The following is a 113,560-nucleotide window of genomic DNA, read 5'->3' as shown; positions in this document are numbered from 1 at the left end:
GTCGAAGAGCGCGGCCTCGCGCGAGGCCCCGGGGGTGGTGCGGATCGTCAGCGGGCCGGGATCGGTGGCGTAGGAGTCGACCTCGCCCGCGGCCGTTCCCGGCGCGGTGGTCGGGGCGAGGCTGTCGATGGTCGGGCGGAGCATGGCCACGATGTCGCCGGCGCGCAGCAGCAGGGGCGGGCGACCCAGGGGCGCGTCGACGCTGGCGAGCAGGGCCCCCGGCCCGGGGTTTTCGAACACCTCGCCGGTGAACCAGTGCACCCAGCGGCCCGGCGGCAAGTAGAGGGCGCGCTCGCTCGCGCCGGCCTCGACGACCGGGGCGCAGAGCAGGGCGTCGCCGAGCATGTAGTCGTAGCGCGGGTGCACGCCGAGCTCGGGGTAGGCCAGGCCCAGGGGGCGAACGATCGCGCGCCCGTCGGTCGCGAGGTCCTCGATCTCCGTCCACAGATAGGGGAACAGGCGCATGTGCAGCCGGGTCAGCGCGCGGTAGCTGGCGAGGATCTCGTCGTCGAAGTCCCAGGCCACGTCGTTGCTGTTGGTCCCGATCTGCATCACGGGGGTCAGCGCCGTGTGCTCGAACCACCGCGCGAAGGTCTCGGGGCTCGGGGGCGCGTGGCGGTAGCCGCCGGTGTCCGAGGCGAAGAGCGGGAAGCCGCTCGGGCCCAGGGAGCTGCCGGCGACGACGGCCGCCGGCAGCCCGCCGACGCCGGCGTAGACCTGGCCGTCGATCTCGAAGCTCTCGCCGTGGGTGGTCATGGTCGCGTCGAGGTCCCCGGGCCAGATCACGTCGACGTTGACCTGGTCCCCCGCCGAGCCGGCTCGGGCGAGCAAGAAGCCGCCCTCGGCCGGGAGCAGCTCCTGGTAGGCGCGGTGGTAGAGCCGCGGGTAGCCCTTGTGCATGGTCCGCTCGCTCGAGCCGTCGGCGAAGGCCCAGGTCGTGCGCAGCCCGTTGAGGCCCACGGTCACGTCCTCGCCGTAGTCGAGCTTGAAGCCCTCGACGCCCATGTCGGTGTAGAGCTGGATCTGCGCCTGCCACCAGTCGAAGGCGTCGGCGTTGCTGAAGTCGATCGGCTCGCCCCAGCTCGAGGTCAGCAGCGCCGACTCGGGCGGGAACAGGCCCATGAGCTCGGCCTGCTCGCGCAAGCTCGCCACGGCGGGGTTGTTGGGGTCGAGGTAGGGCGTGTGCCACAGGGCGAAGCGCAGGCCGAGGGCGTGGGCCTCGTCGATCATCGCCTGGGGAGCGGGGAAGGGCGCCGCGTCGAAGTCGAAGCTGTTGACGCCGCTGGCGTAGGGCCGGTCGACCCAGATCCCCGAGGTCGCGAGGTCGAGCGCGCGCAGGGTCTGCATGTCGGCGAGGACCTCGGCCTGGTCCTCGTTCTCGTCGCGCCAGATCCACGGGCCCAGGGCCCAGGGCGCGGGCCGGTGCGGCGTCCCAGTCAGCGCGTAGTAGTGGGCCGCGATGTCGAGGGGGTGGTCGGCGGCGAAGAGGTGAAATTGCAGGCCCGCGCCGGAGTCCGGCCCGGTGCCCACGGTCGCGCGCAGGCGGTCGGCGTCGCTTTGCGCCACGTCGAAGACCATGGCGTGGTCGTCGGCGAGGTAGAGCCCCCAGCCATTGGTGCCGGTGATGAAGGGCACCGGCACGTGGGCCTCGTTGTTGGCGCTCTCGAGCGCGGCGTCGTACTCGAGCTGCAAGGCCCGGGTGCGGCCGCGGTGCTCCGGGCTGTCGAAGACCTCGCCGAGGCCATAAAAGCCCTCCTCGCTGTCGACGACGGGGGCGAGGCGGAGCATGGCCACGCTCGAGCCCTCGCCCTCGCCCTCGCCCTCATCCGCGGGGATCCACGTCGCGGCGAAGCGCCCCGCAGCCTGCTCCTCGACGACCAGCTGGGTGCGGGCGCCACCTTCGAAGATCAGCGTGGCCTCGACCCGCGTCGGCCCGGCCTCGATGGTCTCGGCGGACTCGACCGCGCGCCAGGCCGCGGGCTCGACGAAGGCCGGGTCGTAGCTCGAGCTCTCGACGATGGCCGCGACCTCCCCGAGCAAGAAGGCGTCGGCGGGGAAGCGCAGCAACACGGTCTCGCCGCGCAGCAAGGCCAGCTCGGGGCCGGCCTCGTCCCAGGCCAAGGTGATGGGCTCCGGGTCTGGATCGGGCTCGGGGCCGCCCTCGGACTCCTCGCTGGAGCCGCCGATGTCGCTGAGATCGTCCTCGGTCTCGCCCTGGCCGTCGGCGGCAGGATCCCCGGCGCAGGCGAGCAGCCCGGCGCAGAGGATGGGCCAGAGCTTGGGGCGAGCGTCGGGGGGAGATCCAGCGGGCACAGGCATCGCGCGATGGTAGCGGATCCCCGGCGCCCGCCGCCCCGGGCCAGGTTTGGCTCTGGGCCCGCGTCTCGGGGCTCAGCGCCGGCGACGAAGGGGCGCGAGCAGACCGAGGAGCAGCAGGCCCATGAGCCCGGCGCCGCCCGGCGCGTCTTCCACGGCGCAGCCGCGCTTGCTGGGCTCGCTCGGCTCGGGGCCGCCGTCGGCCTGGGCGGACCCGTCTTCGCCGCCGTCCGCGATGATGGGCTCGGGCTCGGGCTCGGCCGGCTCGACGGGGCCGTCGTTGCCCGCTTCGGCCGGCCCGTCGAGGCTGTCGATGTTGGCCTCGAGCTCGGCGAGGTCCGCGGTCCCCTGGTCGGAGCTCAGCAGGGTCGAGCGAGAGCAGAGGTTGTCGCGGATCGTGCCCGCTTCGTTTTGTCGGGCGTAGATCAACCACTCGCTGCCCGGCTCGCCGTAGTCGCGCCCGCAGGCCGCGCTGTTGTTCGCGGTCTCGACGTTGACGGCGCCATCGAGGTTGCCCTTGAGCGTGCGCGTGACCTCGAAGCTGAAGACCTTGGCGGGCATGTTGGGGTCGCCGCCCTTGGCATCAGATACCCCGGTGAGCTTCGCGGTGAACACGAGGTCGACCTCGCGGGCGCTGGTCAGCGCGCTCTCGGTCCGAATGCACGAGCACGCCTCTGCCACGCGCGGGCTCAGCACCAGGGCCGCGGGCGCCAGGGTCGAGGTCGTGAGGACGATGGCCAAAATCCTGCGTCGCATCAGCGACAAGCTAGCAGGCTGCTGTGGTCCGCGCCGGGTCGGTCTGCGCTGTGAGCTGGCGCAGGTGTGGCACCTGGAATCTCGCCCGACCTTGTCCTACAAGCCTCCCGGGCGCGAAAACGGATGTGATCCTAAATGCTTACGGTATCTGAAGTCAGCAAGGCATACGGCGGCAAGAACCTCTTCGAGGAGGTCAGCACGACCTTCGATCCCGGCAATCGCTATGGCCTCACGGGGGTCAATGGCGCGGGCAAGTCGACCTTCATGAAGATCCTCTCGGGTGACGTCGAGCCCGACAAGGGACACGTCTCCAAGCCCAACAACGCGCGCATGAGCGTGCTCCACCAGGATCACTACAAGTACGCCGAGTCGGTCGTCCGCGACGTGGTGATCATGGGCAACGATCGCCTGTGGAAGGCCCTCGACGAGAAGAACGAGATGCTCGTCGAGGTCGACTACGACAACATGAGCGAGGACCAGGGCATGCGCCTGGCCGAGCTCGAGATGGTGATCGCCGAGGAGGAGGGCTACGACGCCGAGAACCGGGCCGAGGAGCTGCTCGTCGGTCTGGGCATCCCCGCCGAGTTCCACGGCCAGAAGCTCGAGGTCCTCCAGGGCGGCCTGCGCCTGCGCGTGCTCGTGGCCCAGGCGCTGTTCGGCGACCCCGACATCCTGCTGCTCGACGAGCCCACCAACCACCTCGACATCGAGTCGATCCGCTGGCTCGAGAACTTCTTGATCAACTACTCGGGCGTGCTGATCGTGATCTCCCACGATCGCCACTTCCTCAACCGCGTGTGCACGCACACCGCGGACGTCGACTACGAGAACATCATTCTCTACCCCGGCGGCTACGACAAGATGATGCAGCAAAAGGTCGCCTACCGCATCGCGGAGGAGAAGCAGGCGTCCAGCAAGCTCAAGAAGATCTCCGACCTCCAGGACTTCATCCGCCGCTTCGGGGCCAACGCCAAGAAGGCCTCGCAGGCGAGCTCGCGCAAGCGCGAGGTCGAGAAGATCAAGCTCTCGATGTCGGACCTCAAGCGCTCGAACATCCAGCGCCCCTTCATCCGCTTCGAGCTCGCCCGGCCCTCGGGCAAGCTCGTGCTCGAGGTCGATCGTCTGAGCAAGTCCTTCGAGGCCGACAAGCCGGTGCTCGAGGACGTCAACTTCACGCTGACCCGCGGCGACAAGCTGGCCGTGGTCGGGCCCAACGGCGTGGGCAAGACGACCCTGCTCAAGTGCATCGCGGACATCTACCAGCCCGACAGGGGCAGCTTCCGCCTCGGCCACGAGGTCAGCGTGGGCTACATGCCCCAGGACCACGAGGAGGCCCTCGCGGACGCCCAGGGCAAGACCGCCTACGAGTGGCTGCACCAGTGGGACCCCAAGGCCACCGTCGAGGAGGTCCGCGGGGTGCTCGGGCGCATGCTCTTCCCCAGCGAGGACGCCGACAAGCCGATCTCGGCGCTGTCGGGCGGCGAGACCGTGCGCATGCTGATGTCCAAGCTGACCTTGACCAAGGACAACCTGCTGCTCCTCGACGAGCCCACCAACCACCTCGACCTCGAGTCGATCCGCGCCCTCGAGGAGGCGCTGGTCAAGTACGAGGGCACGCTGATCTTCGTGGCCCACGACCAGGCGCTGCTCGAGGAGGTCGCGACCTGCGTGCTCGAGCTCGAGCCCGACGGCAAGTGGGACTTCTTCCCCGGCGGCTACGAGGACTTCCTGCGCAAGACCGGCAAGCTCGACTGATGCGCGCCCGGCTGCTCGCTGTGGCCCTCGCGGGCCTGGTCCCCGCGCTCGCGGGCTGCAAGGCCAAGGGCGGCGAGGCGCCGGGCGAGGACGCCGGGGTCTCGCCGGGGATCGAGCTGCCGGCGCAGCTCGATCCCGCGCCCGCGCCCGCCGACCTGTGCCCGGTGCGGGCCGAGTGCCAGGAGGGCCTCGCCGCCCTCGTCGCGCGCTGTGACGAGGGCGGCAGCGAAGACCAGCCTGGGCGGACCTGCTTCGAGGCCGGCTTCGTCACGCACGTCGTCGCCGGCTCGGCCTACCAGGGCGACGTCGCGGCGCTGACCGAGGAGCTGCTGCGCCTCTACGATCTGTCCTGCGCGCGCGGCTACGGCCACGGTTGCGCGTGGGCGGCGTCCTTGCGCCTGTTTCGCGCGGGCGAGGGCGACCGCGAGCGCGCGCTCGCGGACGCCGAGCAGGGCTGCCGCGCGGGCAGCGGCTCGGGGTGTGTGCTTCAGGCGCAGGCGATGCTCCACGACGAGGCGACGCACCAGCGAGGTGAGGACACGCTGCGCTTTTTGTGTGCGCAGCGTGAGCTCGCCCAGGCGTGTGGCGATCTGGCCCACCTGCACCTCGCGGGCGAGCTGCTCCCGCAGTCGGTCAACGACGCGCTGAGCTTCGCCGAGCGCGGCTGCGCGCTCGAGGGGCCGGCCGCCTGCGCTGCCTTTGCGAGCATCGTCTACAGCTTCGAGTCGCTCGCGGACCTCTCGGCCCAGGCCCTCGACGCGGCCGCCTTTGCCTGCGAGCGCGGCGTGGCGGGCAGCTGCGCGAGCGCGGCCGTGCTCTTCGATCGCGCCCGCGACAAGCTGGGCGCGGACGCGTCCTGGGACGACGCGAGGGTCGTGGATCTGCTCGATCGTGGCTGCCAGGAGCTCGAGAGCCCCGCCGCCTGCGTGCTCCTGGGGATGCTCTACGAGGGCGGCCTCGGCGAGACCTTGCCCGTGGACTTTCAGCGCGCCACCGAGCTCCACCGCTGGGCCTGCGAGCACGGCGACGACGAGGGCTGCCTGCGCCTGGGCGTGGTGCTGAGCAACTCCAAGGACAGCAAGCAGGCCGAGTTTGGCCGCCGCCTGGTCGTGGAGCTGTGCGCCGACGGCTACCCGCCGGCGTGCGCGATGTTGCCTCCGGAGCTGCGCGGGCGCTGACGCGTTGCGCCCCACCGGCCGCGCGGGTGTGTCCCATCGTGCGGCGTGGGGGGGGTGTGAACCCGCTCGTGACGCACGGCCCATCGGCGGGCCGTGGTCGGGGGCCGAGCTGACGCGGGGAGCTTGTGGTCCTATGCTGGGTCTCGGTCGATGGCTGGACAGCTGAAACGAGCGGTGGCCCACGCGCGAGCAGCAAGTGACGACGACGAGCGTCCGCTGGTCGGGCTCGACGCGCTCCCGCGGACGCGCGCCTACCTCGAGAGCCTGCCCCTGGGCCTCGACGGCTACCCCCGGCTGTGGGCGAAGTCGGCGATCGTCCGCCACATCCAAAACAACTCGCAGGTCCGCATCGTCGGCCTGCCCGCCTCGCTGCAAGACTGGCTCGAGCTCCCCACCGACAAGCTGTGGATCCCCCAGGCGCACACCCTGGCGCTGATCCTCGCGCTGGTCGAGGCCCAGGGCTACCCCGCGCACAGCGAGGCCGAGCGTCGATGGATCCGCACGGCCGCCAGCGACCTGTTCAGCTCGCCGCTCTACGCCCTGTTGATGCGGGCGGTCAGCGTGCGCTTGCTGCTGCAGGGCGCCAATTTGCGCTGGTCGGCCTTCTTCCGCGGCTCCACGCTGGCGGCGGAGGTCTACGGCGAGGAGGCCGAGCTGTTCCTGGAGGCCGCCGTCGGCCTCTTCGATCACAACCTCGCCAACATCTTCGCCGAGGTGACCTCCGCGGCGATGGACTTCAGCACGCCGTGCTCGCCCGGGCGTCGCGTCGAGCTCATCGACTGCGCGCCCGGGCGAGTGCACTATCGTGTCAGCTGGTAGCTGGTCGCTGGTCGCTGGCGCGCGCTCAGGCGTTGACGACGATCTTGCGCACGCGGGCCTGGGCGCGCTTGGGCAGGCGCAGGCGCAGCTCACCTTGCTCGAAGTTGGCGTCGATGGCGTCGAGGTCGACGTCATCGCCGAGGGCGAAGCTGCGCCGATATTCGAGCTGCTCTCCGCGGGCGACCAGGCGCAGCTCGCCATCTTCGACGGTCATCTCGAGGGCGTCCTTGGCCACCCCGGGGAGGTCGGCGACGAGCAGGAATTCGCCGTCGCTCTCGAACACGTCGACGAGGGGGTAGACGACGGCCCCCGTGGGCTGGGCTTGGGCTTGGGCCTGGGTCTGGGTCTGGGTGGTCTGGGCTCGAGTGCTCATGATGAAGTCTCCTCTTCGGGTGGGTGGGTGCTCAGGCGGCCGCGATCGCGATGGTCCGCGGGGCTGCGCTGGCGTGCTTGGGCAGGCGGATGGTCAGCTGGCCGTCTTGCAGCTTGGCCGCGACGGCCTCGCCGTCGATGCGCTTGGGCAGGGCCACGCGTCGCTCGATGCGGTAGCCGGCGCGCTCGCGGCGGATCGCCTGGAAGCCCTCGGGGGCCTCGACCTGGCGCTCGGCGACGAGCTCGACCCAGTCCTCGCCCACGCGCACGTCGAGGTCCTCGGGGCTGATCCCCGGCAGCTCGGCGCGCAGCTCGAAGGCGTCCTCGCGCTCCTCGAGGGTCAACTTGGCCGGCTTGCGCACGAAGTGGGTCTTGCGGCCGCGGGCGGGGAGCATGGCGTCGAAGAGCATGTCCATGGTCCGAAGGTGATCGTTGGGGGTGAAGCGGTGCATCAACATTTCGAATCTCCTGGTGACGTAGCCCTGCCTCGCTTCGCTGAGCGTGCTCGTGAGCGACACTCGAGGAAGGGGGTGGTCGCCTGGGGCGACCCGTTGAAGGTGGTGGTGGTCGGGGGCGCCCGGCTTGGGCGGTGCTCCCCGGCACGGGCACGAACCTGTGCACGCGCTCGCGGGCGTCAACCCCCGGCGGCAAAGTCCCGGGGCATCGAGCCAGCTCACATGCCGTGGCGTGGCCTCCGCCGGCCGCGACGGCGTTCTCGGGCTGTTCTCCGCGGCCCCGCCGAGCGCCGCGAAGCGGCCGCACAAAAGCGAATTCTCCGGTGATATCGTGACGTGGTGTCAATGTTGCTCGCCCTCGCCCTCGCCTCGTCGAGCGTCGTCCCCCCACAATCGGGGGGGACACAGGACCCGGGGATCCTCGTCACGCCAGCCGCGGTCGAGGTGCCCGACGAGAGCGGAGGAGGGGAGGGCGAGCCCGAGGTGGTGAGCGAGGCGGCGTGGGTCGGCGGCTCCGTGGCGCAGGTCCCGGGGATCGAGCTGGCCAAGCCCGCGTCCGCGCCGGTCGTCCCCATGACCGTGGGCGTGGTCGCCCCGCCCAAGCCCATGTCCGGCGTCGGCCTGCTGTCCTTGTCGTCGATGATCTTCATGGTCGGCCTGAGCACCCACGTGACCGCGGGCGTCGTCCAATCGGGCTACTGCAAGGGCTGGCGGGCGCGCGGCTACAATACGGCTCACGGCTGCTTCCATGACAACGAGCCGTGGATCGCCCACGGGGCGTCGGGCTTCGCCTACGGGAGCTCGCTGATCCTGGCCGGGGTCGGCGGGGCGGCGCTCGGGCGCCGCGACGCCTGGGAGTCGGTGGTCGGGGATCACCGGCAAAGGAACGCGCGGGCGAGCGTCGGCGTGGGGGCGGTGCTCGTGGCCTTCGGCGTCGCGGCTGGCGTGGCCGAGGCGGCCCTGCTCCCGCGCGAGCTCTACACCTACTGCTCGAGCTACGCCTGCGAGGTCGACCGCCGCCAGACTTACTATGGCCTCGCGGGGGCCAGCGCCCTGGGGCTGACGGTCGGGACCGGGCTGATGACCTACGGCGTGGCCTACCGTCGGCACCGCGAGGGCTACCTGGGCTCGCTGCGTTGGAGCCTGAGCCCGCGGGCCTCGGCGCGCTTGCTCGGGGCGAGCGCGAGCCTGCGCTTTTGAGGCTCAGGCCGAGGACGCGACGGGACTGCTGGCCGCGTTGCCCGGGACCTGGACGTCGAGGAGCGAGAGGACCTCGTCGCGGAGCGCCTCGAGGGGCAGGGGCTTGTGCAAGATCCGGTCGAAGCCGGCCTGGCGCAGGTCCTCGAGGGCGTAGTCGTGGTAGCCCGAGAGCAGCACGAAGAGCGGGAGCTCGTCGAGGGCCGCGCGGGCTGCCTCGAGCATCTCGACGCCGGACTTGCCCGGCATGCGCATGTCGGTGAGCACGAGCTCGTAGCGCCCGCTCAACAGGCGCTCGAGGCCCACCTGCCCGTCGCGGGCCTCGTCGCACTCGATGCTGAAGCCAGCGAACATGCGGGCCAGGGCCATGCGCAAGATCGCGTCGTCCTCGACGATCAAGATCCGGGTGGTGGTGCGGAGCATGTCGTTCATCCTGGGCCCTGTCCCCGGGGGATGTGCAGTTCGAAGGTCGTCTGCGCCGCCGAGGCGACGTGGATCAACTTGGCGCCCATCTTTTCGGCCAGAGACTTGGACAGGCTCAAGCCCAGGCCGGTGCCCTTGCCTGGGGCCTTGCTGGTGACGAAGGGGGTCATGAGCTGGGCTTCGATCTCGGGGGGGAGGCCGGGGCCGGAGTCGGTGACGCAGCAGGTGACGCTGCTGTCGCTGGCGTCGACATGTAGCCGAACCCAAGGTGGGGCGCCGCCAGTTTTTTCTTTGCCACCTTCGACGGCGGCGTCGAGGGCGTTGTTGAGCAGGTTGAGGAGAATCTGACCAATGTCAGCGGGCCGGCCGAGGGCGCAAGCCTGGCCGGGGCCGACACCCTCGACTCGAAAGTCGACGCCCTCGGCACGGAAGCGAGCGCCGCACAGCTCGACCTGCTGATCCGCGAGCGCGCGGATGTCGACCGGGACCAGGGGATCGTCGGGGCTGTGGCGGCTGACAGTGCGCAGGGCGCCGACGATCCGCGCGATGCGGTGCGTGGTCGCGAGCAGGCCCGCGTTGCACTCACGGACGAACTCGAGATCGGGAGACTGGTCGGACGCTCGCGCAGCCAGCTCCTGGGCCATGAGCTGGCTGTTGACCATCAGGCTCTGCAGCGGCGTGTTGAGCTCGTGGGCGATGCCCCCGGCCATCAGCCCGAGGGCCGCGAGCCTGGCCTCGCGCTCGTCGGCGAGGCGGGCCTCCACGGCCTGGGTCACGTCCTCGTAGGTGATCAAGATGCCGCCGTCCCTGGTGTCGAGGCTGCGCCACCACGGGCGGATCGACCAGCGCAAGAAGCGACGCCGCCCGTCGCGGCCGACGATGGGATCTTGCTCGGCGGTGACCCGCTCACCTCGCTGTGCGCGGCGCCTGGCGACATCCCATTCTTTGGGTAGTGGTGCGCCGAGCTCCTCGGGGGTGTGCGCGATGAATGCGCGGTCGTGAAGACCGTGGAGGTGCAGCCACGCGTCGGAGGCGGCGAGGTAGCGCCCCTCCCCGTCGAACATCGCAACGGCCGCCGGGAGGTGGCGGACCAGCTCCACGAGCAGCTCGCGGTGGCTGGAGAGCACGCGCTTGGCCTGCTCCGTCGCCGTGCAGTCGAAGTGCGTGCCCGTGAATCGAATCGCCTCGCCCGTGGCGTCTCGCCCCGAGATCCGCCCACGGTCGAGGATGTAGATCCACTCGCCGTTGGCGTGGCGCATGCGATGTATATTTTCGTAACAGTTTGTTTTGCCCGCGAAGTAGGCCTGGATGTCGGCGTAGCAGCCGGCGATGTCGTCGGGGTGGACGCGCTCCTCCCAGGTCGAGAGGCTCATGGGCGTGTGCTTGTGGTCCAGACCGAGCATTTCACACCAGCGGCGATCGAACTGAACGGAGTTATCGCGGAGATCCCAGTCCCAGATGCCCAAAGACGCGCCGTCGAGGGCGAGGTTGAGACGGTCGATGAGCTGCTCGTTGCTCAACGAATCCAGGAATTGCTCGAGGTTCATCGTCCTCTAGGCGCGACCATCATCGCCCTCGCTGGCTAGCCAAAACCCCACGTTCGCATGGTGACACAATTTTGGACCAGGCGACAACCTGGCCGTCGCGACCAACCCCCGCGAGCGACCAGTTTGGCCCCCGGCAAAAAGCGCGGGGTGACTCCCCCAAACAGAGGCTTGGGCTATCCTCCGCGGCCATGAGCGAGGCGCTCTCGATCGTCCTGTCCGGCGGTGGTTGCAAGGCCTTTTGGGCCATGGGCGCCTACGACGTGCTGGGTGATGTGTTACCGCAGGTGACCCATTGGGCCGGAGTCAGCGCCGGCGCCGGGATGGCCTTGGCGAGGGCCGCCGATCGCTTCGACGAGTGCCTCGAGCTGTTCTTGGAGGCGGTCGAGCACAACGCTCGAAACGTCTATCCACAAAAGATCCTCAAGCGCGAGCGGGCCTTCCCCCACGACGACATCTACCGCGCCGCGGTCCGACGTGTGTTCCACGAGGGCGGCTTCGAGCGCCTGCGAGCGGGCGCGCCGGTCTACATCCTGCTCAGCTACATCAAGGCCGGCTATCCGCAGCTGCCGACGAGCTGGAGCGCCGTTCGCAAGTTCGCCGAGGCTCGCAAGCGCAAGGACCTGCACGGTCCCGAGGCGGTCCCCCGGGGGATCGGTCAGCAGGTGGTCTGCTCGCGCGACGCCATCGACACCGAGCAGCTCCTCGACTGGGTGATGATGTCCTCGACGATCCCCCCCTTCACGCGAGTCCAGCGGCGGGCCGGCCGAACCTATCTCGACGGGGGGCTCATCGACAACGCCCCGATCCGTGCGCTGCCCGCCGAGGCGCGCGGCGAGGGTCGCAAGGTGCTGTGTCTGATCAGCCACGCCAAGCCCACGCCCACGGGCTCCGTGCGCGCCCCGAGCGGCGCGCAGGTGCTCTACCTCGCCGCGCGCCGCGAGCTGCCCGTGCGGATCTGGGACTACACTTCTCCCGAGCGGATCCGAGAGATCATCGAGATCGGACGAGAAGACGGCGCGGCGCACCGAGGGCGCCTGGAGGCGTTCTTGAATGGCTGAACCAGACAGTCGATTTTTTCAGGCCAACGAGCGCACGCTCTTGGCGTGGCTGCGCACCGGCTTGGGGCTGTCGGCCTTCGGCTTCGCCGTGGCCAAGTCGGGCGCGCTGATCCGGGTGCTCGCCCCGGGCACCGCCGAGCACCCGCTCAACGCGTGGCTCGGGGTCGCGCTGGTGCTCGCGGGGGTGATGGCGATGAGCGTCGGCTTGCTGCGCTACCACCGGGTCCACAGCGCCCTGCGTGAAGGACGATCGGTGCCCGACTCGGCGACGGCGGTAACCGTGCTGTCAATTTTGACCATCGTGGTCGCGCTGCTGCTGGCGGTCTACCAGCTGATCTCCTGAGCTGGGCCACGCTCTATACGTAGAGCCCCGAGCCAGTTTTATCGCGCCCCGTGACGCTGCTGCGTCGCGTCTGGGGTGCTGCCCTGATACTGTCGAGCGGCGACGAGTGGAGCCGAGATGGCGGTCAGCGATGAGGTGAGCGACGAGGTGGACGAGGGCATCACGTTGTCGAGCGCCAGGAGCTCGAGCGCGAGACTGCTGGCGAGCGCCCTGCCCCCGCTGCGGGAGGGGGTGCCGCGCTCCGTGGGTCGCTATCTGCTGCTCGAGGAGATCGGCAAGGGCGGCATGGGCACGGTGTACTCGGCCTTCGACCCCGAGCTCGAGCGCACCGTCGCCATCAAGCTGATCGACGCGCCCACGAAGCGGGGGGACGAGGGGCAGGGCAGGCGCGGCGACGCCTACCGACGGCTGCGGCGAGAGGCCCAGGCCATCGCCCAGGTCTCGCACCCCAACGTGATCGCGGTCCACGACGTCGGCGAATTCGAGTTCGCTGGCCGCCGGGGGCTGTTCATGGTCATGGAGCTGATCGACGGCAGCGATCTGAGCCGCTGGCTGGGTGCGCGGGAGCGCAGCGTCGCCGAGATCCTCGACGTGTTCATCCAAGCGGGGCGCGGGCTCGAGGCCGCGCACGCCAAGGGCATCGTGCACCGCGACTTCAAGCCCACCAACGTGCTCGTCGACGGGCGCGGGCGGGTGCGCGTGCTCGACTTTGGCCTCGCGCGTGGCGAGGGCGAGGGGGAAGGCGAGCGCGGGGAAGCAGAGCGCGGGGAAGAAGAGCGCGACCTCGACGTGGGCGAGATCGACGAGAGCGTGGCGGTCGCCCGCCTGCTTCGCGAGCGCGGCGAGGGCAAGGACAGCGCCGGCGAGTCGGCCGCGGCGCTCAGCGTGGGCCGCTCGCGGGGGAGCGCGAGCATGCTCAGCGTCCCGCTGACTCGCCACGGCGCGATCATGGGCACGCCGCGCTACATGTCGCCGGAGCAGCACATGACCGCCGGCGTCGACGCGCGCAGCGATCAGTACAGCTTTTGCCTGGCGCTCTACGTGGCCTTGTTCCGCAAGCTGCCCTTCGACGAGAGCAACGCCAAGGCGTTGATCACCAGCAAGTTCGCGGGGGTCCAGGAGTGGAGCGCGCCCGAGGTCCCGGGCCACGTGATCGCGGCCCTCCAGCGCGGCCTCGACCTCGACCCCGAGCAGCGTTGGCCGGACATGGGCAGCCTGGTGGCGGCGCTGGCCGACGACCCCAAGGGGCGGCGACGTCGACGGATCGCTGTCTTCGCGGGCGTCGGCGCCCTGGCGGTGGCCGTGGCCGCGGGGGTGCTCTGGGATCGCCAGGCCGTGGCGAGCTGCGCGGATCAGCGCGCGTGGATCGAGCAGGCCTGGGGCCCGCGCCAGGTCGCGGCGGTCGAGCAGGCCTTCTCGGCGGTCGAGCGTCCCTACGCGGCCAAGGCCCTCGAGCAGGTCCGCGGCGAGCTCGATCGCTACGCCGAGGTCCTGGCCGGTGGTCACGAGGGTCTGTGCCTCGACGAGCACCGTGGTGGCCTCTCCGACGCCGTACTCGCTGCGCGCGCGGCCTGTTTCTCGGAGGACCTCGCGCGTCTTCAGGCCGTGGTCGCGCGCTTCTCTGCCGCCGGCGCGGAGGGGGGCACCAAGGGGCAGGGGGGGAGCGAGGGCGTGGTCGAGCGCGCGGCCGAGGTCTTGAGCGTGCTCCCGGATCCAGAGGCCTGCGCCGCCCTCGAGCGCCCCCAGGCGCACACGGTCTTCGACCCCGCGGCCCGCGAGGCGATCGAGACCGAGCTCTTCGACCTCGAGCTGCTGTCCGCCGCCGGAGAGCGGGCCGCGGCCATCGAGCACCTCGGCCCGCTGCTCGAGCGCGCGCGCAGCCTCGACGACGCCTACACGCTGACCTCGGTGTTGATCCGCGCTGGCAGCATTCAGGCCTCCGTCCACGAGGACGAGGTCGCCGAGCAGCTGCTGTCGGAGGCGGTGATCTCGGCCGAGACCTTGGGCGCCCACGACCTCGCGATCGACGCGCTCACCGGCCTCGCTCGCGCGCTCACGGATCGCCGCGGTCGCTGGGACGACGCCCAGCGCAGCCTCGACTTCGCCCGGGCCAAGTACGCCCGGGAGCCGGGCGGCAGCGACGGCGAGTGGATCCTCCACTACATCCAGGCCTCGATTCACGTCCAGCACGAGCGCAAGCCCGAGGCCATGGCCGAGTACGAGCGCGCCCTCGAGTTCGCGCTCGGCGAGCCGCCCATGGTCCGCGCGCGGATCCTCCACGCGCTGGCCTTCACCGAGGCGCGGGCCGGCAAGCCCGAGCAGGCCGAGGCTCACGCCGCCGAGTCCATCGCCCTGCGCGTCGAGGTCTACGGCCCCGAGCACCCCAACTTGATGTATCCGCTGCGCGCGATGGCCGAGATCGCCCGGGATCGCGGGCACTACGACGACGCCCTCGCCCGCCTGGATCGCGCCAGGGCCCTGGGCGAGGCGCGCTACGGCCCCGACAGCGTGCTGCTCGTCGAGCCCCACGCCGAGAAGGCGGTGACCCTGCGCAAGCTCGGGCGCTACGAGGAGGCCCTGGCCGAGTACGAAGAGGCCGCGCGCCTGCGCCGGGTCAACCAAGACGAGGATCTCGGCGAGACCTTGAGGATGCAGTCGCAGGTGCTCACGCGCCTGGGCCGAAACGAGGAGGCCCTGGCCCGCGCCGACGAGGCCCTGGCCGAGCACCGCGAACACCACGGGAGCGACGAGCAGGTGCCCTGGCTGCGCGCGCGCTTCGTGATGCACCGGGGCGAGGCCCTGCTCGGCCTCGGCCGCTACCGCGAGGCGCTGATCGACTTCGAGCGCGCCGCCGAGCTGCGCACCGCCGAGAAGTCCGACAGCTTGCTCGTGCGGATCTGGGTCGGCGCTGGCGAGGCGTGCCTCGGCCTCGGTGAGCTCGAGCGCGCCGCCGAGCTCTTCGCGCGCGCCCGGGCCCACAACGAAGCCGACGAGGGCGAGGGCGGCCGGACCCTCGCGCGCCTGGACCTCGGCCTCGCTCGGGTCAGCCACGACCCCGACGAGCGCCGGCGCCTCGCCCAAGCTGCGATCGCCGGCTTCACGGACGCGGGGGGCGACGAAGACCTCGCCGAGGCGGCGCGGGCCTGGCTGGCCGAGGTCGAGGGCGACCGGTGACGCCCGAAGTACGAGCAGAAGCTGGTTTGGGGCGCGAGGCCGATCGTCTCGGGCAGCTGCTCGCGCGCCATCCTTTCGTGATCCTCGACGGCGGCCTGGCCACCGAGCTCGAGCGCTGTGGCTGCGACCTGGACGACCCGCTGTGGTCGGCCAAGCTCCTCCTCGACGAAGATGAGCCGCACCTGCTCGAGGTCCACCGTCGCTGGCTGGCCGCCGGCGCCGAGGTGATCACCACCGCCAGCTACCAGGCCACGCTCTCGGGCCTGCGCGCCCGCGGGCTGAGCGAGGACCAGGCCCGGGCGGCCCTGCGTCGCAGCGTGCGTCTGGCCCAGCGCGCCGTCGCCGACCACACCCAGCACCCGCACCCGCACCCGCGCGCCGTCGCGGCCTCGATCGGCAGCTATGGAGCCCACCTCGCCGACGGCTCCGAATACCGCGGCGGCTACGGCCTCGACCCCGCGAGCCTCGCCGACTTTCACCGCCCCCGCCTGCTCGAGCTCAGCGCCGCCGCCCCGGACCTCCTCGCCTTCGAGACCATCCCCGACGCCGAGGAGGCCCGCGCCATCGCGGCGCTCTTGCGCGAGCGCCCGGGCCCGCGCGCCTGGGTCTCCTTCTCTTTGCGCCCCGGCGCCAGCGCGCCGCGCCTGGCAGACGGCACCCCCCTCGAAATCGCCGCCGCGCCTTTGCTCGGCATCCCCCGCGTGGCCGCCCTCGGGGTCAATTGCCTGGGACCCCACGAGGTCCTCCCCGCCCTCGAGACCCTGGCCGCCCTCGCCCCCGGCCTCCCCCTCGTCGCCTACCCCAACAGCGGCGAGCGTTGGGTCGCGGGTCAGTGGGGCGAGGGCGAGCTCGAGCTCGCGACCTACGTCGCCTTGGCCGAGGGTTGGTGGCGCGCCGGGGCCCGGCTGATCGGCGGCTGCTGCCGCACCCGGCCCGCGCACATCCAGGCCCTCGCCGAGCGCCGCGCGCGACTGTGAGGCCAGCGCGAATGCTTGGCCAACCGGCGGGCCACCGTCCCGTCACCCGGCCAGATGCTCCTCAGCGTCCGGCTTTGACTCGAATCCCGTAAACCAGGCCGATTTCTGAGCCGACTCTGCACTATTGGGCGCTTGATCTGAGCGAGGGAACGGCGTCGGTCCGGGGTCGCTATCCGCAGATGGCCGGCCCAGGTTCGGGACATGGCTACCCGGAAACCCCGCACCCCGTCCCGCACCCCAAACCCTGCGTTCGGCCGCTACGTCCGTTCGCTCCGACGCGCCCGCGGGCTCACCCAAGAAGAACTCGCCGAAGCTGCCGGCCTCGCCCCCAGACACGATCCGTCGGCTCGAGCGCTGCGAATTCTCGCCGTCGCTCGACACGCTCACAAAGCTGGCCGCCGGCCTGCGGTTGTCGATCTCGACGCTCTTCCTGGCCTACGAACCCGGCGAGATCGGGACGACCCGCCAGCTGGTCGAGTACGTCGGGGCGATGGACTCGCACGAGGTCAACATCGCGGTCCGCGTCCTGGCGCTGCTGGTCAACCTTCTGAACGCGTCCGAGGGAGGCCCCGACGATGGCCGGTGTGGGTCAAGCGGCACAAGGAGGCCGGGACATGGCCGCAGTGATCATCCCCCTGGACCCCGAGCGCGTCGACGTCGACGACTTGGCGCCGCACGTGCGCGAGTTGCTGACCTGGTTCGACGGGGACGTCTCGCCCGAACTTGCGGGGCTCGTGCGCTTCGCTCCGGCCGGCTTGCTCGAGCACGAGCGCACGGCGCTGCGTGACGCCCCCTGCGCGCCGACGCTGTGGTCGATCGGGGCGATCGTCGAGCACGTGCTCGTGCCGCTCGCCTGGGGTTGGCTCACGAACGGGGCGCCCGTGCCCGACGATCTCGGCGCGGTCCTGGTCGATCTGCTCGCCGATCCCCGACTCGACGCGGACGTCCGGTGGGAGATCGAGACGATCCTGGTCGAGTGCGAAGAGGCTGCGACGTTGAACTGACGCAGACGGCGCACACGCCGTGATCTAGCAACGTGCTCCGTGCTTGGCCGCACGCCGACAGCCTTGTAGTTGGGCCAAGCGCACGCAACCCCACCCCAGGGAACCTGGCCGCGAGGATGGGCCGGCTGCCTTCTGAACAGGTTCTTGTCACGATGGGCTGGTTGAGTGCTACACATTATGGAGATGAGGAGGGACCTCACCAGGCGGAAGATGCTCACCGAAGGCACCCTGTCGGTTTCGGCAGAGCAGTTGCGCGACCAAGATCTTGCGGCCCTGCTTGTCCTCGCCGGGACCGCTGCCCTGATCGCCACCGTCGCAAAGTTGGTCAGTGAGCGCGTGGAGTCCAGCGGCGAGGATGATGTCAGGCGCGAGGTTGAGCACATCGTGACTCGTGCAGCACGACGCGCGCGCTCCGCAGAGAACTACCGTTTGTCGCCAGCAGGCGCGTTCGTGCATGGCCTCGGAGATCTGATCGACTTCTACCCAGACGCAGAAGACGGCTCCGCCTACGGCCCATCGCCAGCAAAATCAAGCCGTCGAGTTGGCCGTGTCGCTCAATCCCGACAAACTGGTTGAGCAACTGCTCGACCAGGGTATGACAGAGCAGCAGATCACCGATCTCGTGGCTCAAGAGATCCTGAGGTCTCGGCGTCATGAACCAGAGTCTGGGGCCAAGGCTAACGACGACGCCGCGGACCAACCAGACCGCACCCCTGACGACGACGCACCGTACAAAGCCGGCGAGACCAGCGCGGTTGGAATCGAGCGTAGCGAGCCAAGCGGCCCGACCGAGACGAAAGCCGCGGATGTCATCCGTCGCGTAGTCCAGCAGGTCAACGCCTCCGATCCGGACGGACCCCGTGAGGCCATGGTCCTCATGAGTGAGTACCTAAGTGAGTCACACAGCGGGCCGCTGCCGTCGCCGCGTCAGGCGTTGGCGTATGAGAGCATCCTTCCCGGGTTCACGGAGCGATGCCTTGTCGACTACGAGGCAAACAACCAGGCCATGCGAAATAGCCTCGCAAAGCGAGATCGCAGGCTCGATAGGGGACAGGTTTTTGCACTCGTCTTCGCGCTCACATGTCTGTTGTGCGGGCTGACCTTCGCCGTGTTGGGTTACGCAAAGGTTGGAGGGGCGGTAATCGTCGGTGTTATTGGTGCGGTCGTGAGCGCTTTCCTGGCGACCAAGAAGAGGCCGGCCAAGGCACTGCGTGAGTCCACCGAGGAGGCGGACACTGATCGGTGATGTGGTCCGGTGGTGCATTCAGGCGCCAGCGACCTGCATCCATGAGTTCGGCCACGTGTTCGACCCCGGGCACTCGGCCCCGTCGGCAAGGTGGCCCCACGCCGCACCCGACCGCCGCGTCAGCACCCGGGCCCCGCAGTGCCCGCACGTGATCCGTCGGTGATCGTCGCGACGTCGCGCTACTTGGCCCGCTTGCGCGCCTTCTTCTTGCCGGCCTTCTTGCGGACCGGGAACGTGCGCTCGGTGTTCCAGTACGGGCTCTTGCACTTCGGGCAGACCCGCGGGAGATCCTCGGCTCTCCTCAAGGTTTAGTGGGTCCAGAATGGGTAGATGTGGGCAGGATACGCATGAATGCCGCCACAGCATAGAAACAGCATGGAGATGAGCGAGGCGGCCGAGTGGAAGCCGTAGGACCGGCGGGTGATCGTCCGGGCCTTGCCGTTGAGACCCTCGACGCGGCCGTTGTTGAGGCGGTCGCGGACGTACTCGAGGATGCCCTCGCGGTGCTGGCGTATGGTCCGCGCGAGCTTGACGAAGGGACGCAGGCGCGAGCGGCTGGCCCAGCTGAGCCACTCGTCGAGCTTGGACCGAGCGAGCCAGATGTAGCGGCAGTCGAGCACCGCAGCGAGAGCCTCCTCGAGCAAATAGGCCCGGTAGATGCGCTGGTTGGTCCGCTGGAGTTGGTCGAGCTTTCGGCTCTCGAAGTCGGTGAGGTTCCAGGGGTTCTTCAGCAGGGCCCAGCGAGTCTTCTTCAGCGCCTTCTTGTCGTCGACCTCGGCCTCGCGGACCTCATCGCGGCGGACCTCATCGACGGCCTTCGAGGCGAGGCGCTGGACGTGGAAGCGGTCAAAGATGATCGTCGCTTCGGGCGAGGCCTCGGTCACGGCCTTGATGTACGCGGCGCTCATGTCGATGGTCACCGCCTCGAGCTCGGCGCAGCGCTCGGGGCCCAGGAGCGTGAAGAACTGCGTCAGCGTCTCCGCGCTCTTGCCCTCGGCGGCCCAGATGATCTCGCCGGTCTCGTGATCGACGACGACGGTGACGTACTTGTGATGGCGGCGGTAGCTGAGCTCGTCGACGCCGATGATGCGCAAGCCATCGAGGCGATCGACCTCGCCTCGATGGCGACGGACGACGCGCTGGATGATCTTACCGACCGTCTCCCAGGCGATTCGCATCAGCCTCGTGACGGTGGTCTTGTCGTTGCACTGGGCGAGGTAGGTGGTGTGCGCCTCGAAGGGCTCGGTGAAGCGCGAGCCGGACTCGGCCCAGGGCACGTGTTCGGTCTTGACGCCGCAGTGGCGGCAGTTGACGCGCCGGATCCGATAGCGCAGCACGCACTTGATGCCGGCGAGGTCGAGGTGTCGCCAGCTTCGTGTGCGACCACCTTCGCTCGGGCCTTTGCGACGGCACTCCCCGCAGCGAGCACGATGCCAGGTCGGCTTGACGTCGACGATGAGGCTCTCGGCGGTGAACTCGAGGCCGGAGACGAGCGTGTCTTGGAGAGCGAGGAGGGTTCGGAGTATACTGGTGGCGCGCATCGGGTGTGGGGGCGGGGTTCGGCTGTAGGAACCCGTAGTCTCGCGCCTGCTCCCGTGCGCGCTTCCTTGTTGCCCTCAAACTGCTCTTTTCGGCCACCTACGCCGCCTTCACGACGCGTTCAGGTGCTCTGCCCACCCACAAACTCTTGAGGAGAGCCAGATCCTCCGGCGCTGGCTCCGTCCAGGGGTCGCGCATGACCCACTTGTGAGAGCAGCGATTGCACTCCAGCGTGGTCAGCGTCTCCTTGTGCACGGGCATGGCCCGGGCTTTGCGAGGGTACTCGACCGTGCCCAGTACATTGCACCAAGGCGTCGCCCGCATCCTCATCGACGAGCCCGACCTCGGCTTTCGGATCTTGCGAGAGGTCTTCGGCGTCGAGCTCCCCGATCTCCGGGCGCTGCGAGATCGCCACGCCGTCATCGACCGCTTCACGCCCTGCTTTGGGGACGCGCATGAACTTCGTCCGGACGGCATATTATCTGGAGATCACCCGAGTGATCCGCATGGTGGCGTGGGCATCGTGATCGAAGCCCAGCGCCGCCCCGACCGTCAAAAAGGTGCCCGTTTATGGGTCTACTGGGCGCTGGTCGCCGAACAGCTCGGCTACGTGACGGCCTTGCTGGTCGTCGCCCTGTCCGCGGAGGTCTCGCGCTGGGCCAAGGGCCTGGGCGAGCACCGCCTCTCCCCCCATGAAGCGCTGCTGGTCCTGGACCAGGAGAACATGCCGGTCGTCACCGAGATCGAGGAGCCCGAGCGCCCGGGTTGGGCCGTGCTCTCGGCGCTGGTCCACGCCGCGCATGGCAACCTCGAGCCCTTTGCCGTAGCGTTCGAAGCGGCGCTTCGTCTCGAGGACGAGCGGCGCGGAAGATATGCCTCGTACCTGCTCGCGGCCGTCGATGAAGACGCCCGCGAGGTGATTTTGGGAGCGATGAAGATGCAGACAAACGAGATCAGCGACATCGAACGGCGCAGCGTCGCCTTCCACGACGGCCTGCGCGAGGGCCTGAGCAAGGGCAAAGCCGAGGTTTTACAGCAGCTGGTGCTGACGATCTTCGAGCTGCGCGGCCTCGACGTCGCGGACGAGGTCCACGCGCGCATCTCGAGCTGCAGCTCCCTGGTCCAGCTCGAGCGCTGGCGGGACCGCGCCAAGTCTGTCGACGAGGCCGCGTCGATCTTCCTCGACGCCCCGGTCCCCTGAGCGCGGGCGGGCCGAGTTGCCCGGGTGGGGTTCTCGAGCTTGGGCTTGGACGGTCTCGTCAGCCGACCGAGGGCATCTCGGCGGCGCTGCGGACCAGCGCGTCCTTCAAGAACTGCGCGGCCCGGGTCCGCGGCTGGTCGGCGCGATAGAGCAGTATGATCTCGTCGGGAAAGTGGGGCAGGCCGCCGTGGAGCCGCCGCAGCTGCCCCGGCTGGTTGTAGGCGGCGATGCGCCGCGGCAGCAGGGCCACGCCGAGGCCGGCGAGGGCCAGGCTCTTGACCAGCTCGAAGTCGCCGCAGGACAGCATCTGCTCCGGGACCACGCCCTGCTCGGCCAGCAGCCCCAGCAGCTCGGCGCACTGCTCGACGCGGCCGGCGAAGATCAGCCTCGTCGAGGGTGGCGCAGCGCTCGTCGGCGTAGAAGTCCGGGCCGCTGACCAGGGCCGCGTCGATCGGGTTCGAGACCACCGGATCCCGGGCGCAGACGAAGAAGTCGACGGCGTCGTGGAACAGCGGCGTCATCACGAAGTCGGGGTGGGGCTCCGGGTTGACCGCGAGGCCGAAGTGGACCTCCCGATCGATCACCGCCTGCCGGACCCGGGCCGAGCTGCCGTTGAGCAAGCTGAGCGTGATGTTGGGGGCGTCGCGCAGCAGCCCCGGCATGAAGAGGGGCAAGAAGTAGGCGCCAAGGGACTCGTGGCAGCCGAGGGTGAAGCGACCGACGAGATCGCCCTCGAGGCCGGCGATGCGCGCGGTCGCCCGATCCAGGACCTCGAAGACCTCCTCGATGTGGCGCAGCAGCTCGAGGCCCGTCTCCGTCGGCGAGACGCCGCCGCGGTGGCGCAGCAGCAGCTTGCTCGCGTAGTGCGCCTCGAGGTCGCGCACCGCCACCGATAGCCGCGGCTGGCTCACCCCCAGGGCCCGGGCGGCCGCTGTCATGCTGCTGAGCCTGACGATCTCGCGGAAGTACCGCAAGTGGGAGAGGTCCATGGGCGCCGCGATGGTACCACTCCCGCGAAAAACGATGTTCTGACCCGCTGTTCAGGGTTCTGCGGGCGCCAGGGAGCAGCTCCCATGGCTGCCATGCGTCCTCGTTATGAGCGGCCCTCGGGGCCGCTGCTATCTCCTTTTCTCAGCAAACGAAGGGGACGAGGCGTGTGAAACCCGAGAGGTGCACGCGCCGCGTCCTTGGACGCCTACGCCCTGAATGAGCAAAACCATGTATCGCCGCGCTTCACTAATTGTCGCCCTCCTTCCCCTACTTCCCCTCGCCGCCTGTCTGGACAGCGCCGGCGACAGCTGCGAGGCCGGGACCGTCGAGAAGGATGGCAGCTGCGTCGAGGCTGACGCCAGCGTTCGCCTGACCCACCTCGACGTCCGCTACGACCTCTCGCAGCCGGTCTTCGTCAACAACCGCGTCCCCGTCACCTTCGGCGTCACCGCCGAGAAGCTCGATCCCGCCAGCACCGAGCCGCTCTACATCCCGGTGGCCTTCTCCTTCGTCGAGTCCAACCCGGCCGACCCAGAAAACCCGCTGATCTGTGGCTCGAGCGCCATCAACGTCGAGCACCCCGGAGACGGCAGCGAGGTCGTCGTCGACGGCTTCATCTGGCCGACCACGCTGTGCGCTCAGCTCGCGGGCCGCACGGTCAACCTCCAGGTCGAGTTCAACGGCGGCCCGGAGCTCGCCGCCGAGCTCGACACGGTCTTCGACGCCCCGACCGTGACCTTCTCGGCCGCGGCCAAGGACGAGGTCATCAACCAGGAGTGCCGCTCCTCCCTCGACGGTGATGCTGGCCGTGGCTGCGTCTACGAGCTCGACCTCGAGCTCACGCCCTCCGGCGCGGACGGCCCGCAGGTCGACGTCCGCTACGCCCTGAGCGCGACCTCGTCCGTGGCGATCGTGCCCTTCATTCAAAGCGAGAACATCGGCGCCGAGGGTCCCGCAGACGTCTCGCCGACGCTGGTGGTGCAGTCGCGCTTCGTCGTCAACGGCCGCGACCCCTACTTCTCGGCGGTCGACCCGGCCGACGTGCCCGAAGAGCTGATCGCCGCCGAGCCGACGATCCTCGAAGATCTGCAGTTCGGCCTCGACGCCGCCGGCGTCGCGGCCCTCAGCGAGCTCCCCGGCGCCGCCGAGGTCTCCTATAGCCTGCTCGCCGCCAGCGACCCCGACACCGCCCTGCCCCTGAGCATCCGCGACCCCGAGGACTCGCAGGCGCGCCTGGCCGCGGCCGCCGTCGACCACGTCACCCCCGGCATCGCCAACGAGGTCGTCCACGAGCTCTTCCTCGAGGACGCCGCCCGCGAGGCTCTGTCCGCCGGCGGCATCTGGGCCGGCGAGAGCGACTTCATCGTCCGCGGCTGCTTCAACGCCGACTTCACCCAGTCCGGCAACGCCGGCGACCTCGGCGAGAGCCTCGATGACTGCCAAGACATCGAGATCGTGATGGTCCACGAGACCGCGGCCTCGGCCGGCGCCTCCGCGATCGACTTCAACAAGTCCTTCGAGCGCAACCTCGGCAACAGCCGCATCGGCATCTCCAGCTCGATGTCGACGCAAAACCGCCTCGACCTCACCGGCGCCTCGAGCCAGAGCGAGGGCAAGGTCGAGCTCCACGGCAAGATCGGCAAGAGCTTCAACCTGACCCTGGCCCGGGGCTACGCCGAGGCCAGCCTCAACGTCGACCCGAGCAAGACCTACTACGACCTCGGCCTCGAGGCCTTCGGTCAGTCGATCTACTCGGTCTCGGATCAGGCGGCGACCATCGTCCAGAGCGACGACTTCAGCGTCGCCAAGTCCTTCACCATCGGCCAGCTCGGCTTTGGCTTCGGCCCGGTCAACATCGGCATCAAGGTCGACGTCGGCGGCACCATCGGCTTCGCCACCGAGGACACCCTCGAGGCCCTCGCCGACACCGAGGCCTGCCAGGAGCTGCTCCAGTCCGGCGAGTCGATCGCCCTGTGCGGGCGCATGAGCCGGGTCGCCGGCCCCTACTTCGGCATGACTGGCCGCATCGAGGGCGGCATCAACCTCAAGCTGGTCAAGGCCGGGATCGGCGCCAACTTGCAGATCGTCACCACCAGCTTCCCGCTCGAGGCCATCCTCGGCTGGGGCCTCACCGATGACGCCCGGCTGCTGGTCCGCGGCGACGTGAACTGGGACATGGAGCTCGTGCCGATCGCCGGCAACGTCTACATCGTCGGCAAGGTCGGCTTCCGCCGCTTCGCCAAGTCGCTCAAGGTCAACCTGTTCAGCTTCTCCTCGCCGACGATCAAGTCCCGCCTGCTCAGCCAGTCGATGGCCGTCTCGGAGGAGCTGCTGTGAAGTCGACGATCGTCAAGGCCGGCGTCGCGACGACGCTCGCCCTCACCTCGATCGTGGCAGTGGCGGTCGCCTACGGTCGGCCGCGCCAGGCCGAGTCCAAGCCGCGCGCGGCGGTGACCACCGCCGCCGCGCCGGCGGCCCCCGGCTGCCACTTCGAGCCCGGAGACCGGGCCGCCTTCGTCCTCCAGTCTGCGGTCCGCGACGTCCGCAGCGAGGAGACCGACCACCTTCGCGCCACCTTGAGCTGGGAGCTCGCCGAGCAGCTCAGCTCCGACCGTTGGCGCCTGCGGGCCGCCCTCAGCGACCTGTCCCACAGCCAGACGATGACCTTGCCCGAGGAGCGGGTCAGCGGCTCGCTCGCCGAGCCCTTCTTCGTCGACGTCGACGCCTCCTGTCGCCTCGTCGACTTCGGCTTCGTCTCCGAGTGGGACGTCCGCCGCCGCCGCCTGGTGCAGACGGCCCTGCGCGCCCACGAGTTCGTCACGCCGACGGCCGCCCGCGGCGAGACCTGGAGCGCCAATCAGGTCGACGGCCTCGGCTCCTTCGAGGCGCGCTACGCCCTGGCCGCCAAACGCGAGCGTCGGGGCCTGCGGATCGACCGACACAAGACCGCCTACGACCAGTCCGGCGAGGCCTTCGGGATCTCGATCGCCGTGGTCCACTCCGAGGCCACGGCCCACTTCGACAGCCCACGCTCGCAGTGGCTGCGCGACGCCAGCGGCCTCGAGCGCGTGCAGCTCCGGATCCACGGCGAGATCGCGGCCGACCTCGCCCAGCACTTCAGCCTGGTCCGCGACGACGATCGCTTCGTCCCCGTGCCGGCGCTGGCCGTCGCCGACGCCGACTTCCGCGACCTCGCCGATCTCGAGATCGAGCGCGAGCGCATGGTCGACGCCGAGATGGCCGACGTCGCCTACGCCGAGGCCCTCGACGCCTTCCTCGGCCGCTTCGCCGCCGACGCCGACGCCGAGCTCGGCGACCCCAGCTACGCCGCCGCCCGCGAGCTCGCGGCGTGGATCCGCAACCACGAGGACGGCCCGCAGCTGCTGGCCGACGCCCTCCGCGACGGCTCGATCGACGCCGCCGCTCGCCCGGCCCTGTTCCTCGCCCTCGAGCTCTCGGGGACGGACGCGGCCCGGGGCACGCTCTCGGAGCTCCTCGTCGATCCTCGGCTCGACAGCTTCGACCGGGCCCGCGCCGCCTCGGCCCTCGCCGACATCGGCGAGCCCAGCCTCGACACCGCCTCGCTGCTCTTCGCCCAGACCCAGGGCCAAGCCGATCCGATCGTCGCCAACGTCAGCGTCCTCGGCCTCGGCTCCATGGCCAAGCGCAGCGGCGACGGCGAGGTCCGCAGCTTCGTCCAGGAGAGCCTCGACGGAGCCCTGAACGCCGCCTTGGACGAGGGCGAGGCCCGGGTCCTGCTCGACGCCATGGGCAACAGCGGCGACGTGGCCTTCGCCGACACCCTCGAGTCCCACCTCGAGGCCGAGAGCCCGGCGACGCGCCAGCACGCCGCCAAGGCCCTGGGGCGCCTCGATCCGGCGGAGGCCGGACCGCGCCTGCTCCAGCGCCTCGGCGACGAGAGCGACCCCGCCGTCGGCGCAGCGATCGTCAGCGCCTACCGCGGCCCGGCCAGCGCCAACGCCATCGCCACCATGTCCGCTCGCCTCGAACACAGCAGCTCCGTCAGCGAGCGCGCGGCCATCATCCACTGGCTCGGTAACGCCTCGCTCAGCGAGCCCGCCGCCCAGCGCAAGCTCGTCGCCCACGTCGGCCGCGAACGAAACGCCCAGCTGCTGCAACAGATCGGCAGCTACATCCCGGCCGCGGAGATGTAGTCGTCTCGCGCTCCTGCGTCTGCCTCGACCATGCGACCCCCGATCTTCTCCCTCGCCCTCTCCCTCGTTGGCGTCGCCCTCGCGGGCCTCGTTCTCGCCGGCTGTGACGCCGGCGTCGGACCCGGCGCGGACGCGGGCGAAGCGGACGGTCGGGATCCGCCCTGGCGCTGGCGAAGGGTCGCCAGCGCCAGCTTCTTGGCCGACGGCGAGAGCGAGGCCCTCACGCTCCCGGCCCCCGGCCCCGCGGCGGCCCTGGCCTTGCGCGTCAGCACCGAGCCCGGCGTCTGCTTTCAGCTCAGCGCCCTCAGCGACGGCGCCGGCGAGGTCCTGATCGCCGAGCGCAGCGCCGGCGCCTACTGTAGCGACTGCTCGCCGCGCAGCGCCGTCGCCCGCGAGGCCGGCGTGTTCATGCTCGACGCCGAGCAGGTCGCCCTCGCCGGCGCCGATCTGTCCTTGCGCTTCGCCCAGGTCCACTGCGAGACCCTGACCCCGCTGCGCAGCCCCGAGGAGCGCCCGGCCCTGCACCTCGACGCCCTGACGATCCCCGCCGAGCGCGAACAGGCCGAGCTCGATCTACGCCTGCTCCTCGCCCCCGACTCCCTGCTCTTCGCCGACGAGGCCCGCCAGCGAGCCCTGCTCGCCGCTCTCGCCGACGAGCTTCTCCTACCCGCCGGCCTCTCGCCGCGCCTCGTCGAGGTCGTCGCCCTCGAGGCCCCCAGCGAGCCCCTCGACGTCCACGCTGGGGATCACCAGGCCCTCGCCGCCCTGCTCGAGGGCGCGCCGCCGCGGGCCGAGACCACCGTCGACGTCGTCGTCGCCGGCTGCCTGCGCTACGCCGATCCGATCTTCGGTCCGCCGCAGATCCTCGAGGGCTACACCCCGCGGATCCCCGGCGGGGCCGGCCCGGCCGACGCCGTGTTCCTCCCCGCCGTCGACTGCCTCGGCCCCGGCGAGGCCCTCACCCTCGACGTAGAGGCCCAGGCCCACGTCCTCGCCCACGAGCTCGGCCACTACCTCGGCCTCTACCACGCCGTCGAAGCCGACGGCGGCGAGGACCCGCTCGACGACACCGACGCCGACAACATCATGCACTACCGCCCGGGCCTCGCCGGCGCCCGCGGCTTCAGCCCGGCGCAGGGCCGAATCATGCGCTCCCACCCGGCCGTCAACTAAATTTTGAAAGGAGCGACGAGCTCGCTGCGCCTGGATCCGCGGGACGTCGGGGAAGTGCCGGGCGGCGGCCCAACCAGGTGATTCTTCCGGAGAGCGCCGTTGTGTGTTCGTCGCGGGGGGGCAGCGGGTGGGCTGCCGGGACCTGGGCTCGTCAGTCCGGATCCGAAAAGACGATCTCGCGCGGGACATGGTCGTCGCTCATGCACCAGACCTTGCCCGCGCTGTCGACCGTGCAAATCCGGCTGTAGAGGACAACTCCGTCGACGATCCACCCGTTGTCGGACCGCTGACCCGTCGACTCGACGCTGTCGAGGCTCGGGCCAGGGCTGCATCGGAGCCTGCCGCGCCCGGCGCAGGCCGGGCAAGGATTGTCGCTCGTGCAGCCCATGCACGGAAAATCGCAGGTGCAGGGGTGGGTCGCGCAGTTTGGGAGCGGGCCGATCTCACCTTCGAGATTCGTACATAGCCAGCCCTCGGCACCCTGCCAGCAGAACGTGTGCTTGTGCAACGTGAGCCTCTTGACTTGCTCGGCCGGTCCGACATTGGTGATCAGGCGGGGGGGGTATTCGTGGGCTTCGGAGTGTTTGTTGTAGAAGGTGGGCAGGCCGAGATCGACGGGCAAGGAGTATTCGCCGTAGTCCCAGCACCACAGCTCGCCGTCGGTGTTCACCGAGCAGCCGCTCGCTCCATCGCGCACCAACATGACCCGCACGAGCTCACCGAACTCGCCTTCGGTGGTCTCGGGCAAGAGCTTGGGCTTGGCGATGTAGTCGTCCTCCCAGCACATGAGCTGACCGGCCTCGTCGATGGCGCAGTTGTCTTCGATCGATCGAATTGGGCCTTCCATGCCCTCGACGAGCCGCTCGGACCCGTGTTCGTCGACGCAGCGTAGGAGGTCGTGGTTGTTCCGGAAGCACAAGCCACCATGGCTGCAGGTGAATTCGATCGCGCCCTCGACACCTGGCAGCGGGTCCTCGAATTGTCCGGACTCGAACGACGCGCACGACGCTCGACCATCTTCGTGCAAGACACACACGCGGTCATGGTCGGGTTGGCAGAGCCCGACGATGAGGGAGTCGCCAGCGGGGAGCCTCTGCCTCGGCTCGGCCTCGACGATCGTGGCGGGCTTGGAGATGGATCTCGGGGCTGGAGGCGTCGTCAGGGGGGTGTTGTCGCAGGTCACCGCGGCGAGCGCGAGCGCCACAGCTGCGAGCGCGAGGGGGCCAGTCGGATTGGCTTCGAGCACGCCACACACTAGCACTGAGCTTCGGCGGGATGGTGAAGCTGGCATCGACGTCGAGGCCGGCGAGGGGCGGGATCGAAGTGCGGCTCTGGTCTCGATCGTGCCCCCGAGTCTGCCTCGACCGTGCGACCCCGATCTTCAGTCTGGATCCGAAAAGACGATCTCGCGCGGGACGTGGTTGTCGCTCATGCACCAGACCTTGCCCGCGCTGTCGACCGCGCACATCCGGCTGTAGAGGACAACTCCGTCGACGATCCACCCGTTGTCGGACCGCTGACCCGTCGACTCGACGCTGTCGAGGCTCGGGCCAGGGCTGCACTTGAGCCTGCTGCGCCCGGGGCAGGCCGGGCAAGGATTGTCGCTCGTGCAGCCCATGCACGGAAAATCGCAGGTGCAGGGGTGCGTCGCGCAGTTTGGGAGCGGGCCGATCTCACCTTCGAGATTCGTACATAGCCAGCCCTCGGCACCCTGCCAGCAGAACGTGTGCTTGTGCAACGTGAGCCTCTTGACTTGCTCGGCCGGTCCGACATTGGTGATCAGGCGGGGGGGGTATTCGTGGGCTTCGGAGTGTTTGTTGTAGAAGGTGGGCAGGCCGAGATCGACGGGCAAGGAGTATTCGCCGTAGTCCCAGCACCACAGCTCGCCGTCGGTGTTCACCGAGCAGCCGCTCGCTCCATCGCGCACCAACATGACCCGCACGAGCTCACCGAACTCGCCTTCGGTGGTCTCGGGCAAGAGCTTGGGCTTGGCGATGTAGTCGTCCTCCCAGCACATGAGCTGACCGGCCTCGTCGATGGCGCAGTTGTCTTCGATCGATCGAATTGGGCCTTCCATGCCCTCGACGACCCGCTCGGACCCGTGTTCGTCGACGCAACGTAGGAGGTCGTGGTTGTTCCGGAAGCACAAGCCGCCATGGCTGCAGGTGAATTCGATCGCGCCCTCGACACCTGGCAGCGGGTCCTCGAATTGTCCGGACTCGAACGACGCGCACGACGCTCGACCATCTTCGTGCAAGACACACACGCGGTCATGGTCGGGTTGGCAGATCCCGACGATGAGGGAGTCGCCAGCGGGGAGCCTCTGCCTCGGCTCGGCCTCGACGATCGTGGCGGGCTCGGAGATGGATCTCGGGGCTGGAGGCGTCGTCAGGGGGGTGTTGTCGCAGGTCACCGCGGCGAGCGCGAGCGCGACAGCTGCGAGCGCGAGGGGGCCAGTCGGATTGGCTTCGAGCACGCCACACACTAGCACTGAACTTCGGCGGGATGGTGAAGCTGGCATCGACGTCGAGGCCGGCGAGGGGCGGGATCGAAGTGCGGCTCTGGTCCGCCGCCGTCAGGCGAAGTCTCGCAGGACCGTGGGCGCGAGCGCGCGGGCTTGGCTGGCCGAGACCACGTGGTAGGACAGCAGGGTCTCGACGTTGGTGCACAGCTGCCGGATGTCGAGGGCAGTGAGCGGCGCCCAGGACAGGTGGGTGACCTGCAGCTGGCCCCGTGTCACCGCTCCGCCCGCGCTCCGGCGCTGGTCGAGCAGGCCGTCGCAGTGGGCTCGGTTGAACCCTTTGATGATCTCCTCCTCGCTATTGCGCTGGATGAAGCCGTCGGTCAGGAACAGCCGCTTGTAGAGGCGGTAGCGCGCGATCCGTGGGCCGGGGCGGGCGAGCTCGGCCAGGAGATCGAGGTGCTGGAGCAGGTCGATGGGGTTGTTGTAGTGGTCGAGGTAGTCCTTCAGGCTGATGCCGCGATCGGTGTAGCCGTAGACCGCGATGTTGGACTGATAGACGTTGCCCAGCGGGTTGCCGAGGGGCGTGGCGACCTGCTCGATGACGTAGGCGTGGCTCCCGACCTGGATGCGGAGCAGTCGCGGCCGCCCGTCGCTGACGCGCTGGCGCAGCACGCTCAGCAGCTCGCAGCTGTACTGCAGGCGAGTGCGCTGGCCGTTGCCCTTGAACATGGCACACAGCGCGTTGGCGCTCTGACCACACGAGGGCGCGTCGTTGACCGTGGGCCGATCCATGACCCCCCACTGGATCATCTGCTGGCACTGCTGCTTGTAGTTGTCGAAGTTGTTGCGCAGGGTCTGCACGTCGCAGATCCCGTTGTCACCGAAGTACCCGAACCCGTAGATGCCGAAGAGATCCAGCCACGGATCGCTGCGGAAGTGTGTCGCCTGGATGCTGTCGAACAGGTGACGGATCAGCGGTAGGCAGCCGGGCATGGCGCGTCCTCCGGGTCAGCCTCGGCACCGAGCTGAGCTTGGTCTCGATGGCCGTGGGCAGTGAGGTCGACGAGCACGCCCTGGCCGAAGGCGTAGGCGCAGGTACCAAGACCGTCGCAGCCGGCGGCGGTCTCGGCGAGAGGCAGGAGCGGGGCGGTCCTCGACATGCGAGTCGGAGGATACGCCGCGGGGCCGCGAAACGTCAGCCTCGTCGACCCCGGCAGCGCGTGTCGGGACGAGGGCCGCGGCGCGGTGGCCTCGAAGACCCGAGGCTCAGCGCCTGCGGGCCGCCTCCATCAGTTCCGCGAAGCCCTCCATCGGCAGCCCCGGCGCAAAGTGTCCGCTGTGCCCCATCATCCCCGAGGACATGCAAAGACTGTCCATGATGGCCTCCTCCGTGGCCTCCACCGCGGCCCGATAGAGCGGGTTCATCCGCTGATCCAAGAGGATCTTCATTTTATAGGTCATCTCCCGGCTCTCGCGCGGGACCTTGTTCGCCGTGGAGAAGCCCACGACGATCTCCCCCGAGCCGTGCGCCGCCCAGGACCCGGCGCGCCCGATCCCCAGCGCGACTCGCTTGCAAAGCCGTTGAAGGTGATGGGCCAGCAAGGGCGCATTCGTGGCGATCACCGCGATGATGCTCCCGTAGTTATCCACCCGCCGGTCCTTCTCCTGGAACTCCGCCCGCGCCGCGAGCTCGCGCCCGACCGCCGCGCCGTCGATGCGCAGATCCTCGAGCACCCCGAAGTTCGACATCACGAGCACCCCGAGGGTGAACCCGCCCTCTTCTACCGGCAGGCGCCGCGAGCTCGACCCGATCCCGCCCTTGAGATCGCAGCAGACCATCCCGGTCCCGCCGCCGACCGAGCCCATCTCGACGTGTCCGCCGCGGGCGTTGGCGATCGCATGGTGGACGTGCTCGAGGCGGACGTGGCGGCCCGCGGCGTCGTTGAGCCACGAGTCGTCGCACTCGCCGACCACCGGGATGACCACGTCGTGATCCACACCGATGCCCGGGTGCGCGCGCAGCATCCAGTCGACCACGGCCTCGGAACAGGTGCCCACCGACAAGGTGTTGGTGAGCACGATCGGCGTCTCGATCAGCCCCCACTCCATCACCTGGGTCAGCCCCGAGACCTCGCCGGCGCCGTTGAGGATGAAGCCCGAGCCGACCACGCGCTGGTCGAAGACCTGCCCGCGGTTGGGCAGGATCGCGGTCACGCCGGTGCGCACGGGGCCGACCCCGGCGCGCAGGGGACCCTCGCCGGAGATCAGCGTGCAGTGCCCAACTTGGACGCCGGGGACGTCGGTGATCGCGTTGTAGCGACCGGGCGGGTAGCGGCCGATGTGCACGCCGAGCTCCCGCAAGCGTCGGCGGCGGCCGTTGGCAGATTTGGTCGCGGTCACGGGGAGGAAGCTTCGATGGTCGCGGTGCGCAGGCGCAAGCGGAGGGCCTCGGGCTCGCTGGTCGAGCGCGCGGGGGCGTCGAGGTCGGCGTCGAGATCGGCGTCGAGATCGTCGCCAGCGTCGAGATCCGCGTCGAGGTCGGGGTCGGGGTCGGCCTCATCCTCGTCGGCGGTCGCGGCCTGGGCCTCGACCTGGCGCGCGCGTCGGCCCGCCCGGAGCCGGCGCAGCGCGGGCTCGAGGATCGCACCCACGAGGTCCTGGTAGCGCAGGCCGGCGGCCTCGCCGATCACACATAGGTCGGACCACCCCGGGCTCAGCCCCGGCAGGGGGTTGCACTCGATGAAGTGCACGCGCCCGTGGGCGTCGAGGCGCAGGTCGATGCGCGCGACGTCGCGGCAGCCCAGGGCCGTGAACGCGCGCCGGGCTGCCCGGGCGAGCTCGCGGCCGAGGCGCTCGTCGACCTTGGCGGGGACCTCGAAGCGCACGCCCGACTCGGTCTCGGTCTTGTGGCCGTAGCCGTAGACCGGGTGGGCCACGCTGCGATCGGTGAACACGATCTCCATGGCCGGGAGCGCGCGGACGCGGCGCTCGCCGAGCAGGCCCACGGTGAACTCGCGGCCGGGGAGGTAGGCCTCGACGAGGGCCGGCTGGGCGAAGCGAGCGACGATCTCGCGGACCGAGGCGCGCAGCTCGGCCTCGGTCTGGACCACCGAGCTGCCGAGCACGCCCTTGGAGCTGCCCTCGGCCAGGGGTTTGACGACCAGGGGGAAGTCGAGGCCGGGGGGCAGGCGCTCACCGCCGCGCATGATCGCGTGGGGGGGCGTGAGCACGCCGGCCTGGGCGACCACGCGCTTGGCCAGGGCCTTGTCGAGGCACAGCGAGAGGCAGGCCGGGTCCGAGCCGGTGTAGGGGATCTCGAGCAGCTCGAGCAGCGCCGGGACCTGGGCCTCGCGGCTGCGCCCGGCGAAGCCCTCGGCGATGTTGAAGGCGAGGTCGACCTCGGCCTCGGCGAGGCGCCGGGGCAGCTCGCGGTCGGCCTCGAGCAGCACGGGCTCGTGGCCGAGGCCGCGCAGCGCCCCCGCGAGGGCGTCGACGGTGGCCTGGGAGTCGAATTCGGCCTGGCGCTCGTCGCCGGGGTCGCGCTTGAGGTTGTGGATCACGGCCACGTTGAGGGCCTTGGCGCGCGGCCGCGAGCTCTTGGCGCGGGGACGCAGGCCGTGGCGGGCGCAGGCGCTGGCGAGCAGGGCCTCGAGCACCTGGCCGGGCTCGCGCATGCCCGCGACCTCGGCCGCCAGCCACAAGGAGGCGCCGGGCTCGAGGCTGGGCAGGGCGTTGACCTCGAGGAAGTGCGGGCGGCCGCGCTCGTCGAGGCGAAAGTCGAGGCGCGCGAAGTCCCGCAGGCCGAGGGCGCCGACGACCCGCTGGGTGTAGTCGGTCAGCTCCTCGACAAGGGCGTCGTCGATGCGCGCGGGCACGTGCACGCGCACGGCCTCGCTGTCGATCTGCTTGAGCTCGTAGTCGTAGATCGCCCCGGGGCCCCGGCCCTCGAAGCTGTACTCGGCCACCGGGAGCACGCCGCGGGTCGCCCGGGCGACGCCGCGGGGCCGGCCCGCGCCCTCGAGCCAGGGCACCGTGAGGTCGCGGCCGACGAGGTAGCGCTCGATCAGCACGCCCTCGGGGTAGCGGGCGAGCATCGCGGCCAGCGTGGCCTCGAGGCAGGCGGGGCCGTCGACCAGCGAGTCGCCGGTGATGCCCTTGGAGCTGCCCTCGAAGTTGGGCTTGACGAACACCGGGTACTCGATCGCGTCGACGTCGACGGCCGAGAGGCGCTCGACGAAGAGCGACCAGGGCGTGGGCACGCCGGCCGCGGCGACCACCTGCTTGCTCAGGCGCTTGTCCAAGGTGAGCGTGCAGCAAAAGCCGTCGGAGCCCGTGAAGGGCAGGCCGAGCTCCTCGAAGATCGCCGGCCACAGGCCCTCGCGCATGCGCCCGCGGCGACCCTCCGCGGTGTTGAACACCAGATCGGGGGCCAGGCTGCGCAGGCGCGCCACGCTGGCTTCGAGCGGGCCGCCGAGCTCGACGGGCTCGACGCTGTGCCCGAGGGCGCGCAGTTGCTCGACCAAGAAGGCGATCGTCTCGGGGCGATCGAATTCGGCTTCCGCCTCGTCGTGGGCGTCGAGCTGGAGGTTGTGGGTGAGCGCGATCAGCATCGGCTTTTTCTCGCAGCGCTTTGGAGCCGGGGGGCCTCGAAAGGGTGCAAGGATCGTGCTTTCATGGCCGCGTGGCCGCGCAGATACCCAGGGCGCCGGCTGCGGGGCAAGAGGCGCGAGGCGCTGCCGGCCCCGCCGCCGAGCCCTCCGAGGCCCCCGAGCCCTCCGAGCCCCCCGCTGCCCAGGCGGACGCGCTCCCGCCCCTCGGCCCGCGGCTGCGTGCCCTCGCCGACTGGGTGCTCCCCGGCGAGGCCGTGGCGGATCTGTGCTGTGACCACGGCTACCTGGCGCTGAGCCTGGTCGCCGAGGGTCGGGTGCCGCGGGCGATCGCCGGTGATCTCAACCCCGGCCCGCTCGCTGGCGCCGCGGCCACGCGCGACCGCCTCGGCCTCGGGCAGCGCGTGGCCCTCCGGCTCGGCGACGGGGCCGAGATCCTCGCCCCGGGTGAGGTCGCCACGATCACGGTCGCGGGCGTCGGCGCGCCTTTGTGTGGCGAGCTCATCGCCCGCGCGCAGGCCGGCGGACACCTCGAGGGCGCGCGCCGCCTGGTGCTCCAGGCCAACGACGGCTTCCCGCGCCTGGGAGAGCTGCGCGTGCGCCTGGTCGGCCTGGGCTGGGGGCTGGTGCACGAGCAGCTCGCCCTCGAGGCCGGGCGGCTGTACACGATCTTGGTGCTCGAGCGCGGCGGCGTGCTCGAGCTCGACGCCCGCACCCGCGAGCTCGGCCCGCTGCTCTCGCGTGGGGAGGATCCGCTGTGGCGACGCTGGCTGACGCACGAGCGCAGCAGGACCGCGGCCGCCCTGGCCGGGATGGCGCGGGCGCGGGGCGAGGCGTCGCGGCTGGGGCGGGCGCGCTGGCGGGCGTGGCTCGAGCACCTCGACGCCGCGCTCCAAGGCTGGAACTCACGCTGACTATCCTGTGTCGAGGAAACACTTGTTTCGAAATTTCGACAAGAGTGTCAGGGGCGTTCAGTACATGACTCAGGTTGCTTTAGGGGCTCATCTGTCGAGTGGCACAGGGAACGATGACTGTGGAAATCACGCCTGGGAGTGTGAGCCAATCACGCGCCTCGATGCCTCTACCGTCGATCAGAAGGCGGCACGCTTGGCTGAAGGGCGCAAGGCCGGGGATGCGTTCGAAATGAGGTGTGTTATCCATAATCGCAGTGAAATCCAGGCAGGCAACGACGTGGGTGCACACTTTCGTTGTAAAAAGTGTTCGGCGACAAAAGAAGTCGATCACGTGACTCGGAGTGCTCCTGGGGGACCAATCACGAAGATTGTGCAGTGCAAGTCCGATCAAAGCGCCCTGGATGGAGGGAAGGGCGTGACGATCAAGCCGCGACAGCTCAAGGAGGATAGAAAGTTGAAGCAGGCGATTGACATGTGTCAAAAAGGGGCACCTCCTGTTGACATCGAGTACAAACTCGAGCGCGGAGAAGCAGCGGAAGACGCCGCTGAGTTCCTACGCAAGAAGCAGCCTCCGGTTGTTACCTTCGTAGACTGAGAGGGAAAATGTCGACGGACTACTATGCGACCTTTGCTCCGGTGGAGCTCGATAGGGAAGAACTCGTTCCAATTTTGGAGGCGGTAGTTTTCAACGGTGAGGGCCCCTCGTGTTTGAGCGCGGATAGGCTAAGCCTGACAGGGGGGCGGCTGCGCTACGAATGGGAGTCACTCGAGTTCGCTGAACTGAGTGATGCTCTGGCAGCGACGAGCGACTGGGACGGGCTAGAGATCCCCTTCGTCCGGGAACGACGACAGTGGAGCCTGTTATTGTGGTCCGACGTCGAAGGCTGCTCGACGTTGACCCTTTGTGAGCCGGGATCAGTATACGAGCGCCAAATCGAACGCGAGAGTGTTCGCATGAATTTTGTAGAGATGCTCGAGGAGCTGCGGGCGCGTTTGTGCGCGAGTTTTTGTGTTCTCGAGGCGGAGTCAGTCTTTCGCTCTCGTCGAGTGGAGGAAATCGAAGGGTGGCTGGACGGGCTTGGACGAGGGGAAAACCCCAAGGGCTGGGAACTCGTCATCTGCGAAGACAAGAAGATCTCCCAAGAACGGATCCCTCTCCGATATCGTGCACAGCATGACTTCGTTCCCGTAGGGGAGCTGTCCTCCAGTGCGTGGATCATTTCGTTCATGGGTCCGCTTCGGCCCTGATTTCATACCAGGCCTCGGCCAGCTCAGCGCGCGCCCAAGGTCAGCAGCGCCACGCCCGTGATCATCGTGACGATCGCCATGACCTTGGCGAGATCCACCGGCTCGCCAAAGATCAGCCGCCCCAGGGTGATCGCCGAGACCAGCCCGACGGCGCGCTTGATCGTCTCGACCATGGCGACGACCGCGGCGCGATAGGCCATCAGCTGGGTGCTCAGCGCGAGGGTGTTGGCCAGCGTCGCGAGCCCGACGATCCCCCAGGTGCGCCGGTCGAGGGCGACGAGCTCGCGCAGGCGCCCGCGCAGGGCGAGCAGCGCCAGCCCGGCGACGATCACCGCGACGGTCTGGATCAGCGCGTGGACCGGGAGCGCGGCGTGGCGCAGGGCGAGCTTGTCGAAGATCGCCGAGGTGCCCCAGCAGGCGGCGACGCCCGTCATCATCCAGGCGCCGCGCTCGCGCGAGAAGATCCGAAAGGGGAGCAGCAGCGTCGACCACCAGCGCGCGGGCTCGGGGGCGTCGTCGCGGCTCGGAGACTGCTCGGCGCGGCTGCGCGAGAGCCCCAAGGTCAGCGCCCCGAGGACCACGAGCGCGACCCCGACGAGCTGCACGGGGGCCAGCTGCTCGCCCAGGCTGAGGCGGCCGACCAGGGTCGAGAACACCGGCGTGAGCGCGAGGAAAGGGATCGACAGGCTCAGCGGCGAGGCGCGCAGGGCCGCCAGGTAGAGCAGGTTGGCGGCGACGTTGAGGACCATGGCGATCGCTCCCGGGGAGGCGTAGGCCGCCATGTCGGTGATCGTCCCGCCGCGGGCGGCCCACCAGATCGCAAAGGCCGGCAGCAGCCCGGCGTTGAGCAGGACCAGGAGCGCGGCCGGGCGCAGCTCGGCGCTCAGCCGCTTGCGAAAGGCGTCGAGGATCGCCCAGGACGAGGCGGTGAGCAGCACGAGGCCGAGGCCGGAGAGGGGAGAGTCGCTCATGCGCGCGGCCCGAGCCTCCGATGCCGCGAGGCGCTGCGCAAGCGCAGCTCGTCTGCGATGTAGAGGACGCGAGAGCGCCGCGGGCGCTCGGCGTCGGCGGGCCTCACTTCAGCGCGAGATACTCTTCTTCGTAGCGGCGGGTGACGGACTCGCGGTCCCAGCCGCGCTCGTAGATGAGGTGGTAGGCCATGTCCTGCAGCCACTTCGAGCGCGGGATGTCGCCGTGCAGGTAGGCCTCGACCCAGCGCGGGCGCGAGGGCAGGTCGCGCAGCTTCGCGCGTTGGAGCAGGCCGGTCCGCTCGAGGGTGAGGCCGACGCTCTTGCCCTTGTACTTGTGGGTCACGTCGGGGCGCAGCTTTTGGTTTTGAGACAGCAGCCGCCAGGTCTCGCCATCCCAGTAGAGCATGTTCAGCGCGCAGGGCGACTCGCTCTCACCAAAGAAGCGCCGCGGGTCGTGGCGCCTGCCCGCGTAGTCGTAAAAGCCCCACCAGTGCTTCCAGGAGATCAGCTGGTCGAGAAAGATCGAGCACACGGGGCTGTCGACCAGGGGCACCCGCGTGGTCCATTGGTAGCGGTCGCGGCGAGCCTTGGACAGGAAGCTCGCGTGCGATCCGGGGCTCGGGTAGTGATAGACGCGCAGGTGCGTGCGCGAGATCCTTCCGCCGCCCGCGGGCGCCTCGGTCACGACGAGGGCGCAGCCGTTCATCGAGCCGGTGACGCAAAAATTGGCCTCTGGATCGCGGACGGGGAAGTCGACGTGGCCCATGTCGTCGGGCGCATGGACGTTCGTCAGATAGGGAAAGTAGTAGCCGGCGAAGGCCGATGACGACGAGCCGATGGTCGCGGCGATCTGCTCGAGCGCCCTGACCCTCGCCTGGCGTGCGACGCCGGTCACCCGCTCCCTGAGCCCGAGGAAGGTGCTGCCGTCGAATTGCAGGCGGGCGTAGCTGCCAAAGAACGACGGAAACCACAGCTTGAAGTTGCGCTGCTCTCCGACCGGGTGCTCGATCAAGGCTTCGAGCCAGGCCCAGTCGCGCATCTGCGCCACGTGTCGCCAGTCACCGAGCCCCAGCGGATCGACAGTATACTTCGCCAGGTTTTCCGGGGTTGGGAGCGTCATGGCTCACTCGCACCCATTGCATACAGGCGAGCCAAGTCGGCGGCAAAAATCGAACGAAGGTGCTGACGACGTGCTGGCGGGCCTTGATATCGCTTTGATGGGCGAAGACGCCCGCGCTCAGAGCCTGCGGTCGAGGGCGCCGCAGTAGCCCGCGCGCGGGCGGATTAGCCGGCCCTCGCGGGCCTGCTCGGCGTAGTGGGCGGTCCAGCCGGCGACGCGACCGATCGCAAACACGCAGGTGAAGATATCCGCGTCGAAGCCCAGGCCGTGAAGCAGTAACGCTGTATAGAACTCGACGTTGGTGGCCAACGTCCGGCCAGGCTTGCGCGCCGCGAGCACCTCGAGCACGGCGCGCTCGTGCACGCGCGCGTCTTCGTAGAGCTGGCCGCCGGCGAGCAGCTCGCTCGCCGCGGCACCGAGCACGTCGGCTCGCGGATCCCGGGTCCGGTAGACGCGGTGGCCAAAGCCCATGATCCGCTCGCCGGCGTCGATCTTGGCCGCGGCCCAGCGCCGGGTCTCGGCGTCGAGGTCCCCGCCGCGCTCGCGCAGGGCCAGCAGGGCCTCGAGCGCCGGCCCCGGCGCGCCGCCGTGCAGCGGCCCCGTCAGCGCGGCGAGTGCTCCCTCGATCGCCGCGAGCAGCGGCGCCTGGGTGCTGGCGATGATCCGCGCCGTGAAGGTGGAGGCGTTGAAGCCGTGGTCCGAGACGGCGTTGAGGTAGGTGCTCAGGGCGCGGACCTGGGCGGGGGAGGGGGCCTCGCCCGTGCTCGCGCGCAGGAACTCGGCGGCGACGCCCTGGCCTGGGCTGCGGTCGGGGGCGATGGGCTCGAGCCCGGCGCGCAGCCGCGAGTAGCAGGCGACGAGGACCGGCACGCAGGCGAGGGCGCGCTCGCGCGAGACCTCGCCCAGGCCGAGGCTGGCCAGGCCCATGCGCAGGGCCTCGATCGGGGCCACGCCGCGCTCGGCGGCCCGGCGCAGGAGCGCGAGGGTGGCCGGGTCGAGCTCGCGGGCCGCGGCCATGTCCGCGCGCAAGCTCGCGAGCTCGTCGGGGTCGGGCAGGCGGTCGTGCCACAGCAGGTGGACCATGGCCTCGAATTCGACGGCGGGGGCGATCGCGTCGACGGCGTAGCCGGCCAGCGTCAGTCGGCCCTCCTCCCCCTCGACGCGGCTGAGCCTTGTGTTGGCGACGAACACCCCTTCGAGTCCCGGTACGATCTTCATGCTCTGTTCATGGCGGTCGTGCTTTTAGTTGTCAACGTTGATTCATAAATCAATCATTGATGGATATGTCAATGTTTGACATGATCAAAGCATGCCCACCTTGCTCTCGGCCGAGGCCGCCGCTGAACGCCTCGGCGTCAGCCGGTCCACGCTCTACGCCTACGTCAGCCGCGGCCTGGTCCGCTCTCAGGCTGTCCCGGGGACGCGGCGCCGCGAGTACCTGGCCGACGACATCGAGCGCCTGGTCCAGCGCCGCGCGGCTCGCCGCGATCCCAGCTCCGTCGCCCGCGAGGCCCTCGACATCCACGGCATGCCGGTGCTCGGCTCGGGCCTCACGCTGATCGCCGACGGTCAGCTGCGCTACCGCGGCCACGACGCCCTCGCGCTGGCCAAGACCCACACCCTCGAGCAGGTCGCCGAGCTGTTGTGGGGCGCGCCGCTGCCCGAGGTCGAGCTCCCGCGTCTGCGCGCGGCCACGCGCCGGCGCCTGGCCCAGCTGCCCTTCACCGAGCGCTGCCACGCCTACCTCGCCCAGGTCGGCGCCGATGATCCTGCGGCGCACCACCTGGAGCCGGCGATGATCCGCCGCGTCGGCCTGCAGATCCTCCGCGGGCTCGCGGCCGTGGCCGTCGACGCAGATCCCGAAGCGGGCGCGAGCGTGGCCGAGCAGCTCGCCGCGCGCTGGGGCCTGGGCAGCCGCGCGCGCCGGCGGGTCGAGGCCGCGCTGATCTTGTCGGCGGACCACGGGCTCAACGTCTCGGCGTTCACGGCCCGCTGCGTCGCCTCGGCCGGGGCCTCGCCCTACATGGTCGTCACGGCTGCGCTCGCGGCCCTGGCGGGGCACAAGCACGGCGGGCACACCATGCGCGTGGCCGAGCTGCTCGACGAGCGCGGCGAGGCCGAGGAGATCGTCGTCGAGCGTCTTCGCCTCGGTCGGGGGATCCCCGGCTTTGGCCACTCGCTCTATAGCGAGGGCGACCCGCGCGGGCGCGCGCTGATGCAGCTGTGCACGAACGCCGCGAGCGCCCGGGCCCGGGCGTTCGTGGGGGTCTGCGACCAGCTGCTGGGCATCGCGCCCAACGCCGACTATGGGTTGGTCGCGCTCGCGCGCTCCTTGGAGCTGCCCGCGGACGCGCCTTTGGTGATGTTCGCGCTCGGGCGCTGCGTTGGCTGGATCGCCCACGCGCTCGAGCAGTACGCGAGCGACCAGCTGATCCGCCCGCGGGCCCGCTACACCGGCCCGACCTGAGCTCCGAGTCGCGAGATCACCTTCGCCTCGGGAGGAAGCTCGATCGAGATCGACGGCGGCGGGGTGACGATCTCCGCGCCCAAGGTCGACATCTCCTCGTCCGGCGTCGCGACGGTCAGCGGCTCGGTCGTGAAGATGAACTAGCGCGCCCCGAGCTGGGCTCGGAGGCCGGCTCAGCTCGGGAAGGGGACGACCTCGGGGTGCGGATGAACTGCAAGTCCGAGCTCACCGAGCGGGGCGGTCGCGGTCGAGCGCTCGATGGCGGCGCCGTTGATGGTCCAGGCCTGCTCGCTCTGGGGGTGGACCTGCGCCCAGTCGACTTGGTCCTCGAACATGATCAGGGCGTCGAGGCGTAGCTCGGTCAACGCGATGGGCTCGCCCTCGCGCGAGGGGGCGTAGTACTCGGACCACTGGCTGAGGGGGAGCTTGGCCCGCAGCGTGCCCGCGTAGCCCTCGCCGGGGCCGATCTTGGTGCAGGCCGGGACCAGAGGGGCGAAGAAGGCCATCGCGGGATTGACGATCTTGCGCGGGACGGGGCCCATCAGCATGAACAGCGTGTGCGGTGGCAGCAGGCAGGTCTGCGCGAGCTCGGACCCGGGGACCGTGGACGCGGCGCCGAGCTGCTCGTGGCGATCGGGCAGCAGGTTGTAGACGAAGAGCGCGCGCTGCTCGAGGTTGTTCAGCACATAGGCGACCCGAAGCTCGCGTCGCTCGATGTGGATGTCGTCGATGGTGAGGTGGACGTCCATGGCCCTGCGACCGAGTGAGTTGTTGCTGTCTGGACGAGTCTCGCACGCATGGGCTCGGCGCCAGGCCGGTCATTTCTCGTGGTCAGCCAAGCCGATCCAGGCTCGGGCCTGCACGCGAGCCTGGTTTGGCCACACGCGGACCTCGCCCGAGACGAGCGGCCCAAACATGCGCACGGCCGCGAGGATCATCGGGTGCTCGCTGACCACGGCGATGCGCTCGAAGTCGTGCAGGTGCATGCCGCCGATCTTCGCGTCGTCCCACAGCGCGTGCTTGGTGTAGCCCTCGAAGTCCTCGCCGAGCTCGTAGTAAAAGCGCAGCTTGTGGCCCGCGGCCGAGGCCCTGGCGAGGGCGGCCTCGAGGGTCGGGACGAGCACGTGGGCGTAGTCTTGGTGGGTGACCCGCCCGCTCGCGCGCAGGCCCACCACCCGTGAATGACCCACGTCGATCGTCTCGATCATGATGCTCGTGATCCGCGCTTGGGGTGAGCTCGAGCTCAGCGCGAGGGCTGGCTACCGGTCCTCGCCAGGGCGCGCAGCAGGTCGAAGGCCAGGCCCACGTGCCAGCCCCAGGGGGACACGCGCACGCTGTACTCGCCCTCCTCCACGGTGGTGGCGCGGGCGTTGGAGACCAGCTCGCTGCCGCCCGTGACGCAGAGCATGTCCCACACCGTGCACACGGCCAGGTCGCCGCTGAGGGCGAAGAAGACCTGATCTTCGGGCAGGCTCGCGCGCAGCTCGGCGACGAGCAGGCCGCTGTCGGTGGTGTCGCGGTAGAAGGCGGCGCCGATGGTCGCGGCGAGGCGAAGGCTGACCTGCGGGTGCAGGTGCGCGACGAATTCGGGGCCGAGGCCGAGGCGCTGCTGCAAGGCGTGGCTGCGCGAGAAGGTGTAGCGCTGGGGGAGGCTGCGGTTGATGCCCTGGTAGGCGTAGGCCACGGCCACGCCGATGCCCACGCGCGGTCCGTCGGGCGCTTTGTTGAAGGGCGCGGACACCCAGGCGTAAGAGGCGTTGACCCGCAGCGAGAGGCCCTGGTGATCGAGGGTCTGGAGGTTGAGCAGGTCGACCTGGCCGTAGCCGACCTCGAGGCGCATGGACAGCTCTTGGCTGGGCGAGAGCTGGTCCGCGGTGGGCGTGGGCGCGGGCGCGGCAGTCGGCGGGCGCTGGAGCTCGGTGTCGACCTCGACCGTCTCGACGGTGCCAAAGCCACCTGGCTGGGCTTGGGGGTCGGGCTGCCCGGGCTGGACCTGGGATGGGCTGCCGCTGTGGCCGGCGCTGGCGAAGGGGTCGTCGATCTTCGTCTGGCTGGGGTCCGAGCTGCCGCCGCCCTCGCCGGGCTGGGGCTCGCTCGGCCCGGGCTCGTCTTCGGCGGGCGCCAGATATGCGAGCGCCCCGGTGTCTTCGGACACCGAGGCGTCTCGTCGAGCGAGGTCGAGTGGGCTCGCGAGCAGGCCGAGCGTCAGTGCGAGCGCGCCGTGGCCCACGGCGTTCTCAAGCTCCGGCGAGCATGCGCTCGAAGTGCTCGGAGGCCATCATGACCTTGGGCAGCCCGCGGTAGAGGCTGCCGACGTCGCGCTGGGGACCGCCGGCGTCGTGGGGCTCGTGGGGGATGTCGTCGTTGGAGGTGGGCGGCTTCACGAAGCCCGCGTCGAGGGCGATCATCAGGCGCCCGGTGCAGGTGCAGGGGTTCTCGCGGTCGACGTGGAAGCAGCGCGGGGCGAGGTAGTCCTCGATGCGCTTGCGGGCCCGGGTCAGGCGCACGCGGTAGGCGCTCTCCTTGATGCCGAGCATCTCGGCGGCCTCGGCCGGGGACAGGCCGACGAGGTCCGTGAGCACGAAGCTCAGGCGCACGCCCGGGGGCAGGCAGCCGAGCACGGAGGTCAGGCAGGTGCGCTTGAGCTCCCAGAGCATCAGGTGGACCGAGGTCGGGTTGTCGGCGAGGCCCACGTTGCTCAGGTCGATGGGGCGAGTGATGTCCGAGCGCAGGATGTTGTCGAGAGACTCGAAGCTGTGCTCGGAGCGGCGCCCGAGGCTCTCTTCCATGTTGCGGGCCATCATGCCCAGCAGCGTGCGCGCGGGATCCCCATCGTTGAGCAGCTTGACGTCGTCGAGCTTGTAGGTGGCGGTGGCCAGCTCGTCGGTGAAGCGCAGGGCGTCCTTCCTCGACCCGCACATCTGGTATGCGAAGGCGTAGAGATTGGGGAGCTCTTGGCTCAGCAGCTCACGTACGGTCTGAGGGCGGCTCATGGGGTGAGCACTTTAGCACGGCCGCTGGTCTAGGTGCGAGCCAGCTTGCGCTCGATCGCCGCCCAGAACTTCGCCTGTGTCGTCTCGTCACCTTCGAGGCCGCCGAGGTGGTTGACCTCTTGCATCCCCGTGGGGCTGGTGACGTTGATCTCCGTCAGGTACTCGCCGATCACGTCGATGCCGGCGAAGAACAGCCCTCGCTCGCGCAGCCACGGCCCGACGGCGGCACAGATCTCGAGGTCCCGGGGGCTGAGCTGGGTGCCGTGGGGGCTGCCGCCCGTGTGAAAGTTGTCGCGAAGCTCACCGTCCGCAGGCACGCGGAGGACCGCGCCAATGACCTCACCTTCGACGAGCAGGATCCGCTTGTCGCCGATCTTGGCCGCGGGCAGGAACTGCTGGGCCATGGTCCAGTGCGCCCCCTCGCCGGTCGCTAGCTCGAGCAAGGTGCTGGTGTTGGGGTCGCCCTCGCTCAGCAGCATCACGCCGCGGCCCCCGTAGCCGAGCACTGGCTTGAGGATCATCTTGCCGCCCATGTCGTCGAGGGCCCGGCGCAGGTCGGCCTCGCGCCTGAGCATGCGGGTCTGGGGGATCAGCTCGGGGAATTCGAGCATGCTCAGCTTCTCGTTGAAGCTGCGCAGGGACGCGGGATCGTTGAGCACCAGGGTCTGGGACTTGGCGCGGTCGAGGACCCAGGTGGCCGTCACGAAGGCCTCGTCCACGGGCGGGTCCTTGCGCATGAGCACCACGTCGAAGTCGGTGATGCGGCGCAGCCTGGGCGCGCCGCCGTCGATCAGCGGGGCGCCGATCTCGGCGCCCTCGACGGCCAGCGGCCGGGTGTGGGCCCAGGCCTCGCTGCCGAGCAGGGCGAGATCGGCCACCGTCGCGTACCAGGGGCTGTGCCCCCGGCGGAGGGCCTCCGTCACCATCACGTAGCTGCTGTCGGCGCGGGGGTCGATGCGATCGAGGGGATCGAGGACGAAGAGCACGTCGGCCATCGTTCGGAGGGTAGCCCTCGCCCTGGGCCAAGACGAGCACCTGGAGAATCATCCACAGGTCGTCCACAAGCTGCCCACAGATCCAAAGGACAGACCGCGGGGCGAGTTGGATCCCCGAGCCCGAAGGTGTAGATCGGAAGTCGGCCGCTTTCTTGGTGGCTGTCAATTGGGCCAGGCATACTTGTGGCACCTGTGACTACATCTGAGCCAAGCGCCCAACAGCTCGCTCGTGAGCTCCTCGGACCAGCGTGGCCGCGCGTTCGGCGGATCTCGCTGATCCGGCGGGAGATCCGCGAGTCCCTTTCGACCAGCGCCCTCGAGATTCTCCTGGAGGCGGCAGAGCTCATCGTCGAGGGAGACCGCGACCTCGAGGCTGGCGCCGAAGGCGAGAGCCTGCGCGGTTACGCCACGGTCATGCTCTCCATCGATCTCGCGCGCGCGGCCGCGTTGCTGCGCGAGCCCGCCGACGACGCCACGGCAGAGCGCGTCGCCGAGCTCATGCGCGGCAGCCGGACGGTACGCGGCCGCGTGATCGAGCTGGCCCGTCCGCAATTGGCGGCGCTCTTCGAGTGCCCGGAGCGGTCCTTGCGTGTCGAGCTTCAGCCGGTGATCCGCGCACAGGGCTCGCGGATCCTCCTCGACGCCGACGCGGTGGTCTCGCTAGGCTCGGCGCAAAGGCGCAGCTCTGCTGGAGGGCGGCGATGATGATGACGGAAATGCAGGCCAAGCTCGACGATCACGGCGTGCAGCCGGCCCCCGGCGGCGAGCAGCTCTACAGCGTCGCCGAGGTCGCGCGGCTGTTCGAACTGCCCGAGGGGCGGATCCGCTACTGGTCTCAGACCGGCTTCATCATGCCCTCGGTGCGCGAGGGCAAGCGGCGCTTTTATACCTTTCGGGATCTGATCTCGATCAAGGTCGCCAAGGAGCTGCTCGACGCCGGCCTGCCCTTGCAGCGAGTGCGCCGCAGCCTCGACGCGCTGCGCGTGCACCTGCCTCGGGTCGACGCACCGCTGGCGCGGCTGCGGATCCGCAGCGATCGCGAGCGCATCTTGGTCGAAGAGGGCGAGACGACCTTCGACGCGACCACCGGCCAGCTGCTGCTCGACTTCGACGTTGACACTCTGCGTCGATCGGCAGCCGAGGTGGTGACCTTGCCCTGGGTCGGCGGTGGCCAGAAGAACAAGGCGCCCGAGCCCGAGGCGGGCAGCGCCTACGATGCCTTCCAGCGCGGCCTGAGCGAGGAGCAAAAGTGGGACGGCCTCGACGTCCACGCGCCCGCTTTCGAGCGCGCGCTGGCAGCCTACGCCCAGGCCGCGGAGCTCGACCCGCACTTCGCGGCGGCGTGGACCAACTACGGCAGCCTGCTCGCGCTGACCGGTGAGCTCGAGCGCGCGCGCGACTGCTTCGACCAGGCGCTGTGCAGCGATCCCGAGCAGCCCGAGGCGCGCTGCAACCTCGCCGAGCTCGCGCTGCGGGGGGGCGAGATCGAGCTGGCCATTTCGGGCTTTCGCCACGTGCTGTTGATCGACCCCGATAACCTCGAAGCGCACTATGGCCTCGCGCGCGCGCTCCTCGAGGTTGGCGGAAATGGTCAGGCGCTCGGGCACCTCGAGCGCTTTTGCAAAGCCGTCGATCGCTTGCCTGACCACGAAGCCAACGACGATTTATTGTTGCGTAAGGGTCAGGTCGAGCGTGTGATTGTCGCGCTGCGTAGCGAATTGTGAGGGTCGCAATACCCGCGCCCGCCTGGGCGCGGGTATCGTGCTGTCTGCGTGGCGGGTGACTTCGAGCCCACGTGACCAATAGTCCGCAGAAATGCGGCATATGCGGATTGTTCGGCGTGGATGTGGATCTACCCGAAGTGTTGGTCACACTGATGGTGTGGGTCAGTTGGGGGCACATCCCTCGCAATCGGCCATTCTTTGTGCCGCATTTCGACGCAGCTTCGCGACAAATCGCTATCCTCGATCCGTGCCAGGAGAGATGCAGGTAGGCGTGTGCCTGCTGGATGCGAGCGGGCGCGTGCTCGAGCTCGACCCTGTCTTTGCTGCGCTCTCGGGTCTCGACGCGCGGGATGAGGGTGAAGAAGACGGGGGTCGGCAGGGCGTCCGCGTGAGCACGACGCAGGGCGTCCGCGTGAGCACGACGCAGGGCGTCCGCGTGAGCACGACGCAGGGCGTCCGCGTGAGCACGACGCTCGGCATCCGCCTCGACACGCTGCTGCCCTGGAGCCCGACGCCCGATCCCCATGGTCCCGTCCAGGCCTGTAAGAGCACGCCCCTGGGCCTCTTCGAGCTGTGTGTTCGGCCCATGGTGCTGCGCGAGGTCGCCTATGTGGCAACCTTGAAACCGGTCCACAGCCTCGCCGAGCTCGAGCTGCGCCGGGAGCTCCGCAGCCTGCGACAGACCTTCGACTCCTTCATCGAGGCCTCGCCGGTGGCGATCTTGACCCTCGATCTCGACAAGCGCGTGAGCCTGTGGAACCGCACCGCCGAGCGCGTGTTCGGCTGGACCGCCGAAGAGATCATCGGTCAGCCTTATCCGCTGGTGCCCCCGGAGGAGTGGTCGAGCTTCGAGGCGCTCTATGAGCGGGTCATCGGCGGCGAGGGCTTCTCGGGCGTCGACGGGCTGCGCCGCTGCAAGGACGGGAGCTTCGTCGACCTGCGCATGTACACCGCGCCGATGCGCGACATCGACGGTGAGGTGATCGGGGCGATGGCCCTGCTCGAGGACCTCCGCGAGCAGCGGCGCCTCGAGGAGCGGATCCGTCACAGCCAGAAGATGGAGGCCGTCGGTCGCCTCGCCGGGGGCATCGCCCACGACTTCAACAACCTGCTCACGGTGATCGTCGGGATGTGTGATCTCCTGGGCCTCGATCACGACCTGAGCTCGTCGGCGCTCGAGCGCGTCGAGGAGATCCAGCGCGTGTCCGAGTCCGCGCGCGGCCTGGTCGCGCAGCTGATGACCTTCAGCCGCCGCCAGGTCATGCGCATGCGCCTGCTCGATCTCAACGCCCACCTGCGCGAGTCGGCGCGCATGGTCAAGCGCCTGCTCGGTGAGGGCGTGGCGCTGGGCCTCGAGCTCCCCGACGCGCCCGTGTGGGTCCGCGTGGACCCGGCGCAGTTCGATCAGATCCTCGTCAACTTGGCGGTCAACGCCGGCGACGCCATGCCCCGTGGCGGCGAGCTCGGGTTTCGAACCACGATCGTCGAGCAGCCGGAGGGCCTGGGCGGCGGCGCGGCGAGCGAGCACAGCGAGCGTCGCTTCGCGCGGCTCGAGGTCCGGGACACCGGCGTGGGCATCCCCGCGGACGTCCTCCCCCACATCTTCGACCCCTTCTTCACCACCAAGGCCCTGGGCACGGGCACGGGCCTGGGCCTGGCCAACGTCTACGGCATCGTCCAGCAAAGCGGCGGCATCGTCGAGGTCGAGAGCGAGCCGCAGCGGGGGACCTGCTTTCACATCTACCTGCCGCTGGCCGAGGCCCCGCGGCGGGCGGCCAGGGTTGAGGGCAGGCGCGCGAGCTTGCCCCCGGGTCACGAGCGCATCCTCCTCGTCGAGGACAACGACGCGGTCCGCAAGTCGACGGCGCGGCTGCTGGGGACCTTGGGCTACGAGGTCGAGGTCGCCCGCGACGGGGCCGAGGCCCTCGAGCGGGTGAGCGCGGGGCTGCGCGTGAACATGGTGCTCACGGATCTGTCGATGCCGCGCATGGGCGGGGCCGAGCTCGCCAAGCAGCTGCGCGCCCAGGTCCCGGAGCTCCCGATCGTGTTCATGTCGGGCAACCTCGACGTCGCCGAGCTCAAGGCCGAGGTCGAGGCCGGGCGGGCGACCTTCCTGCAAAAGCCGGTGTCCTTGCGGGTGCTCGCCAAGACCACGCGCGAGGTCCTGGATCGCAACGCCGCGGCTTGAGGGCGCGATGGTGCGCGATGGCGTACCATCGCGCCATGATCGAGATCCTCGGCAAGGGCGCCCCCGACCTGCGCAGCGAGCTCTTTGGCGGCCAGGGCACCGTCAAGGTCTGGAACCTGATGCGCCAGGCGGCGCCGCCCTTCACCGCGGTGTTGGCCTGCGAGCTCGAGCCGGGCGGCCGCGTGGGTCGCCACCGCCAGGAGCACTACCCGGAGATCGTCATCGGGATCTCGGGGCTGGGCGAGGCCATCGTCGGCAAGCAGCAGCACGGCCTGCGCCCCGGGGACATGGTCTACCTGCCCCAGGGCGAGATCCTCGAGCTCATCAATCACCGCGATGACGAGCCGCTGCAGTATCTGATCATCAAGGCGCGCGAGGGCGGCTGAGGGCGGCTGAGCCCATCGCCGCTCTAGGCCGCGCCGCGATCCAGGGGCTCGAGCTCGAGCTCGGCAGGGACGTCGACGGGACCGCTCGAGGCGCCCCAGAGCGCGGCGCCGGTGCTGGCCGAGACGACCATGGCGATCCCGAGGGCGCTCGACCAGGGCAGGTCCTGATCGAGCAGGAGCCAGCCGGCCGCGGCCGCGACGGCGGGCTCGAGGCTCAGCAAGATGCCGAAGGTTCGCGCGGAGAGGCTGCGCATCGCCCCGAGCTCGAGGGAGTAGGGGATCATGCTGGCGAGCAAGGCGGTGGCGATCGCCAAGCTGATCTGGTCGGGGTGACCGATGACCGTGATCGCCCCGCCGAGGCCGAAGGGCGCCGCGAGCACGGCCGCGGTGGCGGTCGCCACGGCGAGGCCGCCGAGCCCGGAGATCTGCGCGCCGACCCGGCCCGCCGCGAGGATATAGAGCGCCCAGAACACGCCGCCGACCAGCGCGAAGCCCACGCCCGCGGGATCCAGAGCCGCGCCTCCGGTCGAGAACACGCCGCCCAGAAGCAGCACGCCGCCCAGCGCCCAGGCCGTCCACACGAGGTCCCGGCGGCGCTTGGACAAGAGCGCCGACAGGGCGAGGGGGCCGAGGAATTCGATGGTCACCGCGGTCCCCAGGGGGATGTGCGCCAAGGCGAGGTAGAAGCAGCCGTTCATCCCGACCATGCACGCGCCCAGGGCGAGGGCGGCGCGCCACTGCTCGCGGCTCCAGGCTCGGACCCGCGGGCGGGCGAGGACCAGCAGCCCGAGGGCCGCGAGGCCGAGGCGCAGCGCGGTCGCTCCGCCGCTCCCCGTGGACTCGATCAGCCGAGTTGCGAGGGCAGAACCAACTTGAACGGAGGCGCAAGACGCGAGCACGAGCCCTGTCGCAGCGCCGCTACGACCCTGTCCGAGGAACATGGTTTGAAAGATGAGCCCGGGCCTTTGTCCGATCCAGCGAATGTTTCTTGATTAAACAGTTTAGAAATCCTGATGATTAGCCATGCTCGAGATCCGACGTCTGCGCCTGCTCCTGGAGCTCGAGCGCCGGGGGACGATGGCGGCGGTCGCGAGGGCGGTGGGCGCGAGCCCCTCGGCGGTCTCGCAGCAGCTGGCCTTGCTCGAGGAGGAGGTCGGCGTGCTCTTGCTCGAGCCCGTGGGCCGCGGGGTCAAGCTGACGGCGCGGGCGCGGGCGCTGGCCGAGCACGCCAGGGTGATCCTCGAGCAGCTCGAGCAGGCCGAGGTCGAGCTCGCGGCGGAGGACGAGCCGGTCGGGACGCTGAAGGTCGCGTCCTTTCAGTCGGTGCTCTCGACCCTGCTCCCCGACGCGCTCGAGCACCTCGCCGGGATCCACCCGCAGCTGCGCGTCGAGGTCAGTCACCGCGACCCGGAGGAGGCCCTCGACAGGCTCCTGTCCCACGACTTCGACCTGGTCCTGGGCGAGGAGCTGCCGGGCTTTTTGCAGGCCAAGGACGCGCAGATCCACGAGGAGGATCTGGTCATGGACGAGATCCGCCTGATGCTCCCGCGGCGCGGTCCGCTGGCCAAGCTCCCGGGCGAGCTCGAGGCTCTGGCCGAGGCGCCGTGGGTGATGGACCCGCCCAAGACCGTGTCGGCGCGCTGGGCCACGGCGATGTGCCGGAGCGCGGGCTTCGAGCCCGACGTCCGCTTCGACTCGCCGGGCCCGGGGCTGCACCTGCGCCTGGTCGAGGTCGGCCAGGCGGTGGCCTTTGTCCCGGATCTGCTCGGGCGCCTGGGCAAGCCGCGGGCGCGGGTCTTCACCTTGCCCGAGCGGCCCAAGCGGCGGCTGTTCACCGGCGCGCGGCGGGCCGCGGCGGCGCGCCCGGGGATCGTCGCGCTCCGGGCGAGCCTGCGCTGGGCCGCGGACGCGCCGGCGCGCGGCGAGAGCTCGCCGCTCTAGGAGCCCGTGGTGGAACCCAGCGCGGCTCCTGGCGCCGGGATTTTTGTCGAGGGCGCGAAGCCAAAACGCCGCTGTACCGGGCGTACTGCAAGTTTTGGCGACAAAGCCTTCGGCGAAAAGACCAAGCCAGGTGTCGTGTTGGGTTTCACCACGGGCTCCTAGCAGCCGCGCTCGTTGCCCACGGCCGACTCGTCGAGCAGGGCGCGGGCGCAGGGCAAGACGAGCTCGAGCACGCCCTCGTGGATCACCCGCTCGCGCTCGTCGGCGGGCAGGCAGCCGTGCTCGACGAGGATCTCGGGGTAGGGCTCGGCGCTGTGCACCGCGCCGGCGCCGACGTGGGCGCGGGCGAGGGCCTCGAAGCGCGCGGTCACGGCCTGGTTGAGGGTCGGGTCGCGCTGCAGGGCCCAGCGCACGAACATCCACGCGAGGGCGGCGTGGCGGGCCTCGTCGTCGGCGATGCTCTGGAGCAGCTCGGCCAGACCGAGGTCGCTGCAGCGCGCCGCGATGGTCGCGAGCTCGAGGGTCGACAGGGTCTCGCCGATGCAGCCCTCGCTGACGCAGGCCAAGGTCAGCTGCTCGAGGTCGCAGGCCTCGGCGACGGCCGCGTCCACGTCGAGCGGTCCGAACTCGAGGCCGCGCCCGGCGAAGGCCTCGGCGAGCTCGAGCGCGGCCTCGGCGTGGCGGACCTCGTCGTCGGCGGCGGCGAGGGACTCGACGACCAGCTGGGGCGGGGCGCCCACGGACATCAGCTGGCTGGTGAAGCGGGCGAAGCTCGCGACCGAGGCGTGCTCGGCCCGGGCGATCCCAGCCCAGTGCGCGGCGAGCTGCTCGCGGACCTCGGGCGGCAGCTCATCCTCGAAGTCCTCGAGCTCGAGCTCGAGCTCGAGCTCGCGCTGGGCCACGAGCTCGGCCGTGCGCGCGTCACCGTCGACGACGAAGGGGCGGCCGTCGGCTTTGCGCAGGGCGGCTGCGGCCGCTTCGAAGTCGGGGCTGGTCGGGGCGGCCACACGAAGCTGCGGGATCGCCACGCCCAAAGCCGAAGCAATTCGCCGACGGAGCTGATCAACGGGCGAACGATCCATGCCTCGATCATAGCGGCTCGGGCTCGCAGGGCGCACTCAAATACGGGTCAATCGGCCAGCCGGCCGCTGAATTGGTCCACATTGACACAGCCTCGCAACCTGAGCGAGACGCGGGGTTTTCCGCTGGGAACGCGCCCGGGGGAGGGGCGCTCAAAGGCGCGCACGCGTCGGCTCGGTGCCGCGCGTTCGCAGCCGGGGGCCGGGCGCTATGATGCGCAGGTGCAGCTGAGCGAAGGCGTCTGGGCGCTGGCCCTCGAGACCCCGACCTTGCCCCCGGCGACCGCGACCAACACGGTGGTCTTTGCGGGCGATCGCCTGCTGGTCGTCGAGCCTGCGACGCCCCATGCCGGCGAGCGGGCCCGCCTCGACGCCCTGCTCGACGAGCGGATCACCGAGGGTCGCGCGCTCGCGGGGCTGTGCCTGACCCACCACCACATCGACCATGTGGGCTACGCCCAGGCGCTGCGCGAGCGCACGGGCGCGCCGATCTTCGCCCACGCCGAGACCGCGGCGCGCCTGCCCTTCGCGGTCGACGTGTGCATCGACGAGGGCTGGCGCATGGACCTCGGCCGCGGCGTCGTCGTCGAGGCTCTGCACACCCCGGGTCACGCCCCCGGTCACCTCGTGTTCTGGGAGCAGGGCAGCGCGGTCGCGCACGTGGGAGATCTCGTCGCGGGCGAGGGCACGATCCTGATCGATCCCAGCGACGGCGGCGATATGGCGCGCTACCTCGAATCGCTGCGGCGCATGGCCGCGCGCGTCGGCGAGGGTCGGGAGGCAGACGCGCCCGCGCCCCGCTTCGTCCCGGCCCATGGCGAGACCATCGAGGATCCCCTGGCCGTGCTCGAGCGCTACATCGGCCATCGCCTCGCGCGCGAGGACATCGTCCGTCGGGCGATCCTCGAAGGCGGCGCCCGGGACTTCGAGGCCATCTTGGCGACGGCCTACGCCGACACCCCTCGCGCGTTGTGGCCGATCGCCGCGCTCTCTTTGGAGGCGCATCTGGGCAAGCTCGTCGGCGACGAGGAGCTCGCGCGCGAGGGCGAGGGTCGGGCGGCCCGCTACGCGCCGCGAAGCTGAGGCATCGGCCTCGGGCTGTGTAGATTTGTGCAAGCTGATTGCACATGCAAGTTTTTTCGTCTAGCGTCGAGCTCCGTTTTGGCACAGCGACGCGAGAAGAGAGTCCCCGTGAACCTGATCGCCGGTTCGCTGGGTGTGGGCAAGACGACCGCCATCAACCACCTGCTCGCGCAGCGCCCCGAGCACGAGCAGTGGGCGGTGTTGGTCAACGAGTACGGCCTCGTGGGCATCGACGCCGCGCTGATCGAGGACGCCGCCGAGACCGGGCGCGTCGACGTGCGCGAGGTCGCCGGCGGCTGCATCTGCTGCTCTGCCGGCTTCATGTTCGAGGTCTCGCTGGTGTTCTTGCTGCAGCGCCGGCCGGACCGGCTGATCATCGAGCCCACGGGCCTCGCCTCCTTGTCGGGGATCCTGGACACCCTGGCCCACGACGGCATCCGCGACGCCGTCGAGCTGCGCTCCGTGATCAGCCTCGTCGACCCGGCCGTGGTTTCGGAGGGCAAGCTCGGCGCCGAGGCCCGCGACCAGATCGAAGCGGCCGACATCTTGCTGGCCAACCGCACGGACCTCGCCAGTCCCGAGCAGCTCGAGGCCTTCGAGCGCTGGGCGGACGAGCTCTTCCCGCCAAAGCGCCACGTGGGGCGCATCGCTCACGCCGCGATCCCCCTCGAGCTGCTCGACCTCGTGCGCGAGCGCGGCCCCAGCGAGGCCGTGAGGCCGGACGCTCACGTCCCCGGCCACGACCACGCGCATGAGCACGACCACGACCACGTGCATGACCACGAGCACGCCCATGGCCACGACCACGAGCACGCCCACGACCACGCGTCCGCCGACGCCGAGGAGACAGACCCCTCGCGCCCTTGCAGGCGGCTCTCCCACACGTCCGAGCTAGCCACGACCATCGGCTGGGTATGCCGAGACGATCTGATCTTCGACTCGACGAGGATCACCCGCTGGCTCGGCGGTCTATCGGCCAAGCTCGGCGTCGCGCGGGCTAAGGCCGCGCTGCACACCGAAGCCGGGTGGCTGGGCTTCAACATCACCAAGGGCGCCGAAGAGACCCGCCCCATCGGCCATCGCCGAGACTCCCGCCTCGAGCTCGTGCTCCAAGGCGGCGAGACCCTGGACCCAGACGCCCTCGAGCACACGCTCCTGGCGTGCGTCGTCGAAGACTCGAGCCTCCCCAAGCCCTGAGCGCTCCCTTCGACGAGGAAGGGAGACCAAAGGCCCAGCGGAGACAAAGCTTCCCTCGAGGGAGAAGGAGGCCCCCACCAGACCGCGGCCTCTTGCCCTCGACGAGGGAGACCAAAGGCCGAGGGAAGACAGAGCTTCCCTTCGAGGAAGAAGGAGGCCCCCACCAGACCGCGGCCTCTTGCCCTCGACGAGGGAGACCAAAGCCCCAGCGGAGACAAGACCCCCTTTTAGGGGGTCACTACGTGCACACGCGAACGACATGCCATCCCGCCCGAGACCGCCGGAGGTGGTCTCGAGGGCCGCGAAGCGGCCTGCTGCGGCTAGAAGCAGGACGTCCGCGGGGGTCTATTAAAGCTGCTCTGCGAGGTAGCGCTCTTCGCCGAGGCGCGCGATCAGATCCAGCTGCGTCTCCAGCCAGTCGATATGCGACTCCTCGGACACCAGCATCCCCTCGAGCAGCTCGCGGCTCCCGTTGTCACCGAGGTCACGGGCCAGCGCGATGCCACGGTTGAAGCGCTCCGAGGCGATGTACTCGAGGTCCAAGTCGAGCTTGAGCTGCTCGGCCGGGGTCTCGCCGACGTTGATCTTGCCGAGGCGCTGAAGGTTGGGGACGCCATCGAGGTAGAGGATGCGCTCGATCAGCTCGTCGGCGTGCTTCATCTCGTCGATGGACTCGGCCCGGACATGCTCGGCGAGCTTGTTGAGGCCCCAGTTCTTCAACATCTTGGCGTGGATGAAGTACTGATTGATCGCGGTGAGCTCGGCAGTCAGGACTTCGTTGAGCAGGTCGATGATCTCGGGCTTGCCTTGCATCCGCGGACGCTAATCGGGCTGGCGCGCCCTGACAATGCTCCGCGTGCGAGGTCGCTCAGACCTTGATAGGCGAGTTCAGTACGCGCGCTGCCGAGGGCCGGACTTGAAAGGCGCTTTCAACACGCGGGGACCGGCTGCGGTCCGGCCTCGTGCGCGGCCTTGGCCTGCGTGGTGATCATCTGACGGATCTGCCGAACGCAGCTCTTGCAGTCCGTTCCGGCCTGGCAGCCGTCCTGGATCTGTTTGACGGTGCATGCGCCCCGGCGGATTTCCTCCGAGATGCGTCGGTCAGAGACTCCCTTACAGATGCAGACGAGCATTGTGGTGCAGACCTCAGGGCTGGGTTTTGAAAGTCGTTTTCAAAACTCTCAAGAGGTATACGCACGAACTCGGCCCGCGGCAAGGACTGAATTTCGGATTCGAAATCGACTTCAGAGCCTCGAATTTCAGCCTGATCGGGGTCTGTGGGGGGATCGGACACAGCCTGGGCGCAAAACACGCGCGAAGGCGCGCCTACACCCGGACGGTGCGAGGCGCGCCTTCGTCGTGGAGAGTGGTCCGGGGGCCCGAGTGGACCGTCCAGCCTCATTCGACGGTGACGGACTTGGCCAGGTTGCGGGGCTGGTCGACGTCCGTGCCCTTGATGTCGGCCACGTGGTAGGCGAGCAGCTGCAGGGGGACCGAGGCGAGGATCGGCTGGAGGAAGGGGTCGACCTTGGGGACCAAGATCACGTCGTCGGCGACGTCGCCGATGCGCTCGTCGCCGGCCGTGGCCACGGCGATGATCTTGCCGCCGCGGCTGCGGACCTCCTCGAGGTTGGACAGGGTCTTGTCGTAGGCGGGGCCCTCGAGGGCGAGCACGACCACGGGCACGCCCTCGTCGATCAGCGCGATCGGGCCGTGCTTGAGCTCGCCGCTGGCGTAGCCCTCGGCGTGGACGTAGCTGATCTCCTTGAGCTTGAGGGCGCCCTCGAGGGCGACGGGGAAGCTCAGGCCGCGGCCGAGGTAGAGCCAGTCGCGGGCGCTGACCCAGCGCCTGGCGATGATCTTGATCGCCGACTGCACGCCGAGCACGGCGTCGATGGCCACGGGCATCTCGCGCAGGCCCTCGAGCAGGGCGTGGGCGCGCTCGGGCGCGAGCGCGCCGGTGCCTCGGCCGAGGTGGATCGCCAGCATCGTCAGCATCGTCAGCTGGGTGGTGAAGGCCTTGGTCGAGGCCACGGAGATCTCGGGGCCGGCGTGGGTGTAGAGCACGTGGTCGGCGAGGCGGGCGATCGACGAGTCGACCACGTTGCAGATCGCCAGACCCTTGGCGCCGAGGCGCTGGGCCTCCTCGAGCGCGGCCTTGGTGTCGGCGGTCTCGCCGGACTGGGAGATCGCCAGGACTAGGTCGCCGCCGCGGACGATCGGTACGCGGTAGCGAAACTCGCTGGCGAGATCGACCTCGACGGGCACGCGGGCGAGCTGCTCGATCAGGTACTTGCCGGCCAGGGCGGCGTGCCACGAGGTCCCGCAGGCGACGATGGTCAGCTTGTGGTGGGCGGCGAGCTCGGGGAGGTCGACGCCGGCGAGCTCCCCGAAGTCGAGCTCCTCGGCGCCCCGGAGCCGGCCGATCAGCGTGTCGCGGACGGCCCGCGGCTGCTCGAAGATCTCCTTGAGCATGAAGTGCTTGAAGCCCTGCTTCTCGGCGGCCAGGGGGCTCCAGTCGATGTGTCGCGGGCGGCGAGTGACGGCCTCGCCGGCGGCGTCGAGGTGGACCTCGATGCCCTCGGGGCCGACGCGGACGATGTCGCCGTCGTCGAGGTCGATGACCGTGCGCGTGTGCTCGAGGATCGCGGCGACGTCCGAGGCCACGAAGCTCTCGGGCTCGCCCGCCGGCGCGTCGCGGTCGCCGAGGCCGACGAGCAGGGGCGAGGCGTGGCGGGCCGCGACGAGCTGGCGCGGGTGCTCGTCGTGGACGACACAGATCGCGTAGGCGCCCTCGAGCTCGGCGAGGGCCGAGCGGACCGCGGCCAGCAGGTCGCCGTCTCCGGCGGCGGCGTAGCGCTCGTCGATCAGGTGAGCGATGATCTCGGTGTCGGTCTCGCTCGAGAAGCTGCGCCCGCGGGCCTGGAGGGCGGCGCGCTGCTTGGCGTGGTTCTCGATGATCCCGTTGTGGACCACGCACACCCGCCCGGCGCGGTGCGGGTGGGCGTTGGCCTCGCAGGGCCGGCCGTGGGTCGCCCAGCGCGTATGCCCGATGCCGGTGGTCCCCGACAGCGGTTCGGCCTCGAGCTTGGCGGCCAGCGCCGCGATCTTGCCCTCGCAGCGGGTCAAGACCATCGGCGGATTGCGCGAGGGGTCGATCAGCGCGACCCCGGCCGAGTCATAGCCGCGATATTCGAGGCGCCGCAGCCCCTCGACCAGCAAAGGTGCCGCGAGCCGAGCGCCGGTGTACCCGATGATTCCGCACATCTACGCAGGAGATTTAGCAAGAAAGATCTGGGCGGTCGAATGGCCCAAAATTGCGGGCGCCCCGCCTCGGCTGGGCCGAGGGCGGGGCGCGAGCAGGGAGCCGAGGGCTCTAGAGCGGCGATCAGTTTGAATTGTTAATAGATTCCGATCGCTTAGCGGCGCGGTTCGACAACGTCTGGCGGTCGTGATCCCGTAGGCCTCGCACGAGGCCACGCATGACGCTCCCCCGCTGGAACCCTCCCGTCACTCTGTCTCCCCGCGAAGCCCGCATCCGCAAGCGCGTCGGCAAGAAGCGCAAGCTGTTTGGCTTCCTGTGTGACCACCGGCTCGAGCTGTTCGACGACGACTTCCAAGCCGAACTCGAGCAGATGTACCGCGACACCGGAGCCGGGAAGAACCCGATGCCGCCCGCACTGCTCGCCATGGCCCTACTGCTTCAGGGCTACTCCAACGCGTCGGACTCGGAGGCCGTCGAACTCGCCGCCTGTGATGCTCGATGGCAGCTGGTCCTCGGCTGCCTTGGTTGCGATGACCCGCCGTTTTCCCAGGGCTCGCTGTTCAACTTCCGCGAGCGGCTCATCGCTCACGACATGGACCGCAAGCTGCTCGAGCGCACTCGGGAGCTCGCCAAGCGAACTGGCGCCTTCGACTTCAAGAAGCTGCCCAAGAAGCTCGACGTCGCCGTGGACTCGAGCCCGCTTCGAGGTGCGGGTCGGGTCGAGGACACCTTCAACCTCCTCGCTCACGCGGCGTGGAAGGTCGTGCTGTGCGTCGCCGAGCTACGCGCTCGACCGGCGGAGCTGCTCGTCGACGAGCTCGGCATCCCGCTGCTCGCGGAGCCGAGCATCAAGAAGGCGCTCGATATCGACTGGTCCAACCCTGCGGCCAAGAGCGCGGCGTTGAACCGTTTGCTCGGACAGATTGAGACGCTCGAACAGTGGGTCGAGACGAACCTGTCGAGCGAGAGCAGCAAGCCTCCGTTGCAAGACCAGCTCGCGCTACTCGAGCAGCTACGTGGACAGGATCTCGAGCCCGACCCCGACCGTGGAGGCCAGCGCATCAAGCGGGGCGTGGCGAAAGACCGGCGTGTGTCCGTCGAGGACCCCGACATGCGTCACGGTCGCAAGACCAAGACGAAGTCCTTCAACGGATACAAGCGCCACGTCGTCGTCAGTCTTCACACCAAGCTCATCCTCGCTGTGACGGTGGCTCCGGCGAACCAGCCGGAGAAAGACAGCCTCCCCACGCTCGTCGACCGAGTCGAACATCTGGGCCTCGAACTCGCGAGCCTGCACTTCGACCGGGGCTACATCGAGAGCTCGGACGTCCCCGAACTCGTGGCCAGCGGCGTCGAGGTCATCTGCAAGCCATGGCGGCAGTCCAACGGCGACAAATTCGCCAAGACCGACTTCAGCCTCGACTTCGCCAGCCAGACGGTGACCTGCCCAGGGGGACAGACCCAACCCATGCTCCTCGGCGAGAGCGCCCGCTTCGAGGCTGATGTCTGCAACGCCTGCGAGCTCAAGCCCAAGTGCACGACCTCGGACCGGGGCCGAGGCCTCCGAATCGCCGCCAACGAGCCGTTGCAAGCGAAACTACGGGTCCTCCAACGAGCACCGCGCGGACGCGCGCGACTGCGACAGCGCGTCGTCGTCGAGCATACGCTCGCTCATGTCGGCCAGCGCCAAGGCAACCGAGCTCGCTACCTCGGCATGCGCAAGAATGAGTACGACTCCACGCGAGCGGCAGTGCTCGTCAATCTGCAGGTCATCCAGCATGAGCTGGAGTGCCCGAAGCTGGCAAATGCGGCGTAGCTCACCGAATTCAAACTGGTCGCCGCTCTAGGACTACTTGGTCAGATGGGGATCGACAACGATCCCCAGCTGTGATCTGCTGCGGGGGTGACTCCAGAACAAATCTCCCGGGTGGGGGCCGAACTCGAGGAGTTTCTCGGCTACATCACTCATCAGATGGGTCGCAGCGAGCGGCGCGAGGCCCTCGCCAACTACATGCGTGGGCTTCTCCTCGATGGCGAGCGCAAGAGCATGGTGCCCATCGCTCAGCGCCTCGCAGCCGCGCCCGGTGACAGCGAAGCCATCCGCCAGCGACTCCAGCAGGCGATCACGATCGCTGATTGGGACGAGTGGGAGCTGTTTCGCCGACTCGCCCTGCGCGTCGAGGACAAGCTCCCGGGCCTCGACGCCTTCGTCATCGACGACACCGGCTTCCCCAAGAAGGGCAAGCACTCCGTCGGGGTACAGCGTCAGTACTCGGGGACGATGGGCCGCGTCGACAATTGCCAGGTCGCAGCAAGCCTCCACCTCGCCAGCGAGGCGGGCGGCGCTTGCATCGGCATGCGCTTGTTTCTTCCCGAGGTCTGGGCCAACGACCCAAGGCGCCGGACCAAGGCAGGCGTCCCCGAGGAGCTCTCCCATCAAACGAAGCTCGAGCTCGGCCTCGGCATGCTCGACCGCGCCCTCGAATGGGGGCTCGCGCCTCGACCGGTGCTCGCCGACGCGGCCTACGGCGACTCGACGGAATTCCGCAAGGGACTCGAAGAACGCGGGCTCCACTACGTACTGCGCATCTCCGGCAACGCGGTCGTATGGCCGCCAGGGACGTGCCCGAGCCCTCCTCCGTCCAAAGCTCCCGGCACCAGGGGGCGGCCACGAACAAAGTGGGTCTCCCCCGAAGGAGTCGAGCCCGTCTCGGTCGAAGAGCTGGCGAAGAGCTTGCCTGCCAGGCGCTTCCGTCACGTCGAATGGCGCCACGGGACGCGCGGGCCTCAGCGGCGGCGCTTCGCGGTGCTACGCATCCGAACCGCGCACCGGCATCGGTCAGGGCACCCACCGGGTGAAGTGCAGTGGCTGCTGTGTGAGTGGTCCTACAAGAAGAAGGAGCCAACCGCGTTTTATTTGTCGAACTTGCCCGCGAAGACCACGGTCAAGAGGCTGGTCTACCTGGCCAAGCTTCGCTGGCGGATCGAACGGGACTACCAGGAGATGAAAGGGGAGCTCGGCCTCGACCACTTCGAGGGACGAACATGGCGAGGCTTCCACCACCACGTCGCCCTGGTCGCCGCGGCTCACGCCTTTCTCACGCTCCACCGCGTGATTTTTTCCCCGGAGGACCCGGAGGCGGAAAGCACAGCGAGCCGAGCCGGGGCTGACCATCCAGGCATTCCGAGCGTTGCTACAAGTGGTCCTGCTTCACTTGCTGGGTCACTGTCCCATGTGCGGACGTGACATCGACCCACGGGGGCCACCGATCAGGCCCTCGCGGATGTGATCAAGTCGTACTAGGAGCCCGTGGTGAAACCCAACACGACACCTCGCTTGGGATTTTCGCCGAGGGCTTTGTCGCCAAAACTTGCAGTACGCCCGGTACAGCGGCGTTTTGGCTTCGCGCCCTCGACGAAAAGCCCGGCGCCAGGAGCCGCGCTGGGTTCCACCACAGGCTCCTAGTTCACGACCTCGAGGTCGGTGTTGTACTTGATGATCTTCGCGCCCTCGAGCCGCTTGACGTTCTTGAGCTGCTTTTCGACCTTCATCGCCTTGCCGACGACCACGATCACCGGGATCGGGTGAATGTGCTTGGCGGCGGTCGCCTTGATGTCGGCGAGCTCGATCTTGCGGACCTCGTCGATGTAGGTGTTGTAGTAGTCCTCGGGCAGGTTGTAGGTCAGCAAGGTGTTGACCTTGCCGGCGATCTGCGAGGCGGTCTCGATCTGCAGCGGGAAGCTCAGGGCCATGTTGTCGACCGTGGCCTGGAACTCCTGCTCGCTGGGATCGGTGGTCCGCAGGCGCTCGACGTGGTCGAACACGGCGTTGAGCATCTCGTCGGTGTCCTTCGTCTGGGTGACGATGGCGAACGCGCCGACGGCCTTTTGCTGATACTCGAAGGAGTTGATGTTGTAGGTCAGCTTGCGCTCCTCGCGGATGTCGCGGAAGAGGCGCGAGCTCATGCCGCCACCGAAGAGCTTGGTGACCGCGGCCATCTTGGTCCACTCGGGGCTGTTGCGAGCCACCGAGTTGATGTTGGCGATGACGATGTCCGAGCTGATCTGGTTGCGGTCGACGACGTGGACCACGAAGTCGGTGGGCACGGCGGCCTGGTAGTCCTGGGGCGAGAACTTCTCGAGCGGGTGCTTGGGGAAGCTCTCGGCCGGCTTCCACTTGCCGAGGGTCTTCTCGATCGCCTTCTCGACGTCGGCCTTGGTCACGTCACCCGAGAGGATCAGGTAGGCGTTGTTGGGCCGGTACCAGGTCGAGTGGAACTCGGCGAGCTGGGTGGCGGTCAGGCCGTCGAGCTCGGCGGCGCTCGGCCAGGTCTGCCCGTAGGGGTGACCCTCGGGGTAGAGCAGCTTGCCGACCAGGCGCTGCGCGAGCGCGCCGCCGTCGGACTTCTCGCTCTTGATCGCGGTCTTTTGCTGCTCCTTGAGCTTGTCGATCGCCTCCTGGTCGAACTTGGGGTTCTGGACGACGTCGTTGACGAGGTCGAGGGCCAGGGGCAGGTCGGGGGTCAGCACGCGGGTCGAGACGAAGGCGCTGAACTCACCGGCGCCAGCCTCGAGGCTCGAGCCGACCTGCTCGATGGCCTCGTCGATCTTGGCCTTGGTGCGCTTCTTGGTGCCCTCGGTGAGCATCGAGGCGGTCATCCCAGCGAGCAGCTCGCCGTGGATGGTGCCGGCCTTGACGACCAGCTGGACGTCGACGATCGGGACCTCGTGGTTCTCCACGATGTAGACCGACAGGCGGTTGGGGAGCTCGTACTTTTGCAGCTCGGGGAAGTTGACCGGGCGCTGCTCGCCGGGGCCGGGGGGCTCCGGGTAGACCCGCGCGGGCTCCTCGACCTGCTCGGGCTCGGTCGCGTCGGCGGTCTGGTCGTCGGTGGGCGCGGTGGGCTCGGGCTGGTTCTTGTCGCAGGCTCCGAGGAGCAGCGAGGCGCTCAGACCCAGGCAGGCCACGACGCCAGAGAATCGGTGGATGGCTCGTTGAGTGTGCATGTGCTTGTCTCCTGGGTCGCGGCTACTTCTTGGGGACGAGCTCGTAGAACAACCAGTCGCCGTTGATGTAGGTCTCGGCGACGCGCTTGATGTCCTTGGTGCTGACCTCGCGGTAACGCTCGAGGTCGGTGAGCACGCGCTTGGGGTCGTCGTAGAACGCTGCGCCGTTGGCGATGGCCAGGGCCCGGCCCTGGTTGGTGGCCAGGGTGCTGACGCTCTGCATCAGCTGCTGGTTGACGGCCTTCTCGAGCTCCTTGGCGGAGACGCCCTTCTTGGCGATCTTCTCGAGCTCGGACTGGAGCGTGGACTTGACCTCGTCGAGGTGCTGCTCGCCCTCCTCGGTGGGCACGCCGAAGAAGAGCATGCCGCCGGCGTCGCGGAAGCCGAATATGTGGCCGCCGCCGGAGAAGGCGGTCCACTTCTTCTCGTCGCTCATGATCTTGGGCACGCGCGCCGACTCGCCGCCGAACAAGATGTTGCCGAGCAGCTCGAGGGCGGGGCGATCCGCGTGGCCGTCGCCGACCGTCGGCCAGGCCCAGATCCACTGGGTCTGCTGGGCCTTGTCGTCGCTGAGCTGCTTTTCGAGCTTGCGGCCGCGGACCATCTCGCCGACGGTGGTCTCGGGCTTGTCGGCGCCCCTGGGGATCCCGCCGAAGTAGTGGGTGACCCGGTCCTGGACCGTGGCGAAGTCGACGTCGCCGACGATGACCATGACGGCGTTGTTGGGCCGGTAGTAGGTCTCGAAGAACTCGATCGCGTCCTTGGGATCGGCGGCGTCGAGGTCCTCGAGCGCGCCGATCGGCATGTGCGCGTAGGTCGTGCCCTCGAACAGGGCGGCGACGATCTCCTCGAAGGCCTTGGCGAAGGGCTGGTTGTCCCCGCGGTCCTTCTCGGACTTGACGGCCTCGCGCTGCACGGAGAACGCGTCGTCGGTGATCTCGAGGTACTGGAGGCGGTCGGCCTCACCCCACAGGACCATGTCGAGGTACTGGCTGGGGATGTTGTGGAAGTAGACCGTCTGATCGAAGCTGGTGAAGGCGTTGATGTACCCGCCGGCCTTCTCGGTGTACTCGCCGATCGCGTTGTCGGGCAGGTTCTTCGAGCCCTGGAACATCATGTGCTCGAAGAAGTGGGCGAAGCCAGTCCGTCCGGCGACCTCGTCGCGCGAGCCCACGTCGTAGGTGATGTTGATCGTGAACGCGGGGGTGGAGTGGTCTTCGACCACGTAGACCCGCATGCCGTTGTCGAGGGTGAAGTCCTTGATGTCGAGGTCGATCGCCAGCGCGTCCTTTTTGGACTTGGCTGCGTTGGCGGGCTGCGTCAGCGCCACGGCGCCGATCATCGGCAGCGCCAATGCGCCGACGAGGGCGAGGCGCATGAATTTGGGACGAACTGTCATCTGTTTCTCTCCTCCAACAACGCGTTGGCCGGCGCACACTAGCACACACCTGCCTGGAGACAGGGCGGCCCCGCCTGGACCGCCGTGTCCTGACTCATACAGCCATGCTGAAACCCGAACACAGGCTGGAATCTTCACCCGCTGCCTCGCGTGGGCTATGCACGACCCTGATGTCTCGCTCGCTTCGACCCATCGCCGGCGCGCTCTGCCTGTTCGCGTGTTCTGTCGCCTGCAACGAAAAGGACGATGACTCGGGCGGCAAGGCCGAGGCTGGGGCCGCCGCCGGGGAGGCGCAGGCCGAGGACGAAGACGAGGAAGAGGGCGCTCAGGAGGCGCAGGAGGGCGCTGAGGCGGCCGCCGAGGAGGCGGGCGAGGACGCGGCCGCGGCCGAGGCCGGGGCGGAAGAAGGCCTCGTCGATGTCGACCCTGGCCCGCCCAAACCTCCCGAGGGCTACGGCGATCTCGTCTTCCCCGAGCCCAAGCCGAGCGAGGACGAGCTCCCGCTCTACGGGCTCGCCGGCTACGAGGTCGTCGGCATCTACGAAAAACCAAGTAAGGAATCAAACAGCCTCGGCTTCTTGCGCATTGGAACCCGAATGCGCGTGGGCGAGGCGATCGAGACCGAGGATTGTCGTCAGGGCTGGCATGAGCTCGCCTCCGGCGGCTACGCCTGCGCCAGCCGTGGGCTGGTGGTGGACAAGCGCGATCCCTACATGGGCTACAAGCCCAGCGCCCCTCGCCTCGACGAGCCCTTCCCCTACGACTGGGCCTACGTTCGCAAGTGGAACACGCCGATGTGGTGGCGGGCGCCGACCCCCGAGGAGTACGAGGCCAGCATCGAGAAGCAGGCGATCCTCGAGGCCGAGCGCACGGGGGTGCCGCTGCCGAGCGAAGAGCCCGCTGCCCCGGCGGCCGGCGGTGGCGCTGCGGCGGGCGGTGGCGAGGGAGCCACTGAAGGTGGCGCGGGCGGTGACGCCGGCGGGGCCGGAGCGGGCGGGGCCGGAGAGGCCGTGGCGGCGGGAGATGGCGGCGCAGCCGGAGATGGCGGCGCGGCCGGAGATGGCGGCGCGGCCCCGGATCCGCAGCCGGCGGCGGTCGAGCCCGCGCCCACGCCCGTGCCTCCCGCCGAGGAGGAGGTGGAAGAGGAGGAGCCGATCAAGGTGCCGATGAGCGCCTCGACGCCCTGGCTCGAGAAGGGCTACTTCCTGTCCCTGGGCGAGGTGCTGCGCGAGGGCAGCCGCAGCTACTGGCGGACCGCTCGCGGCGGGATCGTCGAGAAGTCCGCGGCCTTCCCCTACGAGCCCAAGGACTACGCGGGCGCCGAGATCCGCGAGGGCATGACCTTCCCGGTCGGCTTCGTGATGGCCAAGAACGGCACCAAGCTGCTGCGCCTGGGCGATGACGACAAGCTCCACTCCACGGGCAAGCAGCTCGACAAGCGCACTTTCCTCGACCTCGGCGAGGAGGTCGAGGTCAGCGGTCGGACCTACTTCACGGTGATCCCCCTTCCGCCCGAGGGTGAGGGCGAGGGTGAGGGTGAGGACGGTGGCGCGGCCGTCGAGGCGGCTGGCGGTGCCGAGGCGGGCTCCGAGGAGGGCGCCGCGGCCGAGGAGGCGCCGAGCGAGGAGCTGCTCTTGGTCAAGGCCGACGTCATGCGCCTGCCGGAGCTCCAGCCGATCCCCGAGGGCCTCGAGCCCTGGGACCGCTGGGTCGACGTCGACCTGACCAAGCAGATCCTCGTGGCCTACGAGGGCGCGCGACCGGTCTATGTCACGCTGGTCTCGACGGGCAAGAAGGGCACCAACGAGGAGCCCTTCGACACGCCCACGGGTCGCTTTCGCGTCTACAGCAAGCAGGTCACCTCCAACATGGACGGGACCACGGCGACCGACGGCAACTACGCGATCCAGGACGTCCCCTGGGTGATGTACTTCGAGGGCAGCTACGCCCTGCACGGGGCCTTTTGGCACCGCAGCTTCGGCTACGTGCGCAGCCACGGCTGCGTGAACCTCGGGCCCAGCGACGCGCGCTGGCTGTTCTTCTGGACCACGCCCTTCCTGCCCGAGGGCTGGCACGGCGTCCGCTCCACCGACGAGAGCCCGGGGACCACGATCGTCATCCGCCGGTCCGAGCCCGAGGAGTGAGGGCGGCTGGGCTGGCCTGGTTCGACTGGGCTGGCCCGGCTCAGACGACGCCGGGCAGGTGAATGTCGACGATCGTCCCGCCTTCGGTCCTGATCGCGATGGTCCCGCCGTGCTGCTGGATCAGCGAGTGGCTGATCGCCATGCCCAGGCCGGTGCCCATGGGCTTGGTCGAGAAGAAGGGCTCGAAGATCCGCAGCAGGATGTCCTCGGGGATGCCGGGGCCGTCGTCGGCGATGCGGATCACGACCATGTCCTCTTCGCGGGCCAAGCTGACGTCGACGCTGCCGCCGCTGTCGGTGAGCGCCTCGAGGGCGTTGCGGATCACGTTGATCAGCACCTGCTGGAGCTTGCTGCGGTCGCCCTCGACGTGGAGCTGGGGCTCGTGGAGCTCGCAGCGCAGCTCGATGGCCTCGCGCTCGGCCTCGGGCACGAGCAGCTCGATGACCTGGCGGACGAGGATGGCCATGTCGAAGCGGCGCAGGTGGAGGTCGGCGGGGCGAGCGAAGCGCAGGAAGTCCTCGACGAGGTGCGAGAGCCGGGCGAGCTCGTTTTGGACCACGGACACGGGCTCGAGCAGCTTGGGATCCTCGGAGACCTTGACCAGCCGGCGCTCGAGCAGCTGGAGCTGCAAGCTGGCGGCGTTGAGGGGGTTGCGGATCTCGTGGGCGAGGCCCGCGGACAAGGTGCCGACGGCGGCGAGCTTCTCGGCGATCCGGGCCCGGCGCTCGAGGTCGCGAGACTCGCGGCGCAGGCGGACCTTCTCGAGGGCGCGGCCGACCGTGGCCAGGAGATCCGCGGGGTCGAAGGGCTTGAGCACGTAGGCGTAGGCCTCGCGGCCGACGGCCTCGATCGCGTCGTCGAGGGAGGCGTTGCCGGTGATCAGCAAGACCTCGCTGAAGCCGTCGCCGCTGGCGCGCAGCTCGGGCAGCAAGGTCAGCCCGGTGGCGTCGGGCAGGCGGATGTCGACCAGGGCGACGTCGAAGCCGCTCTGGGCGCGCTCGAGGGCCTCCGAGGCCCGGGCCGCGCGAGACACCCGAGCGCCCTCTTCTTCGAGGATCTCGGTCAGGTTCTCGACCAGATCGTCGTGGTCGTCGACGAGTAGAATATGGGCGTCTTGCAGCGGGACTTGGCGGATCACACCAGCTCCCGCAAGCGCTCTAAGAGGTTGGGGACGGCGAAGGGCTTGGTCAGCACGACCATGTCGCCGTCGTTGTCGCCGTTGTCTTCTCCGCTGCGCTCGCGCAGGCCCTCTGGGTAGCCGGTCATGATGATCACCGGGCGCCGGCTGCCGTCGGGGCGGTGCAGGAGCTCGCGCGCGAGCAGCAGGCCGTCGCCGTCGGGCAGGCGCAGGTCGATGAGCGCTGCGCGGAAGTCGATGGCCTCGGCGAGGCGGCGGGCGAAGTCGAGGTTGGCCGCCGGGTGCGGGAGGACCCCGCGCTCCTCGCTGAGCACGTCGGCGAGGTTCGAGCACAAGGACGCGTCGTCGTCGACGATCAGCACCGGGGCCTCGGCCACGGCCACGCGCTCGACGAGCTCGAGGAAGGCGTCGAGGTCGATGGGCTTGTGGACCACGGCGAGCGCGCCCGACTCGTGGGCGCGCCGCAGGGTGTCGCGGTCGGCGTAGCCGGTCATGACGAGGACCGGGGTGCCAGGGCTGCGCCGTTTGAGGATCTCGAGCAGCTCGAGGCCGTCGCGCCCGGGCATGCGCACGTCGGTGACCACCAGGCTCCACGCCTGACGCTCGAAGGCCTGGATGGCCTCGTCGGCGTCGCGGGCTAGGCCGACCTCGACGCCGAGGTCGTCGAGGATCTCAGCGATGTTCTCGGTGAGCTCTTCGTTGTCATCGATGACGAGGACCGAAGTCACGGCGGCGCTGGGCATGAGTCAATGCGGCTGGCTGGGAGGCACGGCCTCCGGCAGGTGTATTTCTACCATCGCGCCACCGTCGGCGCGATTGGCCGCGCGGACGCTGCCTCCGTGGCGCTCGGCCACGCTCTTGACTAGGGCCAGGCCCAGACCCGTGCCGGTGGCCTTGGTCGTGACGAGCGGCTCGAAGATGAGAGGCAAAGTGTCCGGATCGAAGCCCGCGCCGCGGTCGAGCACGGAGATCTTGACCTTCTGGTCTTCGTGCTCCAGGCGCAGGCTGATCTCACCCGAGCCGTTGCGCTGCGCCTGAACCGCGTTGATCAGCAAGTTGATCAGCGCCTGCTTGAGCAGCGCGGTGTCCACCCACAAGGTCAAGTCGTCGAATCCGTGGACCTCGACGGCGATCCGCCCGGGGACCGCCGCGGCCTCGAGCGCGGCCTCGAGCAGCTCGCGCGCCGAGATATTGTCCCGCCGCGGGGACTGGTTGCGGGCCATCTCCAGGAGGTGGGTGATGATCGCGTCGCACTCGTCGATCTGGTGGGCGATCTTCTCGATGTGCTTGGCGGCGCGGGGGTCTTCTTGGGTGCGCCGGCGCAGGATGTAGAGCGAGGACTCCATCACGCTCAGCGGGTTGCGCAGGTCGTGGCCGATGCTCGCGGCGAGCTGGCCGATGGTCGCGAGGCGCTCGCGTCGGCGCAGGCGCTCGTCGGTCTCGATCTTGTAGGTCTCGAGCATGATCGCCAGCTCGAGATCGAAGAGCCGGTCGATGGCCGCGTTGAGCTCGCGCACCTCGGCGACGCTGTAGGCGTCGCCGAGGTCGTGGACGACCTCGCGGAAGTCCAGGCGCATGACGTTGATCGCCGTGACCATGTAGCGCTGGGGCAGGCCGATGCGCACGTGGACGTGGCCGATGCGAGCGCGCCGCTGGCAAAACTCGTCGTCGTGGGGCCCCTCGAGGCCGGAGCGCATCCACTCGATCAGCGTCTGCTTGAGACGCTCGATCTGGGCCTCGCCGCCGGTGATCGCCTCGTGTGCGCCGGGGTGGGCGACGATGCACTCGTAGAAGTGCTCGGCGATGCGCTGAAAGTGTGGCTCGGCGAGGGGGAGGAAGCGCCGCAGCGAGGCCGCGTCCTCGGGGCCGAAGCCCACGTAGTCCGCGATCTCGGAGAAGAAGCCAGACAAGTCGGCGTCGAGGGCGGCCTTGTTTGACATGGGGTGTTGCATGGCACCGTTCAGGCGCAGAGCTGGGCTAGCGCCCGCAGCGCGTCAGTCGTGGTGAACACACCGACAACGCTGTCCTCGTTGTCGTCAGCGACGATGATCGCCGTGCCGATGCGCTGCTCGGCCATGTGCGTGGCGACCTCGCGCAAGCTCGCGCCGGCGCCGACGGTCCACGGCTCTTGGGTCATGGCCTCCTCGACGCGGACGCTGGCGATGTCGACGCTCGGGATGGACTCGACGAGCGCGATGTCGCGGTCGCTGACGATCCCGACGAGGTGGCCGCCGTGGAGCACGGGGAGATGGCGGACCTGCCAGTGGTGCATGCGCTCGCGCGCCTCGGCCAGACTCTGGTCGTCGCCGATGGTGTGGGGCTGGCCCGTCATCCACTCGCCGACTCGCTGCTGAGATGTGCTCATTGCCGACCACCATAGTGGGAAGGCCAGCGGGTTGCATCTGCAAGATTTGCCTGACTTTTTTGGGTTCGGGATCCCAAAAACACCCAGTCACGAGAGGCTTCGAGTGTCGAATCCTCGCGTAGATCGAATCAAGGTCAGGTTAGAGCCATGACGCGGTTTCGTGGCCTCCGGGGGCGCGCGTGCTGCGGAACCAAGCCGGGGGCGCGCTGCCTGCTTCGAATCCGAGCGTGGCCTCGAGCCGCGGTGTTGCAACAGCCGTGGACGTGGCGCTCTGTCCTCGCCCTAACCCGGTTCAGTGGCGACAATGGTCAGGCGGCCGAGGTCGCGACGCGTTCCAACAGAAAATCTTGCTGTCCGACGTGCGCTGGCCTGCGTTGTCGGGCTCACGAAGGGTGATAGAGCCCCAGTGCCGACGAGGAGCTTCGGGACATGTCCGACCTATTCGCCGCCCGCAGTCAGATGGCCATCTCCCTGGCCTTCCACATCCTATTCGCCATCGCCGGCATGGCCATGCCCGTGCTGATGTCCCTGGCCGAGGGTCGCTACCTGCGGACGGGGGAGCCCGAGGCCCTCGAGCTCGCCAAGCGCTGGGCCAAGGGCACGGCGATCTTGTTCGCCGTCGGGGCGGTCTCGGGCACGGTGCTCAGCTTCGAGCTCGGGCTGCTGTGGCCGGAGTTCATGCGCCACGCCGGGCCGCTGGTTGGCATGCCCTTCTCGCTCGAGGGCTTCGCCTTCTTCCTCGAGGCGATCTTCTTGGGCCTCTATCTCTACGGCTGGGACAAGCTGCCGGCCAAGGTCCACCTGGCCACGGGCTGGGGCGTGGCCGCCTGCGGGTTGCTCTCGGCGGTCTTCGTGACCGCCGTCAACGCGTGGATGAACGAGCCGGCGGGCTTCACCCTGGTCGACGGCCAGTTCACGGAGATCCGTCCGTGGGAGGCGATGTTCAACGGGGCGTTCTTCTCCCAGGCCCTGCACATGGCCCTGGCCGCCTACGCGGCGGTGGCCGTGGCCGCCCTGGGGATCCACGGCTGGGCGCTGCGCCGCAACCCCAACCATGCCCTGCACCGCACGGCCTTTCGCCTGGCCCTGGCCCTGGCGGTGGTCGCCGTGCCTGCGCAGATCGTCAGCGGAGACCTCTCGGCCAAGCACGTCGCCGCGCACCAGCCGACCAAGCTGGCCGCCGCCGAGTCGCTGTTCGTGACCCAGAAGCGGGCGCCCCTGGCGATCGGCGGCCTGCCCGACGAGGAGGCCATGGAGCTGCGCGCGGCCGTGGAGATCCCCGGCGGGCTGAGCTTCTTGGCCTTCGCCGACTTCGACGCCGAGGTCCAGGGCCTGGATCAGACCCCGCGCGAGCTGTGGCCGCCGGTCGCCGTGGTCCACGTCGCGTTTCAGATCATGGTGGGCTGCGGCTTTGCGATGCTCGGCCTGGTGGGCTTCGGCGGGCTGATGTGGTGGCGGGCGCGCAAGCAGCCCGAGCGCGCGCCCTGGCGCTCGCGCTTGTTCTTGAGCCTGAGCGTGCTCGCGGGGCCGCTGGGCCTGGTCGCGATCGAGGCGGGCTGGGTCGTCACCGAGGTCGGACGGCAGCCGTGGATCATCCAGGGGGTCATGAAGACCGCCGACGCGGTCACGCCGATGCCCCAGCTGAGCGTGCCGCTGATCGCCTTCAGCCTGCTCTACGCCGTGCTCGGCGTGGTGGTGCTCGTGCTCCTGCGCAACCATGTCATGGCCAGCACCGCGCCCGCGCCGGGCTCGACCAAGCCCAAGCCCGAGCCCGAGCCCGGGTCGAAGGCGGTGGCGTCGTGACCGAGCAGATGGTCTTTGCGCTGCTCGGGGTCGCGGTGATCGCCTACGCGCTCACGGCTGGGGCGGACTTTGGCGGCGGCCTGTGGGACCTGCTCGCCGGCCTGAGCCCCGCGGATCGCCGCGAGCGCCAGCGGGCCTTGATCGCCGAGGCCATCGCCCCGATCTGGGAGGTCAACCACATCTGGATGATCTTCGTGGTCGTGGTGCTCTTCACCGTGTTCCCGCGGGCCTTCGCGGCGGTGTCGACGGCGCTGCACATCCCGATCCTGCTCGCGCTCTTCGGCGTGGTCCTGCGCGGCTCGGCCTTCGTGTTTCGGGCCTACGGTCTCCAGCCCGACGACCGGCGCGCGCGCTGGGGCCGGATCTTCGCCTGGGCCAGCACCCTGACCCCGATCTTCCTGGGCACGATCCTGGCCGCGCTGTCTTCGGGTCAGCTCGCGCTCACCCTCGAGCCCGAGGGCGGGGTGCGGGTCGAGTCGGGCTTCCTCGCCGGCTGGACCTCAGCGCTGGCCTGGGCCGTGGGCGTGTTCACGCTGGCCCTGTTCGCGCTGCTCGCCGCCGTCTACCTCGCCCGCGAGGCCGAGGTCGCTGGCGACGAGGCGCTGCGCGACGGCTTTCGTCGCCGGGCGCTGATCACCGAGGTCGTCGCGGGGGCCCTCGCGGCCCTGGTCCTGGTCATCGCGGCGACGGCCGAGGATAGGGCGCTCTTCGACGGCCTGCTCCACGCGAGCTGGTCGATCCCTGCGCAGGTGCTCACGGCCCTGAGCGCCGCCGGGGTGATGATCGCCCTCGTCCGTGGGCGCCTCCGGGCCGCGCGGGTCCTGGCCATGACTCAGGTCGGCCTGGTGGTCCTGGGCTGGGGCCTGGCGATGAACGGCCACCTGATCCTGCCCGACATGCACATCGCAGACGCCGGCGCCGAGCCGGCCGTGCTGGCCTCCCTGCCCTGGGTGCTCCTGGGTGGATCCGTGATCTTCGCGCCGGCGCTGTTCTGGCTGTTTCGCATCTTCAAGTCGCCCAAAGTGGTCACTGCGCCGCGCTGAGGGCCACGCACGACGCCGCGCGAAATTGCGCGGGAGGAAATTTTTCGCCGACATGATCGAGTCGCGGCCTCGGGGATACCTAGGAGTTGTTCCCCGAGAGCGTTGACATGAACCGACTTCAGCTTCAGCACACCCTCCTCGCCTTGTGCCTGCCTCTTCTCGGCGCGGGCCTGACCGGCTGCTTCGCCGACGACAGCGGGGCCGACGACAGCGGGGGCGATGACCTCGGCAACACCGGCGCCCAAGAAGAGGGCGGAGAGTCGGGCGGCTACGGCGAGGAAGACGAGGGCGGCGGGACCGACGGCTCGTCGGGGGGAGACGACTGGGGCGAGGAGAGCACCGGGTCCACGGACGGCGGCGCTGATGAGGGCTACGGCGACGATACCGGCGACGACTACGGCGAGGACAGCTCCGACGACCAGGCGGAGGAGACCGACACCGACACGGAGACCGACACCGGGGATCCGGAGTGCGACGAGGACAGCGACGTGGTCCTCTACCTGTCCCCCGACGACAGCAACTCCATGTCCTCGCCGGTGCAGCTGCGCGAGCGCGTGCTCAACGAGGGCGGCAGCACGCTCACGGGCATCCCGATCCGCACCTGGGAGTTCATGAACTACTACGGCTTCGAGTACGAGCCGGCGGGCGACGGCGAGCTCGCGCTCTACTCGGCCATGGCCCCGGTCGAGGGCGAGGAGGCGCGCTGGCGCATGCAGATCGGCGTGAGCTCCGAGGTCATGACCCCCGAGGAGCGCCCGCCGATGAACGTGACCTTGGTGCTCGACACCTCGGGGTCCATGGGCGGCGAGCCGATCGAGCTGCTGCGCGAGACCTGCCGGGCGATCGCCGCCCAGCTCAAGGAGGGCGACACGGTCTCGATGGTCGAGTGGAACATCGAAGACTCGTGGACCCTGGCCGGCTACGCCGTCGACGGCCCCAACGATCCCTTGTTGCTCGAGAAGGTCGAAGAGATCGTCCACGGCGGCGGGACCGACCTCTACGGCGGGCTCGAGTCGGGCTACAACCTGGCCCAGTCGGTCTACGAGTCCGACGCCCTCAACCGCCTGGTGCTGATCTCCGACGGTGGCGCGAACGCGGGCATCACCGATATCGAGCTGATCGCCGAGAACGCCGCCTTCGGCGGCTCCGACGGCATCTACCTGGTCGGCGTCGGCGTCGACGAGAACTCGAGCTACAACGACGAGCTCATGGACACGGTCACCGACGCGGGCAAGGGCGCCTCGGTGTTCATGGCCAGCGAAGAGGAGGTCTGGAAGGTCTTCGGCGACGACTTCGAGTCGACCATGGCGATCGCCGCGCGCAACGTCCAGGTCGAGCTGAGCATGCCGCCGGGATTCGAGATCGTGAAGTTCAGCGGCGAGGAGTTCAGCGGGGATCCCAAGGAGATCGAGCCCCAGCACCTCGCGCCCAACGACGCCATGGTCTTCCATCAGCAGGTCGAGACCTGCGCCCCGGACCTCGCCGGGCCCGACGCCTCGATCGCGGTCAAGGTGACCTGGGAGGACCCCTGGACGTTCGAGACCAAGGAGCTGTCCGAGGCGTGGAGCATCGACGAGCTCACGGGCATGGACCAGGCGCTGCTGCTCAAGGGCGCGGCGGTGCTCGCCTACGCCGAGTCGATGCAGGCCTACAAGAGCGCCTACAGCGACACGCAAAAGAGCGCCGCGCTGGCGCCGGCCTTCGCGGCCATCGCCCCGGCGCAGGCGGCCATGCCGACCGACGCCGACCTGCTCGAGATCGCCTCGGTGCTCGCGGCGCTCAACCCCTGACTCGGGGAGGGCGCGGCGCCTCGGCCCGCGCCCGACATGATTTCTTTCCGATCGTCCTCGCGTGTGGTTGGAGGGCGGCGTGGCTGGGGGGCCGCGTCGCCCTCCATTTTTATTTGCGGCGCGCGCGAGCGCGGCGAGCCAGGGCCGCGAGCTCCGGGTCTGGATCCTCGACCGCCCGCTCGAGGGCCGCGCTGGCCTCGGCGCTCAGCGGGCCGCGTCCGTTGCCCATGGCCAGGAGCGCGTTGCGGCGCAGGGCCCTGCGAGGGATGCGGTTGAGCGCGGTCTGTTTGACGAACTGACGGTGCTGGTTGTTGCCGATCACCGCCAGGCGCGGGAGCTCGGGCGTGCGCGGGCGACCCGGGGGCGGGGGCAGCCAAGCGTTGGCGGGCACCCGCGCGGGGCGGGTCTCGGAGCGGTTGTAGGGGCAGACCTCCTGGCACAGGTCGCAGCCGGCGACGCGCTCGCCCATGGCCGCGGCGAGGGCCTCGGGGATCGTCCCGCGGTGCTCGATGGTCAGGTAGGCGACGCAGCGCCGCGGGTCGAGGTCGCCGGGGGCGTCGAAGGCCTGGGTGGGGCAGGCGTCGAGGCACAGCCGGCAGCTGCCGCAGGCCGACCACGGCTGGCCGTGGGTCGCGTGGCTGTCGGCGAGGTCTGGGCCGGCCCAGATCGCGGTGGTCAGCAGCGCGCCGATGAGCACGTAGCTGCCCAGGCCCGGGACGATCAGGCAGCCGTTCTTGCCCAAGAAGCCGAGCCCGGCGAGGACCGCCGCGCTGCGCTCGAGCAGCGGCTTGGTGTCGACGCAGATCAGCGAGGACACGCCGGGCAGCCGGGTCGCGAGCCGGGCGGCGAGGGCCTCGAGGCGGCGGTGGAGCTCGGTGTGGTAGTCGGCCGACTGGGCGTAGCGGGCGATCGGCCCGGCCTCGCCGGCGTAGGGGACCACGGCGACCAGGGCCGAGCGCGCGCCGGGGAGCATCTGCGCCGGGTCTTTGCGGACCGCGGCGGTCCGCCGCATGAAGCCCATCTCGCCCTCGAAGCCGCGCTCGAGGTAGCGCTCGAGGGCCGCGCGCGCCGGGGCGAAGCCGGGGTGCTCGAGGTCGACGGCGCCGAGGCGGAGCAGGCCCAGGTCTCGCTCGGCCTCGGCGGCGAGGGCCGCGAGCGCGGCCTCGTCGAGGATGTGGGCGGCGCTCAGTCCCAAGACGTGCAGACCGAGCCGTCGTCTTGGTTGAGCCAGCTGATCGTCGACTCGGCGGCCTTGACCCACTCGGAGGGCGCCCCGAGGTCACCGTGGACGACGGCCTCGAAGAGCTGCACGGCGTAGCCGCAGTCACCCAGGCCGACGTAGGCCGAGCCCGCCCAGTAGTAGATGTAGGCGATCCAGTCGTGCTCCCAGTAGCTGTCGGCGAACTCGGCGAAGTAGCTCAGGGCCTCCCAGTAGTTGCCGAGCTCGTGCTCGGCCACGCCCATGAAGAACAGCGAGTAGGGCACGTAGGCGTCGTCGGGGTTGAGGCTCTTCCAGGTCGCGAAGGCCGCCCGGGCGTCCTCGTACTTGCCGGCGGTGTAGAGCGCGTAGGCCTCGTCGAAGAGCTCGCTCGAGTCCTTGGGCTCGGGGCCGCCGCCGGCCGAGTCGCTGCCCCCGGGCAGCAAGGTCAGCTCGAAGACGTCGATCTCCGCGGCCTCGTAGCTCTTGGGCGCGAGCTCGAGGTCCTGCGACTGCCAGTAGTCCCAGGACTCGGCGCTGCCGCTGGTCGACTTGGCCCACACCCGGACCTTTTGAGCCTGGAGCATGAAGGGCTCGTGGGTGGGGTCGTCGAGGTTGAGCGCCTTGCCCTTGGCCAGGGTGTAGTCGGCGGTCTTGCTCGACTTGCCGGGGGTGCCCGGGAGCCACTGCCACTTGCCGTCGCGCTTGGTGTACCACTGGACGTCGAGGGCCACGTTTTGGCCGCTGTCGTTGGTCACCCGCAAGTTGCGCTCGCTGAAGGTCTGGAGCTTGGCGCTCTGATCGCTGCTGCCCTGGGCGTCCTCGTTTTGGGCGACCATCGCCCAGGCCGCGTAGGCGCCGACGCTGTTGCTGTCGTACTCGATCCACATGTGCCCGGACTCGCCCCAGTTGCTGCCCCAGGAGTTGCGCAGCAGCCAGGCCCCGCGGGCGTCGTCCCAGCCGATCAGCGCGACGGCGTGGTTGACCTGGGTCGTGGACTTCTCGTCGAAGGTGCCGCCGGCGTAGGCGATGAAGGCCGGGGTCGCGGCCACGGCCGCGGTCAGCGGCCCGTACTTGCACATCGCGGCCTTGAGCTCGTCGACGGAGGGCTGGGCGCTGTAAGGATCGACGTAGGACCAGGCCTCGACCTCGTAGGGGGTCGAGCCGCTGTTCGAGCAGGTCTTGGCCGAGCCCTTGTAGGGGACCTTGGCCTCGGTCTGGAGCCCATCTTTGCCGCCGCCGAGCCAGTCGAAGATCGGGGCGTACCAGCCGCCGGAGCAGTTGCCGCCGCCGGAGCAGTCGAGGGCGTGCTGCTCCGAGAGATCGGACGAGCCGCCGTTGATGATCGCGTTGCTGCCCTCGAGCACGCCCACGGCGGCGAAGGCCCAGCAGCTGCCGCAGGTGTCCTGGTTGCGGATCGAGCCCAGCTGGGGCTGCCAGCTGAAGGCGTCGGCGCTCGGGGAGCAGATGTCGTCGAAGTCGGCGTTGCCGAGGGCCGCGGGCGTGTCGCCCGAGCCCGAGGCGCCGACCGGGGCCCCGAGCCCGCTGGGCTTGGCGCGCTTGCTGGACCTGGTCGCGGCCGTGGCCCGGGCGAGGTTGCGGACCATGAGGTTGCGGCCCTTGAGCACGCGCTTGGCCTTGGCGTCCTGCTGGGCGGCGTTGGCCAGGGGCTTGGCGGGGAGGTCGAGACCGGCGAGCTGGCGCACCGGCTTGTCCATGGCCGCGGTGTAGCCGACGGTGAAGCCGTACTTCTTCTTGGAGACCTGCTTGCGCAGGGAGGTGAGCTCCTTCTTGACCGCCCGCGGCGCCTTGTTCTCGCGGGTGGTGTAGGTGCTGGTCTTGCTCAGCACCCGGGGCGGCTTGGGCTGGGGGCGGCTGAGCACGCGCTTGGGCTTGGACTTGGCCCTGGCCTTGAACTGCTGTTTGGGCGCCGGCGGCTTGCCGGACTTGGGCTGCACGCGCTTGGGCTTGGCGCTGCTCGACTTGCTCGCGCTGGTCTTGGGGCTGGTCTTGCTCGAGCTCGTGCGGGTCGGCGCGCGGCTCTTGGAGCCCGGCGAGGTCCGAGCCGGGGGGAGAACATCAGGCCCAGGGACAGGGCGAGGAGGGCGACGGTGGCGGGGGAAGTCCAGGGCGCGGACATGGCGAGACTCTACAGGGCCCACAGACGAGGTGGCGGGACATTTTGTTCGACGCGGGCGGCTGAGTTAGCGTATGGGCGAACGCGCTCGTTCGGTCTCGCCATGCACTCCAGGTTCTCGCTTCTTTCGTCGCTCCTGACCCCTTGCGCGCTGGGCTGCGTGCTGCTCATCGCCGGCGTGGCCGAGGCCGCCCCCCCGAGCGTGGGCGGCGGCGACGCGAGCTCGGATCGGGGCCCCGAGGAGCAAGCTTGCCTCGACAAGCGAGTCGGTGACCCCTGCACCTCGGCCCTCGGCACGCCGGGGGCCTGCACCCAGGGGACCTGCAGCCGCCTCGACTACTCCCAGGGATCTCCCCCGCGCGCGGTCGAGGAGCCCTGCGTGGTTTGCAAGGAAGGCCCCGGACAGCCGCCGAAGCTCGGCGGGGACGGTGGTCAAAACGGCGCTGGGGAAGGCGGTCCTGGCCCGGGTCATGGCACGAAGGTGAGCGATGGTGACAAGCAGCCCCCGGAGTCCTCGAGCCGCTGCCAGCTCGCAGCCGACGAGCATGGGGCTGGCTCGCCCGCTTTGCTCGCGCTGATCTCCTTTGGCCTCGGTGGCCTCGGTGGCCTCGCGCGACGCCGCCGTCGCCAAAAAGCGTGAGTCCTCCCTCGGCTGCGTGGACTGTGACCGAGACGCCGTGAGTCGTCTCGCGCAACCCCCAAACGCCGGCACTTCTTGCGCCGCGGTCGCCAAACCTGCGTGCTAAGTAGCGTGTTCGTACCCTGAGGGCGTCCGCCGAACACGGCGCCGACCTCAGATCAGAAAGCTTCACATGTTGCTCGCACTACTCGCCAAAGCCGAGTACCCCAAGGCGCCCCTCGACCTCCAGCTCGACGTTGGATGGCTGGCGCTGCTCATCGTCGCCCTGATGGTGCTGTGGACCTGGACTCGCGCAGAGTCCTTCCGCCGCGCGATCTTTGCCCGCGAAGACCCGCGCTTGTTCGCCCTGTGGCGCATCGGCCTCGGGGTGATGACCATCCAGAACTTCTGGAACCTGCTGCTCCACTGGCGGATGCTGTGGACCGACGAGGGCATGTTCACCGACGACGAGGCGCGCTCGCGCCTGGGTCGGGCGGCGCTCTCGGGCTGGACCGAGGTCGACGGCTTCCTCGACGGCTGGGCGGTGCTCAAGTTCTTCTGGGGCAAGTATTCGCTGCTCTTCTTCGACAGCAACCCCGAGTTCGTGTGGGCCTACCTGGCCGCGCTCTTCGTGCTGCTCGTGCTGTTCACCGTGGGCTTCCGCTCGCGGGTGCTCTCGGTGGTGCTGCTGATCATGATCAACAGCATCTACAACCGAAACTCGGTCTACCTCGAGGGCCACGACACGGTGTTCCGCTGCCTGTGGCTGTACACGATCTTCGCGCGCACCGACGAGGCCTGGTCCGTCGACAACTGGCTGCGCCAGCGGCGAGAGCGGCGGCTGGTGGAGCAGCTGCGCGCGGGCACGGTCGCCTATGACTGGCGCCACTTCCTGGACCGCGCCGGGCACTGGCTGACCGGCTGCGCCGCCGGGCTGTGGTTTTGCGCGCACACGGGCTTCACCAACAAGCACGTGCTCGGGGTGACGATCCTCGGGCTGTCGTTCTCGGCGCTGGTCGGGGTGTTCGAGCTGCGCCGGCGCAAGTCGGCCATGGACGCCGGCAGCCTCGAGATCCACGATCCGGTCCGCTTCCAGCTGATCCCCGCGTGGCCGCGCTACCTGTTCATCATCCAGCTGATGATCATCTACTGCGCCACGGGTCTGTGGAAGACCGGCCCGGTGTGGCAGCGCGGCGACGCGCTCTACTACGCGCTGAACATGGATCACTTCTACCGATTCGAGGGCTTCACCCAGGTGGTGAGCTTTTGGTTCGGAACCAACATGTTCAAGCTGATGAGCTGGGTGACGCTGTGGTGGGAGAAGCTCTTCCCGCTGATCGGCGTCGGCCTGATCCTCGGCTGGGGCCTGCGCTACGAGAACGAGCCGTGGTACCAGGCCCAGAACGTCTGGTGGCGCAAGTGGCTGGGTCGCCTGAGCTTGATCGGCGTGTGGCTGGCGGCCTGGCGCCTGGCGGTCATCGCCCTGCCCTGGTGCCTGGCCCTCCAGGCCGACAAGAGCCCGACCCCCGCCGACGCGGGGCTGCGCGCGGTCCACATCGTGTTCGCCGCGGTCCTCCCGGGCCTGGTCGCGCTGTGGTTCGTGCTCGGGCGCTGGCAGCTGAAGATCAAAAAGCCCCTGCGCCTGCGCAAGATCACCGGCAGCGAGGAGGAGCACTTCGTCATCGGTCAGCAGTTCATGCGCAACTGGCTGTTTGGCCGGCGCCTGTGGCTGACCCTCGGGGTCATCTTCCACGGGATTTTGTTCGTGTTCATGAACATCGGGATGTTCCCGCTGATCATGATGTGGATCTACGTGGCCTACTTCGAGGCGGGGTCCTTCCTGAAGATCTTCAGGTGGTTCGCCGTGCAGCTGCGGCGCTGGAAGGCCACGCGCTGGCTCGCGCCCAAGTGGTGCGACGCGGCCCTCGCCGAGGACGACTCGGTGCTCGAGACCACCGCGCAGACCTGGCGTCGCGACGGCGCTGGGCCGTGGTGGCTCGACCCCTGGCGGCTGCTCGCCGCGCCCTTCTTGCTGATCACCCGCAAGGCCACCCTCGCCGAGGTCGCCAGCGACGCGCAGGAGCGTGGCGCTCGCATCCCCGACGCCCTGGTCCTGGCCCTGGGCGTGGTCTTGTTCGCGCTCATGGGCCTGCGCGGCCTCGAGGCCAAGACCGAGGCCGACATGGAGGCCGAGCACGGCGAGGTGGGGGTCGAGCAGAGCCCCGAGGACGCGGCCTCTGCCCGGGAGGCGCGCAAGCTCGAGGCCGTGGCCAAGCGCGAGCGCATCGAGGGGCTGGGCGACGCCACCTGGTGGTGGGCCTACGCCGTCTTGGGCTTCGCCGCGGTCTCGCACTTCCGCAAGCGCGGGCCCTTCGATCGGGTCGTCGCGGGCGAGCCTGGTCAGCCTGGTCAGCCTGGTCAGCCTGATCAGGCCGCGGCCAGCGACGCGACCGCGGACGGGGAGGCCGCGAGCGAGGACGAGGACGCGACCGTCGAGGAGGCGCCGGAGGCTGCCAAGGCGAGCAAGCCCGCGTCCGGGGCGAGCAAGCCCGAGTCCGGGGCGAGCGAGCCCGCGCCGGGCCTGGCGACGCCGCCGCTGATCCCCGGCACGCTGATGCGGACGATCGTGCTCGGCTTCATGGCCTGGCACTTCTCCGCGGTGACGGCCCTGTTCATCCCCACCTACTCGGTCACCCAGGCCTGGCGCGGCGACGTGTCCAAGGTCTTTGGCGGTTGGGCCCGCGGGCTCAACGTGACCCAGAGCTGGAAGATGTTCTCGCCCAACCCGCCGCGCTCGAACACCTTCATGCGCACGGTGGTCGTCGACCAGGACGAAGAGCCCTACATGGTCGGCAAGGACCACTACACCAACCGCCCGAAGGTGTTTTGGTACAACGACCGCGAGCGCAAGATGCACCGGCGGATGGTCGGCAAGAGCAAGTGGTACCTGAAGTACTGGGGCCAATATCACTGCCGCAAGTGGGCCTTCGAGCACGACGGGCAGCTGCCCAAGGAGGTCAAGGTCCTGCGCCTCAAGACCAACATCCCCAAGCCCGAGAGCCTGAAGGGCCCCTCGGATCCGCGCGAGCGCAAGCTCAAGCGCAACGTGGTCGAGACCTACACCTGCAAGTCCGACGACGTCGCGCCCGACATGAAGCAGCGTCGCGGCTGGCCGCTGACCGAGCGCGACGAGGATCGCCTCGAGTCCGAGGCCCGTCGCCTCGAGCGCTCGGTCGAGAGCACGCGCGAGAGCTGGGCGAAGCGCACCGACTTTGGCGGTGAGCCCCGCAAAAAGCGCGACGACGACAAGAACCAAGACGAGAGCGATGGCGAGAAGAAGGGCGCGGCCAAGGCCGACAAACCCAAATTCCGCACGCGCAAGCGCAAATGAGCCTCGCCTGTCTCGCTCCCCTCGGGCCCGCTGGGCCCGTCACCTCGAATCGAAGCATCTCCTGTCCCATGCATGACTCGAAAGGCCACCTATGAGCCCGGTGTTGTTGGCGCTGGCCAAGAAAAAAGAGATCGACGTCTCGGCGCACATCGACGTGGCGACGCAGTCGCTGTGGATCGCCGCCGCCTTGGTCCTGCTCTTCTTCATCCTCCGCCCCGAGCTGTGGCGGCGGCTGTGGTTCGATCGCATCGACCCGCGCCCGGCGGCCCTGGCTCGCATCGCCCTGGGCATCACCATCATCTGGAACTTCGCCGACCTGCTGGTGCTCCAGGGGGAGTGGCTGTTCACGGATCAGGGCCTGCTGCTGACCGAGATGGCCCGCAAGAACTACGGGGGCAAGTTCCGCACGCTGTGGGACCCCGAGTTCGGCTTCGAGCACTGGTGGGACATCTTCATGGTGTTCACCGACCGCTGGTCGGTGCTCTTCATCCGCAGCGATCCGCCCTTCACCTACACGGTCTTCGGCCTGCTCTTGCTGTCCGCGAGCCTGATGACCCTGGGGATCTGGACGCGGGTGACGACCGTCTTGACCTGGCTGCTGGTCCTCCAGATCTACGCCTACAACCCGATCTACTTCAGCGGCGGCGACACGGTCGTGCGGATCAGCGCCTACCTGGCGATCTTCGTCGACTGGGGCCAGGCCTTCTCGGTGGACGCGTGGCGAAGGCGGCGCAAGGCCGTGCTCGGGGGGGCGACGAGCATCCCCCAGTACAAGCGCATCGCCGCCTGGCCGATCCGCTTCTTCATGCTCCAGCTGGCCTGCATCTACTGCGCGACCGGCCTGCTCAAGAGCGGCACGACCTGGGCCAACGGCTCTTCGCTCTACTACGCCCTCAACCTCGACCACTTCTACCGCATGCCGATGCACTCGATCGCGGCGTGGGGCCACAAGCTCTACATCACGCGGACGATGGCCTGGGTGGTCCACTGGTGGGAGATCCTCTTCCCGCTGATCTTCCTCGGTGAGCTCTTGCGCGGCTGGGACCGCGACAAGGACGCGGGCACCTGGCAGGGCCCCGTCCCGCGCTGGACGCTCTACGCCCTGGCCCTGGCCGGCTCGGTGCTCGCCGTGTGGACGGCGCCGCTGTGGGCTCGGCCGCTGCCGCTGGTGCTGCTCGCCGGCTTGATCGCCGCGGATCGCCTGTGGCTGAAGGAGCCCGACAAGTCGGGCAAGGGCGCGGTCTCATGGACGATCCGCGGGCTCAGCTGGCTGTGCGTGATCGGCTTCTTCGTGGTCGGCGCGTTCATGGCCGACCTCTCGGTGCTCTACTACTACAAGATCCCCAAGAAGGGGCCGGCGTGGCTGGCCAACAAGGATCTGCTGCGGACGCTGGCGGCGACCGGCGCGATCGTGATCCCCGCGGTCACGGCCGTCGTGATCCTCTCGCTGCGCAAGTGGGCGCCGCGGGCCTACCTCTTCGTCCGCGACTGGCTCCTGGGCAAGCGGGTGTGGCTGACCATGGGCTTCTTGCTGCACATGGGCATCGACCTGTCGATGAACGTGGGGCTCTTCGTCCAGGTCATGTACGCCTCGTACCCGCTGTGGCTCTCGGGGCGTGACATCGACGCGATGTGGCGGGTGCTGCTGTGGCGCGCGGCCAAGCCCGGCGAGGGCGAGCGCCCGGCGCTGCCCGAGGGTGGCTTCGCTCGCTTGGTCCGCAAGCTGACGGGGCCGCTCGAGTGGCTCAGGTATCGAGTCCAGCCCGACCCCTGGGTCGTCGTCCACGCCGGGAGCGAGGCCGCTGTGCGCCGAGCCGCGCTGCTGCGCTGCTGGGACGAGGGCAAGCGCCTGGACTTCGAGCTCGACGCCGACTGCAAGGACGTGCTGACCCTGCGCAGCCCCAGCGGAGAGGTCTTCGAGGGCCGCGCCGCCGGTGACAAGCTCGTGCCCATGCTCCCCGGCCTGTGGTGGCTGTGGGGCCTGTGGGTCGCGTGCGGGCTGCTGGCGGCCGTCGCCGTGGTCGCCAGCATGACCCAGGCCGGTGCGCTGCTGAGCATGCACCCGATCTTGCGGCTGATCGTCACCGTGCTGATCGCCTTGGTCCTGCAGATGCCCTTCGTGTTCGTGGGCCGCAAGCTCAACGGCGCGCTGGCGCTCAAGCTCCTGTGTCAGAAGGCATGAGCGAGGTGGGCGCGAGGGCCGGCGGTGATCCGCGCTGGCGGCCCCGCGCCCGCGACCTGATGCTCGCGGCGCTCTTCGTGTTTGGCTGGCTGGTGCCCGTGGGCATCAGCGCCTGGCGGGGGGCGCCGCCTGCGAATTGGCCGCGCCACGCCCGTGACCTCTACGCCGTCAGCTGCCTGTTTGGCGAGGCTTCCGAGCGCATCAGCGTGTTCTATGTCCAGGTCCGCCGCGAGGGCGAGCGGGGCTGGCACTACGTCGACGAGGGCGCCTACTTCGAGCTCGAGCCCTTTGGTCACCGGACGCGCTTCGATCGCTTCATGGCGCGCTTCGGCTACCAGGAGCGCGCTGGGGCCACGGCCCGGCGCGAGCTCGCGACCTGGCTCGCCGCCCGCGAGGACGAGCGCGAGGGCGCGCGCGGGCGGGTGGTCGCGGTGCGCTTCTTGTGGACTGACCGCCACATCGATCCCGAGCACCCGCCAACGGGGAGGTGGCGCAAGCTGGCCCCCAGCGAGCTCGGCGCGCAGCCCATGCGCCAGCTCGGCGAGGTGGTGGTCATCGCCGCCGAGGGGGGCAAGCCGTGAGCCCGGCGCGCTGGGGTCGGGCCGCGCTCGCCTGGGCCTTCGAGCCCGACTGCGGCCTGCGCCTGCAGGCCTTTCGCTGGACCCTGACCTTCGCGCTGCTGGTCTACACCGTCGCTTGGTCCCTCGATGCTGGGGAGTGGCTGACCGCGGCCGGCTATCACGTGAGCCCGGCGGCCTCGCGCGGCTTTCAGCTGCCCGTCCCCTTGCTGCCCGCCGCCGCGGTGCCGGTGTTCTTGGTCATCTACATTGGCAGCATGGTCGCGGTGCTCTCTGGCCTGCGCCCGCGTCTGTTTTGCTGGCCGATCTTCCTGGGTCTGCTCTATGTCACCGCGGCGGATCGGCTCGCCGCCTTCTCCATGAACAAGATCGCGCTGGCGGCCTACGCCGTGCTCCTGCTCGCGCCCTGGGCGAGCGCGGATGCTGGGGTAGGGTCGGAGCCCGAGGGGCGAGGCGAGCGAGCGCGCGAGGCCGCGGGGGAGCAGCTCGAGCTGCGCTCGCGCTGGCCGATCCGCATCCTCCAGATCACCTTGATCTTGCAGTACCTCGGCGCGGGGATCTGCAAGCTGCGCGGCGACTGGCTCGAGAGCGGACAGGTGCTCTCGCTACAGGTCCAAGGTGTGTTCATGACCGACCTGGCGGCTTGGATGGTCCGCGCGCTGCCAACATGGATCTGGGCGGGCCTCCAGCACGGGGCCCTGGCCTTCGAATTGGCCGCGCCGCTGCTCTTTGCATCACGCAGGCTGCGACCGCTGGCCTTTGTCTGGGGCGTGGCGATGCACCTGGCGATCGGCCTGATGATGTATCGCGTGGGTTTCTTTTCGCTCTCGGTCGTCGCCTTCTATGTGCTCTTCCTGGACGCGGACACGCTCCGTCGGCTGATCGGCCGAGCGGCCTGAAACTGCCTTCAGCGCGGCTACGCTGCGATTCAGGCCAGATCTCGGGTTCGAGGGCACCGAGAGCCTTGGTACCCACGCAATGGTTGCCGCTCCTGCGGGCGATGGGTACCCTGGTTGCACGGGGCGAGGGCCCCCGGATCGAGAAGCTCAGAGAGATGTCAACGAAACTGTTTGTCGGCGGACTGCCTTGGGCGATGGATAACCAGCGCCTCAAGGAGGTCTTCGCCGAGTTTGGAGTCCTGGAAGATGCCCGGGTCATCCTGGACCGGGAGACCGGTCGTTCTCGTGGTTTTGGGTTCGTGACCTACGCCGATGATGAAGGCGCAGAGAAGGCCCTCCAGCTCGATGGCCAGGAGGTCGATGGGCGACGGATCCGCGTGGATCGGGCGCAAGAAAAAGAGCGCGGTGGAGGCCGAGGCCGGCCGCGTCCTGGCGGGGGAGGAGGAGGAGGCGGCGGCGGCGGCCGGAGCTTCGACGGAGGCGGTGGTGGAGGCCGGGGTCGAGGTGGTGGCGGAGGAGGAGGAGGCTTTCCTCCGCGCGAGTTTGCTGATGATTGGGGTCGAGGTGGTGGCGATGGTGGAGGTGGTGGTGATGATCGTCGGGGTCGGAAGGGGAAAGGGAAGGGGCGCTCGCGTCGGCGTGGTGGCCGAGGAGGGCGCGGGGGTGGTGGGGATGGCTTCGACCATGGGGGTGGGGGGGACTTCGGGGACTACTAGAGGGCTGCTTTAGCCCCCCGTGGTGCGTCAGCGACTGGGGCCATGCACGTCCGCCCGCTCCGCGGACGAACGCCGGGGCTGCTTTAGCCCCCCGTGGTGCGTCAGCGACTGGGGCCATGCACGTCCGCCCGCTCCGCGGACGAACGCCCCCTCTGCGAGGGGGATGGGCTGGGTATGTAGTTGGCGGTGAGCACGTAGTGACCCCCCGGAGGGGGGTCTAGGGCCTTCCCCTGGGGGAGGTGGTGCTCATTGGGATGGGTGAGGCCTTCCCCTGGGGGAGATGGGTGCTCATTGGAATGGGTGGGCCTTTCCCTGGGAGATGGGTGCTCATTGAAATCGATGAGACCTTCTCCTCGGGCGGAGGCGTTTTTTGGGGGCTAGTGTGCGCGCCTGAGACCCTTCAAGTCCCCTGGCGCGCACACTAGCTAGGAGCCCGTGGTGAAACCCAACACGACACCTCGCTTGATCTTTTCGCCGAGTGCGTTGTCACCAAAACTTGCAGTACGCCCGGTACAGCGGCGTTTTGGCTTCGCGCCCTCGACGAAAATCCCGGCGCCAGGAGCCGCGCTGGGTTCCACCACGGGCTCCTAGGGCGTAGAGGGCGAGGAGGAGCAGCAGGCTCGGGGGGAGTCCTCGGCGGGCGGGGGTGGCGGTGCAGGTGCAGCCCTCGGCGTCCTGGTCGTCTTGGGGGAGGTCGGTGTCGCTCTCGCCATCGCCGAGCTCGTCGGCGGAGCCGAGCTCGTCTTCGGCGTCGAGCTCGTCGCCTGCGTCGGCGCTGGTCGTGCTGGTCTCGGTGTCGCTGGTGTCCTCGGAGTCGGAGTCGGAGTCGGAGTCGGAGTTGGAGCTGGAGCCGGAGTCCTCGGTGCTTGGGCCGATGCTCGAGTCGCTGTCGTCTTCGGCCGCGTCGTCCATGGGGACGGGGTCGGGGTCGTCGTTGGAGGTGCCCATGGCGGGGGCGTCGTAGCAACCGAGGGTGCAGCAGGGGTCGTAGTCGAGCTCGAGCATGAGCTGCGCGAGGGCCTGCTCGAGCTCGGCTTGGTTGTTGGCCTGGATGTGGCCAAACTGGCCGCCGGAGCCCCACTGGGCCATGTCGTCGAGGGTCTGCATGGCCGCGCTGTTGCCCAGGGCGTCACCAAAGCCGATCACGCGGGTGACGACGCCTGCGTCGAACATGGCCGCGAGCGGGGCCTGGACCTGGGCGTCGGTGGCGTAGCCGGCGTAGAGGCCGTCGGTGATCAGGATGTTGAGGTAGGGGGTGGTGGCGCTGGTCGGGTGGAGGGCGCCCAGGGAGAGGCCGTCGAGGTGGTATTGCGCCTGGTTGGCGGCGATCAGCTCGAGGCCGAGGTTGGTGTAGGTGCCCGAGCCGGCGCAGAAGCTGCTGCCCTCACAGCGGGGCATGTGGCTGAGGGTCTGGACGTCGAAGCCGGGCGGGTCCTCGAGGGCGCCGTCTTTGAAGGTCCAGGTGATCGGTGGCCCGCCCCAGGGGTCGTCGCAGCCCGGGAGCGCGCACGAGGTCTGGGGATCCAGGGCCCAGGCGAAGTTGTCGATCATGCAGGGGTTGTACTGGACCAGCAGCTCCTGCTCGCCGGGCTCCGGCTGGCCGTGACCGAACACGGCGAGGCCAAAGTAGGCGACCTCGCCGGCCCTGAGCGCGTCGGCGAGCTCGACGTCCATGATCGAGCTGTCGCCGGCGAGGGCGTCGCGGGCCTGGTCCCAGAGCGTCTCGCCCTGGGGACCTGGCGTGGCGCCGCCGTCGATGTTGAGCATCGAAGACGAGGCGTCGAGGAGGATCATGACCCGCGGCGTGGTCGCGACGCAGGCGGGCTCGCCGGTGGCGGCGAAGGCCGCGTCGCCCGCTTCGGCGACGGCCGCCTCGAGGCTCGCGGGGGTGTCGGTGTGGAGCGCCGCCACGCTCCCGCCGGCGAGGGCGAGGCTGTCGGCGGCGGCCTGGGCCTGGGCGTCTCCGTCCACGGTGATCACGAAGCTGGGGACACCCTGCTCCTCGAAGAGTGCGCTCGCGGTGATCCCCGGGTCCTCCGCGGCGGGTGAGAGGGTGGCGCTGCCGTCCGGGCTGGTCCACGCGCCGTCGGTGAGCACGATGATCGCGTAGGGCCGCTGGTCGCCGTCGTCGGGGTGGTCGGCCTTGGTCTGGGCGATCTGTGCGGCGACGCGATCGAGGGCGCCTTTGGTCCAGCCCTCGATGCCCTCGAGGGCGCCCTCGGCCGGCGGCCCGGCGGCGGCCAGGGCCTGGATCAGCGCCGATCCCTGGCAGTCGAGGTAGACGCCCTGCTCGTCGTCCCAGGCGAGGTCGATGGCCTGGCCGTCGATCAGCCCGGAGTCGTCGACCGCGATGCTCGTGCCCGGGCTGTCGGGGTCGGGGTCGTGGCCAAAGCGGAGCAACGACAGACGGGTGTTGGCGTTGAAGTAGCTGTCGGCTGCGACCAGCTCGGCGAGCGCGTTTTCGCTCGCCTCCCAGCGGGTCTGATCGTCCAGACCCATGGGCAGGTTCATCGACGTCGAGTAGTCGAGGACGATCACCACATTGGGCCTGAGGACGGAGCAGCTGGCCTCTTCGGGGCAGTCTCCGTCCGCGCGAGCAGGCTGCTCGCGGCCGCCGAACACGAAGGCAGCGGCGATGCCAGCGAGCAGGGCCAGTTGCAGGGCGCGGCGCTTGGTCAGCAGAGGCGCGTCTCTCATCTTTGGGTAGTGGAACGCGCAGCCAAGTTGGGGTGGACATTTCGCTCGTTGCTCGAGGCCGACGTGGTCATGGCCCGGCGCTGGCATCAAACGGTGATAGTCTCATCTGTGCCTACCATGGCACGGACCGCGACGATCGACTGCTGTGGACGGAGTTCAATGGACACAGCTGGAACAGCGCACGACAGATTGGAACGGGGCAGACCAGGAATGGGCCGACCTTGACCGATTTCTTTGGCACGGTGCACTGTGTGCACCGTGGCATTAGTGGAAACATTATTTGGGCGAGCAGCTTCAACCGGCCGTCCGGGACCCAAGGGAGCTGGAGCGAGTGGCGGGACACCGGCCTGAGGAGCGCCGCCGAGCCTGCCCTGGTCGGCTACCGTGACAAGAACGTGGACGCGAGCGTGAGGAATCAGCTCCTGATGGCCTTCCGCGGGGAATAGTCCGCTCTTCGCTCGCTCCGCGGATCTCAGCCTGCCCCGTCATCAGGGGCACAACCAATGCGCCGACAGGCGCGGGCAGGAAGCCGGCAACGCGACCATCGGCGTCTCATTTTAGCCCTCGGCTTTTCGATCTTCGTCGATCTCGGCGCGCAGCTGCATAGCCTCGGCCTCGGCCGCCGCGTGGGCGCCGGCTCGCGCCGCCTCGACGGCCCGGTCCGCGGCCGCGCGCGCGTCGTCGAGCTGACCGGCGGCTCGCCGGGCGTGAGCGAGCTCGAGCCAGGCCGCGGCGCGCTCGTTCTCCTCGCGGGGGCTGTGGAAGCATTTCTAGCGTCGTGACCCGAGCAGCGTCGCCGCGCCGGCGATCCACAGCAGCACCAGCAGCAGCGTCGGCAGGAAGTTCTGCTGGCCGAGCGCCTCGAACTCGCGGGGCAGCAGCAGCAGCGCCGCGAGCAGGCCGGCGATCGCCAGCTTGGCCGGCCAGCGCTCGCTTCGGCCCCACAGCCAGGTGATCGTGCACGCGGCGGGCGGGATCAGGACGATGAAGCCGTAGTTCTTCAGCCGCGGCCAGGTGAGGGTCAGCGCCAGGATCGCGAACATCAGCCGCGTGACCACCGGCTGCTCGCGCGCGCGCCACAGCACCCCGATCGAGCCCGCGATCACGATCAGCACCGCCAGCACCACGAGGGCAGGCGTCGCGCCGAGGTGGAGCAGCGCGGCCGCGAGTGACGGGGCGTTGTAGCCTCCCTCGCTGAAGGTGGCGTCCTGGGCCGCGACGTACCAGCTCTCGCTCGGTCCGGGGAACAGGGCGAGGCCGAGCAGCAGGTAGGCCGACAGGCCGGCGAGGGCGAGGACCAGCGGCCGCCAGCCGTGACGCGGATCGACGACCAGCGCGAGCGCGGCCATGCTGATCAGCTCGAGCTTGAACACGGCCGCGCACGCGATCAGCCCGGCGAACGCGAGCCGCCGCCCCGCGAGCAGGGCGGCGACGCCGGACCACAGCAGCGCCTGCTCGAACACCGAGACGTTGCCGCTGTTGAGGTCGATCTGGATCGCGTAGGCCCACAGCGTCGCGGTCACCAGCGGGACCCAAGGCCCGAGCCGACGGGTCCACGCCCAGACCAGGCCGGCCAGCAGCGCGAGCTTGAGGCCGAGCACCAGCAGGCCCGCGCGGGCCAGCTCCATGGCGGCCAGCGGCGCGAACAGGGCCACGGTCAACGGCGGGTAGTAGCAGCTCAGCAGGTCGTGCTGGCCGGACACGCGGGCCAGCTCCGCGGCGTCGTAGGGATCGAAGCCGGCCAGCAGCGCGGGCGCGGCGTGGGTGTAGACGGCGAGGTCCCAGGGGCGCAGCGAGGTGACGCCGTCGAGCTGGTCCAGGGCCGTGCTAGCGAGGGCCCACAGGCCCAGGAGCAGGATGAGTGTCGCGCCGCGCTCGTGGGGGCCCTCGTCGCGGGTGGGCTGGATCCGTCGCTCGCCGCGGGTGGTCGGGTCGCGCAGCTCGACGATCAGGGCCCAGACACCGAGCGCGACGAGGACGATCAGGATGGGCTCGACGTCGGACAGGTCCCTGAGGTACTCCGCGAACACGGGCCCAGGCTATCAGGCGGCGCCGGGTGAGCGCGCGTGGTCGCGGTACCGATCGAGTGCAGCTCCCAGCAGGCCCCAGCAACGAAGCTCACGGCTGCTGCCCGAGCGGCTTCGAGGGCCTCGCCCCATGCTGTTTTTCGGCCGACGCACGGGCTCCTAGGAGCCCGTGGTGAAACCCAACACGACACCTCGCTTGGTCTTTTCGCCGAGTGCGTTGTCGCCAAAACTTGCAGTACGCCCGGTACAGCTGCGTTTTGGCTTCGCGCCCTCGACGAAAATCCCAGCGCCAGGAGCCGCGCTGGGTTCCACCACGGGCTCCTAGTACGACTTGATCACATCCGCGAGGGCCTGATCGGTGGCCCCCGTGGGTCGATGTCACGTCCGCACATGGGACAGTGACCCAGCAAGTGAAGCAGGACCACTTGTAGCAACGCTCGGAATGCCTGGATGGTCAGCCCCGGCTCGGCTCGCTGTGCTTTCCGCCTCCGGGTCCTCCGGGGAAAAAATCACGCGGTGGAGCGTGAGAAAGGCGTGAGCCGCGGCGACCAGGGCGACGTGGTGGTGGAAGCCTCGCCATGTTCGTCCCTCGAAGTGGTCGAGGCCGAGCTCCCCTTTCATCTCCTGGTAGTCCCGTTCGATCCGCCAGCGAAGCTTGGCCAGGTAGACCAGCCTCTTGACCGTGGTCTTCGCGGGCAAGTTCGACAAATAAAACGCGGTTGGCTCCTTCTTCTTGTAGGACCACTCACACAGCAGCCACTGCACTTCACCCGGTGGGTGCCCTGACCGATGCCGGTGCGCGGTTCGGATGCGTAGCACCGCGAAGCGCCGCCGCTGAGGCCCGCGCGTCCCGTGGCGCCATTCGACGTGACGGAAGCGCCTGGCAGGCAAGCTCTTCGCCAGCTCTTCGACCGAGACGGGCTCGACTCCTTCGGGGGAGACCCACTTTGTTCGTGGCCGCCCCCTGGTGCCGGGAGCTTTGGACGGAGGAGGGCTCGGGCACGTCCCTGGCGGCCATACGACCGCGTTGCCGGAGATGCGCAGTACGTAGTGGAGCCCGCGTTCTTCGAGTCCCTTGCGGAATTCCGTCGAGTCGCCGTAGGCCGCGTCGGCGAGCACCGGTCGAGGCGCGAGCCCCCATTCGAGGGCGCGGTCGAGCATGCCGAGGCCGAGCTCGAGCTTCGTTTGATGGGAGAGCTCCTCGGGGACGCCTGCCTTGGTCCGGCGCCTTGGGTCGTTGGCCCAGACCTCGGGAAGAAACAAGCGCATGCCGATGCAAGCGCCGCCCGCCTCGCTGGCGAGGTGGAGGCTTGCTGCGACCTGGCAATTGTCGACGCGGCCCATCGTCCCCGAGTACTGACGCTGTACCCCGACGGAGTGCTTGCCCTTCTTGGGGAAGCCGGTGTCGTCGATGACGAAGGCGTCGAGGCCCGGGAGCTTGTCCTCGACGCGCAGGGCGAGTCGGCGAAACAGCTCCCACTCGTCCCAATCAGCGATCGTGATCGCCTGCTGGAGTCGCTGGCGGATGGCTTCGCTGTCACCGGGCGCGGCTGCGAGGCGCTGAGCGATGGGCACCATGCTCTTGCGCTCGCCATCGAGGAGAAGCCCACGCATGTAGTTGGCGAGGGCCTCGCGCCGCTCGCTGCGACCCATCTGATGAGTGATGTAGCCGAGAAACTCCTCGAGTTCGGCCCCCACCCGGGAGATTTGTTCTGGAGTCACCCCCGCAGCAGATCACAGCTGGGGATCGTTGTCGATCCCCATCTGACCAAGTAGTCCTAGATCCCGTTGCAGATGTCGTCGAGGCAAAAGTAGATGCCGCTGCAGTCGGCGTCGGTGCAGCACGGGTACTGAAATTTGCCGTCGCCCGTGCACACGAGGTTGCCGTGATTGCACTCGTACCAGGCGCTGCAGTCATCATCCAGCCAGAAGATCTCGCAGGGCTGGTTCTCGCCGCCGTCCCAACACTGGCCGCGCACGCAGAACATCGCGTCGTTGATGCAGTCCGAGACGTCGACGCAGGGATCGGCCAGGCTGCCGTCCCAGCAGTGGCCCTCGACGCAGTGCGGGAACTGGCCGGGGCACTCGTCATCGCTGGCGCACGCGCCCGCGTCGTACTCGGTGATGCAGTGCACGGTCGAGGGCGGCTGATCGCAGGCCTCGCACAGCAAGCTGCCACCGACGAAGCCGAGCGACTCGCAGCTGAGATCGCCAAACTGGATGCCGTCGCAGGTCTCGTCATTGGCGAGGACCCCGTCGTGGCAGGGGTCTTCGCAGGCCGGCGGTTCATCGGTCTCGCACAGCGCGGCGTCTAAAGAGCAGATCTCGCTGCACAGCAAGGTCCCGCCATCGAAGCCGAGCGCGACGCAATCGAAGCCGTGGAGGTCGTCGCCCTCGCACTGCTCCGGAGGCTCGATGATGCCGTTGCCGCACTCGGGCTCGACGGGCCCGGTGGTCTCGGTCTCGCCGGTCTCGCCGGTCTCGCCGGTCTCGCCGGTCTCGCCCGTCTCGGGCGCGCCGGTCTCACTCGTCTCGGCCCCGCTGGTCTCGGTCGTCGCCCCGCTGCTCGCGTCCGTCATCGAGCCGCTGCTCGACTCGCCGCTGGTCGCTTCGCCCGAACCCGCAGGAGGCACACACGCAGCTGCCACGGACAACAGCACGAGGACACCGACCCGACGCATGAGCGCAATCTACCACCTTCACTCGATACCGTGCAGGCCAGCGAACCCAGCGGAGATGACATCCAATGCAGGGTCGGTGGGAGCGTGAACATCTCGCCAGCTTGAGAGCTGGGGTGCATGTCGCAACAGCCTCGACACCGAGCCGACCCTCGGCGCGCTCGTCGGTGGAGGCTTCGTCGTCGGGCTTCACCACGGGCTCCGAGGGCACCTTTCATGGCCTGCTGATCGAAGGGTCCTAGCCGGTAGGCCCGAGCGTAGCGAGGGTGCGGTGCCGCGAAACGGTGCCGGGGCTAGCAAAGTAAGCCCTGCTAGTGTGCGCGCCAGAGGACTTGAAGGGTCTCAGGCGCCGGACCGCCGGTTGCTGACGAGGCGCGAGGAGGGAGTCTGTCGGGCACAAATGACTGACGAGCAACGAAGTCAGCGGCCGGTGCTCCAAGCTTGGGGCCCTTCAAGTCCTCTGGCGCGCACACTAGACCGGCAGCTCCAGTCTGCGGCCGCGCTCGACGTAGGTCCACACCCGCATGCTCTGCGCAGGACAAGGCCGACAGCTCGGCGTCCTTTCCGCAATGCCTCGTATGGACGGGAACCGAGCGTTTTCTCGGATGAGTTGGCGCCAGATTGGGCCACGGGTGCCGCGCGATGCTCGATCATGTAGCGTGGCTCGCCGTGGCTGACCGCACCGCACTGCTCATCATCGACGTCCAGCAAGGTCTCGTCGACGAAGGGCCGTGGAACTTCGCTTCTGTGCTCGCCAACATCGAGACGTTGCTCAGTGCGGCTCGGGCCGCCGGAGCGCAGGTCATCTTTGTGCGCGACGTTCGTGTGGAGCCCGGCCTCGAGCTCGCTCCAAGCCTCGTGCCTGCGCCCGACGAACCCGTCGTCGACAAAGGGTTCTGCAACGCGCTGCTCGACACCGATCTTCAGCAACAACTGGGGCAGCGCGGCATCGGCAAGGCCGTTGTTGTCGGCATGCAGACCGACTACTGCATCGACTCGACCTGCCGCGCCGTGGCGGCGGCGGGCTACGAGGTGCAGCTGGTCCGCGAAGGTCACACTACCTTTTCAACCGATACGCTCGAAGCCGAGCAGATCGTCGCGCACCACAACCACATTCTGCGCGAGCTCGCCGCGGGCGCAGGCTCGGTGCAAAGGGTGCCGCTCTCAGAGCTTTGCTTCGCTCGAGGCACCCGCGTCGAGGTTCTCTAGCATGGCCAAGAAAAAGCGCCGGGAGATCGTCAGCGACGACGTGCCGCTGACCTCCAACCCCTTCGCCGGCCTCGCGGGGGCCCTCGGCCCGCTGCCCGAAGGTCCGCCCGTCGAGGCCGAGCCAGCGCCGCCCGAGCCGAGGCCGAAGCCTGCGGCGCCCGCCAGCGCGCGGGTGATCGTGCGCCGGCAAAAGAAGGGCCAGGGCGGCAAGGCGGCGACCTTCGTCGAGGGCCTCGCGGCCGAGCAGCGGACCACCATGCTCGCCGCGCTCAAGCGCGAGCTCGGCTGCAGCGGTCGGATCGAGGGCGAGGCCGTGGTCCTCGGGACCAAAGACCACGCCCGCGTCGCGCGATGGTTCGAGGCCGCGGGCGTCGGGCAAGTCGTGCTTGGGAATTAGGCTTTGGACAATCATTCGAGCCGTCTTCGTTCAAGACGAGCAGGAGAGCATGGAGCACCCAGGCCGGTGCTTGGCCCAGTCGGGGCGCTTGGCGGCGAGATGCTCGCGTCCGGGCTGCTCGTCGTAGGGCGCCCGGAGCACGGCCTGGAGCTCGTGGAGCATGTCCTGGTCGCCCGCCTCGGCGCGCTCGATGGCCTGCTGGGCCAGGTAGTTGCGCAGCACGTACTTGGGGTTGGCGGCGTTCATTCGGGCGCGGCGCTGGGCGGGGTCGTGGCCCTCGCCGCGGACCTTGGCCGTGAGCGCGCGCAGCCACGCGAGGGTCTCGGCGCGGGCGCGCGGGCGGAGGTCCTCGTAGTAGGCGGGGAGCAGGGGCGCGAGCAGGGACTCGTCGTCGCAGTCCTCGGCCAGGGGGAGGTCGGCGAGGGCGCGGTAAAAGAGGGTCATGTCGGTGCTCGTGGTCGCGAGCTGGGTGAGCAGCTCGTCGACGAGCCACAGGCCCGAGCGTGGATCTTCGGCGTCCTCGTCCGTGCGCAGCTCGGCGAGGCCGAGCTTGGCGGCGAAGCTGGTCAGGGTGTGGCGGTCGAGGGCGGCGGCGTAGGCGTCCATGCCGGCCTGGAGCGGGGCTTCGTCGCCGATCAGCGGGCGCAGGGCGGCGGCCATGCGCAGCAGGTTCCAGGCGGCGATGCGCGGCTGGTTGCCGAAGCGATAGCGGCGGGTGCTGGCGTCGGTGGTGTTCGGCGTCCAGTCGGGGTCGTAGTCGTCGATCCATCCGTAGGGGCCGTAGTCGATGGTCAGGCCGAGGATCGACATGTTGTCGGTGTTCATCACCCCGTGCACGAAGCCGACGCGCATCCAGTGGGCGATCATCTCGGCGGTGCGCTCGGCGATCTCGACGAACCACCGGGCGTAGCGCTGGGGATCTCCGGCGGCGTGGGCCGAGGCGAGGGCGGGGAAGTGGGTCTCGATGGCGTAGTCGGCCAGGCGCGCGAGGGTGGCTCGGTCGTCGCGGGCGGCGAAGAGCTCGAAGTTGCCGAAGCGCAGGAAGCTGGGGGCGACGCGGCAGACGATCGCGCCGGGCTCGGGGCGCGGGTGGCCGTCGTAGAACATGTCGCGCACGACCGCGTCGCCGGTGGTGACCAGCGAGAGCGCCCGGGTGGTCGGCACGCCGAGGTGGTGCATGGCCTCGCTGCACAAGAACTCGCGGACCGAGGAGCGCAGCACGGCCCGGCCGTCGCCCATGCGCGAGTAGGGCGTGGGCCCGGCGCCCTTGAGCTGGAGCTCCCAGCGCTGGCCGCCCTCGCCGAGGACCTCGCCCAGGGAGATCGCCCGGCCGTCGCCGAGCTGGTCCGCCCAGTTGCCGAACTGATGGCCGCCGTAGCAGGCGGCGAAGGGCGCCATGCCGGGGAGCTGCTCGACGCCGGCGAACACCTGGGCCAGGCGCGCGGCGAGGTCCGGGTCGGTTTGCGGATCCGCAGGCAGGCCGAGGCGCTGGGCGAGCTCGCCGGACCAGGCGAGCAGCGCGGGGTTGGAGACCGGCGTGGGATCCACCCGCGAGTAGCACGCGCCGAGCACCTGGCGGCGGTAGTTCTTGGGCTCGGGGTCGGCGGGGAGCGCTCGGACGAAGCTGTTGTCGAAGCGCAGGGCGAGCTCAGCTGCTGGGGCCTGCATCTGGCCCCAGCATGACCGCGTTTGGGCGCAGCTCCAACCAGGCGAGGGGCGCGGGCCCGCTCACGGCCACCAGTCGAGCAGCGCGGGGAGCAGGCGCTCGGCCCAGGCGCTCTCGTTGTGCGGGGCGTCGGGGGTCCAGCGGTAGAACAAGTCGAGCTCGTCGACCCAGCCGAGCGCGCGCAGCGAGTCGGCGAGCTCGAGGTTGCCGCAGTAGTTGTCGGCGCCGTCCTCGGGGCAGCCCAGGCCCGGGCCGCCGCCGCTGTCGAGGTAGATGCGCAGGCCCTCGGGCGGGTCCTGGGCGTAGCCGTCGATGATCGTCGGGTTGTCGAGGCCGATGCTGCCCCAGGTGACGGTGCCCGACATCGAGGCGAGGGCGGAGAAGTGTTCGGGGTGGCGCTGGGCGATGTAGAGGCTGACCAGGCCGCCGAGCGAGGCGCCCATCACCGCCGCGCCCTCGGGGGCCGGGGCGAGGGCGTAGCGGCTGGCGACGAAGGGCTGGACGCCCTCGACCAGGAAGTCGGCGTAGGCGTCGGCGAGGCCGCCGTAGACCGTGCCGTCGATCTCGTCCTCGACCTGGGTGTACTCGTCCATGCGCGCCGGCGTGTTGTCGACGCCGACGACGATCAGCGGGTCGATGAGCGCGGCCGCGATGGCCTCGTCGAGGGTCTCGCTGACCTGCCAGCCGCCCCACAGCGCGTCGGGGGCGAACAGGTTCTGGCCGTCGTGCATGTAGAGCACGCGCAGCGCTGGCTCGCTTTGGGCGGCGGCGGGCAGGTAGACCGTGATGTCCCGGGGCGCGAGTTCGCCGGCCGCCATGTCGAAGTCCGGCCAGCGCTCGTGGTGGCTGCGCCCGGGGATCGCGTCGATCTGCGCGTACTCGCCGAACGCGTCCCAGCCGAAGCGCCGGGCCAGGGGATCGGCGAAGTACTCGCCCGCGGACTCGAATTTGTAGAGGCCGTCGAGCTCGTCGAGGTCGCTGTCGAAGGCGGCGTAGAAGCCGGGGACGATCTCGTCGAAGACGAGGGCGCCGGGCGTCCAGTCGTTGAAGTCGCCGACCACGGACAGGCTCAGGCCGGACTCGCCGCGGTAGATCGCGCCGAACTCTCGACTGTTGCAGCGCAGGGGGAAGCCGTGGTCGCCGTAGCTGACCTCCGCGATGAAGCTGGAGATCAGCGCAGCTTGCTCGTCGGCGTCGCCCTCGTCTTGGAGGAGCTGGATCAAGTGCTCGAGGTGCGTGCATTCGGTGTCCTCGACGAGCGCGAAGTCGGGGAGGCTGCCGTCGTCGAGGGTCGCCGTGGAGTCGTCAGAGGCGCTGTCGGAGGCGTCCTCAGCCGTCTCGCCGTAGGTCCCGACCCCCTCGCTCTCGCCGCTGGTCTCCGCCCCTTCGTCGTCTGCGGTGGGCTGGCGGATGGCGCAGCCGAGGAGGGCGAAGGTGGTGGAGGTCAGGACAAGCGAGGCCAGGGAGGACGCGCGCACCTCGCTACTATAGCCCGTGAACCGCGGCGACCGCGTCGAGATCGAAGCCGCCGGCGCCCTGCTGGCCGGGGTCGCAGTAGGGCGTCTCGCCGAGGGCCTCCCAGTACTCGCGGCTGCGGTCGCGGATGCGCACGTAGAACACCTGCGCGGGGGCCTGGGCCAGGGCGGCGAGGTCGAAGGCGTCGCCGCCGGCGAGCTCGGGGTCCAGAGGGTCGATCCCGCTGTCGGGGAGCGCGGCCGTGGGCGTGACGCCGGCGCAGCCCGTGGTCGTGACGGGGTCACAGGGGAATTCGTGCCAGGTCTCCCCGTCCTCGCTGACGGCGACCTCGCCGGGCTCGGGGAAGCTGAGGTCGAAGGGGTTTTCGAACACGATCAGGTCGGCGCCCGGGCCGTCGAGGATCCCCGGCTCGTCGAAGGCCAAGATGATCTCGCCTTCGCAGCCGAGGCTGGCGACGTCGAGGTTGCCGCCCGGCGGGCCGAGGACGATCTCGGGCAGGCGGTCGTGGCCAAAGCTGGCCATGGGGGCGGCGGCGAGCTCGAACACGGCGTCGGCGTAGGGATCGCTCGCGGGGTCGGGGTCCTCTGCGGCGCAAGCCGTGAGTGCCAGGCCGCAGGCGAAGGTGCTGGCCAGGGAGCGACCGAGGCTGCGCTGCGCGATGAACATGGCCTGCATGACTAACGGGGGCCTCGTCCGAGGTCAATCGCCGGTCGAGGAGGCCCCCGGAGGCCGCTGTGAGCGCGCCGCGGCGAGCTCGGCCCGCAGCTGCTCGCAAAGCGCGAGGATCGTCGCGGGGTCGAGGCCGACGAGCTCGCGGCTCATCCCCTCGACCACGGGGCGCAGCTCGGTGCCTGCGAACATCGACATGTTCATGGCCTGGACGGCGACCTGGGTCAGGTGCAGCGCGGCCTTGGCCCAAAACCCGAGCCCGAGCATGGCGAAGCCGACGACCAGGCGCTCCGCTCGTGGCTGGCTGCGCCTTCGCATGTGTCGCATGCACTCCGGCGTGGGCGCGGGCGAGCCGTGCTCGACGATGACCAGGACCCCGATGTTGGCGCGGCGCTCGAGCAGCTCGTCGATCAAGTCCGACGCCCGGTCGACGTCTTCGATCTCGGTCGGCGCCCCGTCGATGGCGCGAATGACGAGCGCCCCATACTCGGCGAGCACCTCCGCGTCCGTGCGGTGGTGAATCTGCAGCATGCACCCGAGATGGTAACGCTACTTTCCGCGCTCGCCGACGCCGGCGAGGAAGCCCCGCGGTGGCACGCAGAACACGGGCTCTTCGCGCAGGCCCTCGGCCGCGAAGATCGCGTTGGCGGCGAGCAGGCCCGCGCTGTAGGAGGCCTCCATGAGCATGGCGGGGAAGGGGAGCTTGACCCAATCGCCGGCCAGGAAGAGGTTGGGCAGCTCGGTATCCCAGCTCGGCCGGCTGGCGTGCTGTCCGACGTGAAAGGCGGGGAAGTCCCGGCGGATGTAGAAGTCCTCGTGGAGGACCTCGGCGTCGACGAGCGCGGGGAAGAAGGTGCGCAGCTCGTCCATGAAGGCGGCGCGCAGGGCCGCCTCGGCGGCGTCGTCGATGGCGCCCCCGGCGATGTCCTCGGGGACGGCGTAGCAGTGCAGCTCGAGCACGCAGCCGCGGCCGCCGGCGGCCCTGCGCTCGGCGACCCAGCGCGCGGACTCGCCCTCGTTGATGTGCACGAAGGTCAGGGCGTCGAGCACCCGATCGCGCTCGGTGATCACGAAGCCGGGCATGCCCTCGGGGTCGCAGTCGGCGTCGAGCCACAGGCGCCAGACCGAGTAGCGCTGGCCGGGGGTCAGGCTCGCTACCCCGGCGGCGCAGCGCGGGGCGGCGGCGGCCAGGGCCGGGGAGGCCTGGAAGAGAGCTCGCGTCCCGACCACGTCGCTGGCGATGACCAGGTACTCGAAGGGCTCGCCGTCGAGCTCGAAGCGGCCCTGGGCGTCGAGGGCGACGGTCTCGACCGCGCGCCCGGTGTGGATCTCGACCCCGTGGCGCTCGAGGTAGTCGCGCAGCGGGCGGATCAGCGCGATCTCGTAGTCCTCGTCGAGCAGGTCGTAGATCAGCCCGCCGTCGTTGCTGAGGTAGTAGAAGTGGAAGCTCTTGATGAGCTCGGCCATGGACATCTTCTCGGCGTCGGAGAAGAACGCGCGCGAGAAGGTGTTGAAGACCAGGGCCAGGCTCGCGGGCAGCTGGGCCGCGGCGGCGAATTGGGCGTAGGAGACCTCGTCCCACTCGGCGAAGGTCCGCTCCGGGTCGTAGCGCAGCAGGGCCTCCATCTGCGTCCGGGTCTGGCGTCCGCTGACCTCGCGCAGGCGGTAGACGCCCTTGCGCGCGAGCGAGAGCAAGTTGAGCAGGGGCGTGGTCGCGACCCCGGCGAAGGAGTAGCGCTGGCCGTCGCGGGTCAGGATCATGTAGTCGCCGACGCTGCGATAGTGACGATCGATGCCGACCCCGGCGAAGAATTCGTTGAGGTTGTAGTAGTGGCGAAAGAAGGCGTGGAAGCCGTGGGTCATGCCGATCTCTCGGCCCCCGGGCATGGTCGTCTGCCACGCGCCGACCTTGCCCCCGAGGTAGTCGTTGCGCTCGATCAAGGTCACGCTGAAGCCCCGCTCGGCGAGCTTGGCGGCCGCGCCCAGACCGGCGAGCCCAGCGCCGACGACGGCGACGCGGCGAGGCTCCTGGAGGGCGTGGGGCTGGCTCGGGTCGGGCTGGTTGAAGGCGTGACGGTAGCCGCCGAAGCGGCGCTCGATCCAGCGGGCGATCCAGCCCTTGCGCGCCTCGTCTCGGGGTTCGGCCATGGTCCGGTGGCCTTATCATGGGGCCGCTCCGCGGTCGAACGCGGGGGCCCTCGGGCGCAAATTCGACGCATGGGCGCTGGCGTGGGGCGCGTCCATGACGGCGAGGTGGACGGCGGGCGGCGGCCCGGTGACGCAGCCGAGTGCCGCTCGGGCCGGCGCATGTCTCGAAGAGTTCACCGAGGCGTGATCGCGCGGTGAAGGCTCACGGACAGATTGCGCTCGAACCCAACGAAGGCAGCGCCAATGTCCGCTTATATCGTCAAGAACCTCGAGCCCACCGACTTCGACGCGCTCATGACCCTCGAGGAGGACGTGTTCGGCGCGGAGGGTGAGTCGACCCTCGGCCCCTACTACGTCCGGCTGTGCTGTGACTTCTTCGGTCAGCACTGCTTTTTGTGCCTCCACGAGGGCAAGCCCGCGGGCTACCTGCTCAGCTTCGTGCGCGAGCGCGAGGCCTACTGCACGACCTTGGCGGTGGTCCCCGAGTTCCAGGGCACGCGCTGCGTCGCGCTGCTGCTGCGCGCCTTCGTGAGCTCGATCGCCGACCGCGTGGACTCTTGCTGGTTCACGGTCAAGGAGGACAACAAGGCCGCGCGGGCGCTGCACGCCTCGCTGGGCGCGACGGAGACCGGCGTGCGCCAGGGCTTCTACGGCCCCGGCGACGAGCGCATCGTGTCGAAGATCGACGCCGAGGCCTTCGCCAAGCTCCGCGCCCGCTACGAGCGCCTCGGCCTGCTCCAGCGCCGCGCCGAGCCCGAGCTGGCCACGCCCGCGCCGATCCCCTCGATGTCCGTGGGCGCCCCCCTGATGACAGGGATGACGGGGACCACGGGCGCGGTGGCGCTCGGATGAACGCCCCGGTCGAGTCGGGGCTCGACGCTGCGCTCGAGGTCGGCCCCGCCGGGCTGCTGCCGCGGCTCGCGGCCGGCCCCGCCGCGGCGCTGCGCTCGAGCCGACGCTTTGGCCGGACCTCGATGTTCCTGGTCGACTTCGCCCACCACGTGCGCCGGGAGCTGCGTGCGCTGCCCGACGACGCGGCCTCGACCCTGCGCCGTCAGGGCAGCATGGCCTTCGCGGCCGAGAACCTGTGCGTGCTCTCGGGCTTCGCGACAAATGCTCGCGGCCCGCTGCCCGAGGGGCCGGCGATCCTGATGTGCAACCACGTCAGCTGGCAAGACCCGCTGCTGGTCGCCAACGTGGTCCCGGCGATCCCCGTGGCCAAGCGCGAGGTCGGCGAGTGGCCGATGGTCGGGGATCTGGCCCGCGGCCTCGACGTGCTGCTCGTCGATCGCGCCAGCGCCCACAGCGGGGCCCGGGTGCTGCTGCGCGCCCGCGAGCTGCTCGCCCGCGGGGCCTCGATCCTGACCTTCCCCGAGGGCACCACGACCACGGGGGAGGACATCTTGCCCCTGCGCCGCGGGATGTTCGGCGTGGCCGCCCAGATGGACGTGCCGGTGATCCCCATCGCCCTGCGCTACCGCCACGCGGACGCGTCCTGGGTGGGCGACGCCAACTTCTTGCCCCACTACCTCGAGACCGTGGCGCGGCCGCAGACCATCGCCGAGCTGAGCTTCGGCGCCCCGCTGCACGCCGAGGCTGGCGAGGCCCCCGAGGCCTTCGCCGAGCGCACCCGCGCGGTCATGCGCGCGCTGCTGCGCCAGCGCTGACCTCGACCCACCGGGCTCTTTGGTCCCCGATCTCCCCTGATTTCCCCGATGCGACCCGAACCCGCCTCCGCCTACCTGGCCCACGGCCAGATCAATTGCTTCCGCCTCCCCTGCGCGCCGCAGACCCAGCTGGGGGATCCGCAGCGCTTCGCCGGCGCCAAGGCGGTGATCCTCGGCGTGCCCTGGGACGGGGGCACGACCTACCTGCCCGGGGCCCGCGTGGCCCCCTACCACGTGCGTCGCGTCAGCGCGCTGGTGTCTTCTTTTCACCCCAAGCACCGCCTCGACGTGTTCGAGCACGCCCCGGCCCTCGACGGCGGCAACATCCCGCTGAGCCCCTTCTTGCCGGCGATGATGCGCGAGGCCGTGCAGGCCGAGATCGCCGCGGTGCTCGCCGCCGGGGCCTCGCCCTTCGTGATCGGCGGCGACCACTCGATCACCGCGCCGATCCTCCGGGCCGTGCACGCGGCCCACGGTCCGGTCTGTGTCGTCCACGTCGACGCCCACTTCGACACCAGCGATGGCGCGCTATGGGGTGACGACTTTCACCACGGGACGCCGATCCGCCAGGCCCTCGAGGCCGGGCTGATCGCCCCCGGCGGCCTGTTTCAGGTCGGCCTGCGCGGCGGCTGGAAGGACGGCGAAGAGGCGGCGATGAGCCTGGCCCACGACGCCCGGATCTACCCGGCGTCGGTCTTCGAGGGGCGCAGCGCGATCGAGATCGCCGACGAGATCAAAGCTGGGATCGGGGATCGTCCGGTCTACCTGAGCGTCGACGTCGACGGGGTCGACCCCGCCTTCGCGCCGGGGACCGGCACCCCCGTGCCGGGCGGGTTGAGCAGCCGCGAGCTCTTTACCTTGCTCGACAACCTCGCGGGTGTGAAGATCGTGGGCATGGATCTCGTGGAGGTCTCTCCGCCTCACGACCACGCGGACGCGACCAGCAACCTGGCCGCGCACGCGCTCTTCGCCGGCCTCGGCCTGCTCGCCTACGAGCGGGCCCGGGACGCCGCGCAGGATCAACGCCCACGGTGAATTCCTCGTCGCTGCCACTCGCCCTCGATGGGTTCCTTTCCCCAAGCAGCGCGCGAGCTGCCCGAGTTGGCTACGCTCTACGAGGTCCTCGAGACCTTCGGGGACCGCGCCGAGCCCCACGTCCTGGCTACCGTGGCCCACGCCGGCGTCGAGTTCCCGATCGTCGCGGCCGTGGTTGGGGCCGCGCGAGCTGACGCGCCGACCCTCGCGCTCTTCGGCGGCGTCCACGGCCTCGAGCGCATCGGCACCCGGGTGGTGCTCGCGGCCATGCACACCCTGGCCCAGTTTTTGACCTGGGACCACGTGCTCGACGCGACCTTGTCCGAGGTCCGCCTGCTCTTCGTGCCGCTGATCAACCCCGTCGGCATGTGGCTGCGCCGGCGCAGCAACGCCCGCGGCGTCGATCTGATGCGCAACGCGGCGCCCTACCCCGAGGCCGCGGCCACGCCCCTGGTCGGCGGCCAGCGCCTGAGCCCACACCTGCCCTGGTTTCAAGGTGAGCGCGGAGCCATGGAGGTCGAGGCGCGGGCGCTGTGCGAGGCGACGCGCGAGTGGGTGCTCCCGGCGCGGCGGGCCGTGGCCCTCGACGTGCACTCGGGCTTCGGCACCGTGGACCGGCTGTGGTTCCCCTACGCCCACACGCGCCGGCCCTTCCCGAGCGTGGCGGAGGCCTACGCCATGTCCTGCCTGCTCGACGACACCCTGCCCAATCACGTCTATGTGATGGAGCCGGTCTCGCGCAACTACACGGTTCAGGGCGACCTCTGGGACCGGATCTACGACGAGTACACCGGCGGGCGGGCGTTCTTGCCGCTGACCCTCGAGCTCGGCTCGTGGCTGTGGGTCAAGAAGAACCCGCGCCAGCTCTTCGACGTGCTCGGCGGCTTCAACCCGATCCGTCCCCACCGCCTGCGTCGGACCTTGCGCCGGCACCTGCCGCTGATCGAATTTCTGCTGCGCGCCGTGGCCAGCGAGCGCGCGTGGTCGGGCTTCGACGCGCACGAGCGCCAGCGCCTCGAGTCGGCGGCTTTCGCCAAGTGGTTCGCCTGAGCGCCAGCGGCGACCGAAGGGCGTGGGCGGGCACGCGGGGGCAGGCAGAGATTGCGGAGCAGACCTCCGCGGGCGCGCCGGCAAGCGTCACGCCGTGGTGATCCCGCCGTCACCCTCGCTCGACAATTGGGGCTTGGCCTCGCGGGCGGGATCATCCAGAGTCCGCGCCATGGCCCTCGACCGTCGTCGTTTCTTGATCACCTCTGGTGCCGCCGGCCTCGCCGCGGCCTTCGCCAGCCTGGCCGGCAGCAAGCGCGCCGTGGCCAGCGATCGCTGGGGCCCGCTGGTCTCCGACCCCGCCGGGATCCTCGATCTGCCCGAGGGCTTCAGCTACATGATCCTCGAGGAGGCCGGGGGGGCGATGAGCGACGGCTACCGCGTGCCCGGGCGGCCCGACGGCATGGCTTGCTTCGCCGGCCCCGACGACACGCTGATCTTGCTGCGCAACCACGAGATCAGCCTCAACGACACGGACCTCGGCCCCTACCTCGACGGCCAGGAGGTCGCGCCCGAGGCCTACGATCCCGAGGGCATGGGCGGCGTGACCCGGGTGGTGGTCGACGCGAGCAGCTACGAGCGGATCTCCAGCAACCTCGTGCTCGTGGGCACGGTCCGCAACTGCGCCGGCGGCCCGAGCCCCTGGGGCTGGCTGAGCTGCGAGGAGAACACCGACATCAACGGCGACTACCGCCACGGCTACGTGTTCGTGTGCCCGGCCGACGCCGAGTCCGTGCAGCCGGCCCAGCCGGTCCCCGGCTACGGGCGCTACAACCACGAGGCCGTCGCCGTCGACCCGTCCAACAACTACGCCTACCTCAGCGAGGACCGGACCAACTCCTGCCTCTACCGCTTCGTGCCCGAGAGCGTCGACACGCCCTTCACGGGCAAGCTCCAGGCCCTCGCGGTTGTCGGTCAGCCCGGCTACAACACCTTGCTGATGGCCGAGGGCGAGGTCGTCGAGATCACCTGGGTCGACCTCGAGGACAGCGATCCCGACGAGGACACGCTGCGCGAGGAGGCTCAGGACAAGGACGCGGCGATCATCATCCGCGGCGAGGGCATGTGGTTCTTCGAGGGGCAGGTCTACGTCTGCTCGACCAGCGGCGGCCCGCTGGGCAAGGGCCAGATCTTCCGGCTGATCGACGACCCCGAGGCGCCGACCCTCGAGTGTGTCGTCAACGCGACCGACACGAGCGTGCTCGACAACCCCGACAACATCACCGTCGCGCCCTGGGGCGAGGTGTTCATCGTCGAGGACGGCGACGGCGAGCAGTACATCCGCTGGATCGATCAATTTGGCGAGGTCTGCACCTTTGGCCGCAACGCCCTGAGCGACAGCGAGATGGCCGGGGTGTGCTTCTCGCCCGACGGCGAGGCGATGTTCGTCAACATCCAGGTCGACGGGCTGACCTTGGTGATCACCGGGCCCTTCGTGGCTGACGAGGGGGAGAGCGCTGACACCGGGGATACGGGCGAGACCGGCGACACGGACACGGCGGGCGAGGGCGAGGGCGAGGGCGCTGGCGGGAGCGAGGGCGACGAGGGGGACAGCGGCGGGAGCGGGGGAGACGAGCTCGGTGAGAGCGATGGCGACGCTGGCCTCGGGGACACGGAGGACGCGGGCTGCGGGTGTTCGACCAGCGACGAGGGTGTGGGCACGTCGCTGACGGCTGCGCTGGCGAGCGCCGCGGCAGCGCGCGCGCTGCTCGGCAGCTCGCGCGATGGGGGCGGCGAGGACGAGTGAGCCCCCGCGCGTGGGGCCCCGGGTTATGATCGGGGCATGGCCTCTCGCGTGACCACGGATCCGGTGTCTCCAGGCCATCAGCCTGGGGACACCGCTGGCGAGCCGGCTCAGGCCGAGCCGGTTCACTACGCCTTCCCCTCACCCGGGGAGGCCATCGCTCACCAGGGCGCGAACTACTACATCGGGAAGCCCATTGGTCAGGGCTACTACGGGATCGTCTACGACTGTAGCGACGACTGGGGCAGCGAGCTGGTCGCGAAGGTGCTCAAGCCCATGGGCAGCTTCCAGGAGGTCGCGGATCGCTGGCAGCGGGAGGCCGCGGTGCTGACCACCATGCGCCACCCGAACATCACCTACATCCACGACGCCTTCGTGTTTCGCAACCTGTTCTACCTGGTGATCGAGAAGTGCCTCTATCCGCTCTCGGCGGAGCTGCACCTGGCCAGCGAGCTGTGGCTGCCCCAGCTCGCCCGGGACGTGCTTCAGGCCATGGCCTACATCCACCGCGCGGGGTGGGTGCACAAGGACATCCACGTCGGCAACGTGTTCGTCAGCGCGACCAAGGACCCCTTCGACGAGAGCCGCCAGCCGGTGATTGGTTTCAAGCTCGGCGACTTCGGGATCTCACGCATGGAGGGCAGCATCCGCCCCCACGGCTCCGAGCTGGCGATGTGGACGTTGCCGCCGGAGGCCATCGATCCCAGCCTCGGCCCCATCGACCGGCGCGTCGACATCTATCACGCCGGCTTGTTGTTCTTGATGGTCATCCACGGGCGGATCCTGCAGTTCGGCCAGGAGCAGATCCACGCTGGGGTGCCAGCGCAGATGGCGGCGGATCTGGACTCGATCTACGCGCCGGCGCTCGCGCGGGCGCTCGCGCCCGACGCGAAGCGTCGGACACCGACGGCGCTGGATCTCTGGCGCGACATCTCCGCCTGCATGCATCAGGAGAAAAAAACGTAAAAATAGAAACAAGAGCTACGTTTTGTGAGTTTTATCGCTCAAGATTGTTAGTTTTTTGTCTGGAAGCTACCGAAACTATTTTCAACAATGAGGGTAAGCAAGATCGCAGAGGCGCGGATGATGCGCAGCTCGTGATCCAAGGCTGAGTGAGAGAGGATTCCAGACAATGAAGAACCTGCGACTGCTTCCCATCCTGCTGACTGGGCTCACCTTGGGCCTCACCGCGTGTGGTGACAAGAACGCCGAAGATGGCGACGATACCGTCGGCTCCACCTCCACCACCGAGGGTGAGGAGGGTACCGACGACACCACCACCGGTGGAGAGTCCAGCACGACGGCGGGCGAAGAGAGCACGGCGGACGAGGGCACGACCTTCCTGATGACGGACGTCCCCGGGACGGAAGAGTCCTGTGATCCCTGGGCGCAGGACTGCGCCGATGGCGAGAAGTGTGTGGCCTACGCCAGCAGCGGCGGCGGCTGGGACGCCAACAAGTGCGTGCCGGTCATGGGCGAAGGCCAGATTGGTGACTCCTGCAGCTACGCCGGCGCGGCCGAGGGGACGGACGATTGTGGCGCGGACTCGTGGTGCTGGGACACGGACGAAGAGGGCCAAAACGGCACCTGCATCCCGTTCTGCTCCGGCTCGGCCGACGACCCGATGTGCGACGCCGGCAGCTCGTGCACCATCGCCAACGACGGCACGATCAACGTCTGCCTGCCCACCTGCGACCCGCTGCTGCAAAACTGCGAGTCCGAGGGTAACTCCTGCTACTGGGACAACAGCGGCTTCGTCTGCGCCACGGCGACCGAGGACATCCCGACCAACGGCGAGTGCGGCTACATCAACGACTGCGTGGGCGGCAACCTGTGCGTCGACGCCTCCTACCTGCCCGACTGCGCCGGCTCGGCCTACTGCGACACCGACGACGGCGAGTGCACCGTCGACGGGACCGAGTGCGTGGCCTTCTGGGAAGAGGGCGAGGAAATCCCGGGTCTCGAAACCCTGGGTGTTTGCATCCTCCCCGGCTGATCCCGAGGAGCCCCAAAAAACCGGCCGGCGCCACCCCTGGGTGGCCCGGCCGTTTTTATTAGAGGTGCAGGACCTTGGCGTGCTCCTCCCCGGCGATCACCCGCAGCTCTCGCCACGAGCTGTGGTCGTTGAGCGCGGTCCAGCGCCGCTCGCTCTCGCGGTAGTGCCAGTCCATGTCGACGCGGTAGTGGAGCTGGAGATCGCGGGTCTCGAACACCTTGCGGATCTCGTTGCTGTGATAGTTGTGCGGGTCGAAGTCCGTGTCGGCGCGCTGGCCCATCTCGGCGTAGAGCTGGCCGAGGCTGATCAGCAGCTCGTCGACCTCGGGGGCGAGGGGCTTGGCGTCGAGGCCGATGCGCTGGGCCTCGCGCAAGGTGATTGGGTAGCCGTGGGCCGGGTAGTTGGCGTTGAGGGCCCGGGCGATCTCGGCGGCGCGCTGGGGATCCTCCATGTGATACGAGAGGATCTCCGAGCACAGCTTGATCGACAGCGAGCTCGCCCGATCCACGGCGCCGATGACCAGCGGGTGGACGTAGGGGAAGAGCGCGCCCCAGGGGTTTTGGGCCGCGGCCTCGGCCCCGGGCTCGGGCTCGGCGGCCTGCTCGCGCCACAGCCGGACCAGGCGGGTGAGCTCGTCGTGGCTGACGCTGACCCGGTCGTTGAGGTGGTCCACGGGGGAGAGCGCGTGGCGGATCGAGGTGTCGACGGCCGAGAGGTAGCCCAGCGGGCCGATGAAGATCTCGTCGGCGCCGAGGGCCAGCATGGTCGCGGCCGAGGCCGCGTCGAGGGGGACGAGGGCCGAGACGCGCTGGGCTCGGGCGCGCAGGATGTTGGTCATGCGCAGCGCGGCCGTGCCCTGGCCGCCGTCGGAGCGGATGAACAAGAACACGTGGTCGAGGGGGCGGCCCTGGGCCACGGCCCAGCGCAGCACGTGATCGAGGGCGAGCACGTCCTCGTGGCGCATGCTGGCCTTGGTCGAGCACCAGTAGGCGACGAAGGTCCCGCCGAGGACCTGCTCGAGGCGGGCGATGATCGGCTGGGTGCGGGAGAAGAGCACCGGCGGGCGGCGGATCTGCGGGCGCTCGCGCTTGCTGCTGACCGCGGCCGCGGGCTCGTCCGCGGGGGGATCGTTGGCCGCGCTCGTCGCTCCGACGCTGGCCTCGCCCTTGCCCTCACTCTCAGCCCCACCTGCATCGTCATCGTCATCGTCGCGCATCGGCCCGAGGATCCCACGCCCTCGCGGGCCGCTCAAACCCGTAGACTGCGGCGGTGACCGATCTCCTCGCTCGCTGGGTCCGCGCGCTCTTGCGCCGCCGTGGCCTCGCGCTCGCCCTGATCGCGCTCGCGCTGGTGCTCGCGGCCGCCGGGCTGACGAGGCTGCGGCTCAATTTTTCGTCGACGGCCTTCTACGGCGACGGCAGCGAGCAGGCCGAGGCCCTGGCCGACTTTCAGGCGCGCTGGGGCGCCGACGACAATCGCCTGCTGATCCTGATCACCCCCACGGACGAGGGGGGGCAGGAGGGGGAGAGGCAGGAGCAGGAGGGAGAGGACACCGGGGGCGTGCTGACGCCCGAGCGCCTGGCTGTGGTCGCGGCTATGGCCGAAGACCTGCGCGGGGCGGAGGCGGTCGCGGGGGTCATCGACGTCGCTCGCACGCCGCTGCCCCGGCCCCGCCTGGCCTGGCCCGGGCGCGCGGACCGGGGGCCGCCCGCGTCCACGAGCCTCGAGGCCCTCGCGCCGAGCCTGGCGGCCCTCGACGAGGCGGATCGCCGCGCGCTGCTCGAGCGCCTGCCCGTGGTCCCGGGCCTGCTCGCCGCCGACGGTCGAGCCATGGTCGTGGTCGTCGAGCTGGCGTTCTCCAGCGACGACGTGATGCGCACTCGAGCCGTGGTCGACGGCGCGCTCGGAGAGCGGATCGCGGCCCACGACGCGGCCCTGGCGGAGGTCGGCCTGCGCCGGGAGCTCGCGGGTATCCCGGCGATCCGCGCGGCCTTCTCCGCGCTCGTCTTCCACGACCAGGCGATCTTCGTGCCCGCGATGCTGGCGCTGATCGGCCTGGCCTTGCTGGTGATGTTTCGGCGCGTGCACGCGGTGGTGATCCCCGCCGTGGCCGCCGGGGCGCCGCTGCTCGCCCTGGTGGGGATCATGGGCTGGCTCGGGGAGCCGATCGGCCTGCTCAACCAGGCCTACTTCACGCTGCTGCCGGTGATCGCCGTGGCCGACGCGATCCACCTGGTCGCGCGCGTCCACGAGGAGCGCCGCGCGGGCCGAGGCCGCGAGGAGGCGATCGTCCAGGCGAGCGCCCAGGTCGGCCTGGCCTGCACCTTGACCACGCTGACCACGGCCGCCGGCTTCGCCTCGCTGGCCGTGGCCGAGGCGCCGATCCTCCGCGGCTTCGGGCTGTTCGCGGCTCTCGGCGTGGTCCTGGCCTTCGCCGTGGTCACGAGCCTGGTCCCGCTGCTGCTGAGCTTCGTGGGCGAGGAGGCCTCGCGCGGGGCCGCGCTGCCCGGTCCCGCCGTGGGCGAGGCCTGCGTGCGCCTGGCCTGCGCGCGGCCCAAGCTCGTGCTCGTCGCCGCGGGCCTGCTGGGCGCGGCCGCCCTGGTCCCGGCGTCGCGGGTGCAGGTCGACAACCGCCTGGGCGACCTGCTCGAGGCCGAGCACCCCGTGAGCCGGGCCAGCGACGAGGTCGACGCCTCGCTCGGGGGCGTGCTCGGCCTCGAGGTCGAGTGGCTGGCCGGCTCGCCCGAGCTCGACCTGCGCGAGCCGGCTGTGCTCGCCAAGGCCGCCCGCTTCGAGGCGTGGCTGGCCGCGCGCCCCGAGGTCCGGGAGGTCCGCGGCCCCGGCAGCGCGGTCGCCCGCGCCGGCGAGCTGATCGGGGAGCCGGCCGAGGTCCCCGCGACGCGGACGGGCGTCGACGCCCGCCTCGACGCCCTCGCCGGCTTCGCGCCCCTCGACACGATGCTCGCGCCCAGCGGCCGCGCGCTGCGGATCCACGCCGGCATGCCCGACGCGGGCGGCCGCGACTTCGTGGCCTTCGCCGCCGAGGCCGAGGCCGAGCTCGCGCGGATCTTGGGCCCCGAGTACGACCAGCTCGACCTGCGCGAGCAGCTCGAGGCGCGGACCACCGGCACGGCGCTGATGGCCTACCGCGGCGTCAACCGGATCACCGACGACCTGCGCCGCAGCTTCGCGCTGGTCTTCGCCGTGGTCGTCGTCGTCATCGCGCTGCTGCTGCGCAGCCCCTGGGCCCTGCCGCTGGGCCTCGTGCCCAACCTGCTGCCCCTGGTGTTCGGCTACGCGGCCGTGGGCCTGAGCGCGAGCGGGCTCTTGGATCCCCTCGCCGCGGTGATCTTGACCCTGGGGCTGGGCGTGGCCGTCGACGACACCCTGCACATCCTCGTGCGCACACGGGAGGCCCTCGCCGAGGAGGCGAGCCTCGAGGCGGCGCTGCGCCAGGCCATGGCGCACACGGGCCGCGCGGTGACCTGGACCTCGGTGATCCTCGCGGGCGGCCTGGCCCTCAACCTCGGCTCGTCCTTTCCGCCGCTCCAGATGCTCGGGTTACTCGGCGCCACGGTGATCGCCTTGGCGCTGGTCGTGGATCTGCTGGTGTTGCCCGCGCTGGTCATGGTCCTCGGCGGTCGCGGCCTCGTGCGCCGACGCGAGCGCCCACGAGCATGAATTGCGCCTGGACGCACCATTTGCAGAACTGCGCAGGGTTTGCGCGCGCACTGCGTGGCCGCGAATGGTTCACTGCGCTCAGAGGAACCATGACCAGCGAGCAACCCGCCATCTCCGACTTCATGACCGAGTTTCCTGCCACCGTCGAGGTGGGGATGTTGCTCGGCGACGCCCTCGATCGCATGTACCAGGACAACATCCGCCACCTCCCGGTGGTCGATGAGGCCGGCAAGTTGGTTGGCATGTTGAGCACCCGCGACGTCGCGGCCGCCGCTGCGCTGCGTGGCATCGAGCCCATGGCGGCCAAGGTCGAGGCGGCCATGGCCCCGGCGCCCTTCACCTGCGCCGAGCACAGCCCCCTGGTCGCGGTCATCGAGCGCATGGAGTCCGACCGCCTGGGCAGCGTGGTCGTCACCAAGGAGGGCAAGCCCAGCGGGATCTTCACGACCACCGACGCCATGCGAGTGCTCCGCAGCCTGCTCATGGGCAAGACCGTCGACCGCCTCGTCGAGCCCGACGTCGAGGCCAGCGACGAGGCGCGCGAGGAGCCGGCCACGCGCCCGCACATTCGCAGCGCCAGGCCGTCCAAGTACGACGGCATGGTGAGCTGGTTTTTGACCAAGGTCTGAGCGGGCCAAAACGAGACACGCCCAGCGCCCGCGCTGCGGGGCTGG

The 113,560-nt window shown here is 69.6% G+C and carries 99 protein-coding genes (1 of these 99 cut by a window edge); 55 read left to right on the top strand and 44 right to left on the bottom strand.

Annotation, left to right across the window (positions count from 1 at the left end):
• Positions 1-2,319, bottom strand: partial view of a glycoside hydrolase family 31 protein gene (locus G6O69_RS06265; protein WP_172302618.1) — the 5' portion only. Its footprint begins 273 nt before the window's first position; the window shows 2,319 of its 2,592 coding nt (coding positions 1-2,319); its start codon is at positions 2,317-2,319; its stop codon lies beyond the left edge, outside the window.
• A 72-nt stretch (positions 2,320-2,391) separates the two neighbouring features.
• Entirely contained in the window at positions 2,392-3,072 is a 681-nt protein-coding gene (locus tag G6O69_RS06260; RefSeq protein WP_172302617.1) for an MYXO-CTERM sorting domain-containing protein, read from the bottom strand.
• A 135-nt stretch (positions 3,073-3,207) separates the two neighbouring features.
• Here G6O69_RS06260 and G6O69_RS06255 point away from each other — a divergent pair, with 135 nt between their 5' ends.
• The 3 genes from G6O69_RS06255 to G6O69_RS06245 all read left to right on the top strand — a co-directional run bounded on the left by G6O69_RS06255 (position 3,208) and on the right by G6O69_RS06245 (position 6,824).
• Entirely contained in the window at positions 3,208-4,827 is a 1,620-nt protein-coding gene (locus tag G6O69_RS06255) for an ATP-binding cassette domain-containing protein (protein WP_172302616.1), read from the top strand.
• On the top strand, positions 4,827-6,005 hold the full coding sequence (locus G6O69_RS06250; RefSeq protein ID WP_172302615.1) for a tetratricopeptide repeat protein: 1,179 nt from the start codon (positions 4,827-4,829) through the stop codon (positions 6,003-6,005). The genes G6O69_RS06255 and G6O69_RS06250 overlap by 1 nt, the downstream gene beginning before the upstream one ends.
• Before the next feature lie 150 nt (positions 6,006-6,155).
• Positions 6,156-6,824, top strand: coding sequence for a hypothetical protein (locus G6O69_RS06245; protein ID WP_172302614.1), 669 nt, complete (start codon positions 6,156-6,158; stop codon positions 6,822-6,824).
• A gap of 25 nt (positions 6,825-6,849) precedes the next feature.
• On the opposite strand, the gene G6O69_RS06240 is transcribed toward G6O69_RS06245, so the two are convergent.
• Complete coding sequence (locus G6O69_RS06240; RefSeq protein ID WP_172302613.1) at positions 6,850-7,197, bottom strand: Hsp20/alpha crystallin family protein; 348 nt, start codon at positions 7,195-7,197, stop codon at positions 6,850-6,852.
• A gap of 31 nt (positions 7,198-7,228) precedes the next feature.
• Complete coding sequence (locus G6O69_RS06235; protein ID WP_172302612.1) at positions 7,229-7,654, bottom strand: Hsp20/alpha crystallin family protein; 426 nt, start codon at positions 7,652-7,654, stop codon at positions 7,229-7,231.
• A 336-nt stretch (positions 7,655-7,990) separates the two neighbouring features.
• Between G6O69_RS06235 and G6O69_RS06230 the strand changes: the two genes are divergently transcribed.
• The gene (locus G6O69_RS06230; protein WP_172302611.1) at positions 7,991-8,851 is read left to right on the top strand and encodes a hypothetical protein; all 861 of its coding nucleotides are present in this window, start codon (positions 7,991-7,993) and stop codon (positions 8,849-8,851) included.
• 3 nt (positions 8,852-8,854) lie between these two features.
• Here G6O69_RS06230 and G6O69_RS06225 read toward each other — a convergent pair whose 3' ends face one another.
• Positions 8,855-9,271, bottom strand: a complete 417-nt coding sequence (locus G6O69_RS06225) for a response regulator (protein ID WP_172302610.1) — start codon at positions 9,269-9,271, stop codon at positions 8,855-8,857.
• Positions 9,272-9,276: 5 nt separating this feature from the next.
• Positions 9,277-10,818 (bottom strand): ATP-binding protein, encoded by a 1,542-nt coding sequence (locus G6O69_RS06220; protein WP_172302609.1) that lies wholly within the window; start codon positions 10,816-10,818, stop codon positions 9,277-9,279.
• A gap of 188 nt (positions 10,819-11,006) precedes the next feature.
• Between G6O69_RS06220 and G6O69_RS06215 the strand changes: the two genes are divergently transcribed.
• The 8 genes from G6O69_RS06215 (at position 11,007) to G6O69_RS06180 (ending at position 18,932) form a co-directional block, all read left to right on the top strand.
• Positions 11,007-11,876 carry a patatin-like phospholipase family protein gene (locus G6O69_RS06215; protein WP_172302608.1) on the top strand — a complete coding sequence of 290 codons (870 nt, stop codon included), beginning with the start codon at positions 11,007-11,009 and terminating at the stop codon, positions 11,874-11,876.
• Positions 11,869-12,219, top strand: a complete 351-nt coding sequence (locus tag G6O69_RS06210) for a DUF202 domain-containing protein (protein ID WP_172302607.1) — start codon at positions 11,869-11,871, stop codon at positions 12,217-12,219. The genes G6O69_RS06215 and G6O69_RS06210 overlap by 8 nt, the downstream gene beginning before the upstream one ends.
• Before the next feature lie 117 nt (positions 12,220-12,336).
• A complete protein-coding gene (locus G6O69_RS41495) occupies positions 12,337-15,393 on the top strand; it encodes a serine/threonine-protein kinase (RefSeq protein WP_172302606.1) in 3,057 nt (1,018 codons plus the stop codon).
• On the top strand, positions 15,390-16,370 hold the full coding sequence (gene mmuM, locus G6O69_RS06200) for a homocysteine S-methyltransferase (protein ID WP_217909779.1): 981 nt from the start codon (positions 15,390-15,392) through the stop codon (positions 16,368-16,370). Before G6O69_RS41495 ends, mmuM begins: the two co-directional genes overlap by 4 nt.
• A gap of 614 nt (positions 16,371-16,984) precedes the next feature.
• Positions 16,985-17,374 carry a hypothetical protein gene (locus tag G6O69_RS06195; protein WP_172302604.1) on the top strand — a complete coding sequence of 130 codons (390 nt, stop codon included), beginning with the start codon at positions 16,985-16,987 and terminating at the stop codon, positions 17,372-17,374.
• A 210-nt stretch (positions 17,375-17,584) separates the two neighbouring features.
• Positions 17,585-17,950, top strand: a complete 366-nt coding sequence (locus G6O69_RS06190; protein ID WP_172302603.1) for a hypothetical protein — start codon at positions 17,585-17,587, stop codon at positions 17,948-17,950.
• Positions 17,922-18,620 (top strand): hypothetical protein, encoded by a 699-nt coding sequence (locus tag G6O69_RS06185; protein WP_172302602.1) that lies wholly within the window; start codon positions 17,922-17,924, stop codon positions 18,618-18,620. The genes G6O69_RS06190 and G6O69_RS06185 overlap by 29 nt, the downstream gene beginning before the upstream one ends.
• 159 nt (positions 18,621-18,779) lie before the next feature.
• On the top strand, positions 18,780-18,932 hold the full coding sequence (locus tag G6O69_RS06180; RefSeq protein WP_176396665.1) for a hypothetical protein: 153 nt from the start codon (positions 18,780-18,782) through the stop codon (positions 18,930-18,932).
• Here the strand turns inward: G6O69_RS06180 and G6O69_RS06175 are convergent.
• Complete coding sequence (locus G6O69_RS06175; RefSeq protein WP_172302601.1) at positions 18,929-20,161, bottom strand: ISL3 family transposase; 1,233 nt, start codon at positions 20,159-20,161, stop codon at positions 18,929-18,931. The two genes, G6O69_RS06180 and G6O69_RS06175, sit on opposite strands and share 4 nt — an antisense overlap.
• 287 nt (positions 20,162-20,448) lie before the next feature.
• Between G6O69_RS06175 and G6O69_RS06170 the strand changes: the two genes are divergently transcribed.
• The gene (locus G6O69_RS06170; protein WP_172302600.1) at positions 20,449-21,360 is read left to right on the top strand and encodes a hypothetical protein; all 912 of its coding nucleotides are present in this window, start codon (positions 20,449-20,451) and stop codon (positions 21,358-21,360) included.
• 58 nt (positions 21,361-21,418) lie between these two features.
• On the opposite strand, the gene G6O69_RS06165 is transcribed toward G6O69_RS06170, so the two are convergent.
• Complete coding sequence (locus G6O69_RS06165) at positions 21,419-21,697, bottom strand: LysR family transcriptional regulator substrate-binding protein (protein ID WP_346017137.1); 279 nt, start codon at positions 21,695-21,697, stop codon at positions 21,419-21,421.
• A 358-nt stretch (positions 21,698-22,055) separates the two neighbouring features.
• Here G6O69_RS06165 and G6O69_RS06160 point away from each other — a divergent pair, with 358 nt between their 5' ends.
• From G6O69_RS06160 to G6O69_RS06140, 4 genes are all read left to right on the top strand, one after another.
• A complete protein-coding gene (locus G6O69_RS06160) occupies positions 22,056-22,256 on the top strand; it encodes a hypothetical protein (protein WP_176396664.1) in 201 nt (66 codons plus the stop codon).
• A 310-nt stretch (positions 22,257-22,566) separates the two neighbouring features.
• Positions 22,567-24,687, top strand: a complete 2,121-nt coding sequence (locus G6O69_RS06150; protein WP_172302597.1) for a hypothetical protein — start codon at positions 22,567-22,569, stop codon at positions 24,685-24,687.
• Positions 24,684-26,525, top strand: coding sequence for a HEAT repeat domain-containing protein (locus tag G6O69_RS41955; protein ID WP_172302596.1), 1,842 nt, complete (start codon positions 24,684-24,686; stop codon positions 26,523-26,525). Before G6O69_RS06150 ends, G6O69_RS41955 begins: the two co-directional genes overlap by 4 nt.
• A gap of 30 nt (positions 26,526-26,555) precedes the next feature.
• On the top strand, positions 26,556-27,698 hold the full coding sequence (locus tag G6O69_RS06140) for a M43 family zinc metalloprotease (protein WP_172302595.1): 1,143 nt from the start codon (positions 26,556-26,558) through the stop codon (positions 27,696-27,698).
• 151 nt (positions 27,699-27,849) lie between these two features.
• Here the strand turns inward: G6O69_RS06140 and G6O69_RS06135 are convergent, their stop codons facing one another.
• From G6O69_RS06135 to G6O69_RS06110, 6 genes are all read right to left on the bottom strand, one after another.
• Positions 27,850-28,944: a hypothetical protein gene (locus tag G6O69_RS06135; RefSeq protein WP_176396663.1), complete on the bottom strand. Its 1,095-nt coding sequence runs from the start codon at positions 28,942-28,944 to the stop codon at positions 27,850-27,852.
• A 135-nt stretch (positions 28,945-29,079) separates the two neighbouring features.
• Entirely contained in the window at positions 29,080-30,174 is a 1,095-nt protein-coding gene (locus G6O69_RS06130; RefSeq protein WP_176396662.1) for a hypothetical protein, read from the bottom strand.
• Between the two features lie 99 nt (positions 30,175-30,273).
• Positions 30,274-31,155, bottom strand: a complete 882-nt coding sequence (locus G6O69_RS06125; protein WP_172302592.1) for a hypothetical protein — start codon at positions 31,153-31,155, stop codon at positions 30,274-30,276.
• Entirely contained in the window at positions 31,134-31,322 is a 189-nt protein-coding gene (locus G6O69_RS06120) for a hypothetical protein (RefSeq protein ID WP_172302591.1), read from the bottom strand. The genes G6O69_RS06125 and G6O69_RS06120 overlap by 22 nt, the downstream gene beginning before the upstream one ends.
• Before the next feature lie 106 nt (positions 31,323-31,428).
• Complete coding sequence (locus tag G6O69_RS06115; protein ID WP_172302590.1) at positions 31,429-32,562, bottom strand: P1 family peptidase; 1,134 nt, start codon at positions 32,560-32,562, stop codon at positions 31,429-31,431.
• The gene (locus G6O69_RS06110) at positions 32,559-34,772 is read right to left on the bottom strand and encodes a D-alanine--D-alanine ligase (RefSeq protein WP_172302589.1); all 2,214 of its coding nucleotides are present in this window, start codon (positions 34,770-34,772) and stop codon (positions 32,559-32,561) included. Before G6O69_RS06110 ends, G6O69_RS06115 begins: the two co-directional genes overlap by 4 nt.
• A gap of 71 nt (positions 34,773-34,843) precedes the next feature.
• Between G6O69_RS06110 and G6O69_RS06105 the strand changes: the two genes are divergently transcribed.
• The 3 genes from G6O69_RS06105 to G6O69_RS06095 all read left to right on the top strand — a co-directional run bounded on the left by G6O69_RS06105 (position 34,844) and on the right by G6O69_RS06095 (position 36,931).
• Complete coding sequence (locus G6O69_RS06105) at positions 34,844-35,683, top strand: class I SAM-dependent methyltransferase (RefSeq protein WP_172302588.1); 840 nt, start codon at positions 34,844-34,846, stop codon at positions 35,681-35,683.
• A 415-nt stretch (positions 35,684-36,098) separates the two neighbouring features.
• Positions 36,099-36,278 carry a hypothetical protein gene (locus G6O69_RS06100; protein ID WP_172302587.1) on the top strand — a complete coding sequence of 60 codons (180 nt, stop codon included), beginning with the start codon at positions 36,099-36,101 and terminating at the stop codon, positions 36,276-36,278.
• An 8-nt stretch (positions 36,279-36,286) separates the two neighbouring features.
• Positions 36,287-36,931 carry a hypothetical protein gene (locus G6O69_RS06095; protein ID WP_172302586.1) on the top strand — a complete coding sequence of 215 codons (645 nt, stop codon included), beginning with the start codon at positions 36,287-36,289 and terminating at the stop codon, positions 36,929-36,931.
• A 23-nt stretch (positions 36,932-36,954) separates the two neighbouring features.
• Here G6O69_RS06095 and G6O69_RS06090 read toward each other — a convergent pair whose 3' ends face one another.
• The 3 genes from G6O69_RS06090 to G6O69_RS06080 all read right to left on the bottom strand — a co-directional run bounded on the left by G6O69_RS06090 (position 36,955) and on the right by G6O69_RS06080 (position 40,240).
• Positions 36,955-37,902 carry an EamA family transporter gene (locus G6O69_RS06090; RefSeq protein ID WP_172302585.1) on the bottom strand — a complete coding sequence of 316 codons (948 nt, stop codon included), beginning with the start codon at positions 37,900-37,902 and terminating at the stop codon, positions 36,955-36,957.
• 103 nt (positions 37,903-38,005) lie between these two features.
• Positions 38,006-39,022: a hypothetical protein gene (locus tag G6O69_RS06085; RefSeq protein WP_172302584.1), complete on the bottom strand. Its 1,017-nt coding sequence runs from the start codon at positions 39,020-39,022 to the stop codon at positions 38,006-38,008.
• Positions 39,023-39,139: 117 nt separating this feature from the next.
• On the bottom strand, positions 39,140-40,240 hold the full coding sequence (locus G6O69_RS06080; protein ID WP_172302583.1) for a citrate/2-methylcitrate synthase: 1,101 nt from the start codon (positions 40,238-40,240) through the stop codon (positions 39,140-39,142).
• 91 nt (positions 40,241-40,331) lie between these two features.
• Between G6O69_RS06080 and G6O69_RS06075 the strand changes: the two genes are divergently transcribed.
• Positions 40,332-41,489, top strand: a complete 1,158-nt coding sequence (locus G6O69_RS06075) for a citrate/2-methylcitrate synthase (RefSeq protein ID WP_172302582.1) — start codon at positions 40,332-40,334, stop codon at positions 41,487-41,489.
• 173 nt (positions 41,490-41,662) lie between these two features.
• Here G6O69_RS06075 and G6O69_RS06070 read toward each other — a convergent pair whose 3' ends face one another.
• The 5 genes from G6O69_RS06070 to gshB form a co-directional block, all read right to left on the bottom strand.
• A complete protein-coding gene (locus G6O69_RS06070; protein ID WP_172302581.1) occupies positions 41,663-42,238 on the bottom strand; it encodes a hypothetical protein in 576 nt (191 codons plus the stop codon).
• 69 nt (positions 42,239-42,307) lie between these two features.
• Positions 42,308-42,697, bottom strand: coding sequence for an STAS/SEC14 domain-containing protein (locus tag G6O69_RS06065; RefSeq protein ID WP_172302580.1), 390 nt, complete (start codon positions 42,695-42,697; stop codon positions 42,308-42,310).
• A gap of 35 nt (positions 42,698-42,732) precedes the next feature.
• Positions 42,733-43,719: a hypothetical protein gene (locus tag G6O69_RS06060; RefSeq protein WP_176396661.1), complete on the bottom strand. Its 987-nt coding sequence runs from the start codon at positions 43,717-43,719 to the stop codon at positions 42,733-42,735.
• A gap of 7 nt (positions 43,720-43,726) precedes the next feature.
• Positions 43,727-44,482 (bottom strand): RNA polymerase sigma factor, encoded by a 756-nt coding sequence (locus G6O69_RS06055; protein WP_172302578.1) that lies wholly within the window; start codon positions 44,480-44,482, stop codon positions 43,727-43,729.
• A gap of 29 nt (positions 44,483-44,511) precedes the next feature.
• Complete coding sequence (gene gshB, locus G6O69_RS06050) at positions 44,512-45,477, bottom strand: glutathione synthase (RefSeq protein WP_172302577.1); 966 nt, start codon at positions 45,475-45,477, stop codon at positions 44,512-44,514.
• Positions 45,478-45,669: 192 nt separating this feature from the next.
• Here gshB and G6O69_RS06045 point away from each other — a divergent pair, with 192 nt between their 5' ends.
• The 4 genes from G6O69_RS06045 (at position 45,670) to G6O69_RS06030 (ending at position 49,775) form a co-directional block, all read left to right on the top strand.
• Positions 45,670-46,182: a hypothetical protein gene (locus G6O69_RS06045; RefSeq protein WP_172302576.1), complete on the top strand. Its 513-nt coding sequence runs from the start codon at positions 45,670-45,672 to the stop codon at positions 46,180-46,182.
• Complete coding sequence (locus tag G6O69_RS06040; RefSeq protein WP_172302575.1) at positions 46,179-47,201, top strand: helix-turn-helix domain-containing protein; 1,023 nt, start codon at positions 46,179-46,181, stop codon at positions 47,199-47,201. The genes G6O69_RS06045 and G6O69_RS06040 overlap by 4 nt, the downstream gene beginning before the upstream one ends.
• A 247-nt stretch (positions 47,202-47,448) precedes the next feature.
• Complete coding sequence (locus tag G6O69_RS06035; RefSeq protein WP_172302574.1) at positions 47,449-49,389, top strand: response regulator; 1,941 nt, start codon at positions 47,449-47,451, stop codon at positions 49,387-49,389.
• Between the two features lie 35 nt (positions 49,390-49,424).
• Positions 49,425-49,775, top strand: a complete 351-nt coding sequence (locus G6O69_RS06030; RefSeq protein WP_172302573.1) for a cupin domain-containing protein — start codon at positions 49,425-49,427, stop codon at positions 49,773-49,775.
• Between the two features lie 23 nt (positions 49,776-49,798).
• Here G6O69_RS06030 and G6O69_RS06025 read toward each other — a convergent pair whose 3' ends face one another.
• Positions 49,799-50,674 carry an EamA family transporter gene (locus G6O69_RS06025; RefSeq protein WP_217909778.1) on the bottom strand — a complete coding sequence of 292 codons (876 nt, stop codon included), beginning with the start codon at positions 50,672-50,674 and terminating at the stop codon, positions 49,799-49,801.
• Positions 50,675-50,798: 124 nt separating this feature from the next.
• On the opposite strand from G6O69_RS06025, the gene G6O69_RS06020 reads away from it, so the two are divergent.
• Positions 50,799-51,716, top strand: coding sequence for a LysR substrate-binding domain-containing protein (locus G6O69_RS06020; RefSeq protein ID WP_172302571.1), 918 nt, complete (start codon positions 50,799-50,801; stop codon positions 51,714-51,716).
• A 9-nt stretch (positions 51,717-51,725) separates the two neighbouring features.
• Complete coding sequence (locus G6O69_RS06015; protein ID WP_176396660.1) at positions 51,726-51,878, top strand: hypothetical protein; 153 nt, start codon at positions 51,726-51,728, stop codon at positions 51,876-51,878.
• On the opposite strand, the gene G6O69_RS06010 is transcribed toward G6O69_RS06015, so the two are convergent.
• A complete protein-coding gene (locus G6O69_RS06010; protein ID WP_172302570.1) occupies positions 51,875-52,798 on the bottom strand; it encodes a hypothetical protein in 924 nt (307 codons plus the stop codon). The genes G6O69_RS06015 and G6O69_RS06010 overlap by 4 nt on opposite strands.
• A 219-nt stretch (positions 52,799-53,017) precedes the next feature.
• On the opposite strand from G6O69_RS06010, the gene G6O69_RS06005 reads away from it, so the two are divergent.
• Entirely contained in the window at positions 53,018-53,878 is an 861-nt protein-coding gene (locus tag G6O69_RS06005; RefSeq protein WP_172302569.1) for an MBL fold metallo-hydrolase, read from the top strand.
• Between the two features lie 108 nt (positions 53,879-53,986).
• On the top strand, positions 53,987-55,075 hold the full coding sequence (locus G6O69_RS06000) for a CobW family GTP-binding protein (RefSeq protein ID WP_172302568.1): 1,089 nt from the start codon (positions 53,987-53,989) through the stop codon (positions 55,073-55,075).
• A 348-nt stretch (positions 55,076-55,423) separates the two neighbouring features.
• Here G6O69_RS06000 and bfr read toward each other — a convergent pair whose 3' ends face one another.
• The gene (gene bfr, locus G6O69_RS05995; RefSeq protein ID WP_172302567.1) at positions 55,424-55,888 is read right to left on the bottom strand and encodes a bacterioferritin; all 465 of its coding nucleotides are present in this window, start codon (positions 55,886-55,888) and stop codon (positions 55,424-55,426) included.
• A gap of 585 nt (positions 55,889-56,473) precedes the next feature.
• Positions 56,474-58,342 (bottom strand): glutamine--fructose-6-phosphate transaminase (isomerizing), encoded by a 1,869-nt coding sequence (glmS, locus tag G6O69_RS05985; protein WP_172302565.1) that lies wholly within the window; start codon positions 58,340-58,342, stop codon positions 56,474-56,476.
• Positions 58,343-58,557: 215 nt separating this feature from the next.
• Here glmS and G6O69_RS05980 point away from each other — a divergent pair, with 215 nt between their 5' ends.
• On the top strand, positions 58,558-60,156 hold the full coding sequence (locus G6O69_RS05980; protein WP_172302564.1) for an IS1182 family transposase: 1,599 nt from the start codon (positions 58,558-58,560) through the stop codon (positions 60,154-60,156).
• Positions 60,157-60,243: 87 nt separating this feature from the next.
• On the top strand, positions 60,244-61,587 hold the full coding sequence (locus tag G6O69_RS05975; RefSeq protein WP_172302544.1) for an IS701 family transposase: 1,344 nt from the start codon (positions 60,244-60,246) through the stop codon (positions 61,585-61,587).
• Between the two features lie 215 nt (positions 61,588-61,802).
• On the opposite strand, the gene G6O69_RS05970 is transcribed toward G6O69_RS05975, so the two are convergent.
• Both G6O69_RS05970 and G6O69_RS05965 read right to left on the bottom strand, forming a co-directional pair.
• Entirely contained in the window at positions 61,803-63,347 is a 1,545-nt protein-coding gene (locus G6O69_RS05970; protein WP_172302563.1) for a pitrilysin family protein, read from the bottom strand.
• Between the two features lie 22 nt (positions 63,348-63,369).
• Positions 63,370-64,746 carry a pitrilysin family protein gene (locus G6O69_RS05965; RefSeq protein WP_172302562.1) on the bottom strand — a complete coding sequence of 459 codons (1,377 nt, stop codon included), beginning with the start codon at positions 64,744-64,746 and terminating at the stop codon, positions 63,370-63,372.
• 170 nt (positions 64,747-64,916) lie between these two features.
• Here G6O69_RS05965 and G6O69_RS05960 point away from each other — a divergent pair, with 170 nt between their 5' ends.
• Positions 64,917-66,890 (top strand): L,D-transpeptidase, encoded by a 1,974-nt coding sequence (locus tag G6O69_RS05960; RefSeq protein ID WP_172302561.1) that lies wholly within the window; start codon positions 64,917-64,919, stop codon positions 66,888-66,890.
• 40 nt (positions 66,891-66,930) lie between these two features.
• Here the strand turns inward: G6O69_RS05960 and G6O69_RS05955 are convergent, their stop codons facing one another.
• From G6O69_RS05955 to G6O69_RS05940, 4 genes are read right to left on the bottom strand one after another with little or no spacing between them, the layout of a single operon-like run.
• Entirely contained in the window at positions 66,931-68,028 is a 1,098-nt protein-coding gene (locus G6O69_RS05955) for an ATP-binding protein (protein ID WP_172302560.1), read from the bottom strand.
• Positions 68,025-68,771: a response regulator gene (locus tag G6O69_RS05950; protein WP_172302559.1), complete on the bottom strand. Its 747-nt coding sequence runs from the start codon at positions 68,769-68,771 to the stop codon at positions 68,025-68,027. Before G6O69_RS05950 ends, G6O69_RS05955 begins: the two co-directional genes overlap by 4 nt.
• Positions 68,772-68,774: 3 nt before the next feature.
• Positions 68,775-69,968: a protoglobin domain-containing protein gene (locus G6O69_RS05945; RefSeq protein ID WP_172302558.1), complete on the bottom strand. Its 1,194-nt coding sequence runs from the start codon at positions 69,966-69,968 to the stop codon at positions 68,775-68,777.
• Positions 69,969-69,988: 20 nt separating this feature from the next.
• Entirely contained in the window at positions 69,989-70,393 is a 405-nt protein-coding gene (locus tag G6O69_RS05940; protein WP_172302557.1) for a CBS domain-containing protein, read from the bottom strand.
• A gap of 429 nt (positions 70,394-70,822) precedes the next feature.
• Here G6O69_RS05940 and G6O69_RS05935 point away from each other — a divergent pair, with 429 nt between their 5' ends.
• From G6O69_RS05935 to G6O69_RS05925, 3 genes are all read left to right on the top strand, one after another.
• The gene (locus G6O69_RS05935; protein WP_255215713.1) at positions 70,823-72,196 is read left to right on the top strand and encodes a cytochrome ubiquinol oxidase subunit I; all 1,374 of its coding nucleotides are present in this window, start codon (positions 70,823-70,825) and stop codon (positions 72,194-72,196) included.
• On the top strand, positions 72,193-73,239 hold the full coding sequence (locus G6O69_RS05930; protein WP_172302556.1) for a cytochrome d ubiquinol oxidase subunit II: 1,047 nt from the start codon (positions 72,193-72,195) through the stop codon (positions 73,237-73,239). Before G6O69_RS05935 ends, G6O69_RS05930 begins: the two co-directional genes overlap by 4 nt.
• A gap of 107 nt (positions 73,240-73,346) precedes the next feature.
• A complete protein-coding gene (locus G6O69_RS05925) occupies positions 73,347-75,029 on the top strand; it encodes a VWA domain-containing protein (RefSeq protein WP_172302555.1) in 1,683 nt (560 codons plus the stop codon).
• A 109-nt stretch (positions 75,030-75,138) separates the two neighbouring features.
• On the opposite strand, the gene queG is transcribed toward G6O69_RS05925, so the two are convergent.
• Both queG and G6O69_RS05915 read right to left on the bottom strand, forming a co-directional pair.
• The gene (gene queG / locus G6O69_RS05920) at positions 75,139-76,224 is read right to left on the bottom strand and encodes a tRNA epoxyqueuosine(34) reductase QueG (protein ID WP_172302554.1); all 1,086 of its coding nucleotides are present in this window, start codon (positions 76,222-76,224) and stop codon (positions 75,139-75,141) included.
• Positions 76,215-78,389 carry a C1 family peptidase gene (locus tag G6O69_RS05915; RefSeq protein WP_176396659.1) on the bottom strand — a complete coding sequence of 725 codons (2,175 nt, stop codon included), beginning with the start codon at positions 78,387-78,389 and terminating at the stop codon, positions 76,215-76,217. The genes queG and G6O69_RS05915 overlap by 10 nt, the downstream gene beginning before the upstream one ends.
• Before the next feature lie 78 nt (positions 78,390-78,467).
• Between G6O69_RS05915 and G6O69_RS05910 the strand changes: the two genes are divergently transcribed.
• The 6 genes from G6O69_RS05910 (at position 78,468) to G6O69_RS41490 (ending at position 86,749) form a co-directional block, all read left to right on the top strand.
• Complete coding sequence (locus tag G6O69_RS05910) at positions 78,468-79,004, top strand: hypothetical protein (RefSeq protein WP_176396658.1); 537 nt, start codon at positions 78,468-78,470, stop codon at positions 79,002-79,004.
• A 172-nt stretch (positions 79,005-79,176) separates the two neighbouring features.
• On the top strand, positions 79,177-82,374 hold the full coding sequence (locus G6O69_RS05905; protein ID WP_172302551.1) for a hypothetical protein: 3,198 nt from the start codon (positions 79,177-79,179) through the stop codon (positions 82,372-82,374).
• A gap of 91 nt (positions 82,375-82,465) precedes the next feature.
• A complete protein-coding gene (locus tag G6O69_RS05900; RefSeq protein ID WP_172302550.1) occupies positions 82,466-84,556 on the top strand; it encodes an HTTM domain-containing protein in 2,091 nt (696 codons plus the stop codon).
• Positions 84,553-85,137 (top strand): hypothetical protein, encoded by a 585-nt coding sequence (locus G6O69_RS05895; RefSeq protein ID WP_172302549.1) that lies wholly within the window; start codon positions 84,553-84,555, stop codon positions 85,135-85,137. The genes G6O69_RS05900 and G6O69_RS05895 overlap by 4 nt, the downstream gene beginning before the upstream one ends.
• A complete protein-coding gene (locus G6O69_RS05890; RefSeq protein WP_172302548.1) occupies positions 85,134-86,033 on the top strand; it encodes an HTTM domain-containing protein in 900 nt (299 codons plus the stop codon). Before G6O69_RS05895 ends, G6O69_RS05890 begins: the two co-directional genes overlap by 4 nt.
• Positions 86,034-86,134: 101 nt before the next feature.
• Entirely contained in the window at positions 86,135-86,749 is a 615-nt protein-coding gene (locus G6O69_RS41490; protein ID WP_346017008.1) for an RNA-binding protein, read from the top strand.
• 486 nt (positions 86,750-87,235) lie between these two features.
• Here G6O69_RS41490 and G6O69_RS41485 read toward each other — a convergent pair whose 3' ends face one another.
• Positions 87,236-89,446 carry a VWA domain-containing protein gene (locus G6O69_RS41485; protein WP_172302547.1) on the bottom strand — a complete coding sequence of 737 codons (2,211 nt, stop codon included), beginning with the start codon at positions 89,444-89,446 and terminating at the stop codon, positions 87,236-87,238.
• A gap of 221 nt (positions 89,447-89,667) precedes the next feature.
• Here G6O69_RS41485 and G6O69_RS05875 point away from each other — a divergent pair, with 221 nt between their 5' ends.
• Complete coding sequence (locus G6O69_RS05875; RefSeq protein WP_176396657.1) at positions 89,668-89,892, top strand: hypothetical protein; 225 nt, start codon at positions 89,668-89,670, stop codon at positions 89,890-89,892.
• Positions 89,893-89,949: 57 nt separating this feature from the next.
• The gene (locus tag G6O69_RS05870) at positions 89,950-90,228 is read left to right on the top strand and encodes a hypothetical protein (protein ID WP_172302546.1); all 279 of its coding nucleotides are present in this window, start codon (positions 89,950-89,952) and stop codon (positions 90,226-90,228) included.
• On the opposite strand, the gene G6O69_RS05865 is transcribed toward G6O69_RS05870, so the two are convergent.
• From G6O69_RS05865 to G6O69_RS05855, 3 genes are all read right to left on the bottom strand, one after another.
• Positions 90,217-91,476: a glycosyltransferase 87 family protein gene (locus G6O69_RS05865; protein ID WP_172302545.1), complete on the bottom strand. Its 1,260-nt coding sequence runs from the start codon at positions 91,474-91,476 to the stop codon at positions 90,217-90,219. The two genes, G6O69_RS05870 and G6O69_RS05865, sit on opposite strands and share 12 nt — an antisense overlap.
• 375 nt (positions 91,477-91,851) lie before the next feature.
• On the bottom strand, positions 91,852-93,195 hold the full coding sequence (locus G6O69_RS05860; RefSeq protein ID WP_172302544.1) for an IS701 family transposase: 1,344 nt from the start codon (positions 93,193-93,195) through the stop codon (positions 91,852-91,854).
• Between the two features lie 56 nt (positions 93,196-93,251).
• The gene (locus G6O69_RS05855; protein ID WP_176396656.1) at positions 93,252-94,154 is read right to left on the bottom strand and encodes a hypothetical protein; all 903 of its coding nucleotides are present in this window, start codon (positions 94,152-94,154) and stop codon (positions 93,252-93,254) included.
• Between the two features lie 113 nt (positions 94,155-94,267).
• Here G6O69_RS05855 and G6O69_RS39845 point away from each other — a divergent pair, with 113 nt between their 5' ends.
• The 3 genes from G6O69_RS39845 to G6O69_RS05845 all read left to right on the top strand — a co-directional run bounded on the left by G6O69_RS39845 (position 94,268) and on the right by G6O69_RS05845 (position 95,757).
• Positions 94,268-94,393, top strand: a complete 126-nt coding sequence (locus G6O69_RS39845; RefSeq protein ID WP_255215712.1) for a hypothetical protein — start codon at positions 94,268-94,270, stop codon at positions 94,391-94,393.
• 427 nt (positions 94,394-94,820) lie between these two features.
• Positions 94,821-95,360 (top strand): isochorismatase family protein, encoded by a 540-nt coding sequence (locus G6O69_RS05850; protein WP_172302542.1) that lies wholly within the window; start codon positions 94,821-94,823, stop codon positions 95,358-95,360.
• A 1-nt stretch (position 95,361) separates the two neighbouring features.
• Positions 95,362-95,757 (top strand): translation initiation factor, encoded by a 396-nt coding sequence (locus G6O69_RS05845; protein ID WP_172302541.1) that lies wholly within the window; start codon positions 95,362-95,364, stop codon positions 95,755-95,757.
• Positions 95,758-95,787: 30 nt separating this feature from the next.
• Here G6O69_RS05845 and G6O69_RS05840 read toward each other — a convergent pair whose 3' ends face one another.
• From G6O69_RS05840 to G6O69_RS05820, 5 genes are read right to left on the bottom strand one after another with little or no spacing between them, the layout of a single operon-like run.
• Entirely contained in the window at positions 95,788-97,425 is a 1,638-nt protein-coding gene (locus G6O69_RS05840) for a protein adenylyltransferase SelO (protein WP_172302540.1), read from the bottom strand.
• 60 nt (positions 97,426-97,485) lie between these two features.
• Positions 97,486-98,901, bottom strand: coding sequence for an alpha/beta hydrolase-fold protein (locus G6O69_RS41950; RefSeq protein ID WP_172302539.1), 1,416 nt, complete (start codon positions 98,899-98,901; stop codon positions 97,486-97,488).
• 7 nt (positions 98,902-98,908) lie between these two features.
• Positions 98,909-99,565, bottom strand: coding sequence for a cell surface protein (locus G6O69_RS05830; protein WP_172302538.1), 657 nt, complete (start codon positions 99,563-99,565; stop codon positions 98,909-98,911).
• Between the two features lie 33 nt (positions 99,566-99,598).
• On the bottom strand, positions 99,599-100,099 hold the full coding sequence (locus G6O69_RS05825; protein WP_172302537.1) for a hypothetical protein: 501 nt from the start codon (positions 100,097-100,099) through the stop codon (positions 99,599-99,601).
• An 18-nt stretch (positions 100,100-100,117) separates the two neighbouring features.
• Positions 100,118-101,716 (bottom strand): FAD-dependent oxidoreductase, encoded by a 1,599-nt coding sequence (locus G6O69_RS05820; RefSeq protein WP_172302536.1) that lies wholly within the window; start codon positions 101,714-101,716, stop codon positions 100,118-100,120.
• Positions 101,717-101,959: 243 nt separating this feature from the next.
• Between G6O69_RS05820 and G6O69_RS05815 the strand changes: the two genes are divergently transcribed.
• From G6O69_RS05815 to G6O69_RS05785, 7 genes are all read left to right on the top strand, one after another.
• Positions 101,960-102,568 carry a GNAT family N-acetyltransferase gene (locus tag G6O69_RS05815; protein WP_172302535.1) on the top strand — a complete coding sequence of 203 codons (609 nt, stop codon included), beginning with the start codon at positions 101,960-101,962 and terminating at the stop codon, positions 102,566-102,568.
• The gene (locus tag G6O69_RS05810) at positions 102,565-103,383 is read left to right on the top strand and encodes a lysophospholipid acyltransferase family protein (protein WP_172302534.1); all 819 of its coding nucleotides are present in this window, start codon (positions 102,565-102,567) and stop codon (positions 103,381-103,383) included. The genes G6O69_RS05815 and G6O69_RS05810 overlap by 4 nt, the downstream gene beginning before the upstream one ends.
• Positions 103,384-103,431: 48 nt before the next feature.
• Positions 103,432-104,418, top strand: a complete 987-nt coding sequence (gene speB / locus G6O69_RS05805; RefSeq protein ID WP_172302533.1) for an agmatinase — start codon at positions 103,432-103,434, stop codon at positions 104,416-104,418.
• 27 nt (positions 104,419-104,445) lie between these two features.
• On the top strand, positions 104,446-105,468 hold the full coding sequence (locus G6O69_RS05800; protein ID WP_172302532.1) for a DUF2817 domain-containing protein: 1,023 nt from the start codon (positions 104,446-104,448) through the stop codon (positions 105,466-105,468).
• Positions 105,469-105,637: 169 nt separating this feature from the next.
• Entirely contained in the window at positions 105,638-107,212 is a 1,575-nt protein-coding gene (locus G6O69_RS05795) for an alkaline phosphatase PhoX (protein WP_172302531.1), read from the top strand.
• A 36-nt stretch (positions 107,213-107,248) separates the two neighbouring features.
• Positions 107,249-108,175: a protein kinase gene (locus tag G6O69_RS05790; RefSeq protein ID WP_172302530.1), complete on the top strand. Its 927-nt coding sequence runs from the start codon at positions 107,249-107,251 to the stop codon at positions 108,173-108,175.
• A 166-nt stretch (positions 108,176-108,341) separates the two neighbouring features.
• The gene (locus G6O69_RS05785) at positions 108,342-109,205 is read left to right on the top strand and encodes a ribulose phosphate epimerase (protein WP_172302529.1); all 864 of its coding nucleotides are present in this window, start codon (positions 108,342-108,344) and stop codon (positions 109,203-109,205) included.
• A 58-nt stretch (positions 109,206-109,263) separates the two neighbouring features.
• Here G6O69_RS05785 and G6O69_RS05780 read toward each other — a convergent pair whose 3' ends face one another.
• Positions 109,264-110,421 carry a hypothetical protein gene (locus G6O69_RS05780; protein ID WP_172302528.1) on the bottom strand — a complete coding sequence of 386 codons (1,158 nt, stop codon included), beginning with the start codon at positions 110,419-110,421 and terminating at the stop codon, positions 109,264-109,266.
• 53 nt (positions 110,422-110,474) lie between these two features.
• Between G6O69_RS05780 and G6O69_RS05775 the strand changes: the two genes are divergently transcribed.
• Together G6O69_RS05775 and G6O69_RS05770 are read left to right on the top strand one after the other, a co-directional pair.
• Positions 110,475-112,886, top strand: a complete 2,412-nt coding sequence (locus G6O69_RS05775) for an MMPL family transporter (protein WP_172302527.1) — start codon at positions 110,475-110,477, stop codon at positions 112,884-112,886.
• Positions 112,887-112,975: 89 nt separating this feature from the next.
• Positions 112,976-113,515 carry a CBS domain-containing protein gene (locus tag G6O69_RS05770; protein ID WP_172302526.1) on the top strand — a complete coding sequence of 180 codons (540 nt, stop codon included), beginning with the start codon at positions 112,976-112,978 and terminating at the stop codon, positions 113,513-113,515.
• The last annotated feature ends 45 nt before the right edge of the window (positions 113,516-113,560 follow it).

It is taken from the genome of Pseudenhygromyxa sp. WMMC2535 (assembly GCF_011083025.2).
This window is presented reverse-complemented; position numbering and strand designations above follow the sequence as displayed.

Excerpts from the sequence above, each read along its gene's own strand:
- G6O69_RS05965 (WP_172302562.1), bottom strand. The coding sequence starts at position 64,746 with ATGACAGTTCGTCCCAAATTCATGCGCCTCGCCCTCGTCGGCGCATTG.
- G6O69_RS41495 (WP_172302606.1), top strand. The coding sequence starts at position 12,337 with ATGGCGGTCAGCGATGAGGTGAGCGACGAGGTGGACGAGGGCATCACG.
- G6O69_RS06245 (WP_172302614.1), top strand. The coding sequence starts at position 6,156 with ATGGCTGGACAGCTGAAACGAGCGGTGGCCCACGCGCGAGCAGCAAGT.
- G6O69_RS05925 (WP_172302555.1), top strand. The coding sequence starts at position 73,347 with ATGAACCGACTTCAGCTTCAGCACACCCTCCTCGCCTTGTGCCTGCCT.
- G6O69_RS06175 (WP_172302601.1), bottom strand. The coding sequence starts at position 20,161 with ATGCGCGCCACCAGTATACTCCGAACCCTCCTCGCTCTCCAAGACACG.
- G6O69_RS05790 (WP_172302530.1), top strand. The coding sequence starts at position 107,249 with ATGGCCTCTCGCGTGACCACGGATCCGGTGTCTCCAGGCCATCAGCCT.
- G6O69_RS06090 (WP_172302585.1), bottom strand. The coding sequence starts at position 37,902 with ATGAGCGACTCTCCCCTCTCCGGCCTCGGCCTCGTGCTGCTCACCGCC.
- G6O69_RS06215 (WP_172302608.1), top strand. The coding sequence starts at position 11,007 with ATGAGCGAGGCGCTCTCGATCGTCCTGTCCGGCGGTGGTTGCAAGGCC.
- G6O69_RS05795 (WP_172302531.1), top strand. The coding sequence starts at position 105,638 with ATGGCCCTCGACCGTCGTCGTTTCTTGATCACCTCTGGTGCCGCCGGC.
- gshB (WP_172302577.1), bottom strand. The coding sequence starts at position 45,477 with ATGGCCGACGTGCTCTTCGTCCTCGATCCCCTCGATCGCATCGACCCC.
- G6O69_RS06010 (WP_172302570.1), bottom strand. The coding sequence starts at position 52,798 with ATGGATCGTTCGCCCGTTGATCAGCTCCGTCGGCGAATTGCTTCGGCT.
- G6O69_RS05780 (WP_172302528.1), bottom strand. The coding sequence starts at position 110,421 with ATGCGCGACGATGACGATGACGATGCAGGTGGGGCTGAGAGTGAGGGC.
- G6O69_RS06085 (WP_172302584.1), bottom strand. The coding sequence starts at position 39,022 with ATGACGCTCCCAACCCCGGAAAACCTGGCGAAGTATACTGTCGATCCG.
- G6O69_RS05905 (WP_172302551.1), top strand. The coding sequence starts at position 79,177 with ATGTTGCTCGCACTACTCGCCAAAGCCGAGTACCCCAAGGCGCCCCTC.
- G6O69_RS05800 (WP_172302532.1), top strand. The coding sequence starts at position 104,446 with ATGGGTTCCTTTCCCCAAGCAGCGCGCGAGCTGCCCGAGTTGGCTACG.
- G6O69_RS06030 (WP_172302573.1), top strand. The coding sequence starts at position 49,425 with ATGATCGAGATCCTCGGCAAGGGCGCCCCCGACCTGCGCAGCGAGCTC.
- G6O69_RS05840 (WP_172302540.1), bottom strand. The coding sequence starts at position 97,425 with ATGCAGGCCCCAGCAGCTGAGCTCGCCCTGCGCTTCGACAACAGCTTC.
- G6O69_RS05855 (WP_176396656.1), bottom strand. The coding sequence starts at position 94,154 with ATGCGTCGGGTCGGTGTCCTCGTGCTGTTGTCCGTGGCAGCTGCGTGT.
- G6O69_RS06065 (WP_172302580.1), bottom strand. The coding sequence starts at position 42,697 with ATGATCGAGACGATCGACGTGGGTCATTCACGGGTGGTGGGCCTGCGC.
- G6O69_RS05960 (WP_172302561.1), top strand. The coding sequence starts at position 64,917 with ATGTCTCGCTCGCTTCGACCCATCGCCGGCGCGCTCTGCCTGTTCGCG.
- G6O69_RS06240 (WP_172302613.1), bottom strand. The coding sequence starts at position 7,197 with ATGAGCACTCGAGCCCAGACCACCCAGACCCAGACCCAGGCCCAAGCC.
- G6O69_RS06220 (WP_172302609.1), bottom strand. The coding sequence starts at position 10,818 with ATGAACCTCGAGCAATTCCTGGATTCGTTGAGCAACGAGCAGCTCATC.
- G6O69_RS06075 (WP_172302582.1), top strand. The coding sequence starts at position 40,332 with ATGCCCACCTTGCTCTCGGCCGAGGCCGCCGCTGAACGCCTCGGCGTC.
- G6O69_RS05950 (WP_172302559.1), bottom strand. The coding sequence starts at position 68,771 with ATGCCCAGCGCCGCCGTGACTTCGGTCCTCGTCATCGATGACAACGAA.
- G6O69_RS06040 (WP_172302575.1), top strand. The coding sequence starts at position 46,179 with ATGATGATGACGGAAATGCAGGCCAAGCTCGACGATCACGGCGTGCAG.
- G6O69_RS05945 (WP_172302558.1), bottom strand. The coding sequence starts at position 69,968 with ATGTCAAACAAGGCCGCCCTCGACGCCGACTTGTCTGGCTTCTTCTCC.
- G6O69_RS05825 (WP_172302537.1), bottom strand. The coding sequence starts at position 100,099 with ATGCTGCAGATTCACCACCGCACGGACGCGGAGGTGCTCGCCGAGTAT.
- G6O69_RS05845 (WP_172302541.1), top strand. The coding sequence starts at position 95,362 with ATGGCCAAGAAAAAGCGCCGGGAGATCGTCAGCGACGACGTGCCGCTG.
- G6O69_RS05785 (WP_172302529.1), top strand. The coding sequence starts at position 108,342 with ATGAAGAACCTGCGACTGCTTCCCATCCTGCTGACTGGGCTCACCTTG.
- G6O69_RS06150 (WP_172302597.1), top strand. The coding sequence starts at position 22,567 with ATGAGCAAAACCATGTATCGCCGCGCTTCACTAATTGTCGCCCTCCTT.
- G6O69_RS06140 (WP_172302595.1), top strand. The coding sequence starts at position 26,556 with ATGCGACCCCCGATCTTCTCCCTCGCCCTCTCCCTCGTTGGCGTCGCC.
- G6O69_RS05940 (WP_172302557.1), bottom strand. The coding sequence starts at position 70,393 with ATGAGCACATCTCAGCAGCGAGTCGGCGAGTGGATGACGGGCCAGCCC.
- G6O69_RS06120 (WP_172302591.1), bottom strand. The coding sequence starts at position 31,322 with ATGTCGAGGACCGCCCCGCTCCTGCCTCTCGCCGAGACCGCCGCCGGC.
- G6O69_RS05980 (WP_172302564.1), top strand. The coding sequence starts at position 58,558 with ATGACGCTCCCCCGCTGGAACCCTCCCGTCACTCTGTCTCCCCGCGAA.
- G6O69_RS41485 (WP_172302547.1), bottom strand. The coding sequence starts at position 89,446 with ATGAGAGACGCGCCTCTGCTGACCAAGCGCCGCGCCCTGCAACTGGCC.
- G6O69_RS06235 (WP_172302612.1), bottom strand. The coding sequence starts at position 7,654 with ATGTTGATGCACCGCTTCACCCCCAACGATCACCTTCGGACCATGGAC.
- G6O69_RS41490 (WP_346017008.1), top strand. The coding sequence starts at position 86,135 with ATGGGTACCCTGGTTGCACGGGGCGAGGGCCCCCGGATCGAGAAGCTC.
- bfr (WP_172302567.1), bottom strand. The coding sequence starts at position 55,888 with ATGCAAGGCAAGCCCGAGATCATCGACCTGCTCAACGAAGTCCTGACT.
- G6O69_RS06225 (WP_172302610.1), bottom strand. The coding sequence starts at position 9,271 with ATGCTCCGCACCACCACCCGGATCTTGATCGTCGAGGACGACGCGATC.
- G6O69_RS06125 (WP_172302592.1), bottom strand. The coding sequence starts at position 31,155 with ATGCCCGGCTGCCTACCGCTGATCCGTCACCTGTTCGACAGCATCCAG.
- G6O69_RS06055 (WP_172302578.1), bottom strand. The coding sequence starts at position 44,482 with ATGAGCCGCCCTCAGACCGTACGTGAGCTGCTGAGCCAAGAGCTCCCC.
- G6O69_RS06110 (WP_172302589.1), bottom strand. The coding sequence starts at position 34,772 with ATGCTGATCGCGCTCACCCACAACCTCCAGCTCGACGCCCACGACGAG.
- G6O69_RS06210 (WP_172302607.1), top strand. The coding sequence starts at position 11,869 with ATGGCTGAACCAGACAGTCGATTTTTTCAGGCCAACGAGCGCACGCTC.
- G6O69_RS05870 (WP_172302546.1), top strand. The coding sequence starts at position 89,950 with ATGCGCCGACAGGCGCGGGCAGGAAGCCGGCAACGCGACCATCGGCGT.
- G6O69_RS06255 (WP_172302616.1), top strand. The coding sequence starts at position 3,208 with ATGCTTACGGTATCTGAAGTCAGCAAGGCATACGGCGGCAAGAACCTC.
- G6O69_RS06020 (WP_172302571.1), top strand. The coding sequence starts at position 50,799 with ATGCTCGAGATCCGACGTCTGCGCCTGCTCCTGGAGCTCGAGCGCCGG.
- G6O69_RS06095 (WP_172302586.1), top strand. The coding sequence starts at position 36,287 with ATGTCGACGGACTACTATGCGACCTTTGCTCCGGTGGAGCTCGATAGG.
- G6O69_RS05900 (WP_172302550.1), top strand. The coding sequence starts at position 82,466 with ATGAGCCCGGTGTTGTTGGCGCTGGCCAAGAAAAAAGAGATCGACGTC.
- G6O69_RS05830 (WP_172302538.1), bottom strand. The coding sequence starts at position 99,565 with ATGTTCATCGCGCAGCGCAGCCTCGGTCGCTCCCTGGCCAGCACCTTC.
- G6O69_RS05820 (WP_172302536.1), bottom strand. The coding sequence starts at position 101,716 with ATGGCCGAACCCCGAGACGAGGCGCGCAAGGGCTGGATCGCCCGCTGG.
- G6O69_RS06195 (WP_172302604.1), top strand. The coding sequence starts at position 16,985 with ATGGCCGCAGTGATCATCCCCCTGGACCCCGAGCGCGTCGACGTCGAC.
- G6O69_RS05895 (WP_172302549.1), top strand. The coding sequence starts at position 84,553 with ATGAGCGAGGTGGGCGCGAGGGCCGGCGGTGATCCGCGCTGGCGGCCC.
- G6O69_RS05935 (WP_255215713.1), top strand. The coding sequence starts at position 70,823 with ATGTCCGACCTATTCGCCGCCCGCAGTCAGATGGCCATCTCCCTGGCC.
- G6O69_RS05770 (WP_172302526.1), top strand. The coding sequence starts at position 112,976 with ATGACCAGCGAGCAACCCGCCATCTCCGACTTCATGACCGAGTTTCCT.
- G6O69_RS06070 (WP_172302581.1), bottom strand. The coding sequence starts at position 42,238 with ATGGACGTCCACCTCACCATCGACGACATCCACATCGAGCGACGCGAG.
- G6O69_RS06080 (WP_172302583.1), bottom strand. The coding sequence starts at position 40,240 with ATGAAGATCGTACCGGGACTCGAAGGGGTGTTCGTCGCCAACACAAGG.
- G6O69_RS05810 (WP_172302534.1), top strand. The coding sequence starts at position 102,565 with ATGAACGCCCCGGTCGAGTCGGGGCTCGACGCTGCGCTCGAGGTCGGC.
- glmS (WP_172302565.1), bottom strand. The coding sequence starts at position 58,342 with ATGTGCGGAATCATCGGGTACACCGGCGCTCGGCTCGCGGCACCTTTG.
- G6O69_RS06190 (WP_172302603.1), top strand. The coding sequence starts at position 17,585 with ATGCTCACCGAAGGCACCCTGTCGGTTTCGGCAGAGCAGTTGCGCGAC.
- G6O69_RS05970 (WP_172302563.1), bottom strand. The coding sequence starts at position 63,347 with ATGCACACTCAACGAGCCATCCACCGATTCTCTGGCGTCGTGGCCTGC.
- G6O69_RS06260 (WP_172302617.1), bottom strand. The coding sequence starts at position 3,072 with ATGCGACGCAGGATTTTGGCCATCGTCCTCACGACCTCGACCCTGGCG.
- G6O69_RS05910 (WP_176396658.1), top strand. The coding sequence starts at position 78,468 with ATGCACTCCAGGTTCTCGCTTCTTTCGTCGCTCCTGACCCCTTGCGCG.
- speB (WP_172302533.1), top strand. The coding sequence starts at position 103,432 with ATGCGACCCGAACCCGCCTCCGCCTACCTGGCCCACGGCCAGATCAAT.
- G6O69_RS05815 (WP_172302535.1), top strand. The coding sequence starts at position 101,960 with ATGTCCGCTTATATCGTCAAGAACCTCGAGCCCACCGACTTCGACGCG.
- G6O69_RS06250 (WP_172302615.1), top strand. The coding sequence starts at position 4,827 with ATGCGCGCCCGGCTGCTCGCTGTGGCCCTCGCGGGCCTGGTCCCCGCG.